This window comes from Rhodococcus sp. 320_ES, assembly GCF_059691855.1.
In genome coordinates this window covers 411,668-526,454 of sequence record NZ_JCAWAG010000001.1, presented here as the reverse complement: position 1 = coordinate 526,454, position 114,787 = coordinate 411,668, and the positions used below count along the sequence as shown (strand labels likewise).

Genomic DNA, 114,787 nt, shown 5'->3' with positions numbered 1-114,787 from the left:
GCACCTTCACCATCACCAACATCGGCAGCCAGGGCGCGCTGTTCGACACGCCGATCCTCGTTCCGCCGCAGGCGGCGATGCTCGGCACCGGCGCGATCGTCAAGCGTCCGGTCGTGGTGAAGGACGACTTCGGCAACGAGTCCATCGGCATCCGCTCGATGTGCTTCCTGCCGATGACGTACGACCACCGCCTGGTGGACGGCGCGGACGCCGGCCGCTTCCTGTCGACGATCAAGCAGCGACTCGAAGAGGGAGCGTTCGAAGCGGACCTAGGTCTGTAGGCTCGTTCGTACGGCACAACGCATGGTGAGGGCATCACCTACGGCATCACGGCCGTGGGTGGTGTCCTCACTGCACGGGACCGTAGAAGACGTCGATTCTCGGTCTACAAGGAGGCATTCATCGTGCGAGTGGTCATTGCAGGATCGTCCGGCCTCATCGGCACCTCTCTCGTTGCGGCGCTGCGCAGCAAGGGCCACGAGGTGGATCGTCTGGTGCGGCGTCGCCCCGGCGGGCCCGACGAGGCTCAGTGGGACCCGGAGAGCCGCTCCATGGACCTGTCCGTGCTGAAGGGCGCCGACGCCGTGGTCAACCTGTGCGGCGTCGGGATCGGCGACAAGCGGTGGTCGGGTGCGTACAAGCAGGCCATCCGCGACAGTCGCATCACCCCCACCGACGTGCTGGCACGCGCCGTCGTCGAGGCGGGTGTGCCCACTCTCGTCAACGCGAGCGGCATCAATTACTACGGTGACACCGGCGACAGCACGGTCGACGAAACATCGCCCGTCGGAACAGGTTTCCTCGCCGAGGTGTGCCGCGACTGGGAAGATGCGACGCGTCCTGCGGTGGAGGGTGGCGTCCGGACGGTCACCTTGCGAACCGCAGCAGTCCTGTCCCGTCGCGGGGGCATGATGGGCAAGTTGCGACCGCTGTACCTGTTCGGCCTGGGCGGCCGGTTGGGCAGTGGTCGTCAGTACTTTCCGTGGATCAGCCTCGCCGACGAGGTGGGCGCCATCGTCTTCGCGATCGAGAATTCGAGCGTCAGCGGTCCGCTCAACTTGGCCGGTCCCGCTCCGATCACGTTCGCGCAGTTCAATTCCGCAATGTCGAAGGCTGTTCATCGGCCGGCGCCGTGGGTGGTGCCGGGCTTCGTGATCTCGGCGCTCATCGGCGAATTCGCGAACGAGGCAGTGCTCTCGGGTCCGCGTGCCATTCCGGCGGCGCTCGAGAATGCCGGATACACGTTCGAGCACAACACCATCGGCGAGGCACTGGCGGCGGTGGTCTCGTGACGCAGAGCCATGTGGCGATCTCGGCGCGAGCGAGCAGCGAGCCCGTCGACGTCCGCGAACTCGGCACCGTCGACTACCTCGACGCGTGGGAGTTGCAGCGCTCGATCGCCGATCGGCGTGCCGACGGCGACGGCCATGACACGTTGCTGTTGCTCGAGCACCCGTCGGTGTTCACCGCGGGTCGACGCACGGCCGACTCCGATCGCCCGACCGACGGCACACCGGTCATCGACGTCGACCGCGGCGGCAAGATCACCTGGCACGGACCGGGACAACTCGTGGGATATCCCATTGTTGCGCTCGCGTCGCCCATCGACGTGGTGCGGTATGTGCGCCGCCTCGAACAGGCTCTCATCGAGGTGTGCACCGACTTGGGTCTGAACTGCGGCCGCGTCGAAGGTCGCTCGGGCGTCTGGTTCGCAGCCGGCGTCGTCGACGGTGTGTTCGCGCCCGAGCGCAAAGTCGCAGCCATCGGAGTTCGCGTGCAGAAAGGTGTTGCGCTGCACGGCTTCTCACTGAACTGCAATCCGTCGCTGGAGTCGTTCGGCACCATCGTGCCGTGCGGAATCGCAGACGCCGGCGTCACCTCGTTGTCGAACGAGCTGGGCCGAAACGTCGAGGTTTCCGCCATGATTCCCGCCGTGACGACCGCCGTTCTCGCTGCTCTGGACGGCGAAATCGAGGTGGTCGAGCACGATATCGAGCGGGTGCAAACGAGCACGTCAGGCCCGGCGCCGGAGTTCACCACCATGAAGTTCGGCGCGTAGCATCGACCAGGTGACTGTCGCACCTGATGGAAGAAAACTCCTCCGCCTCGAGATCCGAAACGCGGAGACCCCCATCGAACGCAAGCCGAGCTGGATCAAGACTCGCGCGAAGATGGGCCCCGAGTACTCCGAGCTGAAGAGCCTCGTCAAACGCGAAGGCCTGCACACGGTGTGCGAAGAAGCGGGTTGCCCCAACATCTTCGAATGCTGGGAAGATCGCGAGGCGACGTTCCTCATCGGCGGGGAGCAGTGCACCCGTCGCTGCGACTTCTGCCAGATCGACACGGGCAAGCCCGAAGACCTCGACCGCGACGAGCCCCGACGCGTCGCCGAGTCCGTTCAGGCCATGGGCCTGCGCTACTCCACCATCACCGGTGTCGCGCGCGACGACCTCGAGGACGGCGGCGCCTGGCTGTACGCGGAGACGGTCCGCGAGATCAAGCGCATCAACCCGAACACCGGTGTCGAGCTGCTGATCCCCGACTTCAACGCCAAGCCCGATCAGCTCGCCGAGGTGTTCTCCTCGCGCCCCGAGGTGCTCGCACACAACGTCGAGACGGTGCCGCGCATCTTCAAGCGCATCCGCCCGGCCTTCCGATACCAGCGCAGCCTCGACGTCATCTCCGCCGCCCGAGACGACGGACTGGTCACCAAGTCCAACCTCATCCTCGGAATGGGCGAGACGTTCGACGAGGTCACACAGGCGATGCAGGATCTACACGACGCCGGCTGTGACATCCTCACCATCACCCAGTACCTGCGTCCCTCGCCGCGGCACCATCCCGTCGACCGGTGGGCGAAGCCGGAAGAGTTCGTCGAGCACTCCAAGGCCGCCGAAGCCATGGGATTCGCGGGCGTTCTGGCCGGCCCGCTTGTGCGGTCGTCGTACCGCGCCGGCCGCCTGTACGCGCAGGCGATGTCTCACCACGGTCGGACGATGCCCGAGTCCATGGCACACCTCTCCGAGGGCGGCGAGGCCTCGCAGGAGGCCAGCTCGCTGATGGCCCGGCTTGCCCGTTAACCGGCCGGCCTCCGGCCGGTCTCTCTCTCACAGACCGCCCTCCCGTTCACAGGACTCGAGCGCCTATTCTGTGAGGCATGGCCAAAGGCACTAACGCAAAGCCCTCGAAAGAGGCCAAGGCTGCGGCGAAGGCTGCACGCAAGAAGGCTTCGAAGGAGCGCCGCTCACAGCTCTGGCAGGCGTTCCAGATGCAGCGCAAGGAAGACAAGCTGCTCCTGCCGTTGATGATCGGATCGATCATCGGGCTCGGGCTCGTCTTCTTCCTCATCGGACTCGCCTTCGATATTCCGTTCCTGCTGCTGCCCATCGGCATCCTCGTCGGCGTTCTGCTCGCGTTCGTCATCTTCGGTCGGCGCGTTCAGAAGTCCGTGTACGGCAAGGCGGAGGGGCAGCGCGGCGCAGCGGCGTGGGCGCTGGACAACTTGCAGGGTTCGTGGCGCGTGTCCAACGCGATCGCCGGCACCACGCAGCTCGACGCGGTCCACCGAGTCATCGGACGCCCCGGCGTCATCCTGGTCGCCGAGGGCGCGCCCCAGCGCGTGAAGTCACTGCTCGCGCAGGAGAAGAAGAAGACCGCGCGGCTCGTCGGCGACACCCCGATCTACGACATCGTGGTCGGCAACGACGAGGGCCAGGTTCCTCTCTCCCAGCTCCAGAAGTACATGAGCAAGCTGCCGAAGAACATCGACAGCAAGCGGATGGACAGCATCGAGTCCCGTCTGGCGGCGCTCGGTAAGCGTGGCGGCCCGGCGCTGCCCCAGGGCCCGATCCCCGGCGGCGCGAAGATGAAGGGCATGCAGAGGACGATGAAGCGGCGGTAGCGAGCCAGGGCCGGGTTACGTGCACTCCGGATCGCGTCGGGCACCAGCGATTGCAGGTGCACCGATCTCGGGCACTCCGGATAGCGTCGGGCACCGTCGATCGCGGCTGCACGAAGCAAACCGCGGTGCCCGAATCCCGGTGGTCCCTGCATCACTTCGTGCCCCGGCCGGTCACCGGTGCACCACTCTCAGGCAGTCCGGATCGCGTCGGGCACCACCAATCGCAGCGGCACCAAGCAAACCGAGGTGCACCAACCGCAACCAGGCCTACCGCGAATACACCAACGCCGTCCCCGTCGCCCGGTCGTGCATTCCGCGGCTGTCGACGTCGGTGACGACGGCGGGCACCACGAAGATGATGAAGAACGTGCGAACGAGCGCTCGCACGAAGCCGACGCGACCCGGCGCATCGACTCGGGCCACCTGAATTCCCATGCAGAGTTGGCCGGGCGTGAAGGAGAACAAGCTCACACAGGTCACGCCGACGACGAACCACACGCCAAGGGTCACGGTGGAAATCGCGCCACCGACGTTTCCGCCGAGAATGAGCGCGGACACACCGAGGCACATGAGCCAGTCGATGAAGATCGCGGCGACGCGGCGTGGTGTGGGCGCGAGGGCGCCCGGCCCGAACTTCGGTAGCCCCAGGTTCTCGCCCTGATAGGCCTGTTCTTTGCGCTGGCCGTCCGGCAGAGCTGCGCTCGGCCCGGAGAGCCAGGATCCCGTCATGCGTGCCATGCGCGTACTCCTCGTGTCATAGAGTCCAGGATAGGTGGACGCGCCGACGTCGACGGTGGAGAAGTACGGCCACAGTGCCGACACGAAGGCGTAACACCGATGAAACAGGAGCTTGACGACGGCGCAATACCGCGTCCCTACCGTCGGCGGGGCGCAGCCGCATGTGAGTTCTTCTCGCGTGCGCATGGCTACGGAATCGACATCGAAGGAGTACGAGCGTGGCGTTCAGCACGGCCGAAGACATCATCAAGTACATCGAGGAAGAGGGTGTCGAGTACGTCGACATCCGCTTCACCGATCTTCCCGGTATTCAGCAGCACTTCTCCATCGCCGCCAAGGCGTTCACCAAGGACACGATCGAAGACGGTCTGGCGTTCGACGGTTCCTCCGTCCGCGGCTTCCAGTCGATCCACGAGTCGGACATGATCCTGCTCCCGGACTACGGCACCGCGCAGATCGACCCGTTCCGTCGCGCGAAGACGCTGAACCTGGACTTCTTCGTCCACGACCCGTACACGCGTGAGTCCTACAGCCGTGACCCGCGCAACGTCGCCCGCAAGGCCGAGGAGTACTTGGCCAGCACCGGCATCGCCGACACGGCGTACTTCGGCCCCGAGGCCGAGTTCTACATCTTCGACTCGGTGCGCTACGACTCGCAGATGAACGGTGCGTTCTACGAGCTCGATTCGAGCTCGGGCGCGTGGAACACCGGCGTCGAGACCGAAGCGGACGGCTCGCCGAACCTCGGCTACAAGGTTCGCCCCAAGGGCGGTTACTTCCCGGTCGCCCCGTACGACCACTACGTCGACATTCGCGACGCCATCTCCACGAACCTGCAGAACGCCGGCTTCGAGCTCGAGCGTGGTCACCACGAGGTGGGCACCGGCGGGCAGCAGGAGATCAACTACAAGTTCAACACGATGCTGCGCGCTGCCGACGATCTGCAGCTGTTCAAGTACATCGTGAAGAACACCTGCTGGCAGCACGGCAAGTCGGCCACCTTCATGCCGAAGCCGCTGTTCGGCGACAACGGATCGGGCATGCACGTCCACCAGTCGCTCTGGAAGGACGGCAAGCCGCTCTTCTACGACGAGAAGGGCTACGCCGGTCTGTCGGACCTCGCACGTCACTACATCGGCGGCATCCTGCACCACGCCCCGTCGCTGCTGGCGTTCACGAATCCGACGATCAACTCGTACCACCGTCTGGTGCCGGGCTACGAAGCCCCCATCAACCTGGTGTACTCGGGACGTAACCGCTCCGCCGCGGTCCGTATCCCCACCACGGGCAACAACCCGAAGGCCAAGCGCCTCGAGTTCCGCGCGCCGGACGCGTCGGGCAACCCGTACCTGTCGTTCGCTGCGCAGATGATGGCCGGCCTCGACGGAATCAAGAACAAGATCGAGCCGCTCGCTCCCGTCGACAAGGACCTCTACGAGCTCCCGCCGGAGGAAGCGAAGAACATCCCGCAGGCACCCACCTCGCTCCCCGCGGTCATCGACCGTCTCGAGCAGGACCACGAGTACCTCACGGCCGGTGGAGTATTCACCACCGACCTGATCGAAACGTGGATCTCGCTCAAGCGTGAGGCGGAGATCGCGCCGGTGAACCTGCGTCCGCACCCGTACGAGTTCCAGCTGTACTACGACTGCTGATCGCCTTTTCCGATCCCGAAATGCCCGTTCCGACCTCGGTCGGAGCGGGCATTTCGTCGTTTGGGGCGCACTATTGCGCAATTTCGCGTTTGATGAGTGTTACGCGGGGTACAGATGAACATCCGGTTTAGCCCCCGAGCCGAAGGATCACAACTGCATGGACGCACTATGGAATTTCATAGTGGGTCGACGTCAGCAACTACTCGTCGACTCCTATTTGCATGTCTCGGCAGTCATTCAGTGCGTGGTCATCGCGACGATCATCGGCGTGGCGATCGGAATCGTGGTCTACCGCAGCCCGATCGGATCGACCGTGGCCACCGCACTTGCCAGCACCATTCTGACCATCCCGTCGTTCGCGTTGCTCGGCTTGCTCATTCCCATTCTCGGACTCGGTGTTCCGCCGACGGTGACGGCACTGGTGCTCTACGCATTGCTCCCGATCATCCGAAACACCATCGTCGGTCTCGCGGCCGTCGACCCCGCAATCAGCGATGCCGCAAAGGGTATCGGCATGAACCGGGTGAAAGTGCTTCGCAAGATCGAACTTCCGCTGGCGTGGCCCGCGATCCTGACCGGTATGCGCGTCAGCACCCAGATGGCGATGGGCATTCTCGCCATCGCGGCGTACGCGAAGGGCCCTGGCCTGGGAAACCTGGTGTTCTCCGGCCTTTCTCGCGTGGGTAGCCCCACCGCCGTTCCCCAAGCCCTCACCGGCACCGTCTTCATCGTCATCCTGGCGCTGATTCTCGACGGAATCTACGTTCTGCTCGGCAAATTGACCACCTCGAGGGGTATCCGTGAGTGACTCGACCAGCAAGACAACCGTTTCCGGTGCCGAGATCGTTCTCGAAGGCGTCAGCAAGAGCTACCCCGGACAGAAAGCACCCGCCGTCGACAACGTGTCGATGACGATCCCCGCCGGCGAGGTGGTGGTTCTCGTCGGACCGTCCGGCTGCGGCAAGACGACCACGATGCGCATGATCAACCGCCTGATCGAGCCCACGTCGGGCCGAATCACCATCGGCGGCAAGGACGCGCTGTCCATCGATCCGAACGAGCTGCGCCGCACCATCGGGTACGCGATCCAGCAGTCGGGCCTGTTCCCGCACATGACGATCGCGCAGAACGTCGGCATGGTGCCCGGGCTCATCGGGTGGGACAAGAAGCGCATCAACGCCCGCACCGACGAGATGCTCGACCTCGTCGGGCTCGACCCCGGTCAGTACCGAGGCCGCTACCCACGCCAACTCTCCGGTGGTCAGCAGCAGCGCGTGGGCGTGGCTCGCGCGCTTGCCGCCGATCCGCCGGTTCTGTTGATGGACGAGCCTTTCGGTGCCGTCGACCCCATCACTCGCGGTCTGCTGCAGGACGAGTTGATGCGCCTTCAGGCCGAGCTCGGCAAGACCATCGTCTTCGTGACACACGACTTCGACGAGGCCGTCAAACTCGGTGACCGAATTGCCGTGCTGGGCAACCAGTCCGCGATTCTGCAGTACGACACCCCGGAAGCCGTGCTGGCCAACCCCGCCGACGACACCGTCGCCGGATTCGTCGGCGCGGGAGCAGCTCTCAAGCAGCTGACCCTGATGCGCGTGCGGGACATCGAATTGACCGACGTGCCGGTCGCTCTGGAAACCGATCCGGTGTCCACTCTCGGCGACGCACTGGGCAACGACCCGCAGGCATGGGGCCTCATCCTCGACGAACGTCGACGGCCGATCCGGTGGACGGATCGACGCCACCTCGCCGGTGCGAGCAGCCTGCGCGGTGTGGGTGTGAAGATGGGCGAGCTCGTCTCGACCCAGTCCACACTGCAGGACGCCCTGGAAGCCCTTCTGGCCGAGGGCAACGCGACGGCGACAGTCACCGGAATGCGTGGTGAATACGTCGGAACGGTCACCATCGAGGCGCTGATCGACACCATTCGCACCATCCGGTCGGAGCACGCTCACGATCACGACGAGGACAGCGTTTCTCGGGCCCCGGTGAGCTCGTCATGAGCCAGGAAGCCGACATCGTCATGGACGCGCCCCCGGACGAACAGGTCCGGCCGGCGAAGACCGCCGAACGCGTGCGATTGTTCGCGCAACCGGCCCTCGTCGTCCTGGTCGTCGCAATTCTGTTGATCTACACCTTCACTCGTGACCTGACGGCCACGCAGAAGGAAACGCTCAACTATTCCACGATCTCCGGTGCAGTCGTCACCCACATCGTCATCACGTTCGTCGTCACGGCGATCGTGCTGGCCATCGCAGTTCCGCTCGGAATCATCCTGACGCGCAAGGGGTACGACAAGCTGGCACCGATCTTCATCGGTATCGGCAACATCGGTCAGGCCGCCCCTGCCGTCGGTCTGCTCGTGTTGTTCTTCCTGGCCACCGGCAAGACCGGCTTCTGGATCGGTGTTCTGCCGATCGCCTTCTATTCGCTGCTTCCGGTGCTGCGCAACACGATGCTCGGCTTTCAACAGGTCAATCCCAGTTACATCGACGCCGCCCGAGGTCAGGGCATGTCGTCCGGTGGCATCCTCTGGCGCATCGAATTCCCGCTCGCAGTCCCGTACATCCTTGCGGGACTGCGCACCTCGCTGGTCCTGGCCGTGGGAACCGCCACGCTGAGTTTCCTCGTCGGCGCCGGCGGACTCGGGATCCTGATCGACACGGGGTACAAGCTGAACCAACAGCTCATCCTCGTGGTGGGAGCCGTTCTCGCAGTGGCCCTCGCACTGCTGATCGACTGGTTCGGCGCCCTCGCCGAGCGCTTCCTCGGACCGAAGGGCCTTCGATGAACGTCCGCAGAACCGCCCTCTCTCTCGCCTGCGTCGCCCTCGTTGCGCTCAGCTCCGCGTGCGGCCTTCAGTCGGGCGGAGCGCTCCCCCTGTCGGTGGGAGCGGGCTCCATCAAGCCCATGCCCGGCCTCGAAGGCGCCAAGCTCACCGTCGGCTCGAAGGACTTCACCGAGCAGATCATCCTCGGCTACATCCTCGAATTCGCTTTGGCCGCAGGCGGAGCGGACGTTCGCGACCTCACCAACATCCAGGGTTCCAACAGCACGCGGCAGGCGATGATCTCCGGTCAGGTGGACGTCACCTACGAGTACACGGGCACCGGGTGGGTCAACTACCAGGGCAACGAGAAGCCCATTCCGGATGCGACGGAGCAGTTCGTGGCGGTACGCGACGCGGATGTGAAGAACGGCATCACGTGGGTCAATCCGGCACCCATGGACAACACGTACGCCCTGGCCATGAATCAGCAGACCGCTGCCGCGACGGGAGTGAAGACGCTCTCCGATTACGCCGCTCTGGCCAACCGGGATCCCGCTGCCGCGCAGACCTGTGTGGAGTCGGAATTCAATTCGCGCCAGGACGGATTCCCGGGAATGGCCGCCGCGTACGGTTTCGACGCGTCCGCCGTGCCGCGTGAAATTCTGCAGACCGGCATCATCTACCAGGCCACCGCCGACGGCTCACAGTGCAAGTTCGGTGAGGTGTTCACCACGGACGGTCGCATCAAGGGCCTGAATCTCGTTCTGGTGGCGGACGACAAGTCGTTCTTCCCCCGCTACAACGCCACCGTCGTGATGCGTACACCCATCGCCGACGAGTACCCGCAGATCGCCGAGGTCACGGCACCGATTTCGGCTGCGCTGACCAACGACGAGATCACGGAGCTCAACAAGCAGGTCGACGTCGACGGGCGTGAACCCGCCGACGTCGCGCGTGACTGGATGGTGAAGGAGGGCTTCGTCACCACCGGGAGCGACTAGCCGATCGCGCCGCCGAAAGTCCTCTCCACCACGGCTTTCGCGCGGCGCGTCACGCGCAGGTAGTTGTCGAGGAACTCCCCTGCGTCGTTGCTGGGCCAGCCGGCCACCTGTGCGACCGCGGACAGAACCTTGCCCGGTCCCGGAAGTTGGTCCGTCGGTTTGCCTTTCACCAGGACGAGCGCGTTACGCGCCTTCGTCGCCGTCAACCATGCTTGGCGGAGCAGGTCGACGTCGCCCGGGCTCATCAGTTCCGCAGCACCGATGGCGTCCAGAGACTCCAGCGTGGATGTGTTGTGCAGCGCGGGAATTCGGTGTGCGTGGCGGAGCTGAATCAACTGCACGGTCCACTCGACGTCGGCGAGACCGCCGCGGCCGAGCTTGGTGTGTGTGGTCGGATCCGCACCCTTGGGCAACCGTTCGGCGTCGACTCGGGCCTTGATACGCCGGATCTCCCGCACGGCTTCTTCGGACACGCCACCTTCTGGGTAGCGCACCGTGTCGGCCATGAGCAGGAACCGAACGCCGAGGTCTTGGTCCCCTGCCACCTGGTGCGCTCGCAGCAGAGCCTGAACCTCCCACGGCTGGGCCCATTGCGAGTAGTACGAATCGTAGGCGGACAGGGTGCGCACGACCGGTCCGTTGCGGCCCTCGGGACGCAGACCGGTGTCGACCTCGAGCGGCGGGTCCTGGCTGGGTGAGCCCAGGAGCTTTCGCACCCGGTCGGCAATTGTGTTGGCCCACTTGACGGCCACCGAATCTTCGTTGTCGCCGACGGTTTCGCACACGAACAACACGTCCGCATCGGAGCCGTACCCGAGCTCGTTGCCGCCTAGCCGGCCCATTCCGATGATCGCGATGGTGGCGGGTGCAGGCTCGCCTCGTTCCGCCACGCTGGCCCGCACGGCGGCGTCGAGCGCAGCGTTGATCACGGCGGACCACACCGACGACAGCGCACGGCACACCTCGGGAACGTCGAGCAGACCCAGGATGTCGGCCGATGCCACCCGCGCGAGTTCGTATCGACGGAGTGATCGGGCGGCGCCGACCGCCCGCACGGGGTCCTCGTAGCGGGCCGACGACGCGAGTATCGCGCCGTAGGTCTCCACCGGGTCCACGTCGAGCAGTCGTGGGCCGTTCGGTCCGTCGGCGAAGAGGCGGATGACCTCGGGGGCGTTCTGCAGCACGTTCTGCAGGTACGCCGAGGACCCGAGGACCTTCATGAGCCGATAGGCGACGGGTCCTTCGTCGCGGATGAGTCGCAGGAACCACGGCTGATCCTGCATGGACTCGGACAATCGGCGGTACGCCAGCAGACCGGCGTCGGGATCCGGTGTCTCGCCGAGCCATTCGAGAAGTGTCGGGAGAAGTACCGATTGAATTCGCCCTCTGCGCGCACCCATTCCGACCAATGCCGAGAGGTGGCCGAGTGCGTTCTCGGGTGCGGAGTAGCCCAGCGCGGACAGCTGCCGAGTGGCCGAGCCGGGGCTCAGATGCAGTGATTCGGCGTCCATTCCGGCCACCGATTCGAGCAGCGGGCGGTAGAACAGGCGCGCATGCAGACGCCGAATACGCATGGCGTTGCGCTTGATCTCCTCGCGCAGAACGCCGAGCGAGTCGTTGATTCCGTCGGGTCGCATGTGCGCGGCGCGCGCGAGCCAGCGCAATGCTTCCTCGTCGTCCGGCGGCGGAAGAGTGTGCGTGCGTTGCATTTTCTGCAATTGCAGCCGGTGTTCGATCAACCGGAGGAATTCGTACGACGCGGTGAGGTTGGCCGCGTCGTCACGTCCGACGTATCCGCCTTCGGCCAAGGCGGCCAACGCGTCGACGGTTCCGGCGCGGTGCAGTGACTCGTCGAAGCGCCCGTGCACCAATTGCAGGAGCTGGACGGCGAATTCGACGTCGCGCAAACTACCGCGACCGAGTTTGATCTCGCGCTCGCGCAACTCCGCGGGCACCATCTCTTCGACGCGGCGGCGCATCGCCTGAACCTCGGGGACGAAGTCGTCGCGTTCGGAGGCGGTCCAGACGAGGGGGTTGACGGCGTCGGTGTATGCCGTTCCGAGGTCGGGATCACCGGTCATGGCGCGCGCTTTGAGCAGGGCTTGGAACTCCCAGGTCTTCGCCCACCGCTGGTAGTACGCGATGTGCGAATCGAGGGTCCGCACCAACTCGCCCTGCTTGCCCTCGGGGCGCAGCGCCGCGTCGACCTCGAAGAACGCCGAGGAGCCGACGCGCATCATCTCGCCGGCCAGGCGGCTGCCCAGCGTGTTCGACGGCTCGCACACGAACACGACGTCGACGTCGGAGACGTAATTGAGTTCCTGCGCACCGCATTTGCCCATCGCGATCACGGCGAAACGGACTGCACACGGATCGTTCGGGAAGGTGACGGCCACCGCGACCGAGAGCGCTGCGGTCAGCGCGGCGTCGGCCATGTCGGACAGATGCCGGCTCACCACCTGGTACGGCACCACCGGTTCGTTCTCCACGATGGCCGCGAGATCGGCCGCAGCCAGCAGCATCAACTGATCGCGGTAGGCCCGGCGCAGCGCGATGATCGCAGGCGGACCGGTGATCGCGGCGCGAAAGAGGTTCTTCGACGCGTTCGGGCCGGTCTCGGGCGTCGCCTGGACCACGCTCAGGAACGCTTCTCGCAGTTCGTCTTCCGTCGGCAGCACGGTGCGGTACGTCGCCAGCAGTCGCCACTTCGACGCGTCGGAAACGAGGTGGTCGGCCAGCTCGATCGACGATCCGATCAGTCCGAACAATCTGCCGCGAAGCTTCTTGTCGCTGCGTAGTTCCGCGTCCAGCTCGGCCCACCCGTCACCGAGTACGTCGAACATTCTCACCAGAGTGCGCAGCGCGAGATCGGCGTCGGGCGATCGCGAGAGCGACCACATCAACTCGACGCTCTCGGCGTTGTCCCATCCCAGCCGAGACAGGTCTGCCGGGGCCGATTTCTGGACCAACCCGAGTCGGCCTGCGCTCGGGATGACCGAACGGGAATCCGGGGGCGTCACGGGGCGGTTCTGGGGGTTCGCTGTTGCGTCATGGCGGACCCAGGTTACGCGACCCTTACAGCTAGAGACTCAGGTAGGTCTTGAGCTCGAACGGCGTGACGTGGCTGCGGTAGGACTCCCACTCGCGGCGCTTGTTGCGCAGGAAATAGTCGAAGACGTGCTCGCCCAGTGCTTCGGCGACCAGCTCCGAGCCTTCCATCGCTTCCAGCGCCTCGTGCAGGCTCCCCGGCAGTTCCTTGTAGCCCATCGCTCGGCGCTCGGCGGAGGTCAACGACCACACGTCCTCTTCGGCCTCGGGCGGGAGCGTGTACCCCTTCTCCACTCCCCGCAGGCCCGCGGCCAGCAGGACGGCGAAGGTCAGGTACGGGTTGCACGCGGAGTCGGGGCTACGGATCTCGACCCGCCGCGACGACGCCTTGTTCGGCGTGTACATCGGGACACGGATGAGTGCGGACCGGTTGGACGGGCCCCAGGATGCCGCCGTGGGAGCTTCTCCGCCGTGAATGAGTCGCTTGTACGAGTTGACCCACTGATTGGTGACGGCGCTGATCTCGTTGGCGTGCTCGAGGATGCCCGCGATGAACGCCTTGCCCGTCTCGGAGAGCTGCATCGGATCGTCCGGGTTGTGGAAGGCGTTGGTGTCGCCCTCGAACAGGGACATGTGTGTGTGCATCGCGGAGCCGGCCTGATCGCTGAACGGCTTCGGCATGAAGGAGGCGCGCACGCCTTCGTTGATCGCGACTTCCTTGACCACGTAGCGGAAGGTCATGACGTTGTCGGCCATCGACAACGCGTCGGCGTAGCGGAGGTCGATCTCCTGCTGGCCCGGCGCTGCCTCGTGGTGGCTGAACTCGACCGAGATGCCCATCGATTCGAGCGCGTCGATGGCGTGACGGCGGAAGTTCGGCGCCGAATCGTGCACGGCCTGATCGAAGTAGCCGCCGTTGTCGGCGGGGGTGGGAGGCGAACCGTCCTCAGGTGCGTCGCTGAGGAGGAAGAACTCGATCTCGGGGTGCACGTAGCAGCTGAAGCCCAGATCCCCCGCCTTGCTCAACTGGCGGCGCAGAACGTGGCGCGAGTCGGCCCAGGACGGCGAGCCGTCGGGCATCGCGATGTCGCAGAACATGCGCGCGGAGTGCTGGTGGCCCTTGCTGGTGGTCCACGGAAGCACCTGGAACGTCGCGGGATCGGGCTTGGCCACGGTGTCCGCTTCGGACACGCGCGAGAAGCCTTCGATGGCCGAGCCGTCGAATCCGATTCCCTCTTCGAAAGCGCCTTCGAGCTCGGCCGGTGCGATCGCCACCGACTTGAGATAGCCCAGGACATCCGTGAACCACAGGCGGACGAAGCGGATGTCTCGCTCCTCCAGAGTGCGCAGCACGAATTCCTTTTGGCGATCCATGACCGTCAGGCTAGGCACGCCCTGTTAAATCCGTGTTACGGCGTTAAATCGGTCTTGCTGTCCCCGACCTCACAAACCGAACGAGCGACATGTGAGAACCGAGTGTCAGCAGGTCAGGCCCTTCTCGGGAACCGTCAGGTCGACGAGGTAGGACACCAACGGCTCGTCGACGCAGTCCTCCCCCGAGAAGGCGACGGTGTGCTGCGTCCCCCTGAAGGTGATCAACGATCCGCCGAGCTCGCGGGCCAGGTTGACTCCGGCCTCGTACGGCGTCGCAGGGTCGTCCGTCGTCGACACCACCACAGTCGGCGCCAGGCCCGACACCGTGACCTTCGGCGTTCCCACCGACGGAACCGGCCAGTACGCGCAGACGTCCAGCGCTGCGGCGCCGTTGCCTCGACCGTCGTCCAGGAACGGGGCGGCCTCGCGGAACCTGGTGTCGAGTTCGCCCGCCTCCGCCGGATCGGTGATCTGCGGGTCGTCCACGCATCGCACGGCGTTGAACGCGTCCTCGAGATTGGAGTAGGAGCCGTCGTCCAGGCGGCCGTTGTAGAGATCGGCGAGCGAGAGCAGAACGTCGCCGCTTCCGTCGGCGAGCTGGCTGAGCCCGACGCGCAGAGCCCGCCACAGGGACGGCGAATACAGCGCCTGTTGCACACCGGTGTTGGCGTCCTCGTAGCTCAGACCCCGGGGATCGGTGGTGCGAGCCTTGTTCACCAGCAACGGATTCACGAGCCGTCGGTACTGCCCCACCGCCTGCGCGGGCGATGTTCCGAGCGGGCAGCTCTGCGTCTTGGCGCAGTCCGCGGCGAAGTCGTCGAACGCCTTCTGGAAACCGGCCGCCTGATCCACCACTTCGTCGACGGGGTTCTGCTCGGGGTCGATCGCACCGTCGAGAACCATCGCGCGCACCTTGTCGGGGAACAGCTGCGCGTATGTCGACCCGATACGCGTGCCGTACGAGTAGCCGATGTACGTGAGTTTCTCGTCGCCCAGGACGGATCGGATGACGTCCATGTCGCGCGCAACGTCCTGCGACCCGACGTGAGCGAGAAACCCGGGCCCGGTGCGCTCGGCGCACTTGGCGGCGTAGTCCTTGTTCTCCGCCTCCGTCGTCGCGATTCCGGCGGGAGAGGTGTCGGTGTCGTCGTCCGCGCGTTCGGCATCGGTCTCCGGTCCGGTGAGGCACCGCACCGCCGGGGTCGAGGCGCCGATCCCACGCGGGTCGAACCCGATCACGTCGAAGCGCGCCGCGATGTCGGTCGCCTCTCCGGTCGTCGCCGCCGACAGACCCGACGCTCCCGGCCCGCCCGGATTCACCAGGATCGAGCCGATCTTGTCTCCGGTCGCGGGTGCACGCGAGAGGGCGATCTGGGCGGTGTCGCCGGTGGGATTCGAATAGTCGACGGGCACCGTGATGCGCGCGCACTGCAGGTTAGAGGGCAGGTCGTTGCCGTCCGTTGCGTAGCCGTCGCAGCTCCCCCAGTCGACGGACTGCGCACCGAAGTCGGTGGGCGACGGCGCGGCCGACGACGGCGCGGGCTCCGCGGGCGTGGCGGTGCCCTCGGTGTCCGAGCCACAGCCGGCGAGAAGCACGGTCAATGCCACGGCAACGGACATCGAGACGCGCGCAGAGTTCACGCTGCCGATGGTGCCATGTCGCGACACCCCGACTCGTCGCCGTTAGGTTGGCGAGGTGGACGCCCTGCGTATTGCTCTCGCACAGATCAATCCGACCGTCGGCGACCTCGCCGACAACAGCCGACTCGTCGTCGAGTGGTCGACGCGTGCCGCCGCGAAGGGTGCGCGCCTGGTCGTGTTCCCCGAGATGGCGCTCACCGGCTACCCGGTCGAGGATCTCGTGCTGCGGCCGTCCTTCGCTGCTGCGTCCGTGGCTGCGCTGCACAAGCTCGCCGTCGACCTCGATCGAGCCGGGTGCGGAGACATGGCGGTGGTGGTGGGTTACCTCGACCGCGACGCGTCCGGCTCTCGCAACAGCGCGGCCACCCTGTTCCGCGGAGAGGTGATGGGGCGCTACGACAAGCACTCGCTCCCCACGCACCGCGTCTTCGACGAAGCTCGCTATTTCGCCCCGGGTACGCGTCTGGCCATCGTGACCGTCGACGGCTTCCGGGTGGGCACGACCATCTGCGAGGACGTGTGGCAACCCGGTGGTCCGGTGACGGCGTACGCCGCGGCGGGCGTCGATCTGCTCCTGTGTCCCACCGCGAGCCCGTTCGAGATCGCCAAGGACGAGATTCGAAAGTCGGTGCTGGCGACTCGAACTCGTGAAGCCGGCGTCCCGATCGCCTACGCCAACCTTGTCGGAGGTCAGGACGAGCTGGTGTTCGACGGCGGCAGCATGGTCGTCGCACCGGACGGATCGCTGCTCGCCTCCGCGCCCCAGTTCGTCGAAGACCTGCTGGTCGTCGACATCGCGCGACCCGAGAATCCCTCTCGCAGAGAGCGGGACCCGCGGCTCGGCCGATGGCGGATCGAGCGTATCGAGCTGCCCGACGTCATCGTTCCCCATTTCGAGGCCACACCGGCGCCGGTCCCGCCGACCATGTCGGTACCGGAGCAGGTATGGGGCGCTCTGGTCACGGCTCTTCGAGATTATGTGCACAAGAACGGTTTTCGAACCGTGATCCTCGGACTGTCGGGAGGGATCGACTCGGCGGTGGTCGCGGCGGTGGCGGTGGACGCGTTGGGCGCCGACTCCGTGTACGCGGTGTCCATGCCGTCCCAGTACTCGTCCGATCATTCCCGAAGCGACGCAGCCGATCTCGCCCGTCGCACCGGTCTGCACTTCACCGAGCAACCCATCGCGACGATGGTGGACGCCTTCGTCGGCCAACTGGGGCTCACCGGACTGGCCGAGGAGAACATTCAGGCTCGCTGCCGCGGCATGACGCTGATGGCGCTGTCCAACTCCGACGGTCACCTCGTCCTCGCCACGGGTAACAAATCCGAACTGGCCGTGGGGTACTCGACCATCTACGGCGACGCGGTCGGCGGCTACGCGCCCATAAAGGACGTCCCGAAATCCATGGTGTGGGAGTTGGCCCGCTGGCGTAACCGTGCCGCGGCGGCTCGAGACGAAACGGCCCCGATCCCCGCGGCCAGTATCGAGAAAGAGCCGTCCGCGGAGCTTCGCCCCGGTCAGCTCGACACCGACTCCCTGCCCGACTACGAGGTGCTCGACGCACTGCTCTACCGATACGTCGACTGCGATCAGGGCCAGGAGGAGATCGTCGCCGCCGGGTTCGACGCGGCCATGGTGCGCGAGATCATCCGGAAGGTCGACCTGTCCGAGTACAAGCGTCGCCAGTACCCCATCGGCACCAAGATCACCTCGCGCGCGTTCGGCCGGGATCGCCGGATGCCCATCACGAATCGGTGGAGGGAGTAGTGCACGATCTGTCTCGGTTACCGAGACAAATCGTGCGATAACGCCTTCTCGATGTCGGCGATGACGCCGACAGGGTCTTCCACCAGTCGGTGGTAGGTGAAACGCAGGACGTGCCAGCCGGCGTTGATCAGAACGTTCTGCCGCTCGGCGTCGTGGTCGAAACGGTCGACGCCCCGGTGCCAGGCCCACCCGTCGACCTCGATGACGACCCTGGCCCGAACGAAGGCCACGTCGACTTCGAAGCGGCCGACCGATACGTGCGTTCGCCACCCGGTGATGCCGGCACTCCGCAGCAGTCGCAACAGGATCCGCTCCGCCTCGGAGTGCCCTCCCTCGGCGGCAGTGCGCAGGAGCCGTCCTACGGCGTCACTTCCGCGACGCCCCGCGTGCATCTCGTGCACGGCCTGCAGGATCGGCAACGTCGTGTGCCGTTGCAACGCGCGATCCATCAGCTGCGATCCGTTCGGCACCAGGACGCAGGCTTCGAGCACGGCCAGAGGAAGCACGGTGACCGGCAGCCCTCTGATCTTCTCGACGTCGCGCCACTGAAGGTCGCGTCGACGAGCATTGATTCCGTTGCCACGCTTGACGTATCGCGAGCCCGGGGTGTTCAGCCACACCTCGCCGGGTGCCCGGTCGATGATGCCGTGCCACCACGCTGCACTCGGGCCGAAGGCGCACGCACCCTTCCCTGCTCCCAGCACAGCAGCCCGGAGTTTGGCCGCGTCGGTGAACTGCCGTTCTCCGCTCAGGTACACGCCGTACCCGACCGACCGCCACGACCCGCGTGCCACTCGTCGACCGATCGCCGCACGGCTCATGCCCAAGTCCATGGCTTGGCCCGCGCTGATGACGCCGTCCTGTCGGGCAAGTAGGCGGCCCAGTTCCGATTCCCGCACAACTCGTTGGACGCAGCACGGCTCAATCGGTTCCCGACTGCACGATCTGTCTCGGCTACCGAGACAGATCGTGCAGCAACGAGTGTGACCAACTGCACTCCTCCATCCCTCGACCGCGGTGGCAGACTGAGCACGTCATCACCTCCACCCGGGGACCTGCCAGGCAGGCCTCGAGGACGAAAGGGACAACGATGTCCGAGCAGACCGTGTACGGCGCCGCGCCCACAGGCCGCAAGACCCGTACCCACCACCTCCACGCGATGAAGGCCAGCGGCGACCGCTGGGCCATGCTCACCGCGTACGACTACTCCAGCGCCCGGATCTTCGAAGAGGCCGGCATCCCGGTCCTTCTCGTCGGCGATTCGGCGGCCAACGTGGTCTACGGCTACGACACCACGGTGCACATCGGCATCGACGAGCTCATTCCGCTGGTTCGCGGCGTGGTTCGCGGAGCCCCCAATGCACTCGTCGTCGCCGACCTGCCGTTCGGCACCTACGAAGTCTCCCCACAGCAAGCCGTGGAAACGGCTGTCCGTTTCATGCGTGACGGCCAGGCCAACGCGGTCAAGCTCGAGGGTGGCGAGCGCGTCGCCGGTCAGATCGCCGCGATCACGGCCGCCGGCATCCCGGTCATGGCGCACATCGGTTTCACCCCGCAGAGCGTCAACGGCCTCGGCGGTTTCCGCGTTCAGGGCCGCGGCGACGCGTCCGAGCAGCTAGTGGCCGACGCCATCGCCGTTCAGGAAGCCGGCGCGTTCGCCGTCGTCATGGAGATGGTTCCCGCCGAGTTGGCCGGTCAGGTCACGCGCAAGCTGATGATCCCGACCGTGGGCATTGGGGCCGGAAACGAGTGCGACGCACAGGTTCTCGTGTGGCAGGACATGGCCGGATACACCAGCGGCAAGACCGCGAAGTTCGTCAAGCGGTTCGGAAACGTGGGTGACGAACTGCGCACAGCGGCGGCCACCTACGCCGCCGAGGTTCGCTCCGGTGTGTTCCCCGCGGAGGAGCACAGCTTCTAAGCTCTCACCATGCGCAAACTACTGATCGCAGGTGCAGCAGCTCTGGCCGTGGCGGGATGTGCCACCGGCACCACCACCACCGAACCGGCGACGTCCACGACCACCGCTGCTGTCACCACCACCGCACCGGCAGGCCCGACAGTCACCGACGCCCAGGCACAGAAGCTGTGCTCGGACATCGAAGCGCAGCTGCAGAACTGGCGAGTTCAGGGCCCGACCCTGGGCCGCGCCGGGCTGAACATCCTTGTTCAGACGTGGGCGGCGGAGAGCGGCACGATCAACCTGTCGGTGATTCAGGACCGCGCCATCGTCGACCGCGTCACCACCGACACCTGCGCGGACGTCCGCACACAGGCCATTCAGGAACTCGCCATACCCGACCTCGCGTCGGGCCTGGTGGGGATCTGATGCGCGCTCTCTACCCGCCCGTCGAGGCACACGAGAGCGGACATCTCGACGTCGGTGACGGCCAGAGCATGTACTGGGAGGTCAGCGGCAACCCCGACGGCAAGCCGGCGGTGTTCGTCCACGGCGGTCCCGGGGGCGCGACGACGGGTGATCAGCGCCGCTTCTTCGATCCGGACGCGTACCGCATCGTGTTGTTCGACCAGCGTGGGTGCGGCCAGTCCACGCCACACGTGGCCGACGGAGCCGATCTGTCGGTGAACACGACGCCGAAGCTCGTCGCCGACATGGAACTGCTCCGCAGCCATCTCGGGATCGAGCGTTGGTTGGTCTTCGGCGGGTCGTGGGGATCCACGCTGTCACTGGCCTACGCGCAGGCGCACCGCGAGCGTGTGACCGAACTCGTTCTGCGGGGCATCTTCCTGCTGCGCCGCAGCGAAATCGACTGGTACTACAACGGTGGGGCCGGGCACGTCTTCCCCGAGTTGTGGGATGCGTTCCTCGATCCCGTGCCGGCCGACGAGCGGGACGGCGATCTGGTCGAGGTGTATCACCGGTTGCTGCACTCCGAGGATCCCGATGTGGCGCTGCGTGCCGCCATCGCGTGGTCGTCGTGGGAGGGGGCCACCAGTTCGCTTCTGCCCAAACCCGATCGGGTGGAGCAGACGTCGGAGCCCCGCTTCGCGTTGGCGTTCGCGCGGATCGAGAACCACTACTTCCGCAACGGCGGTTTCCTCGAGAAGCCGTTGCTCGACGGAATGAATCTGTTGGCGGATGTGCCCGGCGTGATCGTGCAGGGTCGCTACGACATGGTGTGCCCGGCCACCAGTGCGTGGGCCCTGCATCGCAGTTGGCCCGGTTCCGAACTCCGAATCGCCGCGGACGCAGGACATTCGGCGAACGAACCGGGAATCACCCACCATCTCGTCGAAGCTACCGACGCTTTCCGTTAACCGACAAGTGGTACAGATGACACCATGAGTTCATCCCGCCAGGCCGAGATCGAGACCAAGTACGACGTCGGAATCGAGACCCCGGTCCCCGACCTGCACGGTGTGAAAGCCGTCCGGTCGGTGTCCGCCCCCGAGCTCACCCACCCGTCGTCCACCTACTTCGACACTCGGGACTTCGACCTGACGCGTCGGCGCATCACGTTGCGTCGACGGACGGGCAGCGCCGACGCCGGCTGGCACATCAAGCTTCCGGTGAGCGCCGACGAGCGACTCGAGGTGCGCAGCCCGCTGTCGGCCGGTGGCAACGAGCACACGGTGCCGGACGAGGTGGTCGGTCAGGTGCGGGCCCTGATTCGCGGCAAGGATCTGGTTCCGGTGGCGCACATAGAAACTCGACGGACCGTCACGCGCATCGCGACCGCCGACAGCGACCACGCGGCGGAACTGTGCGACGATGCGGTCACCGCCAAGAACCTTCTCGCCGAGACCACCACGCAGTGGCGTGAATGGGAACTCGAACTGGTCGACGGCGACCGCAAGGTGCTGAAGAAGCTGGATCGGTACCTCCTCGCACACGGAGCCGAACCCGGTTCGTCGCCCTCGAAGTTGAGCCGCGCACTGGGCTCGTCCGCGCCGAGTGCCCGCGACGCCGTCCACCCACCTGTGCCCAAGTCCACGGCGGGAGAAGCACTTCGGTTCGCCATCGCGGCCGACGTCGACGGTCTGCTCGCCGCCGACCCACGCGTGCGTGAGGACGAGCACGATTCGGTGCACGCCATGCGCGTGGCCACCCGTCGCCTTCGTAGCGTCTTGCGGTCCTACCGCTCGCTGCTCGATCGCGCGACGGTCGACGCCATCCGCGCCGAATTGTCCTGGCTCGCCGATATTCTCGGCACCGCACGCGACGCGGAGGTCATGGCCGCCCGCTACGACTCGGCCATCGACGCGCTGGAGCCGGACCTGTCGCACGGCGACGTCGTCGACCGTCTCGTGGGAACCCAACGTCGCGTGTACGACATGGCGCACACCGAAATTCTTCGGCAGCTGGACGGCGACCGGTATTTCTCGTTGCTCGACGCTCTGGACGAGCTCGTGGAGAACCCACCGTTCACCACCCGCGCAGACAAGCCCGCGCACACGGTCTTTCGCAAGGTGCTCGTGCGCCAGTACGACGCGGTCGCCTCCGACGCACAGGCTGCCGACGCCGACGACAACCCGGACGCCGTACACGAGGTTCGCAAGTCGGCCAAGAAGCTGCGCTACGCCGCCGAGCCCGCGGCGCTCGTTCTCGGCGACCGCGCCGAGAAAGTGGGCAAGGCTGCGAAGGCGGTGCAGTCGGTCCTCGGCGATTACCACGACACCGCGGTCTCTCAGGACAACATCATGGTGGAAGTGGCCAAGGCCCGCGAAGACGGTGAGGACACCTTCGCCTACGGCGTGCTGTACGAACGCGAAGGTCAGTCCGGCGCCGAGTATCTCGTCGGATATCCAAAGACGCGGGCCCGGCTGGACCGGGCCGCGCGTCGACTCTAGGCGGGCGAGAAACGCACGGTTCTGGTCGCGGCGTCGGCCGTGTCGAGGCGCACTCGCACGCGCGTACCCTCGGCCGGCTCGCCGCTGCACTCGGCGATCACGGGAGGATCGGCGACGAACACCTGAGCCGATTTCTTGCCCTCCTTGCCCCGCAGGACGGCGGCATCGAAGATCTCCCCCACCCTCGGTGCGAGAACGACGGACTCGGTGAGATCGACACACGCGCGGTCGACCTTGCTCGCGATCGCGTCGCTGCGGCGCATGTCGTCGGGCAGCGTCGCCATCGCGTCCGTGACCCACGTCGGTACGGCGGTCTTCGCCGCGATGCTCAGGCAGATCTCGGTCGCGAACCGGTCGACCAATCGCCGCAGCGGCGCGGTCACGTGCGCGTACGGCCCGCCGATCCCGGAATGGTTCGGCTGCTCCGGCACGGCCCCGTCGAACGCGGCGTAGTCGGCCCCGCGCAGCAGACGCGTCGCCTCGGTCATCATCGCCAGCGTCGCCGGTCGCATCGGGTCGAGAGTGGCCAGCAGCGGCCCGGGCGCCGTCTCGGCGGGCCAGTCGATGCCGAGTGCCGCCGCGACCCGTCGGAGTGCGTCGACGTCGTCGTCCGCGGGCGGCGGCAGCGTCCGCAACAGGCCCACTCGGGCGTCGATCATCATGGCGGCCGCGCACATTCCGGTCAGCAGCGACATTTCCGCGTTCCAGTCGTCGACGTCGGTACGGGGCGCCTGCTCGACGCGCCAGCCGTCGCCGTCGGCCACCACCTCCTGCTCGGGCAACTTCAGTTCGATGGCGCCGCGATCGACCGCGCGAGCAATCCGTAGCCGCCCGAGATCCGGCAGTGGTTCGAGCGACGGGTGCACGGCGCCGGCGTCCACCGACTGCTGCACCTCCGCGTAGGTGAACCGTTGGGTCGACCGCGCCAGGGCTCGTTCGACCGTCCACGAGACCGCTTCACCGCGCGAGTCCAGGTCGACGGTCCACAGCGCGACGGGTCGCGTGGTGCCGGGCAGCAGGCTGGCGGACCCTTCCGACAACTCGAGCGGATGCAACGGGACCGATCCGTCGGGCAAGTACACGGTCTGCCCGCGCCGCCGCGTTTCGGCGTCCAGGGCGCCGCCGGGGGCGACCACCGCGGCCACGTCGGCGATCGCGTAGTGCAGACGGAAACCGTCGGGCGTCCGGGTGACCAGCAGCGCCTGGTCCAGGTCCATGGAACCGGGCGGATCGATGGTCACGAAGGCGAGATCGGTGGCGTCCCGCCGCCCGCCGGCGAAGCGATCGACCGCGGCGACGGCGTCCGCAACCGCATCCGCCGGGTAGGTGACAGGGAGGTCGAACTCGGCTCGAATGCGGTCGAAACTCACGTCACCAGCAACCAGTCGCCTCATGACGCCCAGTCTCCCCTGCCGGGGCCTCCACCCGCTAGGATCGGACGCGATCGCAGGCCCGTGTCACCGATTGGAGTTCAACTGTGTCCACCATCATCTACGACAACCTCCTCCCCTACCTCGGGGCCGAAGCTGCTCAGTACTGGGCCAATCTTTTCGTGATCACCCCGATCTGATTCCCTCGAATCATCAACGGCCCCTGTCGGACACAGTCCGACGGGGGCCGTTCTCATTTGCGCGCATAACAACTGCCGAGCCAATTCGATATCCATTTGTTGCCGCCATTGATCGAGCATCGACGGCGGCGGGATGCGAAACTCGAAGTCCGACACTGTTCACCAACGAAGGAGATTCACCGTGCCACTCGACTTTTCGTTCTTCGCAGACCTCTTCGGCGCACTGTCGGATATCTTCGGCGGACTGGACTTCTTCGCCGGACTGAGCTGACCCCCCGGGCGGTCCGGCCCGCTTCCTACCGTCGCACGCGACGGTGGCCGGACCCCCACCCCGTCCAGCGTGCACGATCCGAATGCCGGGCTTCCCCCAAAGCGAAGGTGACCTACCCATGAATTTGGACAACGGATTTTTCTTCGACCTTTTCGGCGGATTCAACTTCCTCGGCTTCTTGGACCTGTTCAAAGGTCTGAGCTGACGCCACGCGCGGAGCCCCGAACAGAAGTGGGGCGGGCGAGTCGGCCTCTAAGCCGGATCCTGTCCTCGGAATCCGTGGATTCCGAGTGGCGACCATCCATCTGGACACACCGTCACCGGGTGCCTCGAGCGGTCCACCCGCAGGCTCGGGCGAGCAGCCCTCGAACACCTGCGCAATCGCACGCACCGCGAGCGGCGTGTGCGACCTTCGACCTTGCTCCGGGCGGGGTTTACCTAGCCATCTCGGTCACCCGAGATGCTGGTGCGCTCTTACCGCACCGTTTCACCCTGACCGGCGTGGCACGAATGCCCCGCCGGCGGTCTGTTTTCTGTGGCACTGTCCCGCGAGTCACCTCGGGTTGCCGTTAACAACCGCCCTGCTCTGTGGAGTCCGGACTTTCCTCGGCGCGAAGCTTGACGACACTCGGGTCGCCAGTTCTCCTCGCCGCGGCCGCCCGGCCAACTCGTCCGCGTGGGTGATCGTACGGGCACCGCCTAGAATTTCACGAATGAGGTTCGTCGTACTGCTGCGCGGAGTCAACGTCGGTGGCATCAACATCAAGATGGCGGATCTGCGAACAGCGCTCACCGAAGCGGGTTTTGGCGAAGTTCGGACATTCCTCGCATCCGGAAACGTGCTCCTCGAATCCGACGATCGGAAGCCCGAGTCGGTCAAGAAAAAGATCGAACGCGTTCTGTCGGACACCTTCGGCTACACGGCGTGGGTCATCGTTCTCGACGTCCCCACGCTCGAGACCGTCGTCGCGAACTTCCCCTTCGACGCCGAGGATCCCGATCACCACCCGTACGTCGTGTTCTCGTCCGACGGCGAGTCGACGACGGAACTCGCCGGGCTGGCCGACTCCCTCGACCCCGAGGTCGAACAGTGCGAGTTGGGTGAGCACAACGTGCTGTATTGGCGCGTGGTCAAGGGCGACACCTTGACCAGCGTCGTCGGCAAGGCATCGGCCAAGGCGCGGTACAAGTCGACGACCACCACCCGGAATCTGCGGACACTGCAGAAGATGCTCGCGTGAGCATTCTCGCGCTGGCCCTGGTGGCCGCCGTTCTCGTTTTCGCCATCGTTCGCCCCCGTGGTCTCCCCGAGATCGTGATCGCGCTCCCGGCTGCGATCGTCGCGATCGTGGTCGGTGTCGTGACCGTCGGGCAAGCTCGCGAGGAAGTCACCGAACTCGCCCCGACGGTGGCGTTCCTCGCCGCCATTCTCGTTCTCGCGCATCTGGCCGACGCCCACGGCGTCTTCGACTGGATCGCGGTGCTTCTGCGGCGCGGATCGGTGGGCAATCCTCGTCGACTCCTGGTCCTCGTGTTCGTCGCCGCGTCGCTCACCACAGCGGTGCTGAGCCTCGACGCCACGGTGGTGCTGTTGACGCCGGCGATCATCGGCGCCGCGCGCGCCTCGGGAATGTCGACGCGTCCCCACAGTTATGCCGTTGCGCACCTGTCGAACTCGGCCTCGACGGTGCTGCCCGTCTCGAACCTGACCAACCTCCTCGCATTCTCGGCGACGGGGCTCACGTTCCTGCAGTTCACCGCCTACATGGCCGCGCCGTGGCTCGCTGCCATCGTCGTCGAGTTGCTCGTCTTCCTGCTCTTCTTCCGACGGGATCTGCGCGGCGCCGCGTCCGAGCCCGAGCCCATCGAGTCGAAAGACGCACCGGTGCTGGCACTCTGGATCATCGGCGCTGCACTTGTCGGTTTCGGGGTCTCCGGTTTCGTCGGCGTCGCGCCCGCGTGGATCGCCGCGGCTGCAGCAGTCGCTTTGGCGGTGCCGGGCCTGACACGCGGCGTCACCACGATGAAGAAGATCGTCGCCGCGGCCGATCTGTGGTTCTGCGCCTTCGTCTTCGCGCTCGGCGTCGTCGTGGCGGGCCTCGCAGCCGGACCCATCGGAACGTGGGTGGCGAACCTGCTGCCGACGTCGACCACGTTCCTCGCGTTGCTGGCGACGGCGGCCATCGCGGCCGTCACCTCGAACATCCTCAACAATCTGCCGGCCACCCTGTTGCTGGTGGCCGCGTTGGGAACGGGCGCACCGCCGACCCTGCTCCTCGCCATGGTCATCGGTGTGAACCTCGGACCCAACCTCACCTACGTCGGCTCGCTGGCGATCATGCTCTGGCGCAGAGGCGCTCGCGCACAGGGCGAGAACCCGCAGTTGTCCACGTTCACCGCGCTCGGAGCAATCACCGTACCGCTGACCCTGGTCGCATCGGTCGGCGCGCTGTGGTTGGTGACGTGATCAGGCCCAGATGTAGGACGTGTCGTTGACCAGCCGGACCGACGCCCGGTTGTCGTCGAACCAGTCCACGATCGACAACGACGCCAGATCGAGGTGCATGCGGTAGAGGATCGACGGGCCGACGTCGAGCGCGAACTGCAGCATGGTCTTGATCGGCGTCACGTGCGTCACCACCACCACTGTCTGGCCGGCGTACTTCTGCAACAACCGATCTCGGGTCTCGCCGATCCGCTCACGGACCGCGTCGAAACTTTCGCCGCCGGGCGGGGACACCGACGTGTCGGCCATCCACTTCGTGTGCAGCTCCGGATCACGCGTGTTCACCTCGGCGAACGTCATGCCTTCCCACTCGCCGAAATCGGTCTCCGTCAATCCCTCGTCGACGGCGACGTCCACGCCGACAGCAGAGGCGACCGCAGACGCGGTGGCGCGGGCACGCGAGAGCGGGGACGAGACGATCGCGTCGACTCCGCCCATGAATTCGATGCGCTTGGCTGCCGCAGCAGCCTGTGCGACGCCGACGTCGGTCAACTCGGGATTGCCGCGACCGGAATAGCGGCGATCCACCGACAGAGGCGTCTGTCCGTGTCGGAGCAGGAGAAAGCGTGTCGCCGAGCCCGTGACGGCTTGCCAGGCAGGCAGATCCGCTTTCGACGGACGTTCCGGTGCGGCGTCCGGGGTCATGTCCGGAGTCGTGTCGACGTCGCCGTCCATCGCTTCGTTGGCCAACCGGTCGGCGTGCGAGTTCTCGGCGCGCGGGATCCAGCTGTACTCGACTCGGTCGAACGCGGACGCCTGCAGGGTTGCCTGCCGGTGCAGCGGAATCATGTCCGGGTGCTTGACCTTCCAGCGTCCGGACATCTGCTCGACCACGAGCTTGGAGTCCATCCGCGCGGTCACCTCGCGCGCGCCGAGCGCGGCCGCAGCGTCGAGACCGGCGATCAGGCCCCGGTATTCGGCGACGTTGTTGGTCACGACGCCGAGCGATTCCTTGCGCTCGGCGAGCACCACGGAGCGGTCGGCGTCCCACACCACTGCGCCGTAGCCTGCGGGACCCGGGTTGCCGCGCGATCCTCCGTCGGCCTCGACGACGACCTTGTCGTGGGACGGGCCGTCGCTGCTCACAAGCCGGATTCCTTGGTGCGCACCATGATTGCGTTGCACTCCGGGCAGCGGACGAGGGTGTCGGGGTCGGCGGCGGCGATGCGCGAGATCTCGCCGCGGTCGATCTCGATGCGGCACGCGCCGCAGCGGCGGGCACGCAGGGCGGCGGCGCCGATACCGCCGCGCTCGCGTTGCTTCTCGTAGACGCTCATCAGCTCGTCCGGGAACTGTGACGCGAGCTCGGAACGCTGTGCGCGGCGCGCACTTTCGGTGCGATCGAGGTCGGCCACGGCGTCGTCTCGGCGGCGGGCGACGTCGATCAGCTGGTCTTCGACCTGACTGAGCTGCGCTCCGGCGTGCTCGTAGTCGCTCTGCGACGCCTCGCGCTGCTCCATGACTTCGAGTTGCTCGTCCTCGAGGAGTCCCTGGCGCCGCTCGAGTGATGTGAGTTCGTGCTGCAGTTCGGTGAGCTGCTTGGCCGAGACGTGTCCGGCGGCCAAGGCGGCGCGGTCCTTCTCCTCGCGCATGCGGACGGCGTCGATCTCGCCTTCGAGTTTGCGAATGTCGCGGTCGAGGTCGTCGAGGGAGATCTGCACGGCCACCGCGGCGTCCTTGCGGGAGATGCGCTCGGCTTCGAGTCGATCGAACTCGGCCTGCTCCGGCAGGGTTCGCCGGCGGTGCGCGAGCTGAGTCAGCTCGGTGTCCAGCGCAGCGAGGTCGAGAAGTTTCAGTTGTACCCGATGATCGACGTTCACGGCTGCAACCGTACAGGCCGACCCCACCCCCTCTGTGCGCGATTTCCGCCCCTCCAGGGGCGGTTTTCACGCACGGGGGGCGAAGCCCCCACACGTCCACGGATCGGTCCGCAGCTCGCACATGGTCGACGCCCACCCCTCGCGCTGCCCGAAGCGACCGTCCAGCATGTCCTTCGCCTGGCCACACCACGGGAACTCCCCCGCCCAGTGCGCCACGTCGATCACCGCGGGTCCACCGGCTCGTAGGTGTTCGTCCACCACGTGGTGGCGCAGGTCCGACGTCACGAATGCGTCGACTCCGGCCTTGGTGGCCGCACCCAGCAGGGAGTCGCCGGCGCCGCCGCTGACCGCGGCGGTCCGCACGATCGCGTCCGGATCGCCGGCGGAGCGCACGCCCCACACCGTCTCCGGCAGAGCGTCCTGCACCGCTCGGGTGAACTCGCGCAGCGTCACCGGGACGTCGAGACGACCCACCCGTCCCAGGCCCCGACCCGACGGCAACGACGCCATTTCGAGCACGTCGAACGCGACTTCCTCGTACGGATGCGCGGCGCGCAGAGCCGTCAGCATCGCCGACCGCGCACTGCGGTCCGCCACCATCTCCAGCCGAGTCTCCTCGACGAACTCCACCGTGCCGACCGTGCCGATCACCGGATGAGCGCCGTCGGAAGGCAGGAACTGTCCGAGACCCGTTACGCTCCAACTGCATTCACGATAGTCGCCGATCTCTCCGCCTCCGGCAGCGAACAGTGCCGCGCGCACGGCGTCCGCGTTCTCGACCGGAACGAACACCACCCACTTGTCGATCGGCGGCGCAGGCTTCTCGTCGAGCGGCCGCAGGTCGACCAGACCCACCGCGTCTGCCAGCGCGTCGGAAACCCCGGGAAGCGCCGAATCCGCGTTGGTGTGGGCGGTGAACAGCGCGCACCGGCCGCGGATCAGCTTCTGCACCAGCGCACCCTTGGGTGTCTGCGCGCCGACGGTGTCCACGCCGCGCAGCAGCAGCGGGTGATGCACGATCAGCATCTGCGCGCCCCACCCCAGCGCTTCGTCGACCACTCCGGCGGTGGCGTCGACGGCGAACATGACCTTCGCCGCGGGCTCGGCTGGATCACCGCACACCAACCCCACGGAGTCCCAGTCCTCCGCCAGACGCGGCGGATACGCCTCGTCCATCGCAGCGATGACCTCGGCAACCGTCACGTCGTTCATGACCCGACCCTAACGAGCGGTGGTTTGTCACGACATACACTGCGGGTATGGATTTCCGTGCCGACACCGTGCTCTTCGACCTCGACGGCACCCTCACCGACTCGGCGCCGGGCATCATCGCCGGCTTCCGGCACGCCCTCGACACCGTCGGCGCTCCCGAACCGACGCCGGAGATGCTGAGCCGGGTCATCGGCCCGCCGCTCATCGACTCGTTCCATTCGTTCGGCTTCGACGACGACCGCACCCAGCGCGCGCTCGCGGCGTACGTCGCCCGGTACGACGAGCGCGGGTGGGCGGAGAACACGGTCTACGAGGGCATCACGTCGGTCCTCGACGGATTGGCCGAAGCGGGAACGACGATGGCGGTGGCGACGTCGAAGAACGAGAAGTTCGCCACACGCATCCTCGATCACTTCGAGCTCTCGCACTACTTCGAGTTCATCGCCGGTGCGAGCGACGACGGCAGCCGCCGCGCGAAGGCCGACGTGATCGCCCGCGCTCTCGGCGAGGTCGGCAAGACACCCACCGCCGCCACCGACGGCGGCACCCCCGCCGTCGTCATGGTCGGCGACCGCGAGCACGACGTCTACGGCGCCGCGCAGTGGGGCATTCCGGCGGTCCTCGTCGAGTGGGGCTACGGCCACCCGTCCGAACACGCGGACGCGCGCTGGACCGTCACGTCCATGCTGGAACTGAGCAAGGTTCTCGATGACGTCACCGTCTGAGCTGCACGTCACGTTCGTCTGCACCGGCAACATCTGCCGATCACCGATGGCGGACAAGATCTTTGCCGACGCTATCGCCCGCGAGGGGCTGTCCGACCGCGTGCGAGTCACCAGCGCGGGCACCGGGAACTGGCACGTCGGAGACCCCGCCGACCCGCGCACCGTCGCCGAGCTGGACGCGAACGGATACCCGTCGGAGCACCGTGCCCGCACGCTCGACGACGACATCCTCTCCGCCGACCTCGTCGTCGCACTCGATACCGGTCACCGGCGAGACCTGCGGCGGGCCGGCGTGCCCGACGAGCGCTTGGCGCTACTGCGCAGCTTCGATCCGGATGCCGACGGCGAGAGCGTCGACGATCCGTACTACGGCGACGAGGACGACTTCACGACCGTGCGCCTGCAGATCGAGGCGGCGGTGCCCGGTCTGCTGGCTTGGGTCGCCGATCGCGTCTAGCGCTACCGTTGTAGCTGTGCGCCGGTTGACCTACTTCCTGAAACCAGGGTGGCTCGTGCTCGCCGCCGTGGTGGCGTTGTTCGCCTACCTGTGTTTCTCGGTCCTGGCGCCGTGGCAGCTGGGCAAGAATTCGTCGACCACCGAGCGCAACGACCAGATTGCTCGTTCTCTCGACGCGGATCCGGTTGCGGCCGACGCACTGATATCCGGCGGCAGCGTGAGCGCGGACGACGACTGGCGGCGCGTGACCATCACCGGCACCTACACGCCGAACGCCGACGTTCTGGTGCGCCTGCGCAGCGTCAACGAGACGCCGTCGTACGAGGTGCTCACCCCGTTCCGCACCGACTCCGGTCCCACCCTCGTGATCAACCGCGGGTACGTGCTGCCGACCGAGGGAAATCAGCCACCGACCATCGATCCGCCCCCGAGCGGGCAGGTCGTTCTCGACGGTCGTCTGCGCGTCGACGAAACTCCGTCACCGGAGCGCAACCCCATCCCGGGCTCCGGCGGGAGCCTGCCGCAGGTCTATTCGATCACCGCATCGCAGGTGGGCGCCCTCACCGGAACCACCCCGGTCGACGGTTACATTCAGCTCGCCGACGGCCAACCCGGCGGCCTGGGCACCATCGCCCTGCCGCAGCTCGACGCCGGCCCCTATCTGTCGTACGGACTGCAGTGGATCGCCTTCGGCATCATGGCGCCGCTGGGTCTGGCGTACTTCGTGCGGGCCGAGTTGCGCGAACGCCGCAAGGAGAAGGAAGAGCCCGAACCCCAACCCGAACTGCTTGTGCTCGACGACGACGAGCACGACGACCTGGACCGACTGCTCGTACCCCGCCGATCACTGCGCCGGAAGAAGCCCCCGGCGACGACCGACGCGACGAGTTCGCGCATGGCCGACCGCTACGGCAAATAGCACGGTGACCGCCGCGGCCGAGGACTGAACGCGAGCCGAGAGATCCACTGCGCGCGCAAGATCAGCCGGCGTCGGCGACGGTCCCGTTCCGAGCGTCGGCCGTAGTTCCACACCGTGGCTGTACTGGGTACGCCCGCCCAGCGTGACGCCCAGAGCGCCGGCCGCGGATGCCTCCGCGACGCCCGCGTTGGGGCTGGGATGCTTACGCGCATCACGGCGCCACGCCTGCGCCGCACCTCGCGGATTACCTCCGACGACGACGGTCAACGCGCCCGTGAGCCGCGCGGGAATCAGGTTCACGACGTCGTCCAGACGCGCGGCGCACCATCCGAATCGGAGGTATTTCTGCGATCGGTACCCGATCATCGAGTCGAGCGTGTTCACTGCGCGGTATCCCAGGACGCCGGGCAGGCCGAGCGCGGCGCCCCAGACGAGTACACCGACGGTGGCGTCCGAGGTGTTTTCCGCGACGGATTCCAGCGCGGCACGGGCCAGTCCGTCGCGGTCCAGAACGGACGGATCGCGGCCGCACAGGGACGGCAGAATGTCGCGGGCGGACACCAGATCGTCACGCTCGAGCGCAGCGGACATGCGCCTGCCCGTTCGAGACAGCGTCGTGCCGCCGAGGCAGAAGTACGTGCCCACTCCGGTGAGCGCCGCCTCGGCTGCGGGTGGCAATCGCTGCGCCCGAGCGCCGACGAACATCGTCGCTCCCACGAGGATTCCCACGTGCGCGGCGCCGGCCGCTCGTGACGGGCGGTAGGTGAGCCGCTCGAGCGCCGCGGCGGCCGTGCCGAACGCCGCCACCGGGTGCCGGCGTGCCGGATCGCCCAGCGCGCGGTCGGCGACGAAGCCGACAAGGAGGCCGACGGCCGACGGTGAGGTGAGCATCGCTCGGCAATCTAACCGACGACCACGATCGGAGTGGGCGGCAGTCCGTTGAAGCGCGAGGCCGACACCGCGGTGTAGGCGCCCATCATCGGACTGACCAGGACGCTGCCGACGTGCAGTTCGGGCATCGGGTAGTCCGCCGCGACGACGTCGACGCTGTCGCACGTCGGTCCGGCCAGAACCACCGGGGACATGGGCGCGCACACGTCGCCCCCGAGCTCGTCCAGCGCGAGCACCGCCGGGTGTACGTCCTCGGCCATCACGTTCGAATAGCTGCCGTACACGCCGTCGTCGAGGAAGTGCCACACCCGTCCGTCTCGGATCGACGTTCCGACCACGCTCGTCAGCAGGGTCATGCAGGATGCCGCGACAAACCGTCCGGGCTCGGCGAGGACGACGTAGCGGTCCCGCACCGACGCGAGCGCGGTGTCGATCACCGACGCGATCTCCGCGATGTCCGGCACCGGTTCCCGGTAGGACACGGGGAACCCTCCCCCGATGTCGAGAGTCCGGAGCTCGATTCCCATCGACGATTCCACGCGGTCCATCAGGTCGACGGTCTGCCCGATCGCCGCCGCGAACGGCTCGATCGCACTCCCCTGACTACCGACGTGGAAGCTGAAACCGTCCACCCGAATACCGCTGCTGAGCAGTTGCTTCACCACCACGTCCGCGTCGTCGGGCGGCACTCCGAACTTGGCCGACAGATTCGACTTGGCCGACGGATCCGGGAACGCGAGCCGCACCAGAACACCGGCGCCCAAGTGGCGGGGGCCGAATTTCTCGACCTCGGCGACACTGTCGACGACGAAGGTTCGGACGCCGACGCCGTACGCGTGGTCGATCTCGGCGGGCTTCTTCACCGGGTGCGTGTGAATCATGCGGCTCGTGTCGACGCCGAGGCCGATCAGGTGGTCGACCTCGTGGGAGGTCGCGACGTCGAACCACCCGTCACGTGCGAGCACCGCCGCAATCACCGCCGGATGGGGCAGTGCTTTGACCGCATAGTGAAAGCGTATGTACGGCAACAGATTCTGTAGTCCGGCGTAACTCGCGGCCACGTCGCGTGGGTCCAGGACGAGCAGTGGGGTGCCGTGACGAGCAACGAGGTCCGCGAACATCGGCGCCGAACCCCGCAACTCCTCAGCCAGCCTGCGTCGCCGCCGCGGTTCCATCACACGTCCTCGATGTCGCAGCGTCGGGAGTCGGCGCCAGCCTGGATTTGTTGATCTCGTAGCTCGCGATCGCGCAGGCGTAGAAGCCCACGTCGGCAACCAGTTTCGCGGTCAGCCACCCCGCCATCGTGTTGCCGACCACGGACAGCCCGACGTACCAGGAGAGAGGTCGGACGCCGAAGGTGTCGATCACCTCGGCCGGGCCGAATTCGAGCGTCAGACTGCGCAGTGCGAGCAGGACCGCGAACAGCCGCCGCCGCAGGCCGCGTCGCACGACGTCCATGCGGTAGTAGGCCACCGTCGCTCGCTGAAAGGACACCGCGTAGTACCCCACGGACGCGCCGACGGTGCCGACCACCGCAGCCACCGCGAAGGAACCCGTCGCCGCATAACCCAGCGCGGCCCCACCGAACTCGCCGACGGTCGCCGCGATCTCCGCCGGAAGATACCGCCGGACCCACTCCATGATCTTCGACCGCCTCGGGGCCGAACCACCCTCGATATCTGTCATGCGACCGATACTTGCCACGAGGACGGGGGCGAGCACGCGTAGTGCACTACCCGATCGGGTACCCGCGTGTCATCCGACCGTTGTCGTCCAACCGTGGCCCGGCGCCGAATGGACACTGCCCTCATCGACGTTTTCGAAAGGCTCTACCCCGCATGTCCGCTCCCACCGAAATTCCTCGCAGCGCATGGCGGGCACTGATCGTCCTGCTTCTGGGCATGTTCATCGCCCTGCTCGACACCACCATCGTCAACGTCGCGCTACCGACCATCCGAGTGAGCCTCGACGCCTCCGAAGCGACTCTGTCGTGGATCATCTCCGGCTACGCCCTCGCCTTCGGTCTCGCACTGATCACCGCGGGCCGAGTCGGCGATCGCGTCGGCCACAAATGGGTCTTCTTCACCGGCCTCGCGCTGTTCACGGCGGCGAGCCTGGCGTGCGGGCTCGCGACCAACGATCTGTCGCTGATCACGGCTCGTGTGGTGCAGGGTCTGGCCGGCGGCATCTTCGTCCCGGCCGTCACCGCGTACATCCAACTGCTGTTCCCGCCGCAGGCGCGAGGCAAGGCGTTCGCCATCATGGGCGCCGTCATCGGCGTCTCGTCCGCCCTCGGACCGATCATCGGCGGCCTGATCATCCAAGTTCTGGGTGAGGAATCCGGCTGGCGCGGAGTGTTTTTCGTCAACCTTCCGATCGGCATCGTCGGGCTGATCCTGGCCGTGCGCTTCCTGCCGACCAAGGCCGAAACCGATGGCGCGCAGGAACCGTCGACGGCGAGCAACCAGCGAATCGACTGGATCGGGCTGCTGCTCGTGACCGCCGGACTCGTCGCTCTGCTGGTTCCGCTCATCGAAGGCCAGGACCTGGGGTGGCCGCTCTGGACCTACGCCACGCTGGTCGTCGGCGCTGCGTTGATCGCCGCTTTCGGAGCGTGGGAGGTGTTCTACACCTCGCGCGGACGCACGCCCCTCGTTCCGCCGCGACTGTTCACCCGCCCGGCGTTCACGGGCGGAACCATCCTGGCCCTGGTGTACTTCGCGGCGTTCACGTCGATCTTCTTCACGATCTCCATCCTGTGGCAGACCGGTTTGGGTAACTCGGCGCTGCAGTCGGGTCTGGTGTCGCTGCCCTTCGCGGTGGGCAGCATCGTCTCCTCGTCGCAGAGCAACCGACTCACGCTGGCGCTCGGCCGCAACGTCCTCGTACTCGGCGCGGGCTTGGTCACTATCGGACTGGGATGGCTCTGGCTCACCCTGCTGTTCACCGATGCGTCCGACCTGACGATGTGGAAGACGTTGCCGCCGTTGCTCATCGCCGGATTCGGCAACGGGTGCTTCATCGCCCCGAACGCTCAGTTCATCGTGGCGACCGTGGAGCGCGAGGACGCCGGTTCCGCCAGTGGCGTCATCTCGACGATGCAGCGAGTGGGCAGCGCGGTCGGCATCGCCGTGATCGGCAGCGTTCTGTTCGGGTCCTTGACCATCGCCGGGCCGGATCCGGCGGCCGTGGCCGACGGCTTCACCCACGCAGCCGGACACGCGATGGGGGTCAGCACCGGGTTCGCGCTCCTGGCGTTCGTGCTCGTGTTCGCTCTTCCCAAGAAGGTGCAGTCGTTCGGCGGTCCGCCGGCGAAGGAAAAGCAAGCGGTCTAGCTATTTCCCCGGCAGCAGCGCTCGAATGTCGTCCAGGGTGCTCGCGTCGGCCGGATCCTTGTCCGGTCGATAGCGCAGCACCCTCGCGAACCGTAGGGCGACTCCGCCCGGATACCGAGTGCTCACCTGCGCACCGTCCAGCTCGATCTCCACGACCAGAGTGGGATCGAGATACACGGCGTACTTGTCGCGCGACGACTCGTACTTGGGAAATTCCTCGGTCTGCCACCGCAGCAGCTCGTCGGTCAATCCCTTGAACGTCTTGCCGACCATGATCGGTGGGCCCCCGTCCACGTCCCTCGCTCCGAGGTGGAGGTTGGACAGGAACCCGGTACGACGCCCGTACCCCCACTCCGCGCCGAGCACGACCAGATCGAGTGTGTGCTCGGGTTTGACCTTCTGCCACGACTTTCCGCGCCGACCCGCCGCGTACGGGGAGCTGAGCGCCTTGATCATGATGCCCTCGTGGCCCGCGCTGAGCGCTGCGTCGAGGTGCGCCTCGGTGGCCTCGAGATCGGGTGCCCGCAGCGACGGAATCAGGTGCTGCCCCGCTACCGACCGCAGCGCCTCGAGCCGCTCGGACAGCGGACGATCGAGCAGGTCCTCACCGTTCAGCTCGAGACAATCGAAGAAGTACGGCTGCAGCAACAACTCGCGTTCGGACGTGGCGCCGAAGCGGCTCATCGTTTCCTGAAAGGGCCGGGGCCGACCGGAGTCCGCGAGCGCCAAGGTCTCACCGTCGAGAACCACGCTGCGGCAATCCAATCCGCGCACCAGCTCCACCAGTTCCGGGACGGACGACGTGATCTCGCGCAGCGTGCGGGTGAAGATGTGGACCTCGTCGCCGTCGCGGTGCACCTGAATGCGGGCCCCGTCCAATTTGAACTCGACGCTGACGTCTCCCCCGAGATCGGAATGCGCGTCCGCCAACGATTCCGCCGGCGACGCCAGCATCGGGCGCACCGGCCGGCCGACCTGCAACCGGAACTCCGCCAACGCATCGGCGCCGCCGGTCATGGCTGCGACCGCGGTGGCCGGCAGCCTGCCCGACAACATGAAGGCTCGACGCACGACCTCCAACTTCAGTCCCGACGCCGTCGCGATGGCGTCGGTCATGACCCCTTCCAGCGCCCCGTGCCGCACCTCGCCGGTGATCAGGCGGAAGAGGAAGTCCTGCTCCTCCGCGGTGGCGCGGGAGAAGATCGACTCCAACAGGTCGAGGCGTTTCTTCGCCGACCCGGTCCCCGATGTGGTCGCCAACTCGTCGAATACGCCGTCGACTTCTGCCACGTCGAGCGACGGCTCGGCCGCAGCCTGTCCGCGCGCACCGACGAGCGTGCGTCCACCGACGCCGATGCGGCCCTGCAGCGTCTCCCCCGACAACCATGCGACGACGGGTGCGAGCTCCTCCGGCGTCGCCGACGTGATTAGGTCGGCGATGGTGGCGGTCTTGGCCTTGCGCGAGCGCGTGGCGCCGACCTCGGCGCTGGCGGTGACGATCGACTGCAGGAGCATGACCCCACGGTAGCTACAGTTGGCGCTCGTGAGCTGGATCAGACTGAACGACGTCGCCAAGAGTTTCGAGCAGAAGACGATCCTGCGAGAGGTGTTCTTCCGGCTCGGCGACGGTGACCGCATCGGCCTGATCGGGCGCAATGGTTCCGGTAAGACGACCCTGCTGCAACTTCTCCTCGGCCGTGACACCCCCGACAGCGGCACGGTCGACGTCACCGAGGGCGCGCGCATCGGGTACTTCTCGCAGTTCTCGGAACTCGACGGGGACAACAGCATTCGTTCCGAGCTCGAGTCGCTGTTCGCCGAGATCCGCTCCGTCGAAACGGAACTGAGCGAGGTCGAGGAGTTGCTCGGCGGCGACATCGACGAGAAGGAGATGTACCGACTGATCGACCGGCAAGCCGCACTGCTCGACGCGATGGAGCACGGCGGCGGGTGGACGTATCGGCAGAGCATCGACACCGCGCTGTCCATGCTCGGCTTCGACGACGAACGGCGAGACCTCCCCGTCGACAAGCTGTCCGGTGGCTGGCGTAACCGCGCCGCTCTGGCGAAGATCCTTCTCGAAGCACCGGACGTGCTGCTGCTCGACGAGCCGACGAACTTCCTCGACGTCGCCGGCATCGCGTGGTTGGAGCGGTGGCTCCGCGATTTCCGGGGCGCACTGCTGGTCGTGTCGCACGACCGGCATTTCCTGGAGCAGGTCGCCACGTCCATAGTCGAGATCGAAAACAACCACCTGCAGACGTACGACGGTAGTTACTCCGAATACGTTCAGCAGAAACAGTTTCGACTGAAGAACCTGGAACGGGAATTCAGCAACGAGCAGCAACTGCTGGCCTACGAGCAGGACGCCATCGCCGATCGCAAAGAGGCGCAGAAGAATCCGTCGGCGGTGTTGAAACGTCGCCTGGCGAACATCAAGAAGAGCAAGAATCCCCGCCCGGTCGATCAGATCATCACGAGCATCTACGGCGGACTGCACGTGCACGACGACCTCTGCGTGGTGGAGAACCTGACGAAATCGTTCGGTGATCGCACCCTCTTCTCGGACGTGTCCTTCGAGATCCACCGCGGTGATCGCATCGCCGTGACCGGACCGAACGGGTGCGGCAAATCGACGCTCGTCGACGTTCTGACCGGAGCACAGGACGCGGATTCGGGTCGGGTGAAGTGGAAGACGAAGGCGCCGAGCTTCATTCACTACAACCGCGTACTCGACGATTTGGACGACGACGACACCGTTACGCACTCGGTCAACGCCATGCCCGACAGCCTTGCCCTCACCGCGACCAAGAAGGACGTCGCTCGGTTCCTGACTCTTCTCCAGTTCTCCGAGCTGGATCAGAAGGCCCGCATCGGAACGCTGTCGGGTGGTCAGCGAGCGCGCGTCGCGTTGGCGCAGTGCCTGCTGTTCGGCGCCGGGACGATCGTCCTCGACGAGCCCACCAACCACCTCGACCTACCCAGCACGCAGGTTCTCGAGCGCGCGCTCGTTGCGTTCCCCGGCGCCGTCGTCATCGTCAGCCACGACCGGTTCTTCGTGGAAAAGGTTGCGCTGAGCCAGATCGCGTTCGACGGGGCGGGTGGCGTCCGGCAGATCGCCGGCGTCGAAATGAACTAGGGGGCCGAGAACGTGACGACGTCCATGAACAGCGGCATCTGATCCGTCCTCGCCTCCGTCGTAACTCCCGGTTGCAATTGCGCCGGGGCGCTGGTCTCCAACAACTGATTCACGGCGTCGGGCGAGGCGAATGTGCCCGTCGTGTCGAATGACGCGAATTCGAACGGCAGCCCGTTCGACACGAGCGGATCGACGCCGTCCATCACGTGGAAATGCAGATGCGGGGAATCGGTGTTCCCGGAATTTCCGAGTAATCCGACGACATCTCCGGTCTTCAACTGGTCGCCGACCTTCACCCGCGATGTGCTGCCGGTCTGCAGGTGTGCGTAGAACGCGTAGCGGCCGTTGCCGATGTCCTGAACGACGTGATTTCCGCCGTATTGGTCCACTGGCAGGCCGCTCGGGTTGGCGCCGGGCGTCTGCTCCGGGAGACCGTCGACGATCGTGACGACCGGGCCGTCCGCAACCGCGTGTACCTCGGCGCCGTAGTACGCGTAGCTCGCCGTCGACGTCTTGTCGCCGGTGAACAACTTGTTCTCGGAGTCGAGCTGGACCCAGTCGATGGCGAATCGCTCCGGCGCCCAGAGCTTTCCGTTCAAAGGACTGACGGCGCCGCGGTGGGCGGTCACCGAACAGCATCCGTTCCCGTCCACCCAGCGCTCCCCACGAAGGGGCGACGCGATCGTGATCGGCTGCACCTTGTCGACGGTCACCGGAGCCACCGAGTACGTCAGCGCCGCCGGGAGCACCGGCGGGCTGGGGTTCGCCAGCGTCACCGAAATGCGGTTCTCCAGGGTGTCGGGCACCTGGTCCATCGAATCGACCACCGCGTCGATCCACACGAGACCGCTCTGTCCCGGCCCGAAAGTGGTTCCCGGCGAATCGGTTCCGAACACCTTCGTCCACTCGGGGAGAACGTCCGACGTGAGGTTCTGCAACACGGTGTCGCCGTCACTGACCGTCACCGACTGCACCGTGACCGGTTGGCTCACGAAATTCGTCAAGTTCAACTCGTACGCCAGATGAACCTTTCCGTCGGTCGCCGGAACGGGAATGGGCGGCGCCGTGATCGAGCCGACGATGGGCGTCAACTCGGCAGGGGCCGAGGAAGTCGTGACTGCGGCCGACGGAAACGACGAGGCCGCGGCGGCGGAACTCGACCCCGCCGCACTGGTCGTCGCGGGTGCATCCGCGGAATTGGACGAGCATGACGCCACCGACAAAACGGCGACCGAGAAGAATGCGAAACACACGCTCGAAGGACGTTTCATGAAATCGCAGGGTAATACTCGAGAGCACTGCGGAGTTCAGAATTCCCACAGAACAGGTAGCTATGTTCTTCGGTTATGAAGACCGCGCTCGTCCGTTCCTTCGTCGTGATCGTCTCGGCGGTGATTCTGGTTCTTCTGGGCTCCGCGGCGTGGGTGGCCTATCTGTCGTCCGGCCGTGTGCACGATGTCGCCGACGCTCCGGCTGCTCCGACCGTGATCGTTCTGGGTTCGCAGGTGCGTGACGGGAAGCCGATGAAGTTTCTCCAGGGCCGGCTCGACGCGGCCGTCGTACTGGTCGAGACCGGGCGCGCGTCCCGTGTGCTGGTGTCCGGAGATGCCGACGGCGCTTCGGGCGACGAGATCGCGGCCATGACCGAGTACCTCGTCTCCGAGGGAATCGACCCCGAATCGATCACCGGGGATCCGCACGGCGTCGACACCTACGACACCTGCGCACGAGCAGCCTCCACCTATGGCGTGACCAAGGCCCTCATCGTCACCCAAGGCCTGCACGTCTCGCGCGCGGTGGCGCTGTGCCGGGAGAAGGGAATCGACGTCGACGGAGTCGATGCGTCCTGCGACTGCAACCGACTCGCGTTGGTGCGCAACTACGCTCGCGAATGGTTGGCCCGCCCGAAAGTGGTGCTGGACCTGCTGTCGGGACGAGACGCGCTGACTCCCTAGCTGCGCACGAGCCGCGCGATCGCCTTCGACGCCTCGGCCAGCTTCTCCGCCCCCGCCTCGTCGCTCTCCTGGACGGCGTGGGCGACGCAGTGCGCCAGGTGATCGTCGAGCAGGCCGAGCGCAACGTTCTGCAGCGCTGCCGTGAGCGCGGAGATCTGGGTGAGGATGTCGATGCAGTACTGCTCCTCATCGATCATGCGGGCGACGCCGCGCGTCTGCCCCTCGATCCGCTTGAGGCGAGTGAGGTACTTGGCCTTGTCACCGATGTAGCCGTGGTGTTCGTCGGCGTCGGGTGCTGTCATAGGGCACATTGTCCACCACCTGAGGAACATCGGTCCCGCTCACCGGGACATGGAGTCCACTCATGGTTCAGGATCTCGACGCCAGGGCCGCGCGGATCTCCCGAAGCACACCGTCCGGATCGTTCGTGAGTCGATGCCAGTTGAAGCGCAGGATGTGCCAGCCTGCGTTGACCAGCGCGTTCTGCCTCTTCGCATCGTGAGTGAACCGTTCGACGTCTCGGTGCCACGCCCAGCCGTCCACCTCGATCGCGACCATCTCCCTCACGAATGCCACGTCGAGTTCGTACCCGCAGGCCCACACGTGCGTCCGCCAGCCGGTCACGTTGCCCGCGCGGAGTAGCCGAATCTGTAGTCGCTCGGCAGCGGAGGCACCGCCCTCGGCCGCGATCGTCAGCATCGCTCCGGCCGCGGCGCTCCCGGCGCTGCGGGCGTGCTTCTCGTGCACTCGTCTCAGGATCGGCAGACTCACGTGCCGCTGCAACGCTCGGTCGAGAAACTGAGAGCCGTTGGGCAGCAGCACCGTCGCCTCGAGAACCGCCAACGGAAGCACCGTGACACGAAGGGATCGGATGGCCTCGCAGTCGGTCCAGTCGAGGTCTCTCCGCCGGACGTGCGTCGCGGGGCAGCGTCTCACCCGTCGCGCCTTCGGAATGGTCACCCAGGTCTCCTTCGGCGGACGGTCGATCAGCCCGTGCCACCACGCCGCGCTCGGACCGTACGCGCACGCGCCGTCACCTGCCGCGAAGACCGCGGTTCGCAGAGTGACTGCAGGCGACATCGGGTGATCGGCCCGCAGGTAGACCCCGGACGCGAGCCGGCGCCAGGCACCTGTCGACAGGCGTCGTCCGATCGCCGACCTCGACATGCCGCACGCGGCCGCCTGACTTGCCGTCACGACCCCGTCTTGCTTCGCGAAGTGTCGGTTCAACTGCCTGGTGTTCACACTCACTTGGACGCAGTCGGAGCGCTACGGTTCCCGCGAGCTCCGGGAGTGGAACATCGGTCCCGCTCACCGGGACGAATGTTCCACTTTCGCCCGCCGGGAGTACAGCTTCGCCGCCACCGGCGCTGCGACCAGCATCGACACCAGCCTGATCAGCTGAACGCAGGCCACGAACGTCACTCCGGCGCCCGTCGACGCCGACACCGCCAGTACCGCCGCCAGCCCGCCCGGCGTCGTGGCCAGATAGCCGGTCAACATCGACACACCCGTCGTCGCCGACAGCACCCAGCCGAGCAGCGCACAGATACCGGCAATCACCAGAACGAGGAGGAACGCGTACGGGAAGATCCTGCCGATCGCGCGCAGGCTGGCCATCGTGAAGGCCAGTCCCGCTTGCCATCCGATGATCATGAACGCGACGGGCAGGATCACCGTCGGGACGGAGATGCCGTCCGGCCATCCGGCCAACTCGCATGCGCCCGCCACGAACAGGGGCCCGAGCGTCGCCGGCGCCGGCAGACGGATCAGCATCCCGACCGCAATTCCCACGACGATGGCGCCGACGAGAAACGCCGTTCCCCACCAGGGCGAGCCGTCCTCCGACGCGGATGGCGACGTCGCCGCCTGCTCGTGGAAGACGAACGTCACCACGAGCGGCATCGTCACCACCACGAGCGCCACGCGCAGGTACTGCACCACCGCGACGATGCGTTCGTCGCCGCCGAGCTCCTTCGCGATGGCGACCAATCCCGTTGCGCCACCGGCAATCAGAGCCAACGCACCGGTGATGGGGTCCACGTCGCGGTGCAGGGCGAGCAGGGCCCCACACCCTGCGCTGACCACCAGGGTCGCGAGGCCGACGAGAACGGCCGGTAACCAGTTGTCCCCCAGCGCGCTCAGCGTCTCGGTGTCGACCATCAGTCCGATGGTGGCGGCGAGCGTTCCCTGCGCGGCCATCGACAGCGGCCGCGGCACCCGCCGGGGGCCGACGCCCGTCAAAGCGAACACGACCGCGACGACCAGTGCGGCGAACAGCGACGGTGCGGTCAGACCGAGTGCGTCGAGCAGAAGCCACCCCGCGGTGGAGACGATCGCGAGAGCTACCCAGCGCACGGCAATGCGCGCCACCCCGGTGAGGTGGCGCGCACGCGTCGTTACGATTTGACCAGCAACACCGGAATCCGTGATTCCAGCAGAAGCCTCTGAATCGGCTGTCCCATCAAGAACTTTCCGACGGCGGAGCGGTGGCGAGATCCGACCACCACCAGCTCGGCGTCGGCCTTGTCGATCAGGGCCAGAAGGGTGGACGTCGAATCCGGATCCGGCTGGCCCGTTGCGACGCTCCAAACCACGTCGCCGGCCGACTCGATCTCCGAGAACGCTGCGATGACCGCGTTCTCGACGGCCGCCGCCTCGCTCTCCTCGGCGGCTTGCGAACCGGAGAATGCGTGCAACACGACCAGGTCGGTGGAGCGGGTCCTGGCTTCACGAACTGCCTCGACGAGGGCGGTGCGGCCTTCGGTCGACGTGCTGTGCAGTACTGCGACACTCATGCGATTTCCGTTCAGCCGAAGGGGATCTGGCCGACGAGAACGCCGACGACCAGCATGGAGATGGACACGACTGCCGCTCGCCACAGAACCTTCTTGTGGTGATCGGCGAGCGAGACGCCGGCGAGGGTGACCAGTAGCAGGATGGCCGGGACCAGCGGGCTCTGCAGGTGGACGGCCTGGCCGGTGATGGAGGCGCGTGCCATCTCGACCGGCTCGATGCCGTACTTGGCGGCGGTCTCCGACAGCACCGGGAGGATGCCGAAGTAGAAGGCGTCGTTGGTCATGAAGAAGGTCAGCGGGAGCGAGAGCACGCCGGTGATGACGGCGAGGTACGGCCCCATGCCGGACGGGATGACGTTGAGCAGCCACTGCGCCATTGCTTCGACCATGCCGGTTCCCTGGAAGACACCGGTCAGGATTGCTGCGGCGAGCACCATGGCGACCACCGAGACGATGGAGGAGGAGTGCCGGGCAATGGCCTCGCCCTGCTCCTTGACCTTCGGGAAGTTGAAGGTCAGCGCGATCGATGCGGCGATCATGAAGAGCACCGGGATGGGCAGGATGTCCATGACGAGGATCACGAGCAGCGTGACGGTGAGAATCGCGTTGAACCACAGCAGCTTCGGGCGCAGTGTGTCGCGGTTCGGGTCGAGGCCGTCGATGAAACGTCCGGAGTCGCCGTCGTCGCCTCCGCCGGTGCCCGCGCTGCCGCCGGACACCGACTTCGATGCGCCGGAGCCCTGCTTGACGAGCTGCTTCTCGAAGACGAGCGAGCCGATGCGACGACGCTCCATGATGCCGAGGTGGATCGAGAACAGGACCACGATGATCAGACCGACGATGAGCGACGGGACCATGGGGATGAAGACGTCGGACGGGGAGATGCCGAGAGCCGATGCGGCGCGGACGGTGGGTCCACCCCACGGGATGATGTTCATGGTGCCGTTGGCGAGGCCGGCCACGACGGTCAGGATCACCGGGCTCACACCGAGTTTGAGGTAGAGAGGCAGCAGCGCGGAGGTCACGATGATGAACGTCGTCGATCCGTCGCCGTCGAGCGAGACCACCATGGCGAGCACCGCGGTGCCGACCACGAGCTTCATCGGGTCGTTCTTCACCAGGCGCAGGATGGCGCGCACCAGCGGGTCGAACAGACCCACGTCGATCATGATTCCGAAGAAGATGATCGCGAAGAACAGCAGGGCCGCCGTCGGGGCGAGGGATTTGATGCCGTCGGTGATCATGTCACCGATGCCGAGGCCGGCTCCGGCGAGGAGGCCGAAGATCACGGGCACCAGGGTCAGGGCGACGACGGGCGTCGCACGTTTGGTCAAGATGAGGAACATGAACGCGGCCACCATCAGGAAGCCGAGGATCACCAACATCGTGAACTCCTTGTCGAAGTGTTCTGTGGGCCACTGGGCCCGGGGGTTGTGACCGAAGTTACGTGCGAGACCTCACATCTCCTCGCTTGTGCGCACTACCCGCGCAACCGACGTTCCCGCGGGTTTTGCGCATTGTGCTCACGGTCCGGGGTTAGCCTGGGTTCGTGCGCTCGGGACGGCGATCCATCCGGCTGAGGACCCAGGTCCTCCTGCTGCAGGCCGCCCTGGTGGCGTTCACCCTGCTGGCCGCCTTTGCCGCGTTCGCGTTCACCAGCGGCCAGCGCCTGTCCGACGAGTACGGCCAACGCGCGCTCGCCATCGCACGGGCCGTGGCCGCCGATCCCGAGGTGCGCTCGCAGGTGACGCAGTTCGCGACGGCAGACAGCGCCGGCACCCCCGCCGCTCCGGCTGCCGTGTTGGCGAACGGGTCGCTGCAACGCGCGGCCGAAAGCTATCGAACGAGAACCGACGCGCTGTTCGTGGTGATCACCGACGATCGCGGACTGCGTCTGGCGCACCCCGACCCCACCGTCCTGGGCCAGGTGGTCAGCACCGACCCCACCGCCGCACTCGCCGGGAACGAGGTGATCGAGCAGGAGCGCGGAACGCTCGGCGATTCGGTTCGAGCGAAAGTGCCCGTCTTCGAACCGGATTCGACCGATTTGGTCGCGGGCGAGGTGAGTGTCGGCATCTCCACCACCGCGGTCCGCGGCGAGCTGTTTCGCGATCTCGTCAACGGCGGCCTTGTCACGGGCGCCGTCCTCGCCCTCGGCGTGCTCGGCTCGATTCTGTTGGCGCGGCGGTGGAAACGGCTCACCCTCGGCCTCGAACCGGAGGAGCTCACCGAACTGGTCCGCGAGCAGGAAGCAGTGTTGCACGGCATCGGCGAAGGCGTCGTGGCCGTCGACGCCACCGGGATCGTCACCGTCGTCAACGACGAGGCCCGTTCGCTTCTCGCCATCACCGGCGACGTCGGATCCGACGTCGCAGCAATCGGTCTGACGCCGCGGCTGCTCGACGTCATCGGCGACGCCACCGGTGAGCCGCTGCTCGCGTCGGTCGAGGATCACGTGGTGATTGCGTCGGCCCGGCGGGTGCTGCGCGACGGGGCGAACCTCGGAACCGTTCTGACGGTGCGTGATCGCACCGACGTCGACACCCTCACTCGCCAGCTCGACGCCGTGCAGTCGATGAGTTCCGCATTGCGGGCCCAGCGCCACGAGTTCGCCAACCGCCTGCATCTCATCTCGGGTCTGCTGCACGACGAACACCCCGAGCGAGCCAAGGAGTACATCGACGAGATCCTCGGAGTCGGTCCGCGAGCGGAGTCGCTGAGCGGTATCGACACCGTCTCCGACACCTATCTCAGCGCGTTCCTCACCGCGAAAGCCGCGCACGCCAGAGAAAGTGGGGTGCGCCTGGTGCTCGGGGAGAACACCTGGGTCAGCGACGAGGTCGCGGTACCCGTCGACGTGACGACGGTGGTGGGCAACCTGATCGACAACGCGGTCGACGCCGCCCGACTCGGCGCACGGCGGCCGGCCGAAGTCGAAGTGGAACTGCTACAGGAGGATTCGACGTTGCACATCACCGTGGCCGACACCGGTGACGGTGTCGCACTCGACGCCGAGTCGGCGTTCACCGAGGGCGTGACCACCCGCACCACCACGGCGCCAGGCGGACGCGGGCTCGGTTTGGCGCTCAGCAGACAGATCGCGCGCAGTCGGGGCGGGGACATTCTGATCGCCGACCCCGGTGGTGTTCCCGGCCCCGAGAACACCCGCGGCGGAGCAGTGTTCATCGCCCGACTCCCCCACGCCCTGACGACGGGACAGAGCGCATGAGCTTGTCCGTTCTCGTGGTCGACGACGACTTCCGCGTGGCCAATCTTCATGCGAGCTTGGTCGATTCGCTCGACGGTTTCGCCGTGGGAGCGCAGGCCAACAGCATCGAGCAGGCGGACCAACTCGTGGCCACGACGGCGTTCGACCTTGCCTTGGTCGACGTTTACCTTCCCGACGGCTCCGGCATCGATTTGGTGCGCCGGTTGCCCTGCGACGCAATCGTTCTGAGCGCGGCGGCCGACTCGGCGTCCATTCGCTCCGCCGTCACCGCCGGCGCGTTCACGTACCTGATCAAACCGTTCCCGCGGTCGGCGCTGGTCGACCGGCTGCAGGCGTACGCGCGCTACCGCGGGGCCGTCGACCGATCCGACGACCTCACGCAACCCGAACTCGACGCCGCCCTCGAAGCGCTTCGCGTGGCCGCCAAACCCGACGTCGCCGCGACCCACACCGTGACGCGCGACCTGGTGCTCACCGCCGTCCGCGGTGCCGACTCCCCCATGTCCGCGGGCGAGGTCGCGACCGCGATCGGCATCTCGCGGGCGACCGCCCAGCGCTACCTCGCGGCACTCGTGTCGAAACAGCAGCTGCGCATGCAGCTTCGGTACGGCTCGACCGGCCGCCCCGAGCAGGAATACACATCCAGTTGAGGCGTCACGCCGTGTAGTGGTGCACGTAGCACCACCGCCAGCTCTCCCCCGGCTCGGCGGATTCCATCACCGGATGCGTCGTGTCGTAGAAATGTTGCGTCGCATGCTGTTTCGGTGACGAGTCGCAGCACGCCACGTGCCCGCACTCGAGGCACTGCCGCAGCGCAACCCACTCGGTGCCGTCGCGTAGGCATTCGTGGCAGATGCCGTCGGTCTGCGTCTCGACCTCGGGATAGCGATCGAGGTGGTCGCACGATTTGCTGTGTCCGGCCCGCAGCACGTTCGACGTTCTGATCGCTGAGCGCGCTTCGTCTGCCCGGTCGATCATCGATTCCTCGACGTCGAGCATCGCGAGTACCTCACCGATCACCTCGGACGGCACGTTGCCGGACTTACGAATCTCGAGAATGCGATGGCGCTCGGCGTCGATCATGGTCTGCCGGACGCGGGAGTACAGCTCGCTGGGTGTCTCCTGATCGGGTGTGGTTCCCAGGCGCTCCCAGGCCGCGAAGTTGCGCTGGTCGACGCGCTGGCGGACCTGCGCCTCCACGCCGTGCGGGTCCTCGTATTCGAGCTCGCCGAGTGCCTTGAATCCCGCCTTGGACGCCTGCTGCAGCAGCGTGGCGCGGGCCAGCGCGTCGTCCATCGGGTCGGGTGACGGCACCTCGAGTCGGCGCGAGAGCCACGGCAACGACAGACCCTGGATGAACAGCGTGCCGGCCACGACGGTGAAGGCGATGAGCAGCAATATCTCTCGGTCCTGCGTACCGGCCGGGATGACGAACGCCGCGGCGAGCGTGACCACACCGCGCATGCCGGCCCAGCCCAGCAGGAGGGTGTAGCGCCACGACGGCTTGGTTCCGGTGACGCGATCGGCTCCGGGCCGCACCAGCACCCAGCGCGCGGCGTACACCCAGATCATGCGCAGCACGATCACCGCGAGCAGGGTGGCGACGCAGACCACCACGATGGTGACCAACGACAGCGAACTCTTGCTGACGTCGGCGAGCAGCCACGACGCCTGCAAACCGATCAGTAGGAAGACCGCGTTCTCGAGGATGTACGCGATGGTTCGCCAGTTCATCCTCTCGGCGATACGCGATTGCGCCGACTGCAGGATCGGCGCCTTGTGGCCCAGCAGCAGACCGGCGATCACCACGGCGAGCACGCCCGACGCGTGGATCTCCTCGGCAACGAGGTAGGCGGCGAACGGGATCACGAGCGAAATCGCGGTGTCGAGAACAGGATTGGCCAGCTTCCGGCGAATCTTCGCCACCACGAAGAACGTGGCGAGACCCACCACGATGCCGCCACCGGCCGCGAGGAGGAAGTCGAACCCGATCGTCCACGGATGCACGGAGTTGCTCAACGCGTAGATAGCGGTACTGAGCGCCACCAGCGCGGTCGCGTCGTTCAGCAGCGACTCACCTTCGAGGATCGTCACGATGCGGCGGGGCAACCCGATGCGTCGCCCGATCGCGGTCGCGGCCACCGCATCCGGCGGTGCGACGACGGCGCCGATGGCCAGCGCGGCCGGCCACGAGATGTTCGGGACGATCAAATGAACCACCGCGCCGACACCCACCGTCGTGAAGGCCACCAAGCCGACCGACAGCAGGAGGATCGATCGCCGATTGGCGTTGAAATCGACCAGCGACGACTGGATGGCCGTCGCGTAGAGGAGCGGCGGGAGCAACCCGATCAGCACCATCTCGGGTTCGAGATGGACCTCCGGAACGCCCGGAACGTAGGACGCGATGACACCGACCACGATCAACGACAGCGGCGGCGGGATGTTCACCCGTTCGGACAAGGCCGTGACAGCGAGGACGCCGGCGACGAGCGCGACGAGAAAGAGAGCGATTTCCACTTCGTGATTCTGCACCGCCGGAGCGATGGGCGTTCACCGACCGTCACTGCACCCAAGTCGCCCGCATGCGCGGGATCCCGCTGCATTCCGCCGACTTCGGTGCAACCACGCGCACCGACGGCCGAGTTCACAGTGGGCGCAGAGGGGTTCGAACCCCCGACCGCTGGTGTGTAAAACCAGAGCTCTACCGCTGAGCTATACGCCCGTGAAGCACTAGGAGGCTAGCGCGGCGAGCGCTTTCTCCCAAGCTCCCTGGTCACGGGCCTCTCCCGGCCCCATCATCTCGGCAAAGCGCACGATGCCCTCTTTGTCGATGACAAACGTGCCGCGGTTGGCGAACCCGAGCTTGTCGTTGAACACGCCATAGGCCTGCGCCACGGCGCCGTGCGGCCAGAAGTCGGACAGCAAGGGGAACAGGTATCCCTGCTCGGCTGCCCAGATCTTGTGCGTCGGCGGGGCTCCGACGGACACCGCGAGGATGGCCGTCGTCTCGTTCTCGAACTTCGGGAGTTCGTCGCGGACCTGGCACAGCTCGCCCTGACAGGTTCCGGTGAAGGCGAGCGGGTAGAACACGAGCAGAACGTTCTTCGAACCCCGGTACGACGAGAGGGTCACGTCCTGGTTGTTCTGATCCTTCAACGTGAAATCGGGCGCCTCTGCACCCACCTCGACGGTCATCGCTTGCTCGGCTGTGCCTTGGGCTGAACCAGCCGGCTGCCGGACCACATGCCGAGGTTCGCGGCGGATGTCTGCGTCAGTCCTGCCGTCGGAGCCGATTCGGCGATCTCGCTGGGTTCGACGTGCCCGGACTGGCCGGTCTTGGGTGTCAGCACCCACACGAAGCCCTCGTCGCCGAGCGGAGTGATGGCGTCCATCAACGCGTCGACCAGATCCCCGTCCCCGTCGCGCCACCACAGGATCACCACGTCGATGACTTCGTCCGAGTCCTCGTCGAGAGTCTCGCCGCCGATCATCTCCTCGATGTCGGCGCGGATGTCCTCGTCGGTGTCCTCGTCCCAACCCAGTTCCTGGACCACCATGTCTCGCGTAATTCCGAGCTTCTGAGCGTAATTCTGGGCGTCGGCCGCGGCGACCACGGTGGTGTCCTCCTCTGATCTGGGTAAACGGGGTAAAGCAAAGCGAACAGTGTCTGACGCCTCAACGCAAGCTGGCGCGTCGTTTCGGTGTTCATTAATTTCAGGCCTACCCATTCGGCGACCTGATGTACCAGGACGGCCCAGATGTAGCAGGATTGACCTGGATCACCGTCAGGGATTATGCGGCCCGGCGTCACACAGTCGAGTCGCAGGATCGGATGCACCACCGTGCAGCCACCACATCGAGGAGATAAACACGTTGTCGGAGTCGACGAGCGAGAAGACCGCACCCGCGAAAAGCGAGCGCGTCCGTGTCATCAGAGAAGGGGTGGCCTCGTACCTCCCCGATATCGACAGTGACGAGACCGGCGAATGGATGGAGTCGTTCGACCAGCTCGTCGAGCGATCGGGTCCGGCCCGCGCGCGCTATCTGATGCTGCGGCTGCTCGAACGAGCAGGCGAGAAACACGTTGCGATTCCCGCGCTGACGTCGACCGACTACGTCAACACCATCCCCACCGAGAACGAGCCGTGGTTCCCGGGCGACGAGAGCGCCGAGCGCAAGTACCGCGCGTGGATCCGCTGGAACGCCGCGATCATGGTGCACCGCGCGCAGCGTCCCGGTGTGGGCGTCGGCGGCCACATCTCCACCTACGCGTCCTCGGCGGCGCTGTACGAGGTCGGCTTCAACCACTTCTTCCGCGGCAAGGATCACCCCGGCGGCGGTGACCACATCTTCATCCAGGGTCACGCCTCCCCCGGCATCTACGCCCGCGCGTTCCTCGAGGGCCGCATCTCTCCCGAGCAGATGGACGGATTCCGTCAGGAGCACAGCCACGCCGACGACGGCGGCGGCCTGCCGTCCTACCCGCACCCGCGCCTGCTGCCCGACTTCTGGGAGTTCCCGACGGTGTCGATGGGCCTCGGCCCGATGAACGCCATCTACCAGGCCCGCTTCAACCACTACCTCGAAGATCGCAAGATCAAGGACACCTCGGACCAGCACGTCTGGGCGTTCCTCGGCGACGGCGAGATGGACGAACCCGAGTCACGCGGCCTCGCGCACGTGGCCGCGACCGAAGGTCTCGACAACCTGACCTTCGTCATCAACTGCAACCTGCAGCGCCTCGACGGACCCGTCCGCGGCAACGGCAAGATCATCCAGGAGCTGGAGTCGTTCTTCCGCGGCGCCGGCTGGAACGTCATCAAGGTCGTCTGGGGACGCGAGTGGGACGCCCTGCTGCACAAGGACCGTGACGGCGCCCTGGTGAACCTGATGAACACCACGCCCGACGGCGACTTCCAGACCTACAAGGCCAACGACGGCGGGTACGTCCGCGACAACTTCTTCGGTCGCGATCCGCGCACGAAGGAACTGGTCAAGGACCTCACGGACGACGAGATCTGGAACCTCAAGCGCGGTGGACACGACTACCGCAAGGTGCACGCCGCCTACGCGGCCGCGATGGCACACAAGGGCCAGCCGACGGTCATCCTGGCGCACACCATCAAGGGCTACACCCTCGGCAAGCACTTCGAGGGCCGCAACGCGACGCACCAGATGAAGAAGCTCACGCTCGACGATCTGAAGGCGTTCCGCGACATTCAGCACATCCCGATCTCCGACGAGGAGCTCGAGAAGGATCCGTACCTGCCCCCGTACTACCACCCCGGAGCGGACGCACCGGAGATCCAGTACATGCAGGAGCGCCGCCGCGCGCTCGGCGGGTTCGTGCCCGAGCGCCGCACGGATTCCAAGCCGCTGCCGATGCCGCCCGACTCGACCTACAAGTCGATCATGAAGGGGTCCGGCAAGCAGGAGGTCGCCACCACGATGGCCCTCGTGCGCGTCATGAAGGAACTGCTGCGCGACAAGGAAATCGGACACCGCATCGTGCCGATCATCCCCGACGAAGCGCGCACGTTCGGTATGGACTCGTGGTTCCCGTCGCTCAAGATCTACAACCGCAACGGTCAGCTCTACACGTCCGTCGACTCGGAGCTGATGCTCGCCTACAAGGAGAACTCGGCGGGCCAGATCCTGCACGAGGGCATCAACGAAGCCGGTTCGACGTCGTCGTTCACCGCCGTCGGCACGTCGTACGCCACGCACGGCGAGCCGATGATCCCGCTGTACATCTTCTACTCGATGTTCGGTTTCCAGCGGACCGGTGACGGTCTGTGGGCCGCCGCGGATCAGATGGCCCGCGGATTCGTCCTCGGCGCCACGGCCGGGCGCACCACGCTGACCGGTGAGGGGCTGCAGCACGCGGACGGGCACTCGCTCCTGCTCGCGTCCACCAACCCCGCGGCGTTGGCATACGACCCGGCGTTCTCGTTCGAGATCGCGCACATCGTCAAGGACGGACTTCGCCGGATGTACGGCGGAACCGAAGGCGTAGACGGCTTCGGCGGTGAGAACGTCTTCTACTACATCACCCTCTACAACGAGCCGTACCAGCAGCCGGCGGAGCCCGAGGACCTCGACGTCGAGGGGCTGCTCAAAGGCATCTACCTCTACAAGAAGGGGTCGGGCGACGGGCCCAAGGCTCAGCTGCTCGTCTCGGGCGTCGGCATGCCGTCGGGCCTGCGGGCGCAGGAACTGCTCGCCGAGGACTGGGGTGTCTCGGCCGACGTCTGGTCGGTCACCTCGTGGAGCGAGCTGCGCCGCGACGGTGTCGAGGCGGAGACGCACGCCCTGCGCCACCCGGACGAGGAGTTCCGCGTGCCGTACGTGACGCAGAAGCTCAACGACTCGGACGGTCCGTTCATCGCGGCGTCCGACTGGATGCGGGCGGTTCCCGACCAGATCCGTCAGTGGGTGCCGGGCGACTACGTCACCCTCGGAACCGACGGATTCGGCTTCTCGGACACCCGCACCGCCGCGCGTCGCTACTTCAACGTCGATGCCGAATCGATCGTCGTCGCGGCACTGTCGGCGCTCGGCAAGTCCGGCGAGGTCGACCCCTCCAAGGCGGTCGACGCGGCGAAGAAGTACCAGATCGACAACGTGTTGGCTGCGCCCGTGTCGACGTCGGATCCCGGCGTCGCCTGATCGACACGCGACCGCGGCCCGCGGCGACCGGCGATGTCGGTCACCGCGGGCCGCCGTCGTCGGCGTAGGTTTTTCTCATGGCCGACACCCCCGCCGACGACACGGTGCCGCGGGACGACGTTCCGGTGCATGTTCCCGAGACCCGCGATCATTACGCGAACGACGGTCATCTCTCCGGTTCGGGACTGCGCCGAACCACCCGTAATCGCGTGCCGCTTCCCGATGCGCTTCTGCGGCGCGTCAAGCAGTTCTCGGGCCGGCTCTCCACCGAGGCCATCACGTCGATGCAGGATCAGCTGCCGTTCGTCGGTGACCTGGACGCCGCTCAGCGGGCCAGCGTTCAGCTGCTGGTGCAGACGGCCATCGTCAACTTCCTCGAGTGGTTGCAGGATCCCGAGAGCGACATCCGCTTCAGTCTCGACGCGTTCCAGGTCATTCCTCAGGACCTCGCTCGACGGCTGACGTTGCGCCAGACCGTCGACATGGTTCGGGTCGCGATGGAGTTCTTCGAGCAGTGGCTGCCGGCGCTGGCACGTAACGACCAGCAGCTCGTCGCGCTCACGGAAGCGATCCTGAGGTACGGGCGCGAGCTCGGTTTCGCCGCGGCATCCGTGTACGCCAGCGCGGCAGAGTCGCGCGGCGCCTGGGACACCCGGCTGGAGGCGCTCGTCGTCGACGCCGTGGTGCGCGGTGACACGGGATCGGACATGCTCTCGCGCGCGGCGACTCTCAACTGGGACGCGACGGCTCCGGCCACGGTGCTCGTCGGCTCGCCTCCGCCGAACCAGGGCGTCTCGGTGGTCGGAACCGTCCACACGGTCGCGCAGAAGCACGGCCGTGCCGCGTTGGCGGTCGTGCAGGGCACCAGGCTGGTGATGGTGGTCAGCGGGCACATCGACGGTTCCGCCGCCGGATCCGCGTTTCTGGACGACCTCATGAAAAACTTTTCCGATTCACCGGTTGTGATCGGTCCCACAACCCGCACTCTCGGGGCTGCGCACACCAGCGCACTCGAAGCCTTTGCCGGAATGGCGGCGGTAGTGGGATGGCGCGGCGCTCCGAGACCGGTCCACGCGGGCGAACTGCTGCCCGAGCGGGCACTTCTCGGTGATTCCGCCGCGATCGCCACTCTCGGTGAGGCGATTGTCACACCTCTTGCTGCCGCCGGATCGGCCCTCGCCGACACTCTCGACGCTTATCTGGATTCGGGCGGCGCCGTCGAGACCTGTGCTCGGTCACTGTTTGTTCATCCAAATACGGTCCGGTACCGACTCAAGCGTATTGCGGAAGTCACAGGGCGTGATCCAACCAACGCACGCGACGCGTACGTGCTCAGAGTGGCCGCAACCGTAGGTCGTTTGACCCAATCACGTAACGAATCTTCGTCATTGATCACAACTGCAACATCTGACCCAATCGGCGACCTACTTCGGTAACAGGTCGTGGCGCCGGAACGATGGTGTCCGCTTTTCTGGCCTTTTGTAGGGATCTGACAAATACGGAGTTCAGAGTTCATCGCGTAGGACATGCTCTTCGAGCCCGTTCACAGTGTTCTCTTAGTTCCGTGATCGCGTTGCTTGCGCCCGGACAGGGCTCCCAGACTCCCGGAATGCTGACCTCCTGGCTCGAGATGCCAGGCGCAGCAGACCGCCTCGCACTCTGGTCGAAGGCGTCCAAGCTGGACCTGGCTCGCCTCGGCACCACCGCCACGGCGGAGGAAATCACCGACACGGCCGTCACTCAGCCGCTCGTCGTCGCAGCTGCACTCCTCGCCTACGAAGAGGCCGGCAAGCGCGGAGAGCTGCCCTCGCAGCTCGTCGCCGCCGGCCATTCGGTCGGCGAACTCGCCGCCGCCGCGGTCGCGGGAGTCATCTCCTCCGACGAGGCCGTCATGCTCGCCGCCATCCGCGGCGCTGCCATGGCGAAGGCGTGCGCTCTGGAGCCGACGGGTATGTCCGCCGTCCTCGGCGGCGACGAGGAGGCCGTTCTCGCCCGCCTCGCCGAGTTGGGTCTGGAACCGGCCAACCGCAACGCTGCCGGGCAGATCGTCGCTGCCGGCTTGCTGACGGCGCTGGAAGAGCTCGCCGCGAACCCGCCCGAGAAGGCGCGCATCCGCCCCCTCCCGGTCGCCGGCGCGTTCCACACCCGCTTCATGGCTCCCGCGCAGGACGCGTTCGCCGAAGCCGCCGCATCCATCACCCCCTCCGACCCGATGACGCCCCTGCTGTCGAACGCCGACGGCAAGCCGGTCACGTCGGGCGCCGAAGCTCTCGACAAGCTGGCCGCTCAGGTGACGCGGCCGGTCCGATGGGACCTGTGCACAGCGACGCTGCGCGAGACCGAGGTCTCCGCGCTCGTGGAACTGCCGCCCGCCGGCACGTTGGTCGGCATCGCCAAGCGCGAAATGCGCGGCACCACGACCCGTGCCCTCAAGACCCCGGAAGACATTTCCGGATTGGCCGAGCTCTCCTAGCTCGGCCTCAACCAGGTCCGCGGCGACGACGCCGCGCGATCCACGCTGTGCATCGCAGCTCCTCACGAAGAAGAAGGGAGCCACTCAGTGGCCGCCACTCAGGAAGAACTCATCGCCGGACTCGCGGAGATCATCGAGGAAGTTACCGGCATCGAGCCGTCCGAGGTGACGATCGAGAAGTCCTTCGTCGACGATCTGGACATCGACTCGCTGTCGATGGTCGAGATCGCAGTGCAGACCGAAGACAAGTACGGCGTCAAGATCCCGGACGAAGACCTCGCCAGCCTGCGCACCGTCGGTGATGCCGTCGCGTACATCCAGAAGCTCGAAGCCGAGAACCCGGATGCAGCACAGGCGATCAAGGCAAAACTCGAAGGCGAGTGACCAGAGCCGTGACTACGCCAAGCACAGCCAATGGGGGCTTCCGCAACGTCGTCGTGTCCAGCCTTGCTGCCACCACGTCCATTGCGGGTGACGTCGATGCGACGTGGAAGGGTTTGCTGAACGGCGAGAGCGGCATCGACGTACTCGAGGACGATTTCGTCACCGAGTACGACCTGCCCGTCCGAATCGGGGGGCACCTTGCCGTCAGCCCGACGTCCCTCCTCAGCCGCGTCGAACAGCGGCGGATGAGTTACGTCGAGCAGATGGCATACGTGCTCGGGCAAGAGGTCTGGAAGAACGCCGGCAGCCCGGAGGTCGACCAGGATCGTCTCGGCGTAGTCATCGGCACCGGTCTCGGTGGTGGCGACGCACTCGTCGACGCCACCGACAAGATGAAGGCAGGCGGATACCGCAAGGTGTCCCCGCTGTCCGTTCAGATGATCATGCCCAACGGCCCGTCGGCCGTCGTCGGACTCGACATCGGTGCCCGAGGCGGCGTCATCACGCCCGTCTCGGCGTGCTCGTCGGGTTCCGAGGCCATCGCACACGCGTGGCGCATGATCGTGATGGGTGACGCCGACATCGTCGTCACCGGAGGCGTCGAGGGATACATCGACGCGGTGCCGATCGCAAGCTTCTCCATGATGCGCGCGATGAGCACACGCAACGACGATCCCAAGGGTGCATCGCGTCCGTTCGACCGGGACCGCGACGGTTTCGTCTTCGGCGAGGCCGGAGCCCTCATGGTCATCGAGTCCGAGGACCATGCGAAGGCCCGCGGAGCGACGATTCACGCTCGTCTCCTCGGCGCCGGGATCACCTCCGACGGGTACCACCTGGTGGCACCCGACCCCGACGGTGCAGGCGCTTCCCGTGCAATGCGGCGCGCGATCGAAACTGCCGGACTGACCAGCAGCGACATCAAGCATGTCAACGCACACGCCACGGCGACACCCATCGGTGACACCGCGGAGGCCAAGGCCATCACGAAGGCGGTCGGCAATCACGCTGCCGTCTACGCACCGAAATCGGCCCTGGGACATTCGATCGGCGCCGTCGGCGCCCTCGAATCGGTTCTGACAGTGCTCAGTCTGCGGGACGGGGTCATCCCTCCCACGCTGAACCTGGACAACCAGGATCCAGAAATCGATCTCGACGTGGTCTCGGGCGAGGCCCGTCGCGGCGATTTCGACTACGCGCTGAACAACTCGTTCGGCTTCGGTGGGCACAACGTTGCGCTCGCCTTCGGTCGGTACTGAGAACCGATCAATCGCAACAGGTTTCGGGTGGGGGACGGCAAGATCGACGGCCCCCACCCGGGCCCGGCAGAGGGAGAACGCGATGACAGTCTTGGCCCCCAACACCCGCTCCAACTCGTCGGCTGATCCGCGAGATCCCCTGCAGCGCCTGGAGAAACTGTTCGACGCAGGCACCACCGTCCCGCTTCACGCTCGCGACAAGTCCGGAGTTCTCGCTGCAGCCGGTGAGATCGACGGCGTTCGCACCATCGCCTACTGCTCCGACGCCACCGTCATGGGCGGCGCCATGGGAGTCGACGGCTGCAAGCACATCGTCGCCGCGATCGACGAGGCCATCGAGACCGAGGCCCCGATCGTCGGCATCTGGCACTCCGGCGGAGCTCGGCTCGCCGAGGGTGTCGAGGCCCTGCACGCCGTCGGCCTGGTCTTCGAAGCCATGGTTCGCGCGTCCGGCCACATCCCGCAGATCTCCGTGGTGCTCGGCTTCGCAGCCGGCGGCGCCGCGTACGGACCCGCCCTCACCGACGTCGTGATCATGGCCCCGGAAGGCCGCGTGTTCGTCACCGGCCCCGACGTGGTCCGCTCGGTCACCGGCGAGCAGGTCGACATGAACTCCCTCGGCGGCCCGGACACGCACTACAAGAAGTCCGGCGTCTGCCACATCGTCGCGCACGACGAGCTCGATGCCCTCACCCGCGGTCGACGCCTCGTGTCGATGTTCAGCGAGCAGGGAACGTTCGACCTCTCCGCAGCCGCACACGGCGACACCGACCTCAAAGCGCTTCTGCCCGAGTCCAATCGGCGCGCCTACGACGTACACCCGGTCATCCACGAGCTGCTCGACAACGTCGAAGGTGAATCGTCGTTCGAGGAGTTTCAGGGCGGTTGGGCCCGCAGCATCGTCACCGGAATGGGCCGACTCGGCGGTCGCAGCGTCGGCGTCATCGCCAACAACCCGATCCGGCTCGGCGGCTGCCTGAACTCCGAAAGCGCCGAGAAGGCAGCACGTTTCGTGCGCCTCTGCGACGCCTTCGGCATCCCGCTCGTGGTGATCGTCGACGTTCCGGGATACCTGCCCGGCGTCAGCATGGAGTGGGAAGGCGTAGTGCGCCGCGGCGCAAAGCTGCTGCACGCCTTCGCCGAAGCCAAGGTTCCGCGCGTCACGCTGGTGACCCGCAAGATCTACGGCGGCGCCTACATCGCGATGAACGCACGCTCGCTCGGCGCCACCGCCGTCTTCGCCTGGCCCGAGTCCGAGGTCGCCGTCATGGGAGCCAAGGCGGCCGTGGGCATCCTGCACAAGAAGGCACTTGCAGCAGCCTCCGACGAAGAGCGCGAGAACCTTCACGATCGCCTCACCGCCGAGCACGAAGCCATCGCCGGTGGCGTGGACCGTGCCGTCGCGATCGGGGTCGTGGATCAGGTCATCGATCCCGCCAAGACCCGCAGCATCATCACCCGCGCGCTGGCCGAGGCGCCGGCGCGGCGCGGGCGGCACAAGAACATTCCGCTGTAGGCCGCAGCCCACATAGCGGACCCAATGTCACATTGGGTCCGCTATGTGGACCGAACGTCACATTGGGTCCGCTGGAACGTGGGGTCCGCTGGAACGTGGGGTCCGCTGGTATGTGGGTCCGCTGGTCAGGAGCAGCCGAACTACACCGCACTCCTCGCCAACCACGTCACCTCTGCGCCCACGCCGCCGAGGCGGAACGGTTCCAAGGCTTCGTCCCACGCCGTTCCCAGCGCGTATTCCAGTTCGCCGGCCACGTTCGCCGCACCGCGTTCGAGGATGGCTTTGAGCCGCTGCTCCCCCACCGTCACGTCGCCGTTGGCGCTGGTAGTGCCATGCCACAGTCCGAGGCCGGGGACATGCGAGAAGCGTTCACCGTCGACACCGTCGCTGGGATCCTCGGTGACTTCGAAGCGCAGCATCTGCCACGAGCGCAGCACACTGGCCAGCCGTGCGCCGGTTCCCACCGGCCCGACCCAGTTGGTGGTCGCCCGGAGCTGATTGTCGTACGCAGGTTGCGTCGACCACTTCAGGTTCGCCCTGCAGTCGAGCGCATCGGACAGAGCCCACTCGACGTGCGGACACAGCGCAGCGGGCGACGAGTGGATGTACACGACACCCGTTGTCGCCTCCGCGAACTGGTTCATTCCATGCACCGGTTTACCTCCAGCTTCGACGAGGGACGTCTTCCCCAACGACCTCTGTCTGTGCTGGTGTTTCCGTTGCTCTCCAGTGTGCCTCGAGTTACCCCTGTTACACCAGTCGTACGGCGCGTCGGATGTTATTCCTGTGGCGAACCTGGCAGAGTGCTGTCGCTCAGCGCCGGCCACAGTGGCTTGGCCCAGTCGCCGAAATCGCGATCGGTCAGCACGACCAACGCCCGCCGCACCACCGGATCGACCCACAGGAACGTCCCCGACTGGCCGAAATGCCCGTACGTGGCAGCAGAATTGCGCGCGCCCGTCCAATGCGGATCCTTCTCCGACTTGATCTCGAAGCCCAGACCCCAATCGTTCGGTCGCTGCGAGCCGTAGCCGGGCAAGATGCCGTCGAGACCCAAGAACTGGACCGACATGGCCTGCGCGTGCGTTTCGGCCGAGATGAGCGTCGGGTTCAGCAGCTCGCCTGCGAAGGCGGCCAGATCGGACACCGTCGAGCGGGCGCCGTGGCCGGCGGGCCCCGGCAGCGACGTCCGCGTCATTCCCAACGGATCGAGCACGGCCTCCTGCAGGTAGTCGGCGAACCGGAACGTGGTCTGTTCTTCCGTGAAGTCCGCCAGCACTTCGAATCCCGCGCTGGAGTAGATCCGTTTGGTCTCAGGCGGACTCTGTACGCGATGCTCACCGAACGCGAGCCCCGACGCGTGCGCCAACAGATGTCGCACGGTCGACCCTTCCGGTCCCGCCGGGTCGTCGAGCTCGAACGCTCCCTCCTCGAGCGCGACCAACACCGCGTACGCACTGAGCAGCTTGGTCACCGACGCCAGCTCGTACACCGCGTCGATGTCACCGTGCGTCTCGTCGATCCATCCGTCGCCGAGCACGGCCGCAGCCACCGACGAAACGGGCCAGTCGTGAAGTGCACTCAAAGAAGTCACTACGGCAGCCTACGAGTCGGCGCCCGGTTACCGTGAAGGCATGACCACCACCGCGTACGGCTCCTGCAACCTCTGCGAGGCAATGTGCGGACTCGAGTTCACCGTTGCCGACGGCGCTGTGCAGTCCATCCGCGGTGACAAGGAGGATCCGCTCTCCCGCGGCCACATCTGCCCCAAGGCCACCGCTCTCGTCGACATCCATTCCGACCCCGATCGTCTGCGCCGCCCGGTGCGCAGAACGGCCGACGGGTGGCAGGAGATCGGATGGGACGAGGCGTACGACCTCGTGATCGACGGGCTCACCGGCACGCGCGAGAAGTACGGCGCCGACGCGGTGGGTGTGTACGCGGGAAATCCCAACGTGCACAGCCTCGGAGCGATGACGCACGGCATTCCCTTCCTGAGCCTACTGCGCACGCGTAACCGGTACTCCGCGACGTCTCTGGACCAACTCCCCCACCAATTGGCGAACAGACTCCTCTACGGGCATCAGTTGCTGCTGCCGGTCGCCGACATCGACAACACCGACTTCTTCCTCGTCCTCGGCGCCAATCCGATGGCGTCCAACGGCAGCATGATGACCGTGCCCGATTTCGCCAAGCGCGCCAAGGCACTTCGGGCGCGCGGCGGCAAGATGATCGTGGTCGACCCCCGCCGCACCGAGACCGCGGACATCGCCGACAAGCACCATTTCATCCGGCCGGGGACCGACGCCTACCTTCTGCTGGCTCTGATCCACACCATCATCTCCGACGGTATGGCCTCTCCCGCACCGTACGTCGATGGGCTCGAGGAGGTCGGGCAGGCCGTTCTCACGTTCACCCCGGAGGCCGTGTCCGCGGTGGTCGGCATCGATGCTGCGGAGATCCGTTCTCTCGGTGCTGATCTGGCGGGGGCGGATCGTGCGGCGGTGTACGGGCGGATGGGTGTGTCGACGCAGCGTTTCGGGTCGGTGTGCCAGTGGGCCATTCAAGTGCTGAACATCATCACGGGCAACTTGGACCGGGTGGGTGGGACGTTGATGACCGATCCGGCGGTGTCGCTGGTGTCGGCGGGGGTGATCGGCCGGGGCCATCTGGACAAGTGGCGCAGCAGGGTTCGTGATCTTCCGGAGTTCGCGGGTGAGTTGCCGTGTTCGACTCTGGTGGACGAGATCACCACGGAGGGCAAGGGCCAGATCCGGGCGATGGTGGTGGCGTCGGGCAATCCGGTGTTGTCGATGCCGGGTGGGGAGGGTCTGGACGAGGCGTTCGCGGGCTTGGACTTCATGGTGTCGTTCGACATCTATGTGAACGAGACGTCGCGGCATGCCGATGTGATTCTGCCGCCGACGTCGGCGTTGGAGCGCGATCATTACGATTTGATCTTCCACTCGTTCGCGGTGCGCAACACCGCGAAGTTGTCACCTGCGGTGCTGCCGAAAACTGCTGGCGCGAAGCATGATTGGGAGATCTTCCGCGATCTGGCGCTGCGCTACACCGCGCGCCGCAACACGAGCGTGTTGGACCGGTTGCATCCGAAATCCATGGTGCGCGAGGCGCGATTCCGACTCTCCCCCACGGCGTCCGTGGACATCCTGCTACGCCGCGCCCGCAAGGGCCTGTCCGTGTCCGCGCTGCGCAAGAACCCGCACGGTGTCGACCTCGGACCGCTGAAGCCGGGCCTGCCGGGCAAGCTGAAGACCCGCGACAAGCGGATTTCGTTGATGCAGCCGACCATCACCTCGCACCTTCCGGAGTTGGCCGCAGCGTTGAGCGAGGCGCCCACCTCGGGGCTGTTGCTGATCGGCCGGCGTCATGTGCGCAGCAACAACTCGTGGATGCACAACGCGGAGCGATTGGTCAAAGGCAAACCGCGACACCACCTTCTGGCGCATCCGGACGACCTCGCCGACCGCGGGATCGGTGACGGCGCCCTTGCTCGCATCACCTCGGCGGCCGGCGTGGTGGACGTCGAGGTGTCGGCGAGCGATCGCATGATGCGCGGGGTGGTGAGCCTGCCCCACGGGTTCGGGCACACCAAGTCGGGAAGCAAGCTCACCGTTGCAACCGCGGTCGCGGGAGCGAACGTGAACGACCTCACCGATCCCGGTCAGGTGGACGCCGTGTCGGCGAACGCCGTTCTGAACGGTGTACCGGTGGAGATCACGCCGTCACCAGCGGCTGCCCCGAGTTGAGGAGTTCGACGAACGAGTCCTCGTCCACGGGTGCGGACACGAAGGGCCCCTGCGCGTTGTAGCAGCCGAGTTCGAGGAGGATGCGCGCCGCCCGGTCCGTCTGCAGGCCTTCGGCAACGATGTCCAGTTCGAGGGCGCGGGCCAGCTCGGCGGTGGCGTGCACGATCACCAGGTCGTCGGCCTCGGTTCCGAGACCGACGACGAAGTCGCTGTCGATCTTCAGCACGTCGAACGGCAGTTCCTTGAGGTGCAGCAGCGAGCTGAATCCGGTGCCGAAATCGTCGATGGCGATGCGGATGCCCAGTTCCTGAAGTCGTCCCAGCACGATCCGGGTGCGCACGATGTCGTGAACGACCGCCACTTCGGTGACCTCGAGGCACAGGCGGTCGCCGGGGACGCCGTGCCGCCGCAGCGCGTCCTCCACCGAGGAGACGAAGTCGGCGCCGAGCAACTGGGCGGGAGAGACGTTGGTTCGCAGCGTCACGTCCGGGTTGGCGCCGCCGCACCGCCACCGGGCCAGGGCCGCGCACGCGTTGTCGATGACCCATCGGCCGAGCTGACCGCCGAGGTTCGTCCCCTCCGCAACCGGAACGAACTGCGTCGAGTGCAGTCGACCGCGAGTCGGATGGTCCCAGGCCGCCAGCGCTTCGACCGCCGTGATCGATCCCGTGCGCAGATCGACCTCCGGCAGGTATTCCAGGAGCAGTCCACCGTCCGTGACGGCCGATTGGAGGTGAATCTCGATGTCGTTGCGCAGTTCGCTCTCGGCGCGCATCTGATCGGTGAAGACGACCACCACGTTCCCACCGGCGACTTTGGCCTCCAGGGCGGCCCGGTCGGCGGCGAGCATGGCCTCGGTGGCGGTGACCGTGCCCGGATCGGCAGCGTAGACGCCGATACTGGCGTTGCGGCTCACTCTCTCGTGCCCGAGTTCGACCTGCTCGGAAATCAGCTCGCGCACGACGACGGCCCTGGCCACGGCGTCGTCGCGGGTGTGCGATCCCGCGAGCACGATCACGAATTCGTCCCCGCCGAGCCTGGCGATGAAATCGCCGGGGCCCATGCGCTCGCGCAGCCGCACCGCGATCGCCTGGATGTACTGATCTCCCGCGACGTGTCCCAGGAAATCGTTGAGCGCCTTGAGTCGGTCCAGATCGACGAACAGAATCGCGACCGGGCCCGGATGTCCCATGGCCAGGCGACCTTCGAGGTGCGCCGTCAGGCTGCGGCGGTTCGCCAGACCGGTCAGATCGTCGTGCAGCGCCAGAAACCGCAGCCGATCCTCGGCCGACACTCGTTCCTGCAGCTGGGCGAGGAGGGTGGCGATCGCTTTGAGTGCCGCGATCTCCTCGTCCGGCCAGTCGCGGTCGCCGAAACGGACGAACCCGAGTGTGCCGGTCGGACGCCCACCGGCGACGAGAGGGACCGACACCATCGTGGTCATCGCGAGGGCAGACCCGATCGCTCCTGCGTCGTCGCCCCGATTGGCGGGCCGGAAGATGCCCACCTCGCGCTGATACTCGGCGGGGGCGAACACGGGATCGGCATCCTCGAAGAACACCACTCCCAACGGGTCCGGATCCGGAATGTGCGCCCTGGGCGGCCATTCCGCGACGAGAATCGTCGCCCGGCGATCGTGGTCGTTGTGGCGCAGAAAACAGGTGTCGATGTCGAAATATTCGACGAGATCGCGGAGAATCACGCGATAGGCATGGTCGACAGTGGTGGCATCGACGCCCATCAGACGCGAAGCCACGTCGGCGACCAAGACGTCGAGCGGCCGACGCGGCACGTTCCCTCCTTCTGAAGAAACCCGGTTGCGGGGAGCCTACAGTTTCTAGATCAACATGGCGTCCGCCACGCGTTTTGCGCTCGACGCGCCTCCGTGCGCGACCCCGGATCGATTGGGTTCAGCGGTCTCGAAACCGGGTTGTATCGAGATGCTCGACTGGAGAATCGGCGCTTGGACTGAGTAGTCGGTTTTCTTGAAACCTGAAATGGGACCGACATTCAAGGTGTTGCGGTGTGACACCGCCGAATGGTTTGTGAGAAAATTTCCGCATGAAGAGCACGGAAAACGGCTCGATCCCCGACTCCGCCGACGCCCACGCCGGAAATTCGGCCGGTGACGTCGGCGCCGAGGCCGCTGCCGAACTGTCCGCCTTCTACTACCTGATCGTCACGTCCAGTCAGGCCACCTCGGTCCACGACGAGCAGGGCGCGCTGGTGCTATTCAATCCGTCGTGCACGTCGTTGCTGGGATACGAGAGCGGCGAGCTGTCCGTGATGGAGGCCCCGAACATCGTCGACCCGTCGCACGCCGCCGCTCTGGAATCCGCAACGGAGGCCGCCCTCACACCGGGCCGAGGTCGAGCGGCTGCCCGTGTCGACTTGATCCGCAAGGACGGCAGCTCGATCACGGTCGATCTCGACATCAGCGTCGCCCGTGTGGCGGACCGGCAGTTCACCGTCGTCGTGTCCACTCCCGTCGACGGCGCCGCAGAGGCGGATCACGCCGTGACCTGGGCCCACGCCTTCAACTGACGCCATACGTGTGGTGGGGCGGGCGGGGCTCGAACCCGCGACCAATGGATTATGAGTCCACGGCTCTAACCGACTGAGCTACCGCCCCGTGACGCGCCCGAAGTGCGCGCGCCACATGCTACCGGCAGCACCGCGCGCAAGCGCATTCGCAATGAACGGCTGATTCGAGACCAATCTGCTACCTTGTATTGGTACCCAAAGTTTGTTTTGCGGGGTAAAACAGGGAACAAAGATCAACAGCGTCGCGAGAAAGGAAGCCTGCCGGTTCGCGGGAGGCCGGTGCTATGACTTACTCGACCAGCATCGCGGATGTGTTTGCCCCGATGTTCAGGTATGCACCGGACTTCGTGTCCGTGTCCGACGCCGAGGGTCGAATCCATTACGTGAACCCCGCCGGGTCGAGCTTGATCGGTCTTCGCTGGGACGCACCACACAACTTGTGCATCGACGACATATTCACCGCCGTCGACGCGCTTCACGAGTCCAGCCTCGCCGGGTTGGTCCGTGAGGACGCGACATGGACCGGTGACGCAACGCTCCTCCATCTCGAGAGTCAGGAAAGGATCCCGGTGTCGACATCTGCTTTCGTCATCAACGGCACCGGGGACGACCGACCGATGGTCGCCTCGATTCACCGAGATCTGCGGGACCGCCGATTCCACGATCAACAGCTCCAGGACGCCCTCGACTCCTCTGCGTTCCGCGTGCGGGAGCAGCGTGTGGTGGCCGAGCTGAGTCAGCTCGCCCTGCGCGGGCGTCTCGACGAGTTGCTCGCGTCCGCCGCCGACGCCGCCGTCGACCTGATGGGAGCGCGTTGCGCGTTCGTCACCCGTCTGCACACCGCGCCGGCCACGCTCGAGACCGTCGCTCAGAGCGGCTCTTTTCTTCCCTTCGGCAACCTCCCCCCTGCGCTCGATTCGCTCCCCGGATACGCGATCGACGTCAACCGGGCCGTGGTCTGCTCCGAGCCCACCGCCGAAACCAGATTCTCGACCGAGGTCCTCGTGGCGCACGGTCTGTCCAACGGGGTCGCGATTCCCATCGCCGGACCCGGACGCGCGTGGGGTGCACTCACCGTCTTCGGCGCGACCGCGAACGCCGTGTCCACCGGCGACCTGTCGGTGCTGGACACGATGGCCGACATCCTGTCCGCTGCCATCCGGCGCGTGGACCTCGAGGCCGAGCTGCGGTATCGCAGCCTTCGTGACCCGCTGACGGGCCTGCCCAACCGCGCGCTCGCGTACGACCGAATCGACAGCGCACTCGAACGGCTCGCCGGACGCGCCACTCACACAGCCGTCATGCTGATCGATCTGGACGACTTCAAGTCCATCAACGATTCGCTCGGACACGAGGCCGGGGACGCCGCCCTCATCGGGCTGGCGCAGCGCCTCGCCCGCGCCGCGCGAGCCGGGGACACCGTTGCGCGCCTGGGCGGTGACGAGTTCGTCGCCGTCTGCGAGGACATCGAGGATCCGCAGGACTGCTACGCGATGGCCGATGCCTTCGCCGAAGCCGTGCGGGCGCCGATCGTGTTGGACGGCAACGAACTTCAGATCACTGCGAGCATCGGCATCGCCATGGCCGAGTCCTCGATGGCGGGTGCGGAATTGATTCGTCGCGCCGACGTCGCGATGTACCGGGCCAAGGACAGCGGACCGGACAACACCGCCATGTTCGACACCGACGACCGCGAACAGGCTCGTCGTCAGCTCGCCCTGTCGACCGACCTGCGCGGGGCACTCGATCACAACGATCTGACACTCGAGTACCAGCCCATCTTCGACATCGAATCCGGCCGGATCACCGCCGTCGAGGCGCTCGCTCGATGGCACCACCCCACACTCGGTGTGGTCAGTCCCGCCACGTTCGTGCCGGTCGCCGAGCGCACCGGGTTGATCAACTCGCTGGGCTTGTGGGCGCTGCGCACGGCGTGTGAACAGGCGGCCGAATGGCAGGCGATCGCCGACATCGGTATGCGCGTCAACGTCAGCGCTCTGCAGTTGCGCCAACCCAACTTCGTCGCCGAGGTCACCGCAGTCCTGTCGAACACGCAACTGCCGGTCGGCAAGCTCGGTCTCGAGATCACCGAGACGGTGTGGCTGGCCGACACCGTGCAGGTGCGCGATGCGTTGTCCGAGCTGCACGCGCTGGGCGTGTCGATCCTGCTGGACGATCTCGGAAGCGGACACAACTCGGTGACCTACCTCAACCGGTATCCCGTCATCGAGGCGTTCAAAATCGACCAGGCCTACATTCAGGCGATGCCGGGGCGGCGCCCCGAAGCGATCGTCTCGGCCATCGTCTCGCTCGCCCATGCCTTCGACGTGGCCGTGGTCGGCGAGGGAGTCGAGACGCAGACACAGCTCGACCGCCTGCGCGAGAGCGGATGCGATCTCGCTCAAGGCTTTCTGCTCGCCGGCCCGGCCAGCGCCAGCGAGGTCACGTCGATGCTTCTCGAGCGTTCTGCGGGCTGAATCAGGCACCACTCCGCGTCGGCCGACCACACTCCGTAGGGTGGTCACCGACACCAGAGTCCGGGCTGTGTTTTCACCCGCACGCCCTCGGGTAAGTACGGAGGACCATGGACCCCGAAGTGCAGCACGAGCCCAGCGAAATCACCTACGACGAGAAGTTCTACCCTGCTCGGCCTCGTCCGCTGAAGCCGTCGGTTCGCCGTGCCCATCGGGGCGCGACGTCCATCCCTCAGGGCGACGCCGATGCGTCGAATCCCGAGTACGTCGCGTGGCTCACCGAGCAGTCGATGTTGCAGGACGCCAAGCTGATCGCGGAGCAGTTGTCGGGCAAGGGCAGCATGTGGCAGAACCCCTACGCCGACCCGAACCCGCGCGGCGCCGTCGAACGCGCCGCCGTGTGGTTCACCGCGTATCCCATCTCGCTGATCGCGGCGCCGGGAAAGAGTTTCCTCGGCACGCTCGGAGACGAGGAGTTGTGGCAGGCGTTCTCCGAAATCGGTGTCACCGCAGTGCATACCGGCCCTGTGAAGGAAGCCGGCGGCATCCACGGCTGGCGGCCCACCCCGTCCGTCGACGGTCATTTCGACAGGGTCAGCATGCAGATCGATCCCGCGTTCGGCACCGAGGAGGAGTTCCGGCGCCTGTGCACCGTGGCTGCGGCGTACGACGGCACCGTCATCGACGACATCGTGCCCGGCCACACCGGCAAGGGGGCCGACTTCCGCCTCGCCGAGATGGCCGTATCGGACTACCCCGGCATCTACCACATGGTGGAGATCGAGCCCGAGGACTGGCACCTGCTCCCCCGCGTTCGCGCCGGTGCGGACTCGGTGAACATCGACGCCGAGGCCGAGGCCAACCTCGCCCGCGCCGGATACATCGTCGGACAGTTGCAGCGCGTCATCTTCTACGAGATGGGCGTCAAGGAGACCAACTGGAGCGCGACGCCGGTGATCACCGGTGTCGACGGCAAGGACCGTCGTTGGGTCTACCTGCACTACTTCAAGGCCGGACAGCCTTCCATCAACTGGCTGGACCCTTCGTTCGCCGGAATGCGTCTGGTGATCGGCGATGCCTGTCACTCGATCGCCGACCTGGGCGCCGGCGCACTTCGCTTGGACGCCAACGGCTTTCTCGGCGTCGAGCGCCGCACCGAGGGACCGGGATGGTCGGAGGGGCACCCGCTGTCCGAAGCGGCGAACCACCTGATCGCCAGTGTGGTGCGCAAGATGGGCGGCTTCACCTTCCAGGAGCTGAACCTGACCATCGACGACATCAAGGCGATGGGTACGTCGGGCGCGGATCTGTCGTACGACTTCATCAACCGTCCGGCGTATCAACACGCTCTGGTCATGGGTAACACCGAGTTCCTGCGGTTGACGATGAATCTGTCGCGCGATCACGGCGTCGATCCGGCATCGCTGGTGCACGCTCTGCAGAACCACGACGAGATGACGTTCGAGCTCATCCACTTCGCCACGCTGCACCACGAGGACGAGTTCTCCTACTGCGGAGACGTGCTCAAGGGCGGTGACCTCGGCGATCAGATTCGCGCCGAGCTGACGGACCGACTGACGGGCCGGTGGGCACCGTACAACCGAACGTTCACCACCAACGGAATCGCCTGCACCACAGCCAGTGTCATCACGGCGTCACTCGGTATTCGCGATCTCGACCGGATGGACGAGTCGGACGTCGAGACCGTCAAACGTGCTCACCTCATGCTGGCCGCGTACAACGCTCTGCAGCCAGGCGTGTTCGCGCTGTCGGGCTGGGACCTGTTGGGCGTGCTCCCCATTCCGGCCGAAGAGGTGTCCGAGCTGATCCGTGAGGGTGACACCCGCTGGATCAATCGCGGCGCGCACGACCTGATGGGCGCATCACCCGACGCCACCCGTTCCGAGTCGGGCATTCCCCGTGGGCGAAGCCTGTACGGAACGCTGCCCGATCAGTTGCGCGATCCCTCGTCGTTCGCTCGGCAGCTGGGCCGGATCATCGACATCCGCAGCCGTTTCGGTATCGCCACCGCGCAGCAACTCGACATTCCGAGCGTGTCGCACAAGGCGTTGCTGGTGCTCGTCCACCAGCTGGCAGACGGGTCCATCCAGTCGACGGTGATCAACTTCTCCCCCGACGAGATCCAGGCGACGGTCATCTCCAAGCACCTCACGGTCGGTGCGTCGGTGATCAACCTGTTCACCGACGAGGAGGTCGCGGTGGTCGACGAACTGGGCGGCTTCCCGATGACCCTGCAGCCGTTCGAAGCCGTACCGGTGATCCTGCGCGGTTAGCGGCTCAGAGCTCGATACCGGTCGCCGCCGTGACCGTCTGCCACAGATGGTTGCGGGCGGCGGCAGTGTCCTTGCGCCACGGCGGGTAGTGCGTGGTGCGCGGGCTGCGGTCGTGCCAGAAGAGTCCGGTGCTCGTGAGTGCGTCGTCGCCGGCCGCGAGCCAGACAATGGTGTCGGCGCCCTCCTGCGGGGTGCGCAGGATCGGTCCGACGACGCGGTCGAAGCCGGGTAGCGAGTCGGTGACGCCGGGGGTGTTGGCCCAGCCGGGGTGCATGCTGTGCACGACGGGGTCGTCCTCGCCGGTGAACGCGGCCGCAAGTTGTTCTGTGACAACGACTTGCATGCGCTTGGTCCGCGCGTACGCGGTGATTCCCTTGTAGGTGCCCTTCTCGAACTCGAGGTCGTCGAACGCCATCGGCACGGCGTACATGCCGCCGCTGCTGACGAAGACGACCCGCGACGAGTCGTCGAAGAGCGGTCGCAGTCCGGCGGTCAGAGCGACGGGACCCAGAACGTGTGTCGCGAAAGCGGATTCGTGACCCTGCGGGGTGGTGATGCGTTCGGGCGGCATCACGCCGGCGCAGTGAATCAGTGCGTGCACGGCGGGGACCTCACCGAGCAGCGTGGTGGTGAGGGTGGCCACGGCGTCGAGGTCACTGACGTCGCATTCGCGGATCACGAGGTCGGCTCCCGGAACGGTGACGCGCACCCGCGCCGCCGAATCCTCGAGCCGCGCCGCCGACCGGCCCACCATGTGCACTCGGGCGCCCAGACGAGCGAGGCCGACGGTGGTGGCTGCGCCCAGACCCGAGCTTGCTCCGGTGACGACCACGTCGAGCGGCGCCGGAAAGGGTGCCGGGTCGACGGCCCAGAAGCGGCGACGAACCGCGGGGCCGATCTTGCTGTATCCGGGCACCACGGCCGCGTCGAGCAGGGAATCCACCGTGCGGGTCAGAAGGCTCATGTCTCCACTGTGCCCGATACGCGACTGTGCCCGATTCGCGAGGTGACTAATCGACTCGCAGTCCGTGAGCTGCCGCATAGGCGAGCGCCTGCATCGAGTCGACCGCGGCGCCCGCGAGACGGGCTGACGTCCACGCGTCGGCGTCCAGAACGGCGCCGCGCAGATCTGCCTCCTCCAATCGCAGCCCCGCGGTCCGAGCCCCGGCGAGGTCGGCGCCGGACAGGATCGCCTTGCGCAGGTCCGCGCCGACGAGGTTCGCCTCGCGGAGCTTGCACCCCGACAGGTCGACTGCGCGTAGGTCCGTTCCCCCGAGCGAGCACAGTGTGAAGTCGACTTCGTCGAACGTCACCGGCCGCAGGCGCGATTCGCCGAACGTCGATCCGATGAACGTTGAATGCCGGAACGTCGCGTTCCAAAGTGTGACCTTGCGGAAGGTGCAGGTGCGGAAGGCCGACGCCTCGTGCACCGATTCGCTGAAGTCGGCGCCGGTGAAGTCGCAGTCCGTGAAGACGACCCCGCGCGTGCGCAGACGCGACAGGTCGGCGTCGATGAACGAGCACTCGGTGTAGGCGCGTCCGTCCCATTCTTCGTCGGAGAAACGCTCTTCGGTGAACGCTCGTCCGACGACGTGCGTGCTGTCGTCGGTCATTCGACGAGCATCTCACGCGCCCGAGTCGTCACCGGCACGTGCCCGACCCCAGCGATTCGAATCTCGTTGTGGTGAAACGAAAGTCTGCGCAGCGCGCTCGGCGCCGGGCATCTGGTTCTAGACTCTGTTCCACCCAGTCGAAGGAGAACCCGTGTCCGATTTCAACACCGCCATCATCGAAGAATTTCGCGCGAACGGCGGCAAGGTCGGTGGCCCCTTCGAGGGCGCCCCGATGTTGATTCTGCACACCATCGGCGCCAAGTCCGGACAGGAGCGTGTGTCCCCGCTGGTGTACCTGCCGCATGGTGACGACTACGTGATCTTCGCGTCCAAGGCGGGCGCCGACACCAATCCCGACTGGTACCACAACCTGAAGGCCAACCCCGAGATCTCGATCGAGGTGGGCGAGAAGAAGGTCGACGTCGTCGCCACCGAGGTCACCGGCGCGGACCGCGACGCGTTGTTCGCCGAGCAGGTCGAGCACATGCCGGGCTTCGCCGATTACGAGGCCAAGACCTCGCGGGTGATTCCCGTGATCTCGCTGTCGGAGCGGTAATCAACGGCTGGCAAGGCTAGGCTACCCTGAACGTCGGCACGGTCGTCGACGACAAGGATTCAGGCACATGCGGGTAGCGCTCTTCGGGTATCAAACCTGGGGTCACAAGACACTCGAGACGCTGATCGGATCGCGACACGACGTCGTGCTGACCGTCACGCATCCCCCGAGCGAGCATGCCTACGAGTCGATCTGGTCCGACTCGGTCGAAGAGTTGGCGCGGACGCACGGCATTTCGGTGCACCTCGCTCAGCGGCCCGACGCCGAACTGGTCGAGCAGCTGAAATCTGCCGCGCCCGACATCATCGTCGCCAACAACTGGCGCACGTGGCTGCCCCGCGAGATCTTCGACCTTCCGCCGCACGGCACGCTCAATCTCCACGACTCGCTGCTGCCCAAGTTCACGGGCTTCTCGCCGGTGATCTGGTCGCTGATCAGCGGTGCATCCGAGACCGGCCTCACCGCCCATCGCATGGACGACGAGCTCGACACCGGCGACATCATCACCCAGCGCGCCGTGCCGATCGGACCACGCGACACCGCGACCGAACTGGTGCAGGCCACCATCGACCTCATCCCCGAGGTCCTTCTCGACGCGCTCGACCGCATCGAGGCAGGAACCGCCGAATGGACGCCGCAGAACCTCGCCGAGCGCACCTTCTTCCACAAGCGGGTCGACACGGACAGCCGCATCGACTGGACGTGGCCCGCCGAGGACATCGACCGTCTCGTCCGGGCGCAGTCGGATCCATATCCCAACGCCTACACCTACTTTCGCGGGCAGCGTCTGCGCATCACGAGGGCACACGTCTCGCGCGGAATCTACGGCGGCACCCCGGGCAGGGTCTTCATCACCGAGGACGACGGCATGGTCATCGTGGCCGGGCCCGCGGCGTACCGCGGCGAGAATCACGGACTGGTCGTCGACAGCGTGCGCACCGACGACGGCGTGGAGCATCACCGGTTCTTCAGGACCGGCGGCGGATATCTGACCGATACGCCCTAGCTGCTATGCCGGGGTCTGGTCGATCCGCGAATGTGCGGTCAGCAGAAGGTCTTCGAAGGATTTTCTGATGGGCGCACCGAGCGCCGCGTTGTCGGTGACGTCGGCGATCAACCGGGTCGCGAGCTGACGCAGCTTGACGTTCCTCGACTGCGATTGCCACGCCAGTGCGGCGAAAGCGGTGTTCGCGTCAATTCCGAACGCGAGCATCAGAATTCCTTTGGCCTGCTCGATGACCGCTCGCGCGTCGATGATGCCGTCGACTTCTTGCCCGAGTCGGTTCGAGACCACCCGATCGGTGTGGTCGGTGACGTCGAGGACGTACCCCGCGACGGCAACGAACGTTCCGTCGGCGTCGTACTCCGCGTCGCCGAGGATGACGACGTCGCGAAACGCTCCGTCCTTCGTGACGATCCGGTGCGCGTACAGACAGCGGTCGCCGGTCTCGATGGTGTTCGCGACAATTTCCTGAGCCCGCTGCCGCTCGTCCGGATGGCAGTGGTCGACTACACCCTGCAGCGTGAGCTCGAGTTCGCCGGGTTTGTAGCCGTAGATTTCGTAGACGGTGTCGGACCAGCTCAACGCCCCGGATACGAGCGTGTACCGGTACCGACCGACGCGCGGCGTCGCGAGCGGACCGATGGACATGTCACGAGTGCGGCGTGGTTGCTGCTGCTGTTGACGTGAAGGCCGCTGCGGCTGCGTTCTCGTCGTTCGCGCTCGAGTGCGTGAGTTCGAGGTGTTGTCCACGCTGATGCCGGCCCTTCCGATCGTGCCGTCGAGTGCGCACAGGTCGGCAAATAGGAAAGTAGCAGATCGGTCGCCGGACCGACGCGATGCGCTACTTCGCCAGGGTGAACTGGTTCACGTCGATGGTTCCCCGCCGGAATTGAGCAGCGCAGCCGCTGAGGTATTTGACGTACCGCTCGTAGACCACGTCGCCGGCTATAGCGAGGGCCTCGTCCTTGCGTGCTTCGAGGTTCGCCGTCCACATTTCGAGGGTCCGCGCGTAGTGCTGTTGCAACGACTGCACCCGAGTCACAGTGAAGCCCACGGACTCCGCACGCTCGGCCACCACGGGCGGACGGTCGAGTTCACCACCGGGAAAGATTTCCCTGATGATGAAGCGCAGGAACAGCGCGTCCCTCTTGTCGACCGGAATGTTCATGGACTTCAGGTCGTGCAGATCGAAGGCCACGATGGTGTGCAGGAGCATCACACCGTCCGGCGGAAGAATGCGGTACGCCATTTCGAAGAACGGAATGTGGCGGGCTCGCCGGAAATGCTCGAATGCCCCGATACTGACAATTCGGTCGACCGGTTCGTCGAATTCTTCCCAGCCCTGGAGACGCACCTCGGCGCGGCGGGTACCCGGAAGATCTCGCAGCCGCTGGGCCACGCGAGCGTGTTGGTGCTCGCTGAGAGTCAACCCGATGACGTTCACGTCGAAGCGCTCGCGCGCCCGAATCATGGCCGTACCCCATCCACACCCCACGTCGAGCAAGGTCATACCCGGCTGCAGACCCAGTTTGCCGAGTGCCAGATCGATCTTGGCGAACTGAGCCTCTTCGAGTGTCATGTCGGGCCGCTCGAAGTACGCACAGCTGTAGGTCCACGTCGGGTCGAGAAACAGAGCGTAGAACTCGTCCGACAGGTCGTAGTGCGACTGGACGTTGCGGAAGAACGGTGTGAGCTCGGGCTTCTTCAGGTCGGACATGGCGCTGCACCTCGCGGACGTAGATGGCCATGGGTCCTGCGATCTCAACACCCATCACGATGACTGAACCTCGAAATTTGGTTCATGTCACAGTTGAAGCCTACAACTGTTGGGCTACGTCACACCCGATACCGCGAATCAGTCTTCGGGCCGCGCCTCGACGTCGTCCAGCACGCTCACGGTCACGCCGTACGGCAGGAACCGCACGCGCCGAGACGTGTCGACGTTGTCCTTGTGCGCACGGAGGGCGTCGAGTTCGGTCGCGTAGAGCTGGTCGATGCGGGCGCTACCGTCGGCATCGAGGGTGTAGATGGCCCAGACACCGTCCCCGGTGTCGCCGGTCGTTTCCGGCTCCGGAACACGCCGGGCCGCGGGCGCGCCGCCGAACATGCCGGCGAGAGGCGACTCCGAACCGGACTGGTTGACCACCTTCATGATCTGACCGAAGACGTCGCGCAGGCCTTCACTGGCCTCGCGGGCGACCCGATCGAAATCCTCGGGATCGAAATTGAACGGGTTGTTGCTGCTCATGGTTGCCTCCAGAGTTCTCGACCGACCGTCGGCCAGTCGAGCGTGTCACTCCAGTGTGCCTTGTCGGTGGCTCAGGAGGACGTCCACGACGTCAGCAGGCGTTCGATCATGGGTCGGAGGTCGGTCAGCGGCCTGGCGCCGAAGATGACCTGCCGGGAAATGATGCCGTCGATGAAGATCACGGTGGTCTCGGCCGTCATCTCGGGATCCGGCATGCCGAGCGCCTCGACGATATGGACGGTGAAGTCGACGAACCCTTGCCGCTGCGAGTCGAACACGGCCCGTATCTCCGGGTCGGTCTGGGCTTCACCGAGCAGGAGATGCCGCGCGACGACGCGCTCGCGGGCCGCCGTCATGTCGTCGATGAAGGCGAGGATGTGATCGACGACCTGTGTCACCGTGATGTGGCCGTTCAGCAGGGGCTCGAAGTTCCTGGCCGCCACCGCCAGGTCACCCTGGAAGAGTTCCTCCAGTGCCAGTCGAATCAACTTGGCCCGGGTCGGTGCGTGGTAGTTGACCGCGCCCGAGCCCAGCCCGGCCGCCGAGTCCACGGCGCGGTGCGTCAACCCTCGAAGGCCCTGGGTCGCAAGCACTTCGATCGCGGCGGAGGCAATCTGATCCCGACGACGCACACGCGCGTCTGCGGTGGACCCTTGCACCTCCATGCCGAGAGCGTAGCGAGTCGGGCGCGGGAGAGACGACAGACCGCCCGCCGTCGGTCAGCTGGCGCGGCGCGATCGGGGGTCCCGGTCGGCAGCGACGGCGCTGCGAGCGACGATCGTCTTCGCCACGTGGGCGGCGTCGGCGTCGATTCCCAGGAAGCGACCGGAGCCCCAGGTGTGCATCCAGGGGAGGCCGATGAAGGACAGGCCCGGAACGGCGGTGATGCCGCGGGTCTGCATGGGCCGACCACCGCCGTCGAACGCACTGGCCTCGATCCACCGATAGTCGGGTCGGTAGCCGATTGCCCAGACGATCGAGGTGATGCCCGCGGCCGCGAGATCGAGCGAGGTGGGCTCGCGATCGGGGGTCCACACCGGCTCGTAGCGCGCCGGCGGGGGCGCGTCGATGCCCTCCTTCTCGATGTAGCGATCGATGTCGGCGCAGATCGAGTTGTAGACGAGGTCTGCCTTGTCCAGAGACTTCTGCAAGGTCGGCTCGAAGACGAGCTCACTGCCGTGGCCGTCCGCCAGCGCCCCGTACAGCGCCATGCCCTCGGTGGCGAACTGCCGCAGGTCGATGTCGCGGCCACCGTCGCGGCCGGTGACGTAGTGGTTCGTCTTCTCCTGCGCCGCTCGCCCACCCGGGTAGTCCGCGACACCGATGTCGTAGATCCCCATGTCCGACAACCACGTCATGCAGTCACGCCCACGGTAGGTGCGCGCGACGCGGGGCGCGCCGCCCACCGCGAGATGAACCTTCCTACCTTCTAGATGCAGGTCTTCGGCGATCTGAGCTCCAGACTGTCCCGTTCCGACCACCAGCACGGCGCCGTCGGGCAGCTGGTCGGCGTTGCGGTATTCCTCGGAGTGAATTTGCACCACCGACGGATCGAGACTGGACGCGAACGGCGGAACAACCGGGATGGGGTACCCGCCCGTCGCGACGACGACCTCGTCGCAGGTGATGGTCTCGACGCCGGACGGGGTCGACAGGGTGATCTCGAATCCGCCTGCCGCGCTGTGCTTCAGAGCGGTCGCCCGGGTCCGGGTACGAACCGGCGGATCGAACGTCTCCAGCCATCCGGCGAGCCAGTCGACCACCTGATCGCGCGTCATGAACCCGTCGGGATCGTCCCCCGTATAGGAATAGCCGGGCAGTTTGCAGTGCCAGTTCGGGGTCACGAGCGTGAAGTTGTCCCACCGCGTGTCGGCCCAGTTGTGCACTGGCTCTGCGGCTTCGAGGACGACATGGTCGACGCCCTCGCTGCCGAGGTACCAACTCACCGACAACCCGGCTTGCCCGCCGCCGACGACGACGACGGGAACGTGAGTGGAAGTGGAGCCGTGTACGGGTGACGTGGACTTGCCGATCATGGGTGCTCCAAGGGTGTGCTGGCGAGCATGAGGAAAGCTGATGTCAGGACCGTGCGTGAACGAGACCGCGCCACTTCGCCGTTTCGGCGTCGTCGGGCGCGGAGACCGGGCCGTAGACGTCCGGACGCCGGTCGCGCAGGTGGAACATCCCGGCACGCATCTGCCGGAAGGTGCCCTCGATGTCGACCTCGGCGGACGCAATTCCGCTGCCCAGCAACGTGGTTGCCAGGATGTTGCCGCCGGGATCGACGACCTTGGCGTTGCCGACGTACCGGAGAGATCCGAACGTCCCCGACTGGTTGGCGGCAACCCAGAACACCTGATTGTCCAGCGCGCGGGCGATGTCGAACTGGTTGAAGCGGTACGTCCATCGGTCGTCCTGCAGGTTCTCGGCCGTCTGGGTGCGCGCCGCCGGCCACGCCGAGAGGCTCGCGATGATCTCCGCGCCGTCCAGAGCCATGATGCGGGCGGCCTCGGGAAACGCTTTGTCGTAACAGATCTGGAGACCGATGCGGCCCACCGGTGTGTCGAAGACCGGGTAGCTCGACCCGGCCGAATACGACATGTTCTCCCCCAGCGGCTGATGAACCTTGCGGTAGCTGCCGTAGATCTGCCCGCCGTCGAGCAAAGCTGATGCGTTGTAGCGTGTTTCACCGTCCTCGGCGAGCTCGCAGAATCCGATCGCGACCACGAGATCGCCGACGATCGCCTGGATCTTCTTCAGCTCCGGCCCGTCCAACGAGATGGCCGGCGGCAGAGAACGTGTGGTGTTCTTGACGGTGTCGCCGTGATCACCGAGCGACGAGAGGTACCCGCCGATTGCCGCCTCCGGCAACGCCAGAAAGTCGACACCGGTCGAGCGCGCCTCGTCGGCCAGGGCACTGACGAGTGCGTAGTTCTGATCGAGGTCTCGCGTGAAGTTCGCGGATGCCGCTGCGATTGTGGTCATGGAAGGTAATTTCACTCGGCGCCCATTTCCGAATGGTCAAATCCGGAACAACACCACGTTTCGGAGACCTCACACACACTGCTCGAACCTCGGCTGTGACCGCGCCACCGGCGGTGCGCATGCGCCCTGTTCTTCCGTCACACGGTGTGCAGACGGGCGTTGACACCGACCGGAGCGATTCCTAGCCTCAACAGATGCTGAGAAACTGGAAGCCCAACCGCCGCGGACTGCTCGGCACCGGCGCTGCGGCCGCTGTCGTGGCCACGGTGGCGGTTGCGCCCAAGGCGAGCGCCGCGCCCCTGCTCCCCGTGTGCTCGCCCCGCTACCAGGGTTACCGCGACGAGGATCGCGCCAAGCCCTACGCGAACTACATGGCCCCGAGGACCACTCCGGCACCTCAGGTCGTGCAGGACGCATTCGTCGCACCCCCGCTCGCACCCGGCTCGGTCCCCCCGTTCGACAACCTGACGCGCGACCTGGGCCCCTCGGGCTATTCGCCGGTCGAGACCGGCTACGGCCAGCGGCCCGACGGCGTTCTCTTCGTCGCGGTCAAGACGGTGATGCCGCGGGTCACCCCGGCGATGTGGGACTGGTGGTTCGGATGGCACTCCAACGAGTCGGCCAAGTACAAGCTCTGGCACCCGGACGCACACCTGCACGCGTCACTGCGGACGGACCTCACCGGCGCGGCCATTCCGGACAAGGCCAAGTACATCGGTAACACGACCTACGTCGACGAGTACATCGGTCCCAAACTTCAGCAGCTGGGCATCGAGTTCCGTGACCCGGTTGCGAACGGGTTCACCGTTCCGCCCGACCAGACTCTGATCTTTGGACGTGTCGGAAGCTCGATCGCTCCCGTGGATCTGGGCTGGCTCGCGCACCAGGTGCGCCCGATCGACGGGGGCGCGGAGATGCGGAGCAGGTTCTACATGAACATCCGCGGTCTTCACCTGCCCAACCTGGAACAGGCAGCGTGCGCCGTTGCGCGGGGCGCGTCCGTGGACCCGACCGATCTGTTCCTCGGCATCGACCTCGCCAAGGATTTGATGATGCACTGCGGCCAGGAGATGAATCACCTCGCCGGCTTCCTCCCGGAGCTCTACGCCGAGTTCGCCTGACGAGCACGAATCTTCAGACCTCCCGGCTTGATGGATACCGATTCCTCCACCACCAGTTCGTAATCGGGCTCCGGTTCGAAATCGAAGGCTCGCGCGAGCGTGGCGAGCGCCAAAACGATTTCGTGGTAAGCGAACTGCCGACCGATGCACGCGCGCATACCGGTGCCGAACGGCTTGTAGACCTGCGCCAGATTCTTGGGCAGGCGGTCCCGGCTCCACCGGTCGGGGTCGAAGCTGTCCACGTCGGTGCCCCACGACGGGTCGCGGTGCAGTTTCAACAGGACGACGAACACCCACTCACCCGCCGAGAACGGGTACCGGCCACCGATGACGGTGTCGTGCTTGGCCTGTCGGAAATATCCCGGCGCCACGGGCCAGAGCCGCAGCGTTTCGTCGACCACCCGGCGCACGTAGCGAAGTTTGCCGACGTGCTCGAATTCGATGCGCCCGGAACCTGTGACGTCGTCCACCTCCGCGCGCACGCGCTGCAACACGTCCGGCCGCGTGGAGAAATAGTGCACCGCGAAGGCGAGGACGCCCGCGGACGTCTCCTGCCCGGCCAGAAGGAACGTGAGTATCTGATGCCGGATGTTCTGATCCGACAGCCGTTCTCCGGTCGACGGGTCCGTGGTGTCGAGCATCAGATCGAGAAGATCGCGGCGATCGCCGGTGTGCGGCGCGGACTTCCGCTTCGCGACGATGTCGTCGATGAACCGATGGATCGTCTCGACGTCTCGATGGTGCTGGGCCCGCTGCTTACGGAAGACGGTGGCCTCCGCCGCGGGGAACGAGTACGCGGCCCGGTTCACGTACTTCATGGACCGCAGCAGGCTCGCCACCATGATGTGCGGTTCGGATCGGGCGAACGAGTCGAAGTCGTATCCGAATGCCACTCGCCCGATGATCTCGAGCGCCAGATCGTTCATGTCCGGTGCCACGTTCAGCCACGCGTCCGGTCCTCGGGAGCGCCAGTACTGCACGAGTCGGTCGATGGTGTCGGTGATGACGTCGTGATAGGACCGCATCGCCGCCTGTGTGAAGGCGGGCGCGAGGATGGCATGCGCGGCAGCCCAATTCGGCTCGGTCGTCTCTGCGGTGAACAGTCCGTCGCCGGCGATGGATCGCAGATCCGCCAGGGGCACACCGAGGAATTTGTCCCAGGAGGTGTCGTCGTTGACCTCGGCCACCAGGTCCGGGCCCGACAGGTAGGTGACGCGGAGGCCGAAGTACTTGCGCTCGTAGATCGGGCCGAAGACGTCGGCGTCCTTCCACCCCCACTCCGCGGTGTCGGGAACGTGCATCGTCAGCAGATCACCCAGAACCGGAATGCGCCGCGGCGGATGGGGAACGACTCTGCCTTCAGCTTTCACCACTGGATTCTACGATGGTGACCCCCGGGACAACCGCGTGTCCGCGCGCCGTTGTGAGACCTCCACAAGCAAGCGTCGCTCCTGTGTTGCGTCCTACATCCGTTTCGACGAATGGTACAAATCGGGCTGCGAGACAACTACGTTCGAGACTTCACGACGGGGCAAGGGGAGCCGACTGCCATGAGTCAGACAGCGGGTAGGCCGGAGGCCGGTCGGCCGCAGGCAGCAGGTATCGATCCCGAGTCCGGTCAGGCTCGCAAGAGGCAGCTGGCGGCCTTCGGTGTCATCTGCATCGTCGAACTGCTCATCTGCCTGGACATGACGGTCGTGGGAGTTGCGCTGCCGCAGATCGGTATCGAGCTCGAAGCCGGGTTGTCCGGACTGCAATGGGTCGTCGACGCGTACACGCTGACCTTCGCGGGCCTGCTCCTCGCGTTCGGCAACCTCGGCGACCGCTTCGGCCGCCGCCGGTTCCTGCTCATCGGGCTCGCCGGTCTCGGACCCACGTCCATCGTCGGAGCCCTCGCGCATTCGTTGGACCAGGTCATCCTCTCGCGCGCGCTGATGGGCATCTTCGCGGCCGCGCTGCTTCCCGCGACCCTCGCCGTCGTCACGAATCTGTTCCCCAAACCTTCCGAGCGCGCGGCGGCCATCGGAATCTGGTCGTCCATCGCCGGGGTCGGTGTGGCCATCGGGCCGGTGTCGGGTGGGTGGCTTCTCGAACACTTCTCGTGGCACTCGGTCTTCTGGCTGAACGTTCCCGTGGCCGTGCTCGCGTTCGTGGCCGTCGCGGTCTTCGTGCCCGAGTCACGGGCGCAGCAGGTCGGCCCGCTGGACGTGCCCGGCGTGGTGCTGTCCATCGCCGGGGTGTCGCTCTTGGTCTTCGTTCTCATCGAGGCACCTCGGTTCGGGTGGCTCTCGCTCGTGACCCTGGGCGGCGCCGCTGTTGCCGTCCTTCTGTTGCTGGCGTTCGTGTTTCGGCAGCTCACCACGCCGTCGCCGATCCTGAACGTTCGCCTGTTCCGGGTGAAGCCGTTCGCATGGCCCGCACTGTCGATCGCGGTCGCCTACTTTTCGCTGTTCGGTTTTCTCTTCCTCATCACCCAGTACTTCCAGGGTGTCCGGGAGTACTCCCCGCTCGCATTCGGCATCGCCACACTGCCTTTCGCCGCGGCGCTGGCCGTCAGCTCACCGACCGCCACGATCGTGGCCCAGAGGATCGGGACCATGCCGGTGATCGTCACCGGGCTGGTTCTGATCGGCGGTGGACTTCTGGTGTCGGCACGCGTCGAGATCGGCAGTTCCTATCTCACGGTGATCCTCCCGGCCATGATCCTTCTCGCCGTGGGTATCGCAGTCATTCAGGGTCCGGCCACAGAATCGATCATGGCGTCGCTTCCCCTCGACGAAGCCGGCGCCGGCGCGGCGGTCAACGACACCACCCGCGAGATCGGGGGCACGCTGGGCATCGCCGTCCTCGGCTCCGTGGTGGCGTCGTACTACGCCGCCACCGTCCGACCGATCGTGAACGCGATCCCGTCGGCGATCATGACCGACACCGAGAAGCAGTACGCCAATTCGAGCGTCCTCAGTGTGGTCGAACTACAGAAGGCGGAATTGCCCTCCATGTTCGAGCCGCAGCGTCAGCAACTGGTGCTCGACATGAAGGAGGCCGCTCTTCGCGGCGCCGAGGTTGCCGCCTACATCGCCTCGGGCGCTGTCTTCCTCTGCGCTGCAGTGATTCTGGTGATGTTTCCGCGCAGCTACCGTACGTCCAAGTCCGTCGAGTAGACGCGGTACCGGCGGTTCGGCTCCACCGGGTAGGACTTGCGGAACGCGCTCACCCAGCCGCCGTCCTCGAGCACGGGGGCCGCCTCCGCCGAGAAATAACCACCCTTTTCGATTCGCTCGAACAGTTCGTAGATCAACACCGCCGACACTCCGAGGTCCGTGCAGTCCGGGTGCACCGCCATCATGTCGATCCGGACGTGGGTGCGCAGTTTTCGCCCACCTGGTCCCTTCCAGGCCGCGATGGTGTGTATGTCGCGCACCAATGCACTGCGCCACCGCCGAGCCTTGACGGCGGCCCGGTTGACGTCGGGAATGCCCATGAGGAACGCGACGGCTTCGCCGTCGATCTCGGCGATCAGAACCAGTTCGGGGTCGAGGATGGGCTTCATCGAATTCGCGAGGTCGAGCATCTCGTCCCGTTCGACGGGCGTGAAACCCCAGAACTTTCCGAACGCGGCGTTGTAGATCCCTCGGACTATCTCGATGTCTTGCTCGAACGTGCGCGGATCCATGTTCCGGAGCGTCACTTTCGAGCGTTCACGCCATCGACGGGCGATCGCCGTCTTCCGCTCGAAGGCCGGTGTCTCGATCAGCTTGTTCGGCTCGTCGACGTGAAACGTGTGAAAGTCCTTGACCTTCCGCAGTCCCCACGCTTCGACCTGATCGGCGTAGTACCGCGGGTTGTGCGGCATGCCCACCAGTGGCGGTGCCTCCACTCCGCCGATGAGAAACCCTGCGCTGTAGAGCATGTTCGGGCTCATCGGTCCGACCAGGGTGGTCAGGGACCGCTCGCGCGCCCAGGACGCGGCCGCGTCGAGCAGCGCCGACGACACCGCCTTGTCGTCGATCGCCTCGTAGAACCCGAAGAACGCCGTCTGTTCGCCGGTGTGCGCGATGAACGTCAGGTCGGCGATCGCGACCACGCGGCCGACCGGAGCGGCGCCGTCGTAGGCGACGAACGCGCGAGTGGCGATGCGCTCTCGCGTCTGCGCGGAGGGGCGGATCAGGACCTTGTCGATGTCGGCGATGTCGCCGGCTACCCAGTGCGGATCGTCCCGATAGACGACGCGCGGCACCTTGCGGAACGCCCGCCATTCGCGGCGACTCGACACGGGACGAACGGTGATCACGACGATTGCTCCTCTGCTGCGACGGCCAACACTGTCTCGCCCGCGTAGACGTACTGCCCCACCGTCACCTCGATGCGGTCGACCAACGCGTCCGGCAGGAACACGTCGCACTGTGACCCGAACCGGATCAGTCCGTACTGATCGCCTCGTCCGACCTTGTCGCCCAACGCGACTCGCGCGACGATGCGATTGACCCACAGATCCGCGATCTGGGTGACGAACACCGTGACGCCACTGCGGTGTTCGATTCCGATGGTCAACCGCTCGTTCGTGAGCAGGTACTCGCACTCGTTGTCGTACGGCTGACGATCGAAGACGACGTTGGCCGTCATCCGGGCCATGGACCGGTTGAACGGTGCTGCGCTGCGGTGCTCGCGCAGAACGATCGCGCCGTCGATCGGGGCACGGTTGCGGTGCACGGAGTACTCCGTCATGTACGTGCCGATCAGGTACCCGCTCGTGTCCGTCACCGCACCGGCGTACTCGGCCAGCGGAATTGCCTTGCGGCCCTTGATGGCGATCGGAACCACTCCGGCCTCGACGCGCTTGACGTAGGTGACGACGCCGTCGGCGGCGCACACGATGTTGCGCTCACCGCTCGGAACCGTCCGGGCAGGGTCGCGAAGAAACCACGACACCCGCCAGTAGACGTAACCGCCGACGAGTCCTGCCGCCGCCGAGAGAGCCGGGACGAGAATTCTCACCGAGCGGCCCTCACTTCTCGACCCCGTCGATCACGGACTCCTTACCGTGGTCGAAGCGCTCCACCGCCGTGACGAAGCGGTCGAAAAGGCGTGTGCGGAACGCATTGTCGCTGACGTGGGCCGCGACTCCGATGGTGGCGAGCAGTGGGTAGTAGGCCACCGTCGAGCTGAAGTTCACGAAATCGCCGACGAATGTGCGCACGCGATAGACCGCGCTGTCGGAGAGGAACACCGGCTCGTGCGGCACCTCGACGCCGTTGCCGGACACCGCTTCCTGCTCGGCCAGGCTCACGAGACCTCGGCCGGAACTCGGGCGCCGGGAGCGACTACGGGCGGCGTGCCGCCGGCCACCCGAAAGTCGATGTTGCTCAGGTAGAGCGAGAAGAGCTTGCGGTGATCCCACCAGGACGTGTCGTACGAGGCGGGGAGGCGCGACGGGGCGTTGGACCGGTAGATCAGATCGTTGACGTCCGACGACAACAGCGAGGAGACCTTGCGGTAAGGAATCTTGGCCGTCACCACCTCGATGAACTTCTCCCACGGCACCACGTCGATTCCGAGCAGCTCGGCGAGCAGAGAGTTGTCGTACGGGGTGGGATTGGACGGCACGAGATGATCCATCGGTTCGTCGGCGACGGCATTGCGAACCAGGACGTCGGCAAGGATGTCCACCGGCGCATAGTTCATGCCCGGACCGTCCCAGATGGCGCCGACGTTGACCGCCACCTCGATCGCGCGCCACCAGCTGTAGACCCGGCCGGGGTCCTTGCCCACCTCCGTACCGCCGAGCACGTAGGGCGATTCGCACAGGGTGACCGACGCGATACCGTCCCGGCTGAGCCAGCGCAGCAGCTGCCCGTTGATCCATTTCATCTGGCAGTAACCCGAGTACCACCAGGAATCGGGACGCAGGAAATCCTCGGGGCTGGTGTAGATGAACGCGCCGATGCTGCCCATGTAGGTCAGGTGCTTGCGTCGGTCCTCGAGGGTGAACTGCACGACTCGCAGGAGCGACGCGAACCAGTCCTCACGAAGCTCGAGGTAGGAGGAGTCGTAGTCGGTCGAGCTGGCGGAGTTGAAGACCAGGTCGACGGTGCGGCGCAGAAACCGATACTTGTCGGCGTCGAGACCGAAACGGCTCTGGGTGGGGACGGCCTCGATCACCTGGATCTTGGAGCGATCGATGTCGGTGATCGAGTACTGCAAAAGGGTGAGCTCGAAGCGCTCCGTGGCCGACACTCCGTCGGCGCCGCGGACCCCCGCGTAGACGGTGGTGATCGTCGGATCGAGGGACAACCGGGCCACGAGATGCGCTCCCACGAAGCCGTTGGCTCCGAACACCAGCGCAACTTCGTTCGACTGCGGAGGCAGGCTCGCCAGGTTCGCGCGCGCGTCGTCCGTGAGACGAGGGCGGAGAAACGACGGATCGCCGGCACTCAGAGCGGCGATGTCGGCGTACTTGCGGGAAAACTCCAGACTTGGACTGTCGGACGTCAGAGGCGTGAACTCCGCAACCTTGTCCGCATCGTTGGCGCGCGTAATGAACGAGTATTCAGCAGTCAATTCAAATCCCCCCAGAGGGCTGGTGACGTATCGCCGTCCGGCGAAATCAGCTCCGACCCGATCGCAACTGCGAGATCGGACCCACCACAACAGGTGTTGCGGAAATGGTGCACAAAGAAGAGTAAAACAATCGGATCGCCGGATTGGTCGGACGGCACTGGAGTTAGCACGGAAACCGCGGTTCCAAACTTGTGATGTCTACCCATCTCAGCGACTCCACATGTATAAAGTCTGCTTGGCGACCATCCGGCACGGGTATACGGGGAGATGAACGAAGAGAGCCCCGACGGGGCAGAGGACGTCGTCGAGCCGGATGTGGCCGCCGAAGACACCGAGGAGACGTTCGATCGTCTCGTCGACGAAGGGCGACAACGTCTGGGACGGTCGTGGCTCGCCCTGCTCTCCACAGGACTGCTCGGCGGTCTCGACATCGGAGTCGGCGTCCTGGCGCTGCTGATCGTGGAGGAAGCGACGGGAAACATCATCCTGTCCTCGCTCGCATTCGGTATCGGCTTCATTTCACTGTCTTTGGCCAGAAGTGAGCTGTTCACCGAGGACTTCCTGATTCCCGTCGCGACCGTGGTGGCGAAGGAAGCCGCTCCCCTCTCGCTCGCGCGACTCTGGGTGAGCACGCTGTGCACGAACCTGATCGGCGGCTGGGTGGTGGTCGCGATCGTGGTCGCCGCGTTCCCGTCCCTGCGCGAGAGCGCCGTCCACACCGCAACCGGATACATCGAGCTCGGAACCAACTGGCACGCGTTCGCGCTGGCCGTCATCGGCGGCATGTTGATCACCCTCATGACCCACCTGCAGCACGCCACCGAATCCGACGGAGTTCGCCTGGTTCCGGCCGTCGCATTCGGATTCGTACTCAGCGCCGGTCACATCAATCACGCCATTGTTGCGTCTTTGATCAGTTTCGCGGCGTTGATCGCCGGCGCGCCATTCGGATACTCCGACTGGCTCGGAATGTTCGCACTGGCCGCGGTCGGGAACATGGTGGGCGGCCTGGGTCTGGTGACCGCGCTACGCCTCATCCAGGTACCCCACAAAGTGGCCCGCGAACGCGCCTGAGCTACTCCGTCACGCCGGATGCGGTGGCGACGAAGTCCGCGGCGACGTCGCGGAGCTTGCGGTTCGTCCGTTGCGACTGGTCGGCCAGGACACCGAACGCCGCGTCGGCGTCGATTCCGCGCAACGCCATGAGAATGCCTTTGGCCTGCTCGATGGGCGCCCGGTGCTCCATCGCGCCGCGCAGACCGTCCGCGACGTCCAGGACGGACTTGTGCCGGGCGAAGTCCGAGAGCGCGCGACCGACGGCCGACGTCACCACGGTCAACAACTCGGCGTCGACGTCGCCGAACGCGTGCGCTTCCGTGCCGTACAGGTTGACGGCGCCGAAGCGTGCCGTTCCAGCATCCACGGGCGCCGCAAGAAACGAATGGACACCCTCGGCCCGCGCGGCGGGCCCGAAGTCGGGCCACCGCGTGTCGGACTCGTTGCAGTCGACGACGACGGTTTCGCCCGTCCGCGCTGCGTGCAGGCAGGGACCCTGGTTCGCCCGGTATTGCTGCGCGTCGATCTCGAGCGTCCTGCCGTCCGTGTAGACGGCCGTGTACGTCCGCTTGTCGAAGTCCACCGTCACGCTGCAGTACCGCGCACCGGCAATGAAGGTCTGGACCGAATCCGCCGTACGTTGGAGCAGCTCGAGAAGCTCGTCCTCGTCGTCGATCCTGTGCCCGAGCGAGAGAACGATGCGACCGAACTCGGCCGCAGCCATCACACGTGGCGCGAGAGCCGCGTCCCCATGTCCTTCGTTCATGAGTGCTATTCGATCACACCGAGCCGGACGAGGACTCTCGTCGGCCGGCACTGCCCCGTTTCGATCGGACCGCTGTCCACGACATACCGTCACCGTGTCGTTCGAGACCGGGCCGGCCGGGAAAGTCGTACCAGCCCGGACGCAGCGGGGCCGGGCGCACCGGGCCGGCTGCAGCAGCGAGGATCAGCACACTCATCTTCTCGAACACGGATCCGAATCGTGCAGTCACGGCAGCCACCCCTTTCGTGAAACAGTCTTACGACGCCATAGTGACCGACACACCTCTCGAAACCGCAATCAACAGATCACGGGCCGATAACGGTGTGGACACTGCCGAATCACCGTTATCGGCCGCCCGGAAACGTCGGTGTGACCGACGCCATGGCCCTCGGGTGCGAGTGACGTCGGCCCGCAACGGAACGATATTGGCCCACAGCAGGTTTCAATGGAGTAGTCACAATCGAGGGCTAGGAGGAAAAGATGTTCGCACTTCTCGTCGCAACCGCGGTCGGCGTTGCTGTTCTGTCGTGGCCCGCACTGTCCACGGGCAACGGATTGGACTTCAACGGTCGCCAGGTCACGCACGCCTACCGGGGCCACTGAGCCCGTCGGCCGCCTGAGTGTGCCCATAATGTGAGCCGTCACACTCCATCGTGGGATCGAGAGCTCATGGCCGAGAACGCTCTGCCGCTGCACGGAGTCCGAGTTCTCGAACTCGGCAATTACATCGCTGCACCGACGGCAGCGCGCATGCTCGCCGACTTCGGTGCCGAGGTGATCAAGATCGAACGCCCCGGCACCGGAGACGAGCTGCGTAATTGGCGTCTGTACTCGGGCACGACGTCGATGCTCTTTCGGACGATCAACCGCAACAAGAAGTCCGTCGTGCTCGATCTGCGCACCGAGCAGGGTCGTCAGGATGTCGTGGATCTGGCCGCGACGTGCGACATCGTGCTCGAGAACTTCCGCCCCGGCACCTTGGAGAAATGGGGCATCTCTCCCGAGGTGCTCAGCGCGGCCAAGCCCGATCTGATCATCGCCCGAATTTCCGCCTTCGGCCAGACCGGGCCGATGTCGCAGCGGCCCGGGTTCGCCGCTGTCGCGGAGGCATACGGCGGGTTTCGTAACCTGGTCGGTGACCCCGACCGCCCGCCGGTTCGCGTCGGAGTGTCGATCGGCGATTCCATCGCGGGCCTCTATGCCGCATTCGGGTGCGTGATGGCTCTGTTCCAACGGCAAGCGACAGCATCAGCACTCTCGTTGTCCCAGCGCACCATCGACGTCGCCCTAAACGAATCGATTCTCTCGATGATGGAGTCGCTGATCCCGGACTATCTCGCCTACGGCGTCGAACGCGAACGCGTCGGAGGTCGGATGGAAGGTATCGCCCCCTCCAACGCGTACGTGTGCAGCGACGGCCTCTCGATCATCATCGCCGGCAACGGGGACGCGATCTTCCGCCGGTACATGGAGACCATCGAGCGACCCGATTTGGCGGCCGACCCCGAGCTGACGACCAACGCCGGCCGATGGGCACGTCGTGACGAGCTCGACGCCGCCATCAACGCCTGGACCGGATTGCGTTCGCGCGACGAGGCTTTGAGGATTCTCGACGAGGCGGGCGTGCCGTCCGGGCCGATCTACACCGCCGCCGACATCGTGGCCGACGAACAGTACGCGGCGCGCGAGATGATTCAGCATTTTCGCGTCGACACGGGGGCTGAGGAACTCACCGACGTCGGTTTCGTCGGCGTGGTTCCTGTGATCGGCGAGAAGTCGATCCCGATTCGCTCGGTCGGACCCGACCTGGGTGAGCACACGAGAGAAGTGCTCGCGGGCCTGCTGGGCAGGACCGACGAGGAATGACGAGGATTCTGGTCACCACGCCCATTCCCGACCCCGGCCCGTCGATCCTCGAGGCCGCCGCCGCGGTGGACGTGATGCCACTGGCGCCCACAGAACTCGCCGACGCCTGCGCGTCCGGTCGCTGGTCGGTGGTCGTATCGCAGCTCGGGGACAGATTCGACCGAGCCCTTCTGTCCGAGGCAAAAATCGTCGGAATCTCCAACTACGCAGTGGGATACGACAACATCGACGTCGCGACCGCCACCGAGTTCGGCATCACCGTGGCCAACACTCCCGGCGTGCTCACCGACTCGACCGCCGACATCGCACTGCTGTTGATGCTGGCGACGGCGCGGCGGGCCGTCGAAGCCGACGCCTTCGTGCGCGCCGGGTCGTTCGACGGGTGGAAACCGGAGCTGATGCTGGGCACCGACGTGTCGGGCCGCGTCCTCGGACTCGCCGGGTTCGGGCGGATCGCACGCGCGACGGCGCGCCGCGCCCTGGCCTTCGGCATGACGGTGAACTTCTGTCCGCGTCCGCCCGGTGACCGACCCGTCACCGAAGCCGAACTCGGCGAATTCGCGGGGCGCGTCAACCACGTGTCGTGGGGCGACATCGTGACCGACAGCGACTTCGTCTCGCTCCATGTTCCGCTCGCCGAGTCCACACACCATCTCGTCGATGCCGCCGCCCTGTCGGCCATGAAACCGTCGGCCATTCTGATCAACACCGCCCGCGGGCCGGTCGTCGACGAGAACGCACTGGTCGCCGCTCTACGCGGCGGCACCATCGCCGCGGCCGGGTTGGACGTGTACGAGAACGAACCGCGACTCGCACCGGGGCTGGCCGACCTGCCCAACACCGTTCTGCTTCCTCATGTCGGGAGCGCCACTGTCTCCGTTCGATCGGAGATGGCGAGGCTGTGCGCCACGAACGCCGCAGCCATGGCCACCGGATCGAGACCGCCGCACAGCGTGAATCCCGACGCGTGGAGCGACGCCGGTCAGAACAGATCCAACGCCTGACTGCGCGTCGGCGGCGGGCCCACGAACTGCACGTCCAGATCGGCGAGCTGACCGAGCTTGCTCATCATGACACTCGGGTCGATCAGGCCTTCCGTGTAGACGGCGTTGTCGGTGGCGACTCCGGTGATGTCGAAGAATGGCTCGAACACGTCCGATGTCAGCATGCCCAGCATGCGGGTGTTGTGGGCGTCGAACGCGAAGCTGTGCACGGTTCCGGCGGGCGCGTGAACGAAGTCGCCTTCGGTGAGCAGCCGCTCGGTTCCGTTGACGTGCAACCACACTCGCCCCGACAGGCAGAAGAAGTTCTCGGTGTGGAGCCGGTGGAAGTGCTGAGGAACATAGGGCGCTTTCGCGCCGGCGGTCAGAACCGCGAAGTACCGGCCGCCGGTGTTGCGGCCGCGGGCACCGAAGGAATTCATCGTGTCCGGCCACTCTCGATTGTCGCCGGTATGTGCTCGCAGGAAATACCCCTCGACCCCGGCAGGAAGAACGTCGTCCCATGCGTCCGACGCCGCGACCGCCGGAAGATCGTGCAGCGAAGCAGATTTCGGGACGAGAAGCTCGCCCGGCTTCGAGGTGACCCCGGCACGGCCGTCGGCGGAGTAGACACGGCTTTCCACGGCCCCGCCGGAGGTGTGCAGGGCGTCGAGTGCACCGCCCGGCGCGGACCACATCATCAATTTCGTCTGGTGACCCAGCATTCGGTAGGCGACCGGCGTTCCCGGCGGAACGTGCACGGAGTCGCCGACACCGAGAATCCTGCTCTCACCCGGCAGCCAGAACTGCGCGAGGCCGGCGAAGACGTAGTACGAGCGCTGGTGGTCGGCGAGACTGTGGAAGTCGGACCCAGCGCCGCGCGGCCCGAGAACGAACGCCGCGTCGAACAGTCCGCCAGTGTCGGACGCTCGGGCGATCACGGTCCACAGCTGGTTGTCGATTTCGTATCGCTGTCCCTCACCGCTCGCGAGGGCGTAGGGAACCTGTTCGCCCGGAAGCGAATCGATCACCGGGGCGAGCCCGTGGACGGTCTCGAGGTCGGGTGAAGTACTCATCGTTCTCCTAGGTGTCGGGTGAAGAAGTCGCCGATGACGTCGAATCCGAAGGCGGCGCTCACGTCCTGACGGGTCGCGCCGTAGCCGGTGAGGCGTCGAGCAGGGACGGGGCCTTCGGCGGCGAGTCGGCCGCTGTCGAACACGGGAGCGTCGGGTCGCCCGGGCGGGTTCAGGAAGCCGTGCTGATACCCGTCGACCAAGTACAGCTCGGCGTCGACACCCGCCTTCGTCAGCGCATCGAACAGGCGGACGCTGTGTTCGGGACCGACCAGAACGTCCGCTGTGCCGTGAGAAATCTGGAACGGCGGGGCGTCCGCGGTCACCTGGTGGGCCGGACTGGCGGCGAGCGCCAGCTCGGGACGGTCGGCGGGATCGCCGCCGATGAGCCGACCTTCGGGTGTCGAGGACGGCGTATCCATGCCGGGCAACGACACCTCGGCCGGGATCTCTCCGTCGACAAGGGTTGTCGGACCGTAGGATTCGGCCACCGCGCACACCGACGCGTCGCCCTCGGTGACCTCCTCCCCCGGCAGTTCCTGCAGTGACGAGGTCAGTCCTGCCAGCGCAGCGAGATGACCGCCGGCCGACGATCCCCAGATCGCGATGCGAGCGGAATCGAGCCCGAGCCGATCGGCATCGGCGCGCAGGAATCGCACGGCGGATCGAACGTCGTGAAGTTGCGCCGGGAACAGCGCGTCGGCACTGAACCGGTAGGAGACGCTCGCCATCGCGATACCGCGTGCGCAGAAATACCGATGGAAATCCGGACCCAGTGTCCGGTCACCCGACATCCACCCGCCTCCGTGCACGAAGACGACGACGGGCCACGGGCCGTCACCGTCGGGCGTGATCAGGTCCAGAGCCAAGGGACCGCTTTCGCGTTCGACGTAGACGAGGCCTTCGTTGATGGTCACTCATGCAGTCTCCGGCCCCGGACGCGTCAGAACCAGGACCGTTTCCGCAACCATCATGAGTCCGAGCCTTATGATCTGGCGGTGGACATCACCGCGACCCATTTGCGGTACTTCCTCGCGGTAGTCGGCGAGCTTCACTTCGGCCGCGCGGCCGAGCTGCTCCACATCTCCGCACCCTCGCTCAGCCAGCAGGTCGGCAGCCTGGAAAGAAAGCTCGGGAAGCCGCTGTTCGTGCGCACGTCCCGGCGGGTCGAACTGACCGCAGACGGGGTGGCGCTGATCCCTCTCGCCCGAAAAACGGTCGACGCACTCGACGCGGTGATCGAGTGGGCCACAACCGAAGACACCGCATCCGCCGTGCGGATCGGCATCATGGCGCCCAACCCGCACACCGACACCGCACTGGCGATCGCCGTCCATCGATACCCACGGGTGTCGTGGGAAGTCCACAGCATCGGGTTCGCCGACGCCGTCGACTCGCTGCGGAGCGACCGAATCGACGTGGCGTTGATGGTGTCGACCGACCGGCCCGTGGTCGACGGAATCACCGCGGTCGGCCTGTGGACCGAGCAGAGTGTTCTGCTCGTCCACGACGGGCACCGCCTCGCCGGACAACGTGGCGTTCGGATGTCGGACATCGCCGACGAGTCGTTCATCGGATTGCGGAACAGCCACGACAGCCCGAGTTGGTTTCCCTCGTCCATCACGGCGCGAGTTCTGCCCCTCGCCAACACTTTCGACGAAGTGCTGCAGCTGTGCGCGGCGGGGGTCGGCGTCAACATCGCCGGTTCGGGAGCCGCCGGTGCCTACGCTCGGCCGGGCGTCAGCTACGTCCCGATCGTCGACGCCGCCGAGGTGACCACCTATCTGTGCCGTCGGTCCTCGAGCACAGGGCGGTTCGTCACCGAGTTCGAGGCGATCGCACGAGAGATAGGGAGCGGCCAGTAGAACTCCCGGGGCTGCCCTCCCCTACATCCGTTCGGCCGTCGGCAACGAATCAAACATCGACACGTTTCGCAGGTGAATTCGAGGGAACTCCCCAATTCGGTAGCGAACGCGCCGCACACACGAGTAGAAAGCACACCTATGACGCAGGCATTGCCCCCGCGAGGCAAGAGCGCCCGAAAAGGACGTAAACCTGCGAAGGACAACGTCGAGACTCCGGTAGCCACACCGTCTCTGCCGCCCATGTTGCCGCGCTCTCGCTTCGTCCGCCAGGAGCAGCGGCCGGCCGGCTTCGGCGGCTACGTCACGCAACCGATGCAGTAACCACCTCAGGAACGCAGCGCGGCCAGGGTCTTCTCCAGCCTGGCCGCTCGCGTCTCCGGCTTCTTGGCTCCAGTCAATCCGAGCGCGGCCTGATTCTGCTTGGTGAACGACCACGTGGCCCAGGTCGACGCAGCGTCGGGATCGGCCGCGAGTGCTTCCGCCAGTTCGGGCGGCACCTCGACCGTCCGCTTGGCCTCGTCGAGGGCGAGCTCCACGTCGTACACCGTGCCCGGCTCGGTGCCCGCTTCTGTGCGACGGTCCTGGCTCATCCCGAGCAGATACTCGTCGCCCATGCGGGCAATGGACGAGCGATACGTGAATCCGTTGACGGTCACGACCACCTTCGGACGCTTCCCTCCTCCCAGCGCGTCGACCGTCTCGTCCGGGATCCGGAAGCCGGCGGTGTTACCACCGGTGGACATGAGCTCCAGACGTACCTTCATCCGTTTCCTCCTGCTCGGCGTAAGCGACCGATAGGTAGCGTCGCAGATTCGGCCGGACCATTTTCACTTTCGCCGCTTCGAAATTCGAGTGCAGCGGTCTGCCGTCGACCTATGACCGATTCGGGCGGTGACCAGAAGGACCCGCGGGTGCGCCCTCCCACCCGACGTGCTGCCGACGAACGAAGGTCAGGTCCTCGAACCCGAGAGCACTTTCTGGAGCCCGGAGCCCCGGGTCGACGACTGACGGGACGCGGCGCTGCGTCCCCTCGGCTCGGCGGATCGATGAGGAGTGTTGCCGTAAGTTCCCCGCTTGGCAGACCGTTCAGTACTTGGCAGACGCTGCGGCGTCTGCCGGACGCTGAAAGGTCTGCCGAATCTCGGGATCGCGCACGCACTAGCGCGTTCTGATACTGGCCCATTGCCTCTGGGACTCGGACGCCTCGGCCAAGGCCTTGGACAACTGTGTCCAGGCGCGCTGTAGGCGATCTTGATCGCGGCGTAGACGTCGCTCAGTCGTTGCTTTTCGGCGGAGGTCTCCCGCGTCGAGCGCTGCCGCTACGCGAGCGTGCGTCAGGTCGAGGTGGGTCGTGTGATGCACCGGGTACATTGCGCCTCCTCGGTGTTCAGGGAGTAGTGGGGAAGCCGTGGAGAACCACCATGACGTTCTGGGCGCCGTCGCGATCCTTGGAGCCGGCGGTCTTCCACTTTTCGAGAACGCTTCGAAGTTCCTCGCCCAGCTCCTGGGTTTCGGACGCGGTGAGGTGAACGATGTGGTCACTGCTGAACGCTGCGTGAACCCAGTCCTGACCCCACGCCTCAGCGGAGTCGTCGAAGGCGGCCAGCCGCTCCCAGTGGTGAGCAAGCATCGCGCGCTTGGCGGCGTTGGCGGTGGCCCGCATTTCAGGATCGTTCGCGAAATCGACAGGGCTCCAACCGAACCCACCTTCGACCGCACGCCACCACCGTTGCCGTTTGTCGTTGCCGAGTTCGGGCGCCTCTTCGGTGAATCCATGAGTGGCGAGTTGGCGAAGGTGGTAGCTGACCGAGGCCGGAGATTCGTCGACCAGCTCACCGAGTTGCGTTGCAGTGAGCGGTCCTTCCGCAATCAACGCGTAGAAGAGCCGAATTCTGACCGGGTGCGAGAGCGCCTTCAGTTCGGAGGCTCGCGTCAGTTTGCGATCGGACATGACACCGACCATAGATCCGAAAGAAATATTTCGCAATATCTCTTTCGGAGTTTCCTCCCAGATGCTGGGGTGGTCCGCACTGAACTCGGACAGCGGACCTCACCCCCACCAGTTCACCGATGCGGGATCAGCAGATGCACCCGATCGACGACGCGGACCGCTGCCGCCGGACTTGCGCCATCGAATAGCCTCGAGAATGCCGCGCATGACGCCGACACTCACCTTCACGACATCGGAGCGTCCCCCACCGTCGTGCGCTCGGAGAGGGTGAGTGTCAAACCTGCCGGGCGGATCGTCATGAGCTCGTCCACCTTCAGCTCGCACCCCGGCACAGGCTTGAAATCGAACGCGCGCAACAGCATCGCCAGAGCCAGCACAGCCTCGTGCACGGCGAACTGCCGACCGATGCACCCCCGAACCCCGGTCCCGAACGGTTTGTACGCGTGCACGTGCCCTGCTCGCGCCTTCATCGCCGCCGGAGCGAAGCGATCCGGATCGAACAACTCCGCATCCTCGCCCCACACCGCTTTGTCCCGGTGCAGCGCGAGCAGCACCACCAAGATGGGATGGCCCTTCTTGACCGCATACTTCCCCGCCAAGGTCGTATCGCGGCGTGCCTTGCGGAAGAACGCCGGCCCCGACGGCCACAACCGCAACGTCTCGTCCACGATCCGGCGTACGTACCTCAGCTTCCCCACCTGCTCGAACGTCAACTCCACACTCGGGTCCGGCCACACGCGGTCGATCTCCGCGCGCGCCGTCGCCACCACATCAGGGTTCAGGGACAGATAGTGCAACGCGAACGACAACGTCCCCGCCGTCGTTTCGTGGCCGGCAATCAGAAACGTCAGCACCTGATTGCGGATGTTCTCATCGGGCAACATCTCACCCGACTCCGGATCCGGGGTGTCGAGCATTCGCTGCAACAGATCGTTGCTCGGAGCGCGGGTGCCGTTGCGACGCTGCATGATCACCCCGTCGACCACGCTGTGCAGCAGCGCCACGTCCTTCGGATACTGCCGGGTTGCCGCTCGCCCGAACAGTGCCCGCAAGAACGGAACCTCGTTCGACGACGTCGATGCATACGACAGTGCCCGCGTCATCGCCTGCACGAACGGATCCGCACCTCCGCCGATACCGCCGAAGTCGTACCCGAACCCCGCGCGGCCGATGATGTTCAACGTCAACGCGTTCATATCGGCGGGAACCGCCACCGGAGCCGCGGTCGACGCCCGCCAGTAGGTGATCAGCTCCGAGACAGCCGACACCATGATCTGGTGGTAGCTGCGCATCGACTCCTGACTGAACGCCGGTGCCAGCACATTGTGCGCCCGAGCCCAATTGGGTTCGGAGTTGAACGCGGTGAACAACCCGTCCCCCGCGATGGCGCGCAACGAGGTGAGCGGGGCGACCACCGCCTTGGCGAAACGTTCTTCGTCGAAGACTTCCGCCGCCACATCCGCGCCGCCCACCACGACCAGCCTGTCAGCGAGGATCTTGATCTCGAACACCGAACCCAGCGTCGACGCCCACCTCGCCTCACGCTGCACCGGCCGCTTCGCATCCAGACGCAACACGTCCCCGACCACCGGGAGTCGCCACGACGGCCGCGGAAGCTGCTCACCTGCAATCGCTTTCGCATCCCGTTTTGCTTCGACGTCGTCGACCATCGTTTTCAAGCCCTCCCCCGAGTCCCCACCACACGACGCCGACCAGTGTGCACCATCGACTCCGACACCCGGACCTCGTGCGGCGTGGCGTCTACGAACCCAGCAGCAGACCCCGGGTCGACCCGAACCTCGCCGCGACGGACCGCGTCGCCATGTAACGGCCACCGCCCCGAATCCGACTCCGGGATATGACGATCATGGGGTTTGTCCGCATCTCCGCGCTCACCATCGCCGCCGCGGCGGCCACGGCGCTCGGTGGCGCACCCGCTGCATCCGCGGACGCCGTGAGCTTGGACATCCTGCCCGGACTCGGCATCGGACCGACCACTCCGTACGGCGTCGGGTGCACCTACATCGCCGTCGCGCGCACCGAGCAACTCACCGAACCCCGCGTCGACATCGGACCCCTCGACACCAATTCCGTCATGCCGATCGAGCAATTCGCCTGGCAGTACGACGGGTACTTCAGCACCCCGGTGATCCTCGGCCAGAAAATTACCCTGTGGACACCTCTCACCCCGGGCGAGCACTCCCTCATGGCCTACCAAACCTCCGCCGGCGGGCCCATCGCCACGGTCACCGTCAACCCCGCCACCCCCGTCGGACCGCTCTGCCTCGTCGCACCGTAAACACGCGCGAGCGAACGGAAACATCAGATCCCACTGCAACTGCTCACCCGGCAGACGCGCCAACCGGTCCGCCGGATCCGCCGGTGCGCGGCGACTACCAGTGCAGCGACCGCACGGTCGACACTCTGGGCATGGGTCAGTACGCCGTAGTCGGTCTCATTCTCATCAGCCCGCCCATCTTCGCTACCCTGATCGCTCGCGCGTGGGCCGCGTGGGTGGCGCTTGCGGCCCTTGCCGGGTCCGCGATCTTCGGTATCACTCAGTGGTCCGACACATCGTTCTGGGGGGCTCACGCTCGCCGCGCCGATGGTAATCGTCGGAACCATGACAACCGTTCTGCACCAGCTGTTTCCGGGCAAACCGTCAAGGGCTTCCAGGTAGCCCTTGCGCGGTGGCGATGCTTACGACCTGGTCCAGGTTCAGCACTCCGCGAGCAGACACGTCGACGCGGCTTCCGTGCGGCGAAAAGCTTCCGCACGCACACAAGCCCCGCCGGCCGACGTATCCGTGCCAGGGGTGCTCCAAGCGTGCCCAGCTATCGGTGTCGAAAAGGACTCATCCGTCCGAGTTCAAGATGGACAACTCTTCTTCGGTGAGTTCGATGTCAGCGGCCGCGGCCGAATCCGTCACGGATGAAGGACGTTTCGCACCGGGAATCGGGATGACGCAGGGAGACTGGGCCAGTTCCCATGCAAGCGCGATCTGTTGAGCGCTTACACCACGCGAATCCGCCACAGCAGCGAACGCCGGATGCTTCCCGGAAAGTGCCTTCGCGTCGTTCAGACCACCGAGAGGACTCCACGGCAAAAACGCCAAGCCCAACTCTTCGCACACCTCGATCTCCGGAAGACTGCTGCGGTACGCCGGAGAGAACTGGTTCTGCACGCTCACCAAGGAGTCACCCAGTACAGCGTGCGCGGCACGGATCTGTTCGACGTTCGCATTGGAGAGGCCAATACGTTCTACTTTGCCGCTGTCCGCGATCTCCTTCAACGTGCCGATCACGTCGTTGTAGTCCACCTTGGGATCGGGACGGTGGTGCTGCCACAACGCGATTCGATCCACCCCGAGCCTACCCAGACTGAAGTCGACTGCGGAGTGCAGATGTTCGGGCGAGCTGTCGGTGTCCCACCCACCACCGCCGCCGGTGCGCACGTGGCCACCTTTCGTGGCCAGAAGAACGCGGTCCCGCACGCCGAGTTCGTCGAGGAGGCCGGCGATCAGCTTCTCGTTCTCACCCTGGGCGTCGGCGTCCAGTTCGCCCGGCCCGTATGCGTCGGCGGTATCGAAAAGCGTCACTCCTGCGTCCAACGCGGCGCGCACGGTGTCCAGCAATTGCTCACGAGGTTGCGCCCCGGACTGGTCGAACGTCATCAGGCCCAAACCGATGGCGCCGACCTCGACGCGGTGGGCGGGACTGTTGCCGATGTGTCGTGTCTTCATTTTCTCCATGTACCCGCCGGAGGCGTTCTGTGAACCACTTCCCCAGCAGGTTCGCAGCCACATGGTTCACCTCGACGGATGCGACGCCTGCGATCCATACGTCGCTATGTTGACGGCCATTCTGCGGATGCCTTACGGTAATGAACATGTTCACTGAACCTGTTCAGTCTGGTCGTCTTCGTAGGCGGGAGAACACTCGCGCGCGCATCATCGATACCGCGCAGCAGCAATTTGTCGACCACGGTTTCGAAGGGGCCACGATTCGCGGGATCGCTGCAGCCACTGGAGTGAGCCTGGGCAGTGTCATGTCGGTCGGGGACAAGGACACGCTGCTGCTGATTTCTTTCGATCGCTGGATCGGAGCCGTGCATGCTGAACGCGCGACGAGCTCGCTCGCGCTGAGCGATGATCCGATTCGCGATGTCGGCGATATCGTGCAGCCATTCCTTGATCTGTTCTCCACTCGCGCAGAGCTTTCACGCGAATACTGCGCGATTCTCGCCCGTGGGAAGCACGACACGGCAGTCTTCGGCGAACTGGCGGTGATGTTGAGAAACGAGTTCGAACAGGTTGCCGTCGGGGCGGGCATAGGCGAGGAGGCCCCCCGTGCTGCACGTGTCTTGTATTCCAGCTACCTCGGTCTGTTACTCGCCGCCTCCGCGGCGGGAGACGACCCGACGGTCGTCCGTGACGGCCTCGAAGACATCGCAGCCACGGTCCTACGCGCGAGGTGAGCGCCGGCACCAGCGTGTTCTGCGTCTGTCGTCTTGTCGGCAGATCGTCTACCTGGAGGGAACTTTAGTGATTGACACACCCCACATCTGGTGGCTCTCCATAGTTTTGGCTGCGATATTGCTTGGCGATGTCCTGCTGTCCATCCGGCCGCCCGTCTTCATCCAGCGGTGCCTCGATGGCGTCGCCTACCCGCGCGAGTGGTGGTGGACGCTGATCGTCGTCAAACTGCTCGCCGCGGCGGGACTGCTTGTAGGCCTGCACATCCCAGCAGTGGGGGTCACCGCCGCCGTGGGAGTCGTCGTGTACTTCACGTGCGCCTCATACGCACACATCCGCGCACACTTCCTCGGACAAGAGTTCTGGATCAATTGCCTCGGCATGCTCGCTCTATCGCTCGCGATTCTTGTTGTCTCATACACGAACCTGATCGCCGACTGAATTCGGCACGACCCGGAAAGGCACGGTCGTCAGTCACGCGTACGGACCACCGGACCGACCCTCTTGCGTACGAACTCACCCTTCCTGACTCAGAAAGCTGCGGCATCGAACCCGGGTGATTCACTCCGCAGAATGTCCGCTACGCCTTGGGTCGGACGACGGGTCGAGATCTCCACATGCCGGTGGCTGCGCAACACGTAGCCCACTTGTTCGATCGGTGTCGTGTATTCGGTTCCGACCGAGCCGCGTCACGAGGATCATCGGGGTTGCGGTCGGACGAAGCGGAGGTTGTGGTGTCTCGTGTGTCCACAGGTGAATCGGTAGTCTCTCGCATCGTTCGTGTGGTCGAAGCCTTCGGTCTCGACGACGAAACCTTGACCGTCACCGACATCGCCCGCCGATCCGGTCTACACGTCGCGACGGCGTCTCGGTTGATCGAAGAACTGGTCGGATCCGGTTGGTTGGAACGGGATGGCCGACGAGTCCGTATCGGAGTTCGCTTGTGGGAAGTGGTGTCGAGAGCGTCAGGAACGGTGGGGTTGCGTGACGCGGCCATGCCATTCATGGAAGACCTCCATTCCGTCATCGGTCACCACACTCAGCTAGGAGTGATGGAGGGCAGCGAAGTCCTGTTCGTGGAGCGGCTGACCGCGCCGGGCGCCGCCGTGAACATCAGCAGGATCGCCGGCCGATTGCCTCTGCACGCATCGTCCTCCGGATTGGTGCTGCTGGCGCACTCCTCGAGTGAGATACAGGAGCGTATGATAAGTGAACCCTTGAGCACGTTCACCGATCGCACCCTGAGTTCGAGCCGCGCGCTACGTGCCGCGCTCGCCGAGATTCGTCGACAGGGCTATGCCTATTGTCCCGGGCACATCCATCCTTCTACTACAGGAATTGCTGTGCCGATAATTACTTCGGGAAAGTCGGTAGCGGCGGCACTGTCGGTCGTGGTCCCCAACGACGATGCTGCGCGATCGCTGATTCCCACCGTGCAGGCGGCCGGCCGCGGTGTCTCGCGAGTGTTGCAAGCGCGACTGACGCGAAAGTGACCGAGCACACATATTCTCTCTCAATGAATGAGAACATTCTAGCGAACGCACCGGAACGACGGCGATCCTCGACGCATGAACGAACTCGAGGAGCTGCGGTCTGATGACGGGCCCCTATCCGCGGTTACGGCGCTGGGGCCCTCTGGGTCGGGTACAGAGTCCGCCTTGGGAGTCAGCGCGAAAGATGTTGTGTCCGAAGGTGTCGTATCGCTGACGCTCACTCATCCCCATGGGAAGCGTTTGCCCGACTGGGCGCCCGGAGCTCATATCGACCTGATGCTGCCCACGGGGATGACCCGGCAGTACTCGCTGTGCGGAGACCGATGGGACCCCTACAGCTACCGAGTCGGCATCCTCCGCGAGCCCGCCGGTCGCGGAGGATCGGCGTTCGTCCACGACATTCTCGATGTCGGAGACGTTGTCGGAGTGGGCGGCCCACGCAACCACTTCCCGCTGGTTCCCGCTTCCCGCTACCTGTTCGTCGCCGGAGGAATCGGCATCACGCCCTTGATCCCGATGGTGGCGCAAGCAGATCTGATGGGTATCGAATGGACACTGGTGTACGGCGGACGCACCCGATCGTCGATGGGATTCCTCGATCTTCTCTCGGCTTACGGCGATCGAGTCGTCATCGCTCCACAGGACGAGGTAGGCCTGCTGGATCTTCCGAGGTGGCTCGACGCCGCAGCACGCGACGAGACCAAGGTGTACGTCTGTGGTCCCGAGCCACTTCTGAACGCGGTCGAACAGCGTTGTGTCGGTTGGCCTCTCGGCAAGTTGAGGACTGAGCGTTTCGTTGCGCGGCAGCAGAGTGCACCAGCGCGAACCGCGCCGTTCGACGTCGAGCTCAGTCGCAGCGGCATCACCGTCTCGGTAGGTCCAGAAGGCACCGTTCTCGATGCTGTTCAACGAGCTGGAATCAACGTCCTCACCTCGTGCCGAGAAGGAACGTGCGGTACCTGTGAGACGACGGTGCTGAGCGGCACCCCGGATCACCGCGATTCGATACTGGACGACGTCGAGCGCGAGCGCGCCGACTGCATGTTCATCTGTGTGTCCCGGTCCTGCTCCGACCGCCTCGTTCTCGATCTCTGACTCCGGACTCCGGACTCCGTACTGAAAAGGACTGTGTGCCATGACAACCGTCGTGCCGACAACCGGCATACCGATCAGCCACGCCGACCCGTTCGGCCTAAACGTGCTGGAGAACCCACTTCCGTTCCAAGCTGATCTGCGCGACGCCGGGCCGGTGGTGTACCTCGATCGCTACGACGTATACGCCATGGGCCGCTACGAGCAGGTCCACGAAGCGCTCACCGACTGGCAGGGGTTTGCGTCCGCTGCAGGTGTCGGGCTGAGCAACTTTCGCTACGAAACACCCTGGCGACCACCGAGTGTGCTGCTCGAGGCGGACCCGCCGCACCACGACGCACCACGCGCTGTACTGAGCAAGATCCTCGGACCGCGAGCACTGACGAAGCTGCGGGCGTCCTGGTTGGCCGATGCCGAAGTTCTCGTCGACGAGGTGCTGAACTCGCGAACCGAGTTCGACGCCGTCACCGAACTCGCAGCGGCGTTTCCGCTTCGAGTCTTCCCCGACGCCGTCGGCATCGCGAAGTCAGGACGAGAGAACCTACTCCCCTACGGCGATCACGTGTTCAACGCCTTCGGTCCGGCAAATTCGTTGGTAGCCCACGGCGCACACCGAGTGGCAGAGCTGTCCGGCTGGGTCAACGCCCAATGCACCCGTGACGCGCTCTCCGACGACGGGTTCGGTGCGCACATCTGGGCGGCCGCAGACAGAGGCGACATCACCTACGAGCAGGCACCGTTGATGGTTCGGTCGCTGTTGTCTGCCGGCGTCGACACGACCGTCAACGGATTGGCTGCCTTGCTCTACGCCCTGGCGAACAACCCACTTCAATGGGAAAGACTGCGTACCAAACCTTCTGCGCTCGCCAAGACGGCGTTCGACGAAGCAGTGCGGTGGGAATCTCCGGTCCAGACGTTCTTCAGAACTGCCACGGGTGATATCGAAGTCGGCGGAGCGATCATTCCCGACGGGCGCAAGATCCTCATGTTCCTCGGCTCCGCCAACCGCGACCCCCGCCGCTGGACCGACCCAGACGACTTCGACCTCACCCGCAACCCGTCCGGTCACGTCGGCTACGGAATGGGAATTCATCAGTGCGCCGGCCAACACGTCGCACGGCTCGAAGCCGAAGCTCTTCTCACCGCCCTCGCCGGACGAATCGAGTCGATCGAACCCAGTGCACCCCCGAAACGGCATTTGAACAACACGCTGCGCTCCTGGGAATCGATACCTGTTCGCGTCAGCCTGACATGACCGCAGTCGACGTGTCGCGCTCGTCCAGGAACCCATGCAAAGCACAAGGCTTCCCGTGACGAGACCGCATGGGAATTCGACAAGAAAAAGAATGTCGGTGCCGTTCGGTAACGGCGAGACCGACGCATCACATCGACCACCGATGCTGGAACTGCATCTTCACCGACACCGCTACACGAGAGGCGTTGTTCAGCATGACAACCGACCATTCCACTTTGTTCATCGGCGGTAGATGGGTCGCACCATCGAGTTCTGATCGCATCACTGTTCGATCCGCCAGCACCGAGCAGGTCATCGGTTCCGTGCCTGCCGCCACCAACGCCGATGTCGACCGCGCTGTCTCTGCCGCGCGCACGGCATTCGACGACGCACTGGGGTGGTCGAGGTGGGAACCGGCAAGGCGGGCAGACGTTCTCGACAGGCTCGCAGACGAATACGACAAGCGCTGCGAGCAAATACTGCACGTAATCTCGCAACAGAACGGAATGCCGATTGCGATCGCCCGCCAACTCGAAGCGACGTATCCCCCAGCCTTACTGCGGTACTACGCCGGTCTCGTACGCACCGCCTCTGTCGAAGACCACCGCGACGGAACTTTTGTGAAATCGACCATCGTGCGACGAAGTCCGATCGGCGTGGTGGCAGCAATCATTCCGTGGAACGTTCCGCAGTCGCTGACGATGACCAAGCTCGCTCCTGCGTTGGCCGCGGGCTGCACGATCGTCATAAAGCCGTCTCCCGAAACCGTTCTGGACGCATACATCCTGGCGGAGGCAGCCGAAGCTGCCGGCATTCCGGACGGAGTCATGTCCGTGGTTCCGGGCGGGCGTGACGTCGGTGCCTACCTCGTATCGCACCCGAACGCAGACAAGGTGGCCTTCACGGGCTCCACGACGGGCGGTAAGGCGGTTGCCGCAGCATGTGCGCAACAACTACGCCCGGTCACGCTCGAACTCGGAGGCAAATCGGCTGCCATCATTCTCGACGACGCCGACCTCGACCTGTCAAGGGTGGGGCCGTCGTTGTTCGCAGCCACCTTGGCCAACAACGGTCAGGTGTGTTTCCTGGGCACTCGGATCCTGGCACCGCGCAACAGGTACGCCGAAGTCGTCGACACCTTCGCGGCCCTGATGGAGAACGCGCCCGTCGGCGACTCGTTGGACGACGCGACGCTGATCGGACCGATGGCCAGCGAGGCGCAACAGAAAAGGGTCTCTCATTACATCGACCTCGGCACGCGCGAGGGCGCACGCGTCGTCATGGGAGGTGCCGGTCGACCCGCAAGCACGGAGCGCGGATGGTTCGTCAAGCCCACCTTGTTCGCAGATCTCGACAATTCCGCGACAGTGTCCCGCGAGGAGATTTTCGGTCCGGTTCTGTCGGTGATCCCCTACGACGGGGACGACGACGCCATTCGCATTGCGAACGATTCGGATTACGGTCTCGGAGGAAGCATCTGGTCATCCGACCCGGACCGTGCACTACGGGTCGCGCGCGAGGTCGAAACGGGTACCGTCGGTATCAACGGTTATCTCCCGGACCCCACGTCGCCGTTCGGTGGTGTGAAGTCGAGCGGACTCGGACGAGAGTTCGGGCCCGAGGGACTTGCTTCATTCCAGCAACTGAAGTCGATTTACCAATTCGCCTGAAACGGGCAGCCGGCCCCGGCGCCACAAGCGCTCACGACCAAATCGCTGAGGTCCACTCGGGATTCTGGGCTACCCGTGCGGAGGTGTACGGTCGCTGCGAATCGATGATGACGAGGGGGCCATCGTGATCGATCCGAGTACGAATGTTGTGTCGCTGAGAGGCGCCGAGTATTTCGACGACCCTTTCGCGACCTATACCCGGCTACGCCGTGACACACCGATCGCGCGGGCGCAGGCGGACATGATGATTCGCGGAACTGGGTACGTCGTCACCCGATACGACGACGTCAAATCGCTCTATGCGGACAGGCGATTCTCGAGCGATGCCATGCGCTCGATCCGGTCCGGTCCTGTTGCGCGATTTCTGCCGCCCATCGTGCGCCTGCTCGGCGACACGATGGTGATGAAAGATGGGCTGGACCACAAGCGAATTCGGTCGATCGTCCAGTCCGCGTTCTCGCCGTCCACGCGGTCACGCTGGACCGACGACGTGCACGCCATAACCGACGACCTCGTCCACTCGTTGATCGACCGGACAGAGATCGATGTGGTCGAGGACTACGCGGTGCAGCTACCGCTTCGCGTCATCGCGCGATTGCTCGGAGTGTCGGAATCGGACCGACACGTGTTTCAGGGCCTGGTGATGCGGATGCACGCATTACCGACCGGCAAGTGGGGACTGGTCATGCGTCTACGACTGATGAGCCGCCTCGTGAAATTTCTCGAGCACGTGATTTCCGACGCTCGCGCCCGTCCCGGTGACAACCTGGTCACCGCAGTCATCGAGGCACGCGACGGTCAGGATCGACTGTCCGAGCGCGAACTACTCGCGATGGTTTTTTTGCTTTTTTATGCCGGACACGACACGACATCGAACCTGCTGAGCAACAGCGTGTTCGAGATGCTCCGCCATCGCGATCAGTTCGACTCGATGCGCGAGGCGAACGATGCTGCATGGCGCACCGCGATCGGCGAGCTTCTCCGCTACACCTCGCCGGTGACGTGCGGATCCACCCGCACCGCCATCGAAGATGTCATGATCGGCGACGTTCGAATCCCGCGTGGTTCGCAGGTGCTTGGCATGATCGTCTCGGCAAACCGGGACGAGTCGGTCTTCGACAACCCAGATCGGCTGGACCTGAGCCGACAGAAGAACCCACACTTGGCGTTCGCCGCCGGGCCGCACTTCTGCCTCGGGCACCACCTCGCGGTGCTCGAAGGCACGGTTGGCTTGAAAAAACTGGTCGATGCATTTCCCAGTCTCCAACTTTCCGACCCGACATTTGCACCGAAGTACCGGCCGGATCTGTCGATGCGAGCGATGCGCACCTTGCCCGTTCGACTGCGCTGAACGAAGGCGTTCCGATTGACGACTGAATCGAGATACATCAATTCAGCCGCAGGTCGATTCAAGACCACCCGATCCCACGAAATGGCGGTTGTGGGCGCTCATGCGCCTTTCTGAGTGTCGCGATGCATGACCGAACTCTACCCGTGATGATCGGCGCCCCCCTGGTCGCGTTCCCGGTTGTAATCCGCGAGCACTACGCCACACTCGACGTCGACGTGATTCCGCACCAGAACACCTCCTACGGGGGCTATTCGAGGTCGCCCGGTCGACGTTCCGCCCGACCTGTGCGCCTCACGCGAAGATGGATGGACCGAACCCAACGACGACGAAACCACAGCCGAGTACCAAGCACGCCTCGACGCCCAGTACGCCGAGATATCACGAACCCGAGTGGAATGCTGCGCGCCAACGGTATCGATCACTTCGAGGAGCGATACCACCAGGACAGCAGGCTCTGGAGGTTCCAGGTCACCAAAACAGCACTGAGCCTTGCTATCGCCGCGCTGCTCAGCGTCCTGTCGATGCTGTTGGTTCGCCGACTGCGACCCTGAACTCGGTGGCTGAGCTCCGTTGACCCGCCCACATCGAGGTGGTCAGTGCAATGTTCACGGTCGGCCTCGTCCCCCGGATGCAGGATCGCCTGCAGGGTGCCAACCGCGTCGGCCTTCTGACCAGCACCGGAGCCCTGGGGTAAGAATTCCCACTGCCCAACGCTGTGAACTCGAAATACGGATCGAGGGCGGTGTCGCGCTCTCGTTGTACGGAAACCTGGAAACGACCGTAACTCGACACGACTTCCTCGAGCGGGTCAGCGCTCACCACGCTCTCGGGCGACCAGCGCCATCGCCGTCCTGAGCGCAGCGACCCTGTTGGTCATCAACGTATGCCGCGATGGACTCAGAGAACTGTTCTCCAGCACCTTCTCGCACTTGGCCAACAACGAGCCCAGTTCGCGAGCCGCACCGTCGAGTTCGTCGATCTCCATGAGCGCAATTCTGGCAGAACCACCGGCGCAGTCGGGATCAGTGACAGAGAAGTACGTATCCGACGGAACTTCCTGCTGGACAGCGCCTCAGAGCGTCACACTGATCCGACTGTGCCCAGCCCGGTGCGCTATATCCCGTTGAACGCGTGCAGCATCGTCGCCCACCGCCCGGACATCGACGCCGACCATGCGCCCCTTCTCCTTGATTACACGTCCGTCGACGAGAACCGTGTCGACGTTCGAGGGCTGAGCGAGTTGGACGAGTTGGAAGGTCGCGTTGGTGTCGGGTGCGGGAAGCATGTTGATGTCGTCGGTCCGCACAAGAATGATGTCGGCGCGTTTTCCCGGCGTCAACGAGCCCACCGTGTCGTCGATACCCAGGACACGGGCTCCACTGATCGTTGCCATTTCGAGTACTCGGCGCGGCATCGTCAGACCGTTGGTGGGATCGTCGGGGTTTCCCGGGGTGAAGATGATCTGCTCGAACGGAGCGCCGTTCTGCTGATGGATTCGCGCCGCATTCATCGTGATACGCATCAGAGCGAACGGGTCCACGCCAGTCTGGCAACTGACGTCGACGGAGAACCCGATGTCCTCGAAAGCAAATCCTGCCTCGAGGAACTCGAGGAGCGGCGGAAGTCCGGCGCCGATCAACGGGTCGGTGGTCGGACACAAGCCGAGCTTCGCCTTCTTTGCGGCAAGAAGGGCTTTGAACTCTCGAGGCATACCGGGGCCGTGTGTGACCATCATGTCCGGGCCCAGTAGGTCCAGGTCTTCCACCAGGTTGATGTGCTGACCGATCGTTCGGAGACCCCGAGCACGCGCCACCTCCACCTCCTGCCGGAAGTTCGGCTGCTTCTGCGAGACCAAGCCCAGATCCATCAGTCCGCCGGCGGTGCGGTCGATCCAGGACTGCATGGTGTCCAGATCCCGTTCGCTCACCGGACGGCTTGTCGCGGTGGGCCGATGGGCATAACCGAATCGGGACCGGATGCCCGAGTCGACGAGTGCCTGGGCCATCGCCTGGGCATCGTCGGCTCCGTCGCTCGTGTTCGCCCAGTTGTGGCAGGTGGTGATCCCGGCGTTGAGGCCCTCGGTGGCAGCGTGACGGATCGCCGCGTAGTAGTCGTCGGGCGTCATGTATTCGGCCAGAACATGCAGTGCGAAATAACCTGCTGCGTCGTGGGACATCCCCTTGAGAATGGAATTCCACATGTGCCAGTGAACGTCCACGAATCCCGGCAGGACGATGGTGTCGGAGGCGTCGACGATCGTTGCCCCCTGCGGGACTTCGAGATTCGCACCGACGTCGACGATGAGTCCGTCGTTGACGATCACGTCACCGACCGCGAAGTCGCCGACGGAAGCATCCATGCTCAGAACGTGGCCGCCACGTATGAAAAAAGTTCCGCGCTCGAGTTGGGTCGTATTCGGGTTCATTGCGTCCTCCTGAAGAAGTGGGTGAACACGGCCGCGGGTCGAGTGGGGCCGGCAGGCCGGGGTGGGGTTCGCCCGAGAACGATGCTCGGGCGGCGCTGATTATGTGGGTCGGGTCAGACCGCGGATGCCCCCGGCGCCGAAACGCACCATCGGGTCGAAACTCGATGCGGCATCGCGGCTGCTCAGCTTTCCGTTCGAGAGAGCTCCGGCCAAGCCGGTGTCGGCGAAAACGCTCACCATGGCACCGATGATGAACACGTATCCGCGGATCGCTGCCTCTTCGGTCAATCCCGGTTCGGCGGCGATCATCGAATCGATCATTTCCTTTGCGACCGAACCGAATACGTCCGTGGCCAGAGGGGTCCACTTCGGGTCCTGGGTCATCATGGCGTGCAGGCGTGCGTACGCCAGCCAGCCTGTGTCGCCGGATCCGATGAGGTCGATATACGGGCCGAAGAAAGCCGAGAGCAGTTCTTCGAGGGTGGGACCGTGCAAGTCGCGCAGTGCCGACCGACGCGCATCGTTGACGATGTCGGCACGTCGCCGGATGACGTCCTCGAACAACTTCTCTTTCGACGGGAAGTGGTAGGTGACTATTCCCAGCCCGACGCCTGCTTGCGCAGCGACCGACCTGACCGGAACCCCGTCGAACCCGTGCTCGGAGAACAGAAGCTCCGCAGCGTCGAGGATGATGGTGCGACGGTCGGTACTCACGCTTCTCCCTCGTCCGCTTCGATACTCTTGGCGACCCTGATGCTTTCGGCGACCCTACTGTGCGCGGACTTCAGAGCAACGACCGCGGAGTCTGGTGTGGTCAGCACGCGCTTTCCGGTCGCTTTCGCCACGGCCGGGGCAGCTCGCGCCAGGCTGAACTGTGCCAATGCGATGGTGTCGCACTCGGCCAGTTCGCGGGCTGCTGTGCGTGCCGCAATCCGATCGTGCGCCGCACCGTCGCCGGAAGCGAGGGCGGCCAATGCGCCGTCGCACAACGCAGTGGTCACGTCGGTATCGGTGGGGAACTCGGACAGCATCGAATCGAGCGTCGGTTGGAAGCTGCTGAGCAGACCAACACGTCCGCCGATCGTTCGAGCCTCGTCGATCATGGCTGTGTTCGGTTTGTGCACCGGCAGTGGACGTAGCGCTGCTGCTGCTGCGTCGATCGCGGGACCGAAAGCGGAGCAGGTAAACAAGATTGCGTCGGCTCCGGTATCTCGTGCGTAGGTGCTCAGCGCTGCGATGCGCGACGTCATCTGTTCCGTCAGAGCGCCGGCTTCGGCGCGGTCGGTCGCGAGACTGCTGTCCAGCAGATCGACCAGCTCGGCGTCCGGCCAGTGGGCGGCGAAGGCGTCCGCTATCGGCGCGATGGACGCCTGCATCGCGTGTACTAGAACGATTCTCGTCATGTCGACGTCACGAATCGGCGAACCGCGTCCCCGAAGTCCACAGGGGCCTCGACGCTGGCGAGGTGGGCTGCGTCGAGTACGTCTCCGCGTGCTCCGCTGATACCTGCACTCAGGAGCGAGGTGGCAGCGGCAGGCACCGCCGTATCCTGCTTTCCGCTGATCACGAGGGTAGGAGCCGTGATTCGCGTCAACAGAGACGTATGGTCCATCGAACTGATCGCGGATGCGGCCGCGGTGAAACCTCCTGCGGGCGTGTGACGGATCATGTCGTGAACCCAGTCGATCGTCGCGGGCTCGTCGGCGATGAACCGCGGTGTGAACCACCGTTCGATGGTCGGCTCCACCTCCGATGTCATACCCGATTCGTGGACGCGCTCGATCCGTTCACGCCAGACCTCGGCGGCCTCCGAGCTCGTTCGCGCCCCGCAACAGGCCAACACCACATTCGATACGACTGCCGGATACTCCGCCGCAATGCGCACGGCGACCATGCCGCCCAAAGACAGACCGACCAGTGAGAACGACGTGATGTTCTGCGCAGCAAGGGACTCCACGACGGCCGACGCGTACGTTCCGAGATCGTCACCCGGGCTCGGCATAGGGCTTCGGCCGTGGCCCGGCAGGTCGACGGTGACGACGCGGAACGAGGAAGCGAGCTGCTCGATCTGCGGCCGCCACATCTGTCCCGACGTCGCAATTGCGTGGAGGAATACAACCGTCGGATTCTGTTCTGCCCCATGTATTTCGACGTGCAGACTCATGGCAGTTTCCATCGACCGAGTCCGATACCGGTGTACCACTCTTCTACCGGCGCGTAGTAGTACGGCTCGAACGGTTCGAAGTCGGCTGCTGCCTGAGCGATCAGCCAGTTGCGGACTTCCTCTGCGCCGTTACCGGCGGACGCGACTTCCGCCTGGGCGTAATCCGCTGCGGCGAAGCGATCTCCGGTCTGCAGCGATTCGACAAACCTGCGGTCGAACCGCTCGTTCAGCTCACCCATGCGAGGTGTGCCGACGTCGTGGCTCAACCCGCCAGTCGCGAGCAGAACGATCCGCGCGCCGTCCGTGTAGCTGCGGATTGCCCGTCCGAGCTCCTGACCCAAAGCGGAGCAACGCCGCATCGTGGGCAGTGGAGGTTGAACGGCGTTGACGAGGATGGGCACGACGGGGTGTGCGCCGGCCAGCCCCGCGAGATCGAGGGGGGTCATCATGCCGTGGTCGAGCGTGAGCTCCATCGACACGGCCGGATCGAAGCCGTTGGTGATGAGATGCCGAACGAGGTGAGATCCGAGCTCGTGATCGCCGGGTAGCACCTGCTTCTCGACTTTCAACCACCCCTCGACCGGACTCGGGTACTGCGAGGCGATTCCGACGCAGAACGCCGGCAGGTTGTTCAGATAGAAGTTGTGCAGGTGATCGTCCGACACCAGGACGATCGCGTCGGGTTCCAGGGCGCCGATCTCGGCGCCGACCTGCTCGAAATAAGTGAACGTGTCCGTGCGGTCCTTCACCGGCGCGGAGTCGGGTGCATTCGTCATCACGGGGGTGTGGCTTACCGCGTACACCCCGACCAGCTCAGCCATGGACGAGTCCTTTCACAGAGCGAAGTGCCGCAATGTATTCCGCTTCCGGCATACGCAGTTGCAGGCAGTACGCGCGTAGGAGGTACGGGTTGACACCGAGGCTGTACAAGGTGGCCACGTCGCACTCGATCACGGCCTTTCGCGCCGCCGCGTCGAGCGAGGTGTGGTCGAGATACGCGGCGGGATCTCTGAAGAAGCTCGCTTCTTCGGCAGGATCGTGCTGAACGGCGAACAGCACCTTGCCTATTGCATATGCCCCCTCGGTGGCGACGTCCTGTACCCAGTTCCTGACGGTCATGATCGGACCGCTCCTTTCGTGGCGTCGCAGACCCAGTCGATGATGGTCGGCAGGGTGTGCGGAGTGATTCCCATGTGCCCTCCGGGGAACATTCGGACGGTTTTGGGGCTGCCGTGGCCCACGAGAAGGTCGATGTCCGCCACGGGGCACTGCCTATCTTCACGTCCGTTGACCAGAAGCAGTGGCGCCGAACGATTGTCGAGGATGCCTTGGTCGAGAAGCGAGAGGCGTGCGAACGAGGCGATGTACTCATCGTCGTCGTCTGCGCCGAGCATGCGCATCCGTGTTTCCGACAGTTCCATGAGGTAGCTGTCGGGGTGACGCGATTTCTCGATCCATTCGCGTTGAAACATGGAGTGCGCTCCGCCACCCCAGTTGACTGCGCCGGCGATGCGATCAGGTACTTCGTATGCCAATTTCGTGGCCCAGTACCCACCGAAGCTTCGCCCGACCAGGCCCACCCGCTCACCGTTCAAGTCTTGTTGAGCCGCAGCCCAATCCATGACCGGGATGAACTGCTTCCACCCGTCGGGTACACCTTTGACGGGCGATTCTCCGGTACCGGGTCCGTCGAGCGCGATGGTGGCAACCCCGTGTGACAGTGCAAGATCGGTGGCCGCGGTCAGTTGTTCTTTCCATGCGTCGACCCCTCCCCACATCAACACCACCGGCGGATCGATCACGCCTGGTGGGCGCCGGAGATAGAAGACGACCTCGGAACCGCCCCCATTTTCGTCGAATGGAACTGTGATGCGTTCGATGACCGGGTCCATCAATTCACCGGCGGCCAGGTAGGCGTCTCGCTCACGTTCGGCGCAGGCCAGCTTGTCCGGGTGGTTCGGGCACGGAAAGCGGCCCATGAAGAACAGGCCCTGCGCCCGCAGGAACGCATCTCGACGCGCACCGGGCTCCTCGGTGTCGACAGCCTCTTTCCAGGCTCGTTCGCCGGCTGTCCGCCATGCCGACGCCCACCGGACGGGATCGAGTCCGTCGAGGCCGTCCAACACGGCCTCGACGTCGTGCAGGCTGGTGTTGTTCATGGGATGAACGCGCTTGCGTGCGCGGTCGATCATCCAGTTCTTGGCTTCGTCGAGTGTGCGCGGTCGGTCGTCGACGGCGACGTCCGCACCCGACGCGATGTGCGGTTCTTGATCGAACATTCGAGCATCCTGTCTTGTGAATTACGAAGTTGCAGAACGG

General features: G+C 65.6%; 107 protein-coding genes, 2 tRNA genes and 1 other RNA gene (1 of these 110 only partly in view). 53 read left to right on the top strand and 57 right to left on the bottom strand.

Features of this window, described 5'->3' with window-relative positions; all coding sequences use genetic code 11:
- The 5 genes from sucB to AC59JP_RS02720 form a co-directional block, all read left to right on the top strand.
- On the top strand, window positions 1–281 hold the 3' portion of the coding sequence (gene sucB / locus AC59JP_RS02740; RefSeq protein WP_497324091.1) for a 2-oxoglutarate dehydrogenase, E2 component, dihydrolipoamide succinyltransferase. 1,549 nt of this gene lie to the left of the window's left edge; the window shows 281 of its 1,830 coding nt (coding positions 1,550–1,830); its start codon lies beyond the left edge, outside the window; its stop codon occupies window positions 279–281.
- A gap of 123 nt (window positions 282–404) precedes the next feature.
- Window positions 405–1,292, top strand: coding sequence for a TIGR01777 family oxidoreductase (locus AC59JP_RS02735; protein WP_497324090.1), 888 nt, complete (start codon window positions 405–407; stop codon window positions 1,290–1,292).
- Window positions 1,289–2,059, top strand: coding sequence for a lipoyl(octanoyl) transferase LipB (lipB, locus tag AC59JP_RS02730; protein WP_497324089.1), 771 nt, complete (start codon window positions 1,289–1,291; stop codon window positions 2,057–2,059). The genes AC59JP_RS02735 and lipB overlap by 4 nt, the downstream gene beginning before the upstream one ends.
- A 10-nt stretch (window positions 2,060–2,069) precedes the next feature.
- Window positions 2,070–3,080 (top strand): lipoyl synthase, encoded by a 1,011-nt coding sequence (gene lipA, locus AC59JP_RS02725; RefSeq protein ID WP_497324088.1) that lies wholly within the window; start codon window positions 2,070–2,072, stop codon window positions 3,078–3,080.
- A 77-nt stretch (window positions 3,081–3,157) separates the two neighbouring features.
- Window positions 3,158–3,901, top strand: coding sequence for a DUF4191 domain-containing protein (locus AC59JP_RS02720; protein WP_497324087.1), 744 nt, complete (start codon window positions 3,158–3,160; stop codon window positions 3,899–3,901).
- A gap of 267 nt (window positions 3,902–4,168) precedes the next feature.
- Here AC59JP_RS02720 and AC59JP_RS02715 read toward each other — a convergent pair whose 3' ends face one another.
- The gene (locus tag AC59JP_RS02715; RefSeq protein WP_497324086.1) at window positions 4,169–4,639 is read right to left on the bottom strand and encodes an RDD family protein; all 471 of its coding nucleotides are present in this window, start codon (window positions 4,637–4,639) and stop codon (window positions 4,169–4,171) included.
- Between the two features lie 218 nt (window positions 4,640–4,857).
- Here AC59JP_RS02715 and glnA (AC59JP_RS02710) point away from each other — a divergent pair, with 218 nt between their 5' ends.
- The 5 genes from glnA (AC59JP_RS02710) to AC59JP_RS02690 all read left to right on the top strand — a co-directional run bounded on the left by glnA (AC59JP_RS02710) (window position 4,858) and on the right by AC59JP_RS02690 (window position 10,065).
- Window positions 4,858–6,294: a type I glutamate--ammonia ligase gene (glnA, locus tag AC59JP_RS02710; protein ID WP_497324085.1), complete on the top strand. Its 1,437-nt coding sequence runs from the start codon at window positions 4,858–4,860 to the stop codon at window positions 6,292–6,294.
- A gap of 157 nt (window positions 6,295–6,451) precedes the next feature.
- Window positions 6,452–7,102 (top strand): ABC transporter permease, encoded by a 651-nt coding sequence (locus tag AC59JP_RS02705; protein WP_497324084.1) that lies wholly within the window; start codon window positions 6,452–6,454, stop codon window positions 7,100–7,102.
- The gene (locus AC59JP_RS02700) at window positions 7,095–8,297 is read left to right on the top strand and encodes an ABC transporter ATP-binding protein (RefSeq protein ID WP_497324083.1); all 1,203 of its coding nucleotides are present in this window, start codon (window positions 7,095–7,097) and stop codon (window positions 8,295–8,297) included. The genes AC59JP_RS02705 and AC59JP_RS02700 overlap by 8 nt, the downstream gene beginning before the upstream one ends.
- Complete coding sequence (locus AC59JP_RS02695; RefSeq protein WP_497324082.1) at window positions 8,294–9,085, top strand: ABC transporter permease; 792 nt, start codon at window positions 8,294–8,296, stop codon at window positions 9,083–9,085. Before AC59JP_RS02700 ends, AC59JP_RS02695 begins: the two co-directional genes overlap by 4 nt.
- Window positions 9,082–10,065: a glycine betaine ABC transporter substrate-binding protein gene (locus AC59JP_RS02690; protein WP_497324081.1), complete on the top strand. Its 984-nt coding sequence runs from the start codon at window positions 9,082–9,084 to the stop codon at window positions 10,063–10,065. Before AC59JP_RS02695 ends, AC59JP_RS02690 begins: the two co-directional genes overlap by 4 nt.
- Here the strand turns inward: AC59JP_RS02690 and AC59JP_RS02685 are convergent.
- The 3 genes from AC59JP_RS02685 to AC59JP_RS02675 form a co-directional block, all read right to left on the bottom strand.
- Complete coding sequence (locus tag AC59JP_RS02685; RefSeq protein WP_497324080.1) at window positions 10,062–13,085, bottom strand: bifunctional [glutamine synthetase] adenylyltransferase/[glutamine synthetase]-adenylyl-L-tyrosine phosphorylase; 3,024 nt, start codon at window positions 13,083–13,085, stop codon at window positions 10,062–10,064. The two genes, AC59JP_RS02690 and AC59JP_RS02685, sit on opposite strands and share 4 nt — an antisense overlap.
- A gap of 61 nt (window positions 13,086–13,146) precedes the next feature.
- Entirely contained in the window at window positions 13,147–14,487 is a 1,341-nt protein-coding gene (gene glnA / locus AC59JP_RS02680) for a type I glutamate--ammonia ligase (protein WP_497324079.1), read from the bottom strand.
- A gap of 105 nt (window positions 14,488–14,592) precedes the next feature.
- Window positions 14,593–16,107 (bottom strand): alpha/beta hydrolase, encoded by a 1,515-nt coding sequence (locus AC59JP_RS02675; RefSeq protein ID WP_497324840.1) that lies wholly within the window; start codon window positions 16,105–16,107, stop codon window positions 14,593–14,595.
- Window positions 16,108–16,183: 76 nt separating this feature from the next.
- On the opposite strand from AC59JP_RS02675, the gene AC59JP_RS02670 reads away from it, so the two are divergent.
- Window positions 16,184–17,899 carry an NAD+ synthase gene (locus AC59JP_RS02670; RefSeq protein WP_497324078.1) on the top strand — a complete coding sequence of 572 codons (1,716 nt, stop codon included), beginning with the start codon at window positions 16,184–16,186 and terminating at the stop codon, window positions 17,897–17,899.
- A gap of 17 nt (window positions 17,900–17,916) precedes the next feature.
- Here AC59JP_RS02670 and AC59JP_RS02665 read toward each other — a convergent pair whose 3' ends face one another.
- Window positions 17,917–18,720 carry a DUF559 domain-containing protein gene (locus AC59JP_RS02665; protein ID WP_497324077.1) on the bottom strand — a complete coding sequence of 268 codons (804 nt, stop codon included), beginning with the start codon at window positions 18,718–18,720 and terminating at the stop codon, window positions 17,917–17,919.
- 269 nt (window positions 18,721–18,989) lie between these two features.
- On the opposite strand from AC59JP_RS02665, the gene panB reads away from it, so the two are divergent.
- The 4 genes from panB to AC59JP_RS02645 are packed head-to-tail and all read left to right on the top strand — an operon-like array spanning window position 18,990 to window position 22,711.
- Window positions 18,990–19,820 carry a 3-methyl-2-oxobutanoate hydroxymethyltransferase gene (gene panB / locus AC59JP_RS02660; protein ID WP_497324076.1) on the top strand — a complete coding sequence of 277 codons (831 nt, stop codon included), beginning with the start codon at window positions 18,990–18,992 and terminating at the stop codon, window positions 19,818–19,820.
- A gap of 9 nt (window positions 19,821–19,829) precedes the next feature.
- Window positions 19,830–20,228 (top strand): hypothetical protein, encoded by a 399-nt coding sequence (locus tag AC59JP_RS02655; protein WP_497324075.1) that lies wholly within the window; start codon window positions 19,830–19,832, stop codon window positions 20,226–20,228.
- The gene (pip, locus tag AC59JP_RS02650) at window positions 20,228–21,178 is read left to right on the top strand and encodes a prolyl aminopeptidase (RefSeq protein WP_497324074.1); all 951 of its coding nucleotides are present in this window, start codon (window positions 20,228–20,230) and stop codon (window positions 21,176–21,178) included. Before AC59JP_RS02655 ends, pip begins: the two co-directional genes overlap by 1 nt.
- 24 nt (window positions 21,179–21,202) lie before the next feature.
- Complete coding sequence (locus AC59JP_RS02645; RefSeq protein ID WP_497324073.1) at window positions 21,203–22,711, top strand: CYTH and CHAD domain-containing protein; 1,509 nt, start codon at window positions 21,203–21,205, stop codon at window positions 22,709–22,711.
- On the opposite strand, the gene AC59JP_RS02640 is transcribed toward AC59JP_RS02645, so the two are convergent.
- Together AC59JP_RS02640 and rnpB are read right to left on the bottom strand one after the other, a co-directional pair.
- Window positions 22,708–24,105 carry an RNB domain-containing ribonuclease gene (locus AC59JP_RS02640; RefSeq protein ID WP_497324072.1) on the bottom strand — a complete coding sequence of 466 codons (1,398 nt, stop codon included), beginning with the start codon at window positions 24,103–24,105 and terminating at the stop codon, window positions 22,708–22,710. The genes AC59JP_RS02645 and AC59JP_RS02640 overlap by 4 nt on opposite strands.
- Window positions 24,106–24,789: 684 nt before the next feature.
- An RNA gene (gene rnpB / locus AC59JP_RS02635) (RNase P RNA component class A) lies at window positions 24,790–25,223 on the bottom strand.
- 42 nt (window positions 25,224–25,265) lie between these two features.
- Between rnpB and AC59JP_RS02630 the strand changes: the two genes are divergently transcribed.
- Together AC59JP_RS02630 and AC59JP_RS02625 are read left to right on the top strand one after the other, a co-directional pair.
- Window positions 25,266–25,793, top strand: coding sequence for a DUF1697 domain-containing protein (locus AC59JP_RS02630; RefSeq protein WP_497324071.1), 528 nt, complete (start codon window positions 25,266–25,268; stop codon window positions 25,791–25,793).
- Entirely contained in the window at window positions 25,790–27,019 is a 1,230-nt protein-coding gene (locus AC59JP_RS02625; RefSeq protein WP_497324070.1) for an SLC13 family permease, read from the top strand. The genes AC59JP_RS02630 and AC59JP_RS02625 overlap by 4 nt, the downstream gene beginning before the upstream one ends.
- Here AC59JP_RS02625 and AC59JP_RS02620 read toward each other — a convergent pair whose 3' ends face one another.
- From AC59JP_RS02620 to AC59JP_RS02610, 3 genes are all read right to left on the bottom strand, one after another.
- Window positions 27,020–28,144, bottom strand: a complete 1,125-nt coding sequence (locus AC59JP_RS02620; RefSeq protein WP_497324069.1) for a bifunctional RNase H/acid phosphatase — start codon at window positions 28,142–28,144, stop codon at window positions 27,020–27,022. It abuts the gene before it with no gap.
- Window positions 28,141–28,878 (bottom strand): zinc ribbon domain-containing protein, encoded by a 738-nt coding sequence (locus tag AC59JP_RS02615; RefSeq protein ID WP_497324067.1) that lies wholly within the window; start codon window positions 28,876–28,878, stop codon window positions 28,141–28,143. Before AC59JP_RS02615 ends, AC59JP_RS02620 begins: the two co-directional genes overlap by 4 nt.
- Before the next feature lie 66 nt (window positions 28,879–28,944).
- Window positions 28,945–30,090, bottom strand: coding sequence for a Nif3-like dinuclear metal center hexameric protein (locus tag AC59JP_RS02610; protein WP_497324066.1), 1,146 nt, complete (start codon window positions 30,088–30,090; stop codon window positions 28,945–28,947).
- A 47-nt stretch (window positions 30,091–30,137) separates the two neighbouring features.
- Here AC59JP_RS02610 and AC59JP_RS02605 point away from each other — a divergent pair, with 47 nt between their 5' ends.
- Genes AC59JP_RS02605 through AC59JP_RS02595 form a run of 3 tightly spaced genes read left to right on the top strand, consistent with a single transcriptional unit; the run spans window position 30,138 to window position 32,191 of the window.
- Window positions 30,138–30,815, top strand: a complete 678-nt coding sequence (locus AC59JP_RS02605) for an HAD hydrolase-like protein (protein ID WP_497324065.1) — start codon at window positions 30,138–30,140, stop codon at window positions 30,813–30,815.
- Entirely contained in the window at window positions 30,799–31,272 is a 474-nt protein-coding gene (locus tag AC59JP_RS02600) for a low molecular weight protein-tyrosine-phosphatase (protein ID WP_497324064.1), read from the top strand. The genes AC59JP_RS02605 and AC59JP_RS02600 overlap by 17 nt, the downstream gene beginning before the upstream one ends.
- 16 nt (window positions 31,273–31,288) lie before the next feature.
- A complete protein-coding gene (locus AC59JP_RS02595; RefSeq protein WP_497324063.1) occupies window positions 31,289–32,191 on the top strand; it encodes an SURF1 family cytochrome oxidase biogenesis protein in 903 nt (300 codons plus the stop codon).
- Here the strand turns inward: AC59JP_RS02595 and AC59JP_RS02590 are convergent.
- Genes AC59JP_RS02590 through AC59JP_RS02580 form a run of 3 tightly spaced genes read right to left on the bottom strand, consistent with a single transcriptional unit; the run spans window position 32,117 to window position 34,768 of the window.
- Window positions 32,117–33,082 carry a cobalamin biosynthesis protein gene (locus AC59JP_RS02590; RefSeq protein WP_497324062.1) on the bottom strand — a complete coding sequence of 322 codons (966 nt, stop codon included), beginning with the start codon at window positions 33,080–33,082 and terminating at the stop codon, window positions 32,117–32,119. The genes AC59JP_RS02595 and AC59JP_RS02590 overlap by 75 nt on opposite strands.
- Before the next feature lie 11 nt (window positions 33,083–33,093).
- Window positions 33,094–34,257 carry a type III PLP-dependent enzyme gene (locus tag AC59JP_RS02585; protein ID WP_497324061.1) on the bottom strand — a complete coding sequence of 388 codons (1,164 nt, stop codon included), beginning with the start codon at window positions 34,255–34,257 and terminating at the stop codon, window positions 33,094–33,096.
- On the bottom strand, window positions 34,226–34,768 hold the full coding sequence (locus AC59JP_RS02580; protein WP_497324060.1) for a hypothetical protein: 543 nt from the start codon (window positions 34,766–34,768) through the stop codon (window positions 34,226–34,228). Before AC59JP_RS02580 ends, AC59JP_RS02585 begins: the two co-directional genes overlap by 32 nt.
- A gap of 152 nt (window positions 34,769–34,920) precedes the next feature.
- Here AC59JP_RS02580 and AC59JP_RS02575 point away from each other — a divergent pair, with 152 nt between their 5' ends.
- Window positions 34,921–36,417: a DHA2 family efflux MFS transporter permease subunit gene (locus AC59JP_RS02575; protein WP_497324059.1), complete on the top strand. Its 1,497-nt coding sequence runs from the start codon at window positions 34,921–34,923 to the stop codon at window positions 36,415–36,417.
- Here the strand turns inward: AC59JP_RS02575 and AC59JP_RS02570 are convergent, their stop codons facing one another.
- A complete protein-coding gene (locus AC59JP_RS02570; RefSeq protein WP_497324058.1) occupies window positions 36,418–37,932 on the bottom strand; it encodes an ATP-dependent DNA ligase in 1,515 nt (504 codons plus the stop codon).
- Window positions 37,933–37,960: 28 nt separating this feature from the next.
- Between AC59JP_RS02570 and AC59JP_RS02565 the strand changes: the two genes are divergently transcribed.
- The gene (locus AC59JP_RS02565; protein ID WP_497324057.1) at window positions 37,961–39,556 is read left to right on the top strand and encodes an ABC-F family ATP-binding cassette domain-containing protein; all 1,596 of its coding nucleotides are present in this window, start codon (window positions 37,961–37,963) and stop codon (window positions 39,554–39,556) included.
- On the opposite strand, the gene AC59JP_RS02560 is transcribed toward AC59JP_RS02565, so the two are convergent.
- The gene (locus tag AC59JP_RS02560; RefSeq protein WP_497324056.1) at window positions 39,553–40,827 is read right to left on the bottom strand and encodes a M23 family metallopeptidase; all 1,275 of its coding nucleotides are present in this window, start codon (window positions 40,825–40,827) and stop codon (window positions 39,553–39,555) included. The genes AC59JP_RS02565 and AC59JP_RS02560 overlap by 4 nt on opposite strands.
- A 75-nt stretch (window positions 40,828–40,902) precedes the next feature.
- Between AC59JP_RS02560 and AC59JP_RS02555 the strand changes: the two genes are divergently transcribed.
- Window positions 40,903–41,511 (top strand): SanA/YdcF family protein, encoded by a 609-nt coding sequence (locus AC59JP_RS02555; protein ID WP_497324055.1) that lies wholly within the window; start codon window positions 40,903–40,905, stop codon window positions 41,509–41,511.
- On the opposite strand, the gene AC59JP_RS02550 is transcribed toward AC59JP_RS02555, so the two are convergent.
- From AC59JP_RS02550 to AC59JP_RS02530, 5 genes are all read right to left on the bottom strand, one after another.
- Window positions 41,508–41,822 (bottom strand): metal-sensitive transcriptional regulator, encoded by a 315-nt coding sequence (locus AC59JP_RS02550; RefSeq protein ID WP_497324054.1) that lies wholly within the window; start codon window positions 41,820–41,822, stop codon window positions 41,508–41,510. The two genes, AC59JP_RS02555 and AC59JP_RS02550, sit on opposite strands and share 4 nt — an antisense overlap.
- A 58-nt stretch (window positions 41,823–41,880) precedes the next feature.
- Window positions 41,881–42,756, bottom strand: a complete 876-nt coding sequence (locus AC59JP_RS02545; RefSeq protein WP_497324839.1) for a PDDEXK-like endonuclease domain-containing protein — start codon at window positions 42,754–42,756, stop codon at window positions 41,881–41,883.
- Between the two features lie 66 nt (window positions 42,757–42,822).
- A complete protein-coding gene (locus tag AC59JP_RS02540; protein ID WP_497324052.1) occupies window positions 42,823–43,884 on the bottom strand; it encodes an AbrB family transcriptional regulator in 1,062 nt (353 codons plus the stop codon).
- Window positions 43,885–43,910: 26 nt separating this feature from the next.
- The gene (locus AC59JP_RS02535; protein WP_497324051.1) at window positions 43,911–44,309 is read right to left on the bottom strand and encodes a universal stress protein; all 399 of its coding nucleotides are present in this window, start codon (window positions 44,307–44,309) and stop codon (window positions 43,911–43,913) included.
- Window positions 44,310–44,320: 11 nt separating this feature from the next.
- Window positions 44,321–45,694, bottom strand: coding sequence for a CitMHS family transporter (locus AC59JP_RS02530; protein WP_497324050.1), 1,374 nt, complete (start codon window positions 45,692–45,694; stop codon window positions 44,321–44,323).
- Window positions 45,695–45,879: 185 nt separating this feature from the next.
- On the opposite strand from AC59JP_RS02530, the gene AC59JP_RS02525 reads away from it, so the two are divergent.
- Together AC59JP_RS02525 and AC59JP_RS02520 are read left to right on the top strand one after the other, a co-directional pair.
- Window positions 45,880–47,538: a sensor histidine kinase gene (locus AC59JP_RS02525; RefSeq protein ID WP_497324838.1), complete on the top strand. Its 1,659-nt coding sequence runs from the start codon at window positions 45,880–45,882 to the stop codon at window positions 47,536–47,538.
- Window positions 47,535–48,188 carry a response regulator gene (locus AC59JP_RS02520; protein ID WP_497324049.1) on the top strand — a complete coding sequence of 218 codons (654 nt, stop codon included), beginning with the start codon at window positions 47,535–47,537 and terminating at the stop codon, window positions 48,186–48,188. Before AC59JP_RS02525 ends, AC59JP_RS02520 begins: the two co-directional genes overlap by 4 nt.
- Window positions 48,189–48,192: 4 nt before the next feature.
- Here the strand turns inward: AC59JP_RS02520 and AC59JP_RS02515 are convergent, their stop codons facing one another.
- The 4 genes from AC59JP_RS02515 to AC59JP_RS02500 form a co-directional block, all read right to left on the bottom strand.
- Complete coding sequence (locus AC59JP_RS02515; protein ID WP_497324048.1) at window positions 48,193–50,058, bottom strand: Na+/H+ antiporter; 1,866 nt, start codon at window positions 50,056–50,058, stop codon at window positions 48,193–48,195.
- 133 nt (window positions 50,059–50,191) lie between these two features.
- Window positions 50,192–50,263 (bottom strand) — tRNA-Val (locus AC59JP_RS02510).
- A gap of 8 nt (window positions 50,264–50,271) precedes the next feature.
- Window positions 50,272–50,736: a peroxiredoxin gene (locus AC59JP_RS02505; protein ID WP_497324047.1), complete on the bottom strand. Its 465-nt coding sequence runs from the start codon at window positions 50,734–50,736 to the stop codon at window positions 50,272–50,274.
- Window positions 50,733–51,155: a DUF3052 domain-containing protein gene (locus AC59JP_RS02500; protein WP_497324046.1), complete on the bottom strand. Its 423-nt coding sequence runs from the start codon at window positions 51,153–51,155 to the stop codon at window positions 50,733–50,735. Before AC59JP_RS02500 ends, AC59JP_RS02505 begins: the two co-directional genes overlap by 4 nt.
- Before the next feature lie 259 nt (window positions 51,156–51,414).
- Here AC59JP_RS02500 and aceE point away from each other — a divergent pair, with 259 nt between their 5' ends.
- The 6 genes from aceE (at window position 51,415) to AC59JP_RS02470 (ending at window position 59,842) form a co-directional block, all read left to right on the top strand.
- Complete coding sequence (aceE, locus tag AC59JP_RS02495; protein WP_497324045.1) at window positions 51,415–54,210, top strand: pyruvate dehydrogenase (acetyl-transferring), homodimeric type; 2,796 nt, start codon at window positions 51,415–51,417, stop codon at window positions 54,208–54,210.
- A 77-nt stretch (window positions 54,211–54,287) separates the two neighbouring features.
- Window positions 54,288–55,646 (top strand): PucR family transcriptional regulator, encoded by a 1,359-nt coding sequence (locus AC59JP_RS02490; RefSeq protein WP_497324044.1) that lies wholly within the window; start codon window positions 54,288–54,290, stop codon window positions 55,644–55,646.
- Window positions 55,647–55,774: 128 nt separating this feature from the next.
- Window positions 55,775–56,683, top strand: a complete 909-nt coding sequence (locus AC59JP_RS02485) for an ACP S-malonyltransferase (protein WP_497324043.1) — start codon at window positions 55,775–55,777, stop codon at window positions 56,681–56,683.
- A gap of 87 nt (window positions 56,684–56,770) precedes the next feature.
- On the top strand, window positions 56,771–57,067 hold the full coding sequence (gene acpM / locus AC59JP_RS02480) for a meromycolate extension acyl carrier protein AcpM (RefSeq protein ID WP_497324042.1): 297 nt from the start codon (window positions 56,771–56,773) through the stop codon (window positions 57,065–57,067).
- Window positions 57,068–57,075: 8 nt separating this feature from the next.
- Entirely contained in the window at window positions 57,076–58,326 is a 1,251-nt protein-coding gene (locus AC59JP_RS02475; protein ID WP_497324041.1) for a KasA/KasB family beta-ketoacyl-ACP synthase, read from the top strand.
- A gap of 82 nt (window positions 58,327–58,408) precedes the next feature.
- The gene (locus AC59JP_RS02470; RefSeq protein ID WP_497324040.1) at window positions 58,409–59,842 is read left to right on the top strand and encodes an acyl-CoA carboxylase subunit beta; all 1,434 of its coding nucleotides are present in this window, start codon (window positions 58,409–58,411) and stop codon (window positions 59,840–59,842) included.
- A gap of 140 nt (window positions 59,843–59,982) precedes the next feature.
- Here AC59JP_RS02470 and AC59JP_RS02465 read toward each other — a convergent pair whose 3' ends face one another.
- A complete protein-coding gene (locus AC59JP_RS02465; RefSeq protein WP_497324039.1) occupies window positions 59,983–60,495 on the bottom strand; it encodes a DUF3145 domain-containing protein in 513 nt (170 codons plus the stop codon).
- Window positions 60,496–60,620: 125 nt separating this feature from the next.
- Window positions 60,621–61,436, bottom strand: coding sequence for a serine hydrolase domain-containing protein (locus AC59JP_RS02460; RefSeq protein ID WP_497324038.1), 816 nt, complete (start codon window positions 61,434–61,436; stop codon window positions 60,621–60,623).
- 40 nt (window positions 61,437–61,476) lie between these two features.
- Between AC59JP_RS02460 and AC59JP_RS02455 the strand changes: the two genes are divergently transcribed.
- Window positions 61,477–63,612, top strand: coding sequence for a molybdopterin-dependent oxidoreductase (locus AC59JP_RS02455; protein ID WP_497324037.1), 2,136 nt, complete (start codon window positions 61,477–61,479; stop codon window positions 63,610–63,612).
- Here the strand turns inward: AC59JP_RS02455 and AC59JP_RS02450 are convergent.
- Window positions 63,581–65,404, bottom strand: a complete 1,824-nt coding sequence (locus tag AC59JP_RS02450; RefSeq protein WP_497324036.1) for a putative bifunctional diguanylate cyclase/phosphodiesterase — start codon at window positions 65,402–65,404, stop codon at window positions 63,581–63,583. The genes AC59JP_RS02455 and AC59JP_RS02450 overlap by 32 nt on opposite strands.
- Window positions 65,405–65,673: 269 nt before the next feature.
- On the opposite strand from AC59JP_RS02450, the gene AC59JP_RS02445 reads away from it, so the two are divergent.
- Window positions 65,674–66,156 carry a PAS domain S-box protein gene (locus AC59JP_RS02445; protein ID WP_497324035.1) on the top strand — a complete coding sequence of 161 codons (483 nt, stop codon included), beginning with the start codon at window positions 65,674–65,676 and terminating at the stop codon, window positions 66,154–66,156.
- Between the two features lie 11 nt (window positions 66,157–66,167).
- Here the strand turns inward: AC59JP_RS02445 and AC59JP_RS02440 are convergent.
- A tRNA-Ile gene (locus AC59JP_RS02440) sits at window positions 66,168–66,244 on the bottom strand.
- A gap of 196 nt (window positions 66,245–66,440) precedes the next feature.
- Here AC59JP_RS02440 and AC59JP_RS02435 point away from each other — a divergent pair.
- Entirely contained in the window at window positions 66,441–68,633 is a 2,193-nt protein-coding gene (locus AC59JP_RS02435; RefSeq protein WP_497324034.1) for a sensor domain-containing protein, read from the top strand.
- Between the two features lie 107 nt (window positions 68,634–68,740).
- Complete coding sequence (treS, locus tag AC59JP_RS02430; protein ID WP_497324033.1) at window positions 68,741–70,924, top strand: maltose alpha-D-glucosyltransferase; 2,184 nt, start codon at window positions 68,741–68,743, stop codon at window positions 70,922–70,924.
- Window positions 70,925–70,928: 4 nt separating this feature from the next.
- On the opposite strand, the gene AC59JP_RS02425 is transcribed toward treS, so the two are convergent.
- Both AC59JP_RS02425 and AC59JP_RS02420 read right to left on the bottom strand, forming a co-directional pair.
- Window positions 70,929–71,888 (bottom strand): SDR family NAD(P)-dependent oxidoreductase, encoded by a 960-nt coding sequence (locus tag AC59JP_RS02425; RefSeq protein WP_497324032.1) that lies wholly within the window; start codon window positions 71,886–71,888, stop codon window positions 70,929–70,931.
- Between the two features lie 46 nt (window positions 71,889–71,934).
- Window positions 71,935–72,537 carry a pentapeptide repeat-containing protein gene (locus tag AC59JP_RS02420; RefSeq protein ID WP_497324031.1) on the bottom strand — a complete coding sequence of 201 codons (603 nt, stop codon included), beginning with the start codon at window positions 72,535–72,537 and terminating at the stop codon, window positions 71,935–71,937.
- Window positions 72,538–72,688: 151 nt separating this feature from the next.
- Between AC59JP_RS02420 and AC59JP_RS02415 the strand changes: the two genes are divergently transcribed.
- Together AC59JP_RS02415 and AC59JP_RS02410 are read left to right on the top strand one after the other, a co-directional pair.
- Window positions 72,689–73,093: a nitroreductase family deazaflavin-dependent oxidoreductase gene (locus AC59JP_RS02415; RefSeq protein ID WP_497324030.1), complete on the top strand. Its 405-nt coding sequence runs from the start codon at window positions 72,689–72,691 to the stop codon at window positions 73,091–73,093.
- A gap of 67 nt (window positions 73,094–73,160) precedes the next feature.
- A complete protein-coding gene (locus AC59JP_RS02410) occupies window positions 73,161–74,099 on the top strand; it encodes a methionyl-tRNA formyltransferase (RefSeq protein ID WP_497324029.1) in 939 nt (312 codons plus the stop codon).
- A gap of 3 nt (window positions 74,100–74,102) precedes the next feature.
- Here AC59JP_RS02410 and AC59JP_RS02405 read toward each other — a convergent pair whose 3' ends face one another.
- The 6 genes from AC59JP_RS02405 to AC59JP_RS02380 form a co-directional block, all read right to left on the bottom strand.
- The gene (locus tag AC59JP_RS02405; RefSeq protein ID WP_497324028.1) at window positions 74,103–74,744 is read right to left on the bottom strand and encodes a PAS and ANTAR domain-containing protein; all 642 of its coding nucleotides are present in this window, start codon (window positions 74,742–74,744) and stop codon (window positions 74,103–74,105) included.
- A gap of 193 nt (window positions 74,745–74,937) precedes the next feature.
- Complete coding sequence (locus AC59JP_RS02400; protein WP_497324027.1) at window positions 74,938–75,813, bottom strand: cyclopropane mycolic acid synthase family methyltransferase; 876 nt, start codon at window positions 75,811–75,813, stop codon at window positions 74,938–74,940.
- 138 nt (window positions 75,814–75,951) lie between these two features.
- Window positions 75,952–76,344, bottom strand: a complete 393-nt coding sequence (locus tag AC59JP_RS02395; RefSeq protein ID WP_497324026.1) for an Rv0313 family protein — start codon at window positions 76,342–76,344, stop codon at window positions 75,952–75,954.
- Window positions 76,345–76,415: 71 nt separating this feature from the next.
- Window positions 76,416–77,009, bottom strand: coding sequence for a TetR/AcrR family transcriptional regulator (locus AC59JP_RS02390; RefSeq protein WP_497324025.1), 594 nt, complete (start codon window positions 77,007–77,009; stop codon window positions 76,416–76,418).
- 54 nt (window positions 77,010–77,063) lie between these two features.
- Entirely contained in the window at window positions 77,064–78,380 is a 1,317-nt protein-coding gene (locus AC59JP_RS02385; RefSeq protein ID WP_497324024.1) for an MSMEG_0569 family flavin-dependent oxidoreductase, read from the bottom strand.
- 43 nt (window positions 78,381–78,423) lie between these two features.
- Window positions 78,424–79,329: a carbon-nitrogen hydrolase family protein gene (locus AC59JP_RS02380; RefSeq protein WP_497324023.1), complete on the bottom strand. Its 906-nt coding sequence runs from the start codon at window positions 79,327–79,329 to the stop codon at window positions 78,424–78,426.
- A 194-nt stretch (window positions 79,330–79,523) separates the two neighbouring features.
- On the opposite strand from AC59JP_RS02380, the gene AC59JP_RS02375 reads away from it, so the two are divergent.
- Entirely contained in the window at window positions 79,524–80,450 is a 927-nt protein-coding gene (locus tag AC59JP_RS02375; protein WP_497324022.1) for a DAPG hydrolase family protein, read from the top strand.
- Here the strand turns inward: AC59JP_RS02375 and AC59JP_RS02370 are convergent.
- Window positions 80,432–81,820, bottom strand: coding sequence for a cytochrome P450 (locus AC59JP_RS02370; RefSeq protein WP_497324021.1), 1,389 nt, complete (start codon window positions 81,818–81,820; stop codon window positions 80,432–80,434). The two genes, AC59JP_RS02375 and AC59JP_RS02370, sit on opposite strands and share 19 nt — an antisense overlap.
- Window positions 81,821–82,000: 180 nt before the next feature.
- Here AC59JP_RS02370 and AC59JP_RS02365 point away from each other — a divergent pair, with 180 nt between their 5' ends.
- On the top strand, window positions 82,001–83,611 hold the full coding sequence (locus AC59JP_RS02365; protein WP_497324020.1) for an MFS transporter: 1,611 nt from the start codon (window positions 82,001–82,003) through the stop codon (window positions 83,609–83,611).
- On the opposite strand, the gene AC59JP_RS02360 is transcribed toward AC59JP_RS02365, so the two are convergent.
- From AC59JP_RS02360 to AC59JP_RS02345, 4 genes are read right to left on the bottom strand one after another with little or no spacing between them, the layout of a single operon-like run.
- On the bottom strand, window positions 83,584–84,741 hold the full coding sequence (locus AC59JP_RS02360) for a hypothetical protein (RefSeq protein ID WP_497324019.1): 1,158 nt from the start codon (window positions 84,739–84,741) through the stop codon (window positions 83,584–83,586). The two genes, AC59JP_RS02365 and AC59JP_RS02360, sit on opposite strands and share 28 nt — an antisense overlap.
- The gene (locus AC59JP_RS02355) at window positions 84,738–85,445 is read right to left on the bottom strand and encodes a phosphatidylserine decarboxylase (RefSeq protein WP_497324018.1); all 708 of its coding nucleotides are present in this window, start codon (window positions 85,443–85,445) and stop codon (window positions 84,738–84,740) included. The genes AC59JP_RS02360 and AC59JP_RS02355 overlap by 4 nt, the downstream gene beginning before the upstream one ends.
- A gap of 10 nt (window positions 85,446–85,455) precedes the next feature.
- Window positions 85,456–85,737 (bottom strand): hypothetical protein, encoded by a 282-nt coding sequence (locus AC59JP_RS02350; protein ID WP_497324017.1) that lies wholly within the window; start codon window positions 85,735–85,737, stop codon window positions 85,456–85,458.
- Window positions 85,734–87,008, bottom strand: coding sequence for an SDR family oxidoreductase (locus tag AC59JP_RS02345; protein WP_497324016.1), 1,275 nt, complete (start codon window positions 87,006–87,008; stop codon window positions 85,734–85,736). Before AC59JP_RS02345 ends, AC59JP_RS02350 begins: the two co-directional genes overlap by 4 nt.
- A 267-nt stretch (window positions 87,009–87,275) precedes the next feature.
- Between AC59JP_RS02345 and AC59JP_RS02340 the strand changes: the two genes are divergently transcribed.
- Window positions 87,276–88,082, top strand: a complete 807-nt coding sequence (locus AC59JP_RS02340; protein WP_497324015.1) for a formate/nitrite transporter family protein — start codon at window positions 87,276–87,278, stop codon at window positions 88,080–88,082.
- A gap of 1 nt (window position 88,083) precedes the next feature.
- Here AC59JP_RS02340 and AC59JP_RS02335 read toward each other — a convergent pair whose 3' ends face one another.
- Together AC59JP_RS02335 and AC59JP_RS02330 are read right to left on the bottom strand one after the other, a co-directional pair.
- Window positions 88,084–88,830, bottom strand: coding sequence for an ANTAR domain-containing protein (locus AC59JP_RS02335; protein ID WP_497324014.1), 747 nt, complete (start codon window positions 88,828–88,830; stop codon window positions 88,084–88,086).
- A 13-nt stretch (window positions 88,831–88,843) separates the two neighbouring features.
- The gene (locus AC59JP_RS02330; RefSeq protein WP_497324013.1) at window positions 88,844–89,059 is read right to left on the bottom strand and encodes a hypothetical protein; all 216 of its coding nucleotides are present in this window, start codon (window positions 89,057–89,059) and stop codon (window positions 88,844–88,846) included.
- Between the two features lie 251 nt (window positions 89,060–89,310).
- Here AC59JP_RS02330 and AC59JP_RS02325 point away from each other — a divergent pair, with 251 nt between their 5' ends.
- From AC59JP_RS02325 to AC59JP_RS02315, 3 genes are all read left to right on the top strand, one after another.
- Window positions 89,311–89,433, top strand: coding sequence for a hypothetical protein (locus tag AC59JP_RS02325; RefSeq protein ID WP_497324012.1), 123 nt, complete (start codon window positions 89,311–89,313; stop codon window positions 89,431–89,433).
- A gap of 66 nt (window positions 89,434–89,499) precedes the next feature.
- A complete protein-coding gene (locus tag AC59JP_RS02320) occupies window positions 89,500–90,696 on the top strand; it encodes a CaiB/BaiF CoA transferase family protein (protein ID WP_497324011.1) in 1,197 nt (398 codons plus the stop codon).
- The gene (locus tag AC59JP_RS02315; RefSeq protein ID WP_497324010.1) at window positions 90,693–91,700 is read left to right on the top strand and encodes a 2-hydroxyacid dehydrogenase; all 1,008 of its coding nucleotides are present in this window, start codon (window positions 90,693–90,695) and stop codon (window positions 91,698–91,700) included. Before AC59JP_RS02320 ends, AC59JP_RS02315 begins: the two co-directional genes overlap by 4 nt.
- Here the strand turns inward: AC59JP_RS02315 and AC59JP_RS02310 are convergent.
- Both AC59JP_RS02310 and AC59JP_RS02305 read right to left on the bottom strand, forming a co-directional pair.
- Entirely contained in the window at window positions 91,679–92,752 is a 1,074-nt protein-coding gene (locus AC59JP_RS02310; RefSeq protein ID WP_497324009.1) for a quercetin 2,3-dioxygenase, read from the bottom strand. The two genes, AC59JP_RS02315 and AC59JP_RS02310, sit on opposite strands and share 22 nt — an antisense overlap.
- Window positions 92,749–93,666 carry an alpha/beta hydrolase fold domain-containing protein gene (locus AC59JP_RS02305; protein ID WP_497324008.1) on the bottom strand — a complete coding sequence of 306 codons (918 nt, stop codon included), beginning with the start codon at window positions 93,664–93,666 and terminating at the stop codon, window positions 92,749–92,751. Before AC59JP_RS02305 ends, AC59JP_RS02310 begins: the two co-directional genes overlap by 4 nt.
- 81 nt (window positions 93,667–93,747) lie before the next feature.
- On the opposite strand from AC59JP_RS02305, the gene AC59JP_RS02300 reads away from it, so the two are divergent.
- Both AC59JP_RS02300 and AC59JP_RS02295 read left to right on the top strand, forming a co-directional pair.
- Window positions 93,748–94,614, top strand: a complete 867-nt coding sequence (locus tag AC59JP_RS02300) for a LysR family transcriptional regulator (protein ID WP_497324007.1) — start codon at window positions 93,748–93,750, stop codon at window positions 94,612–94,614.
- Window positions 94,615–94,752: 138 nt separating this feature from the next.
- The gene (locus AC59JP_RS02295; protein WP_497324006.1) at window positions 94,753–94,935 is read left to right on the top strand and encodes a hypothetical protein; all 183 of its coding nucleotides are present in this window, start codon (window positions 94,753–94,755) and stop codon (window positions 94,933–94,935) included.
- A gap of 5 nt (window positions 94,936–94,940) precedes the next feature.
- Here AC59JP_RS02295 and AC59JP_RS02290 read toward each other — a convergent pair whose 3' ends face one another.
- The 3 genes from AC59JP_RS02290 to AC59JP_RS02280 all read right to left on the bottom strand — a co-directional run bounded on the left by AC59JP_RS02290 (window position 94,941) and on the right by AC59JP_RS02280 (window position 98,235).
- Complete coding sequence (locus AC59JP_RS02290; RefSeq protein WP_497324005.1) at window positions 94,941–95,378, bottom strand: YdeI/OmpD-associated family protein; 438 nt, start codon at window positions 95,376–95,378, stop codon at window positions 94,941–94,943.
- 623 nt (window positions 95,379–96,001) lie between these two features.
- Window positions 96,002–96,565 (bottom strand): ArsR/SmtB family transcription factor, encoded by a 564-nt coding sequence (locus AC59JP_RS02285; RefSeq protein ID WP_497324004.1) that lies wholly within the window; start codon window positions 96,563–96,565, stop codon window positions 96,002–96,004.
- Between the two features lie 224 nt (window positions 96,566–96,789).
- Window positions 96,790–98,235: a cytochrome P450 gene (locus AC59JP_RS02280; protein ID WP_497324003.1), complete on the bottom strand. Its 1,446-nt coding sequence runs from the start codon at window positions 98,233–98,235 to the stop codon at window positions 96,790–96,792.
- 188 nt (window positions 98,236–98,423) lie between these two features.
- Here AC59JP_RS02280 and AC59JP_RS02275 point away from each other — a divergent pair, with 188 nt between their 5' ends.
- The gene (locus AC59JP_RS02275) at window positions 98,424–98,864 is read left to right on the top strand and encodes a hypothetical protein (RefSeq protein WP_497324002.1); all 441 of its coding nucleotides are present in this window, start codon (window positions 98,424–98,426) and stop codon (window positions 98,862–98,864) included.
- Window positions 98,865–99,419: 555 nt separating this feature from the next.
- On the opposite strand, the gene AC59JP_RS02270 is transcribed toward AC59JP_RS02275, so the two are convergent.
- The gene (locus AC59JP_RS02270) at window positions 99,420–100,307 is read right to left on the bottom strand and encodes an aldo/keto reductase (RefSeq protein WP_497324001.1); all 888 of its coding nucleotides are present in this window, start codon (window positions 100,305–100,307) and stop codon (window positions 99,420–99,422) included.
- A 146-nt stretch (window positions 100,308–100,453) separates the two neighbouring features.
- On the opposite strand from AC59JP_RS02270, the gene AC59JP_RS02265 reads away from it, so the two are divergent.
- From AC59JP_RS02265 to AC59JP_RS02235, 7 genes are all read left to right on the top strand, one after another.
- The gene (locus tag AC59JP_RS02265) at window positions 100,454–101,041 is read left to right on the top strand and encodes a TetR/AcrR family transcriptional regulator (RefSeq protein ID WP_497324000.1); all 588 of its coding nucleotides are present in this window, start codon (window positions 100,454–100,456) and stop codon (window positions 101,039–101,041) included.
- A gap of 67 nt (window positions 101,042–101,108) precedes the next feature.
- Window positions 101,109–101,480 carry a DoxX family protein gene (locus tag AC59JP_RS02260; RefSeq protein WP_497323999.1) on the top strand — a complete coding sequence of 124 codons (372 nt, stop codon included), beginning with the start codon at window positions 101,109–101,111 and terminating at the stop codon, window positions 101,478–101,480.
- A 293-nt stretch (window positions 101,481–101,773) separates the two neighbouring features.
- Window positions 101,774–102,532: an IclR family transcriptional regulator gene (locus AC59JP_RS02255; RefSeq protein ID WP_497323998.1), complete on the top strand. Its 759-nt coding sequence runs from the start codon at window positions 101,774–101,776 to the stop codon at window positions 102,530–102,532.
- A gap of 165 nt (window positions 102,533–102,697) precedes the next feature.
- Window positions 102,698–103,627, top strand: a complete 930-nt coding sequence (locus tag AC59JP_RS02250) for a PDR/VanB family oxidoreductase (protein ID WP_497323997.1) — start codon at window positions 102,698–102,700, stop codon at window positions 103,625–103,627.
- A 40-nt stretch (window positions 103,628–103,667) separates the two neighbouring features.
- Complete coding sequence (locus AC59JP_RS02245; protein WP_497323996.1) at window positions 103,668–104,879, top strand: cytochrome P450; 1,212 nt, start codon at window positions 103,668–103,670, stop codon at window positions 104,877–104,879.
- A 194-nt stretch (window positions 104,880–105,073) separates the two neighbouring features.
- The gene (locus AC59JP_RS02240) at window positions 105,074–106,528 is read left to right on the top strand and encodes an aldehyde dehydrogenase (protein WP_497323995.1); all 1,455 of its coding nucleotides are present in this window, start codon (window positions 105,074–105,076) and stop codon (window positions 106,526–106,528) included.
- Between the two features lie 124 nt (window positions 106,529–106,652).
- Complete coding sequence (locus AC59JP_RS02235) at window positions 106,653–107,879, top strand: cytochrome P450 (protein ID WP_497323994.1); 1,227 nt, start codon at window positions 106,653–106,655, stop codon at window positions 107,877–107,879.
- 808 nt (window positions 107,880–108,687) lie between these two features.
- Here AC59JP_RS02235 and AC59JP_RS02230 read toward each other — a convergent pair.
- The 8 genes from AC59JP_RS02230 to AC59JP_RS02195 form a co-directional block, all read right to left on the bottom strand.
- Complete coding sequence (locus AC59JP_RS02230) at window positions 108,688–108,864, bottom strand: hypothetical protein (protein WP_497323993.1); 177 nt, start codon at window positions 108,862–108,864, stop codon at window positions 108,688–108,690.
- Between the two features lie 87 nt (window positions 108,865–108,951).
- Entirely contained in the window at window positions 108,952–110,238 is a 1,287-nt protein-coding gene (locus tag AC59JP_RS02225; RefSeq protein WP_497323992.1) for an amidohydrolase family protein, read from the bottom strand.
- A 165-nt stretch (window positions 110,239–110,403) separates the two neighbouring features.
- A complete protein-coding gene (locus tag AC59JP_RS02220; RefSeq protein WP_497323991.1) occupies window positions 110,404–111,018 on the bottom strand; it encodes a TetR/AcrR family transcriptional regulator in 615 nt (204 codons plus the stop codon).
- Window positions 111,015–111,707, bottom strand: a complete 693-nt coding sequence (locus AC59JP_RS02215) for an aspartate/glutamate racemase family protein (RefSeq protein ID WP_497323990.1) — start codon at window positions 111,705–111,707, stop codon at window positions 111,015–111,017. Before AC59JP_RS02215 ends, AC59JP_RS02220 begins: the two co-directional genes overlap by 4 nt.
- Complete coding sequence (locus AC59JP_RS02210; RefSeq protein WP_497323989.1) at window positions 111,704–112,468, bottom strand: alpha/beta fold hydrolase; 765 nt, start codon at window positions 112,466–112,468, stop codon at window positions 111,704–111,706. The genes AC59JP_RS02215 and AC59JP_RS02210 overlap by 4 nt, the downstream gene beginning before the upstream one ends.
- Complete coding sequence (locus AC59JP_RS02205; RefSeq protein ID WP_497323988.1) at window positions 112,465–113,289, bottom strand: DODA-type extradiol aromatic ring-opening family dioxygenase; 825 nt, start codon at window positions 113,287–113,289, stop codon at window positions 112,465–112,467. The genes AC59JP_RS02210 and AC59JP_RS02205 overlap by 4 nt, the downstream gene beginning before the upstream one ends.
- Window positions 113,282–113,587, bottom strand: coding sequence for a hypothetical protein (locus AC59JP_RS02200; RefSeq protein WP_497323987.1), 306 nt, complete (start codon window positions 113,585–113,587; stop codon window positions 113,282–113,284). Before AC59JP_RS02200 ends, AC59JP_RS02205 begins: the two co-directional genes overlap by 8 nt.
- Entirely contained in the window at window positions 113,584–114,747 is a 1,164-nt protein-coding gene (locus AC59JP_RS02195) for an alpha/beta hydrolase family protein (RefSeq protein WP_497323986.1), read from the bottom strand. The genes AC59JP_RS02200 and AC59JP_RS02195 overlap by 4 nt, the downstream gene beginning before the upstream one ends.
- Window positions 114,748–114,787: the final 40 nt, after the last annotated feature.

Coding starts and splice junctions, on each gene's coding strand:
- AC59JP_RS02295 (WP_497324006.1), top strand. CDS start 94,753: ATGACGCAGGCATTGCCCCCGCGAGGCAAGAGCGCCCGAAAAGGACGT.
- AC59JP_RS02335 (WP_497324014.1), bottom strand. CDS start 88,830: ATGAACGAAGGACATGGGGACGCGGCTCTCGCGCCACGTGTGATGGCT.
- AC59JP_RS02455 (WP_497324037.1), top strand. CDS start 61,477: ATGACCACCACCGCGTACGGCTCCTGCAACCTCTGCGAGGCAATGTGC.
- AC59JP_RS02560 (WP_497324056.1), bottom strand. CDS start 40,827: ATGAAACGTCCTTCGAGCGTGTGTTTCGCATTCTTCTCGGTCGCCGTT.
- AC59JP_RS02550 (WP_497324054.1), bottom strand. CDS start 41,822: ATGTGCCCTATGACAGCACCCGACGCCGACGAACACCACGGCTACATC.
- AC59JP_RS02705 (WP_497324084.1), top strand. CDS start 6,452: ATGGACGCACTATGGAATTTCATAGTGGGTCGACGTCAGCAACTACTC.
- AC59JP_RS02275 (WP_497324002.1), top strand. CDS start 98,424: ATGACGATCATGGGGTTTGTCCGCATCTCCGCGCTCACCATCGCCGCC.
- AC59JP_RS02225 (WP_497323992.1), bottom strand. CDS start 110,238: ATGGATGCTTCCGTCGGCGACTTCGCGGTCGGTGACGTGATCGTCAAC.
- AC59JP_RS02375 (WP_497324022.1), top strand. CDS start 79,524: ATGCTGAGAAACTGGAAGCCCAACCGCCGCGGACTGCTCGGCACCGGC.
- AC59JP_RS02285 (WP_497324004.1), bottom strand. CDS start 96,565: ATGTCCGATCGCAAACTGACGCGAGCCTCCGAACTGAAGGCGCTCTCG.
- AC59JP_RS02390 (WP_497324025.1), bottom strand. CDS start 77,009: ATGGAGGTGCAAGGGTCCACCGCAGACGCGCGTGTGCGTCGTCGGGAT.
- panB (WP_497324076.1), top strand. CDS start 18,990: ATGTCCGAGCAGACCGTGTACGGCGCCGCGCCCACAGGCCGCAAGACC.
- AC59JP_RS02570 (WP_497324058.1), bottom strand. CDS start 37,932: ATGCTCCTGCAGTCGATCGTCACCGCCAGCGCCGAGGTCGGCGCCACG.
- AC59JP_RS02520 (WP_497324049.1), top strand. CDS start 47,535: ATGAGCTTGTCCGTTCTCGTGGTCGACGACGACTTCCGCGTGGCCAAT.
- AC59JP_RS02470 (WP_497324040.1), top strand. CDS start 58,409: ATGACAGTCTTGGCCCCCAACACCCGCTCCAACTCGTCGGCTGATCCG.
- AC59JP_RS02655 (WP_497324075.1), top strand. CDS start 19,830: ATGCGCAAACTACTGATCGCAGGTGCAGCAGCTCTGGCCGTGGCGGGA.
- pip (WP_497324074.1), top strand. CDS start 20,228: ATGCGCGCTCTCTACCCGCCCGTCGAGGCACACGAGAGCGGACATCTC.
- treS (WP_497324033.1), top strand. CDS start 68,741: ATGGACCCCGAAGTGCAGCACGAGCCCAGCGAAATCACCTACGACGAG.
- AC59JP_RS02270 (WP_497324001.1), bottom strand. CDS start 100,307: ATGAAGACACGACACATCGGCAACAGTCCCGCCCACCGCGTCGAGGTC.
- glnA (WP_497324079.1), bottom strand. CDS start 14,487: ATGGATCGCCAAAAGGAATTCGTGCTGCGCACTCTGGAGGAGCGAGAC.
- AC59JP_RS02310 (WP_497324009.1), bottom strand. CDS start 92,752: ATGAGTACTTCACCCGACCTCGAGACCGTCCACGGGCTCGCCCCGGTG.
- AC59JP_RS02385 (WP_497324024.1), bottom strand. CDS start 78,380: ATGATCGGCAAGTCCACGTCACCCGTACACGGCTCCACTTCCACTCAC.
- AC59JP_RS02600 (WP_497324064.1), top strand. CDS start 30,799: ATGACGTCACCGTCTGAGCTGCACGTCACGTTCGTCTGCACCGGCAAC.
- AC59JP_RS02715 (WP_497324086.1), bottom strand. CDS start 4,639: ATGGCACGCATGACGGGATCCTGGCTCTCCGGGCCGAGCGCAGCTCTG.
- AC59JP_RS02325 (WP_497324012.1), top strand. CDS start 89,311: ATGTTCGCACTTCTCGTCGCAACCGCGGTCGGCGTTGCTGTTCTGTCG.
- AC59JP_RS02230 (WP_497323993.1), bottom strand. CDS start 108,864: ATGGAGATCGACGAACTCGACGGTGCGGCTCGCGAACTGGGCTCGTTG.
- AC59JP_RS02720 (WP_497324087.1), top strand. CDS start 3,158: ATGGCCAAAGGCACTAACGCAAAGCCCTCGAAAGAGGCCAAGGCTGCG.
- AC59JP_RS02435 (WP_497324034.1), top strand. CDS start 66,441: ATGACTTACTCGACCAGCATCGCGGATGTGTTTGCCCCGATGTTCAGG.
- AC59JP_RS02265 (WP_497324000.1), top strand. CDS start 100,454: ATGTTCACTGAACCTGTTCAGTCTGGTCGTCTTCGTAGGCGGGAGAAC.
- AC59JP_RS02425 (WP_497324032.1), bottom strand. CDS start 71,888: ATGAGCCTTCTGACCCGCACGGTGGATTCCCTGCTCGACGCGGCCGTG.
- AC59JP_RS02590 (WP_497324062.1), bottom strand. CDS start 33,082: ATGCTCACCTCACCGTCGGCCGTCGGCCTCCTTGTCGGCTTCGTCGCC.
- AC59JP_RS02605 (WP_497324065.1), top strand. CDS start 30,138: ATGGATTTCCGTGCCGACACCGTGCTCTTCGACCTCGACGGCACCCTC.
- AC59JP_RS02280 (WP_497324003.1), bottom strand. CDS start 98,235: ATGGTCGACGACGTCGAAGCAAAACGGGATGCGAAAGCGATTGCAGGT.
- AC59JP_RS02640 (WP_497324072.1), bottom strand. CDS start 24,105: ATGAGGCGACTGGTTGCTGGTGACGTGAGTTTCGACCGCATTCGAGCC.
- AC59JP_RS02365 (WP_497324020.1), top strand. CDS start 82,001: ATGAGTCAGACAGCGGGTAGGCCGGAGGCCGGTCGGCCGCAGGCAGCA.
- AC59JP_RS02575 (WP_497324059.1), top strand. CDS start 34,921: ATGTCCGCTCCCACCGAAATTCCTCGCAGCGCATGGCGGGCACTGATC.
- AC59JP_RS02400 (WP_497324027.1), bottom strand. CDS start 75,813: ATGTCCGACCTGAAGAAGCCCGAGCTCACACCGTTCTTCCGCAACGTC.
- AC59JP_RS02690 (WP_497324081.1), top strand. CDS start 9,082: ATGAACGTCCGCAGAACCGCCCTCTCTCTCGCCTGCGTCGCCCTCGTT.
- AC59JP_RS02200 (WP_497323987.1), bottom strand. CDS start 113,587: ATGACCGTCAGGAACTGGGTACAGGACGTCGCCACCGAGGGGGCATAT.
- AC59JP_RS02380 (WP_497324023.1), bottom strand. CDS start 79,329: ATGACCACAATCGCAGCGGCATCCGCGAACTTCACGCGAGACCTCGAT.
- AC59JP_RS02290 (WP_497324005.1), bottom strand. CDS start 95,378: ATGAAGGTACGTCTGGAGCTCATGTCCACCGGTGGTAACACCGCCGGC.
- AC59JP_RS02245 (WP_497323996.1), top strand. CDS start 103,668: ATGACAACCGTCGTGCCGACAACCGGCATACCGATCAGCCACGCCGAC.
- AC59JP_RS02645 (WP_497324073.1), top strand. CDS start 21,203: ATGAGTTCATCCCGCCAGGCCGAGATCGAGACCAAGTACGACGTCGGA.
- AC59JP_RS02555 (WP_497324055.1), top strand. CDS start 40,903: ATGAAGACCGCGCTCGTCCGTTCCTTCGTCGTGATCGTCTCGGCGGTG.
- AC59JP_RS02240 (WP_497323995.1), top strand. CDS start 105,074: ATGACAACCGACCATTCCACTTTGTTCATCGGCGGTAGATGGGTCGCA.
- AC59JP_RS02535 (WP_497324051.1), bottom strand. CDS start 44,309: ATGAGTGTCGCAGTACTGCACAGCACGTCGACCGAAGGCCGCACCGCC.
- AC59JP_RS02410 (WP_497324029.1), top strand. CDS start 73,161: ATGCGGGTAGCGCTCTTCGGGTATCAAACCTGGGGTCACAAGACACTC.
- AC59JP_RS02420 (WP_497324031.1), bottom strand. CDS start 72,537: ATGACCGACGACAGCACGCACGTCGTCGGACGAGCGTTCACCGAAGAG.
- AC59JP_RS02215 (WP_497323990.1), bottom strand. CDS start 111,707: ATGACGAGAATCGTTCTAGTACACGCGATGCAGGCGTCCATCGCGCCG.
- AC59JP_RS02530 (WP_497324050.1), bottom strand. CDS start 45,694: ATGTTGGTGATCCTCGGCTTCCTGATGGTGGCCGCGTTCATGTTCCTC.
- AC59JP_RS02665 (WP_497324077.1), bottom strand. CDS start 18,720: ATGAGCCGTGCGGCGATCGGTCGACGAGTGGCACGCGGGTCGTGGCGG.
- AC59JP_RS02205 (WP_497323988.1), bottom strand. CDS start 113,289: ATGGCTGAGCTGGTCGGGGTGTACGCGGTAAGCCACACCCCCGTGATG.
- AC59JP_RS02630 (WP_497324071.1), top strand. CDS start 25,266: ATGAGGTTCGTCGTACTGCTGCGCGGAGTCAACGTCGGTGGCATCAAC.
- AC59JP_RS02585 (WP_497324061.1), bottom strand. CDS start 34,257: ATGGAACCGCGGCGGCGACGCAGGCTGGCTGAGGAGTTGCGGGGTTCG.
- AC59JP_RS02695 (WP_497324082.1), top strand. CDS start 8,294: ATGAGCCAGGAAGCCGACATCGTCATGGACGCGCCCCCGGACGAACAG.
- AC59JP_RS02320 (WP_497324011.1), top strand. CDS start 89,500: ATGGCCGAGAACGCTCTGCCGCTGCACGGAGTCCGAGTTCTCGAACTC.
- AC59JP_RS02580 (WP_497324060.1), bottom strand. CDS start 34,768: ATGACAGATATCGAGGGTGGTTCGGCCCCGAGGCGGTCGAAGATCATG.
- AC59JP_RS02405 (WP_497324028.1), bottom strand. CDS start 74,744: ATGTCCATCGGTCCGCTCGCGACGCCGCGCGTCGGTCGGTACCGGTAC.
- AC59JP_RS02505 (WP_497324047.1), bottom strand. CDS start 50,736: ATGACCGTCGAGGTGGGTGCAGAGGCGCCCGATTTCACGTTGAAGGAT.
- AC59JP_RS02445 (WP_497324035.1), top strand. CDS start 65,674: ATGAAGAGCACGGAAAACGGCTCGATCCCCGACTCCGCCGACGCCCAC.
- AC59JP_RS02610 (WP_497324066.1), bottom strand. CDS start 30,090: ATGAACGACGTGACGGTTGCCGAGGTCATCGCTGCGATGGACGAGGCG.
- AC59JP_RS02395 (WP_497324026.1), bottom strand. CDS start 76,344: ATGAGCAGCAACAACCCGTTCAATTTCGATCCCGAGGATTTCGATCGG.
- AC59JP_RS02675 (WP_497324840.1), bottom strand. CDS start 16,107: ATGTCCGTTGCCGTGGCATTGACCGTGCTTCTCGCCGGCTGTGGCTCG.
- AC59JP_RS02210 (WP_497323989.1), bottom strand. CDS start 112,468: ATGAGTCTGCACGTCGAAATACATGGGGCAGAACAGAATCCGACGGTT.
- AC59JP_RS02340 (WP_497324015.1), top strand. CDS start 87,276: ATGAACGAAGAGAGCCCCGACGGGGCAGAGGACGTCGTCGAGCCGGAT.
- AC59JP_RS02490 (WP_497324044.1), top strand. CDS start 54,288: ATGGCCGACACCCCCGCCGACGACACGGTGCCGCGGGACGACGTTCCG.
- AC59JP_RS02315 (WP_497324010.1), top strand. CDS start 90,693: ATGACGAGGATTCTGGTCACCACGCCCATTCCCGACCCCGGCCCGTCG.
- AC59JP_RS02195 (WP_497323986.1), bottom strand. CDS start 114,747: ATGTTCGATCAAGAACCGCACATCGCGTCGGGTGCGGACGTCGCCGTC.